Source organism: Pseudomonas sp. TE3899 (assembly GCF_056279105.1).
This window is the reverse complement of record NZ_JBWBQR010000001.1, coordinates 1361714-1477056: the sequence shown is the minus strand read 5'-3', so window position 1 is coordinate 1477056 and position 115343 is coordinate 1361714. Positions and strand designations below refer to the sequence as shown.

The following is a 115343-nucleotide window of genomic DNA, read 5'->3' as shown; positions in this document are numbered from 1 at the left end:
CTCGGTGAAGTCCGGCCGCCCTTCGTTAATCTGGGTGACCTTGGAGGTGTTGCGCCCTTTGTTGTAGTTGTAACCCACTTTGGGCAACAGCCCGGCGCGGCCGATGATGCGGTTTTCAAGGCCGGCATCCCGTTCCTTGATGGCGCCGAGGAACACCGGGTCATTGCGCAACGCCTGTTCGTAGATTTCAAACGGCCCCAGGGCCATTGCACTGTTGCAGGTCAGCATCGCCAGGGCGGCCCCGAGCATGGAAAGCTTATTCATACAACCGAACATCCTTATTCCTCGGTCAACGCGGAGTTGGCCCGGTCGAGCAGCGGCTTGAACAAATAGTTGAGGAGTGAACGCTCACCGGTGCGCACGAACATTTCCGCGGGCATGCCGGGCTTGATCACCAGGCCGTGGAGTTTTTCCATGGCCTGGTCACTGACGCTGCTGCGCAAGACGTAGTAAGGGGCGCCGGTTTTCTCGTCGATCATCTGGTCGGCGGAAATCAGGCTGACTTCCCCCGGCACCCGTGGCGTGCGGCTCTGGTTGAACGCGGTGAACAGGATGTCCACCGGCAAGTGGGTGCCGACCTTGTCGATCAGGTTGACCGGCAGGTGCCCTTCCACTTCCAGGGTGGTGCCTTGGGGCACGATCTCCAGCAAGGTTTCGCCCTGGCGCACAACGGCGCCTTCGGTGTGCACCCCGAGGTTGACGGCGATGCCGTCGGCAGTGGCGATGATCTCGCGGTGTTGCAGGTCGAACCCGGCGGAGGTCAATTGCTCCTTGAGGGTCACGCTCTTGAGTTGCGCGTCGGCCAGTTGGGTGCGGACTTCTTTCTGGTACTCCTCGATGTGCTGTTGCAGCTTGAGTTTCGCTTCGAGGATGCCCTGCTCCACCCGCCCGCTTTCGCCGGTGTTCTCCGCCAGTTGTTGCTGCACTTGCGACAGCTGACGCTGGTATTCCATCAGCCGGTTGCGCGGGATGTAGCCGTTGTCGGCCAGAGGCTGAAGGTTGCTCAGTTGCTGTTGCAGCGAGCTGGCCTGGGCCGTCAGGTCGGTGCGGGCGCGGCGCATGCCGGCCAGTTGCGCGTTCGCGCCTTCGATATTGGCGCGCAACCCGCCCTGTTCACGGGCGTAGGCTTCGCGGCGGCTGCTGAACAATTGGCGCTGGCCTTCGAGGACCAGGGCCAGACGCGGATCAGCGTCCTTGCTCAGCTCGGTGGGGAAAGTCACTTGCTTGAGGTTGTCCCGCTCGCTTTCCCAACGCGCGACGCTGGCCCAGGCCATGCGGTATTGCGCCTGCAGCGAATCGACGTCGGCCGCGACCTGGGTCTGGTCGAGCTGGAACAGCGGCTGGCCGAGTTTCACCACCTGGCCTTCGCGCACCAGAATCCGGCTGACAACACCGGGACTCATCGATTGCACCGCTTTGCGCTTGCCGGACACAACCACCGTGCCTTGCACCGGAATCCCTTGATCGAGCGGCGCGAGGCTGGCCCAAGTGAAGAAGCTGCCAGCGCCGACAATCGCGAGGATCCAGCCCATGCGTGCGAAAAATTTGGCGTCGCGTTCAGGGCGTTCGGCGATGTAGTCGTGTTCCATCGTGGCTTCGTTTTCAGTGTTCATGCGTGCGCTGCTCATACACCCGAATTCCTTGTCGTGGGCTGATACTGCCGGCTCATGCTGAGCCCGCCCGGCGCCTGGGGTGCCTTGTGCTCCTGATTGGCGGTCGGCTGGTTGCCGGACAATGCCTTGAGTACTTCCTGACTCGGGCCGAACGCCTGCAAGCGACCGTCGTTGAGCACCAGCAACTTGTCGGCCTGGGCCAGCGCGGAGGAACGATGGGTCACCAGAATCACGCTGGTGCCGTTGACTTTCATGTGCGCAATGGCGCCGGCCAGTGCTGCTTCACCGACGGTGTCGAGGTTGGAGTTGGGTTCGTCCAGCACCACCAGGCTCGGGTTGCCATACAAGGCACGGGCCAGGGCCACGCGCTGCTTCTGGCCGCCGGACAACCCGCTGCCGTCTTCACCGAGCACGGTGTCGTAGCCTTGGGGCATGCGCAGGATCAGTTCGTGGACACCGGCGTGTTTGGCGGCCTCGACGACTTTCTGCGGATCGGCTTCCCGGAACCGCGCGATGTTTTCCGCAATGCTGCCGCTGAACAGTTCGATGTCCTGGGGCAGATAACCGATGTACGGGCCGAGGTCATCGCGGTTCCAGCGATGGATGTCCGCGCCGTCGAGGCGTACCGTGCCGCCGAGGGTCGGCCAGACGCCGACCAGCACTCGGGCCAGGGTCGATTTGCCAGACCCGGAAGCGCCAAGCACGCCCAACACTTCGCCAGCACCCAGGCTGAAGTTGACCAAGTGCAAGGTCGCCGCACGCTGGCCCGGTGGGCCGGCGCTGACTTGTTCGAAGCTGATCTGGCCTTTCGGTGCAGGCAGCGCCATGGCTTCATCGCTGGGCGGAAAGGCTTGCAGCAAGGCATCGAGCCGACGATAGGCGAGCTTGGCGCCGCTCCACTGTTTCCACACGGCAATCAGTTGATCGATCGGGCTCAGGACCCGGCCCATCAGGATCGAACCGGCAATCATCATCCCGGCGGTCATATCGCCCTTGATCACCAGCAACGCACCGAGGCCCAACACCAGCGATTGCAGGCACAGGCGCAGGGTTTTGCTCAGGGAACTGATGACGGCGCCGGTGTCACTGGCCTGGTTCTGCAGGCCCAGAAAACGCGAATGCACCTGGAACCAACGCTTGCGCAAGACCCCGAGCATGCCCATGGCCTGGATGGTTTCGGCGTTGTGCAAATGGCTGGTGGCCAACTGGCTGGACTTCTGGGAAAACCCTGCGGCTTCACCCAAGGGCTTTTTGGTCATCGCCTCGTTGAGGCAAGCCAGCCCGATCAACAGCACGGCGCCGGCCGTGGCCAGCACGCCCAGCCAGACGTTGAACAGGAAAATCACAAACAGGTAGACCGGGAACCACGGCGCGTCGAAGAAGGCAAACAAGGCCGGACCGGTCACGAATTGGCGAATGTGGGTCAGGTCACCGAGGGACTGCCCGGCGTTGCCCTCGCCCTTGAACAGGTTGCGCTCGAACGCGGCTTGGTAGACCCGCAGGTTGAAGCGCCGCTCCAGTTGGCTGCCGATGCGGATGACGATGAAGCTGCGGATGACCTCCAGCATGCCGATGAAGGCAAAAAAACCGACCACCATCAATGACAGCATCGCCAGGGTGGTTTCGTTTTGCGAAGACAGCACCCGGTCATACACCTGGAGCATATAAATCGATGGGACCAGCATCAGCACGTTGATGAGTGCGGTGAAACATCCGACGCTGATCAAGATGCTCTTATAGTCGCCCAGTGCCTTGAATAACGGTGCGGTGGCTGGGGCGTTCGCCATCTTCATTGAATATTCCTGAGATGATAGGCCTCGCCATTCATTGGCGAGATTTCATTAACTGTCCGCACACGGGTCGAGACGTTCTTTGCCCGCTATGTGTTTACACATTAATAACAACTCTTTTCGATTCAGCCAGAGTTCACGTTATCGATGGGCTACTTATAACGGCGTTACAGGGCTTTATATCCAGCACACATCATCAGTGGGCTTTGTTGCTTAACGAGCGACACGTTCAAGCGTGATGCTCAGGCCCGACTTCAAAGTGCTTTGGTAAAACCCTTCACGCTGTCGGCTGAAAAACACAATTCTTGAGCCTTCCTTGCCGGTAATCGAAATACCGTCGGGATCCGGAAACCAGCCAATCGGCTGTTCCTCCAGCCACGCACCGAGGCATTCGGCGCCCTCGCCCAGGGTCTGTTTCGGTTGCAACTCGATGACGCAAACATTCGATGGCTTGTCCTGCAGGGCGCGGGACTCAGCGGTGTCTTGCGGGGCGTTCAGGGTGGCTTGCCAACGACCTGTCAGCTCCGAAGGGTCAGCTAATTTCAGGCTACTTGCCATGGCTACTTCTCCAAAAAACATCATCAGCGTCGCCAATAGCCACGCGCTTGCTCTGTAGGTAAAGACGTTATGGGTCATAGGACTTTTTACTCCGGCCTGTAGCCTTACCCACTACGGGCATCGATGCAAGGACGGAGCACGGCGCACCAGGCGCCGCGCTCCTTTTTGCCTTGAATCAGGCCACGATGTCCGTGGTAGCTGCCTGGCCAACGGTGCTGACGAGGAAATCAGCCACGCCGTGCCCGGAGAAGTCCACCGACAACAGGCTGTTACCGCCCGAAGAGGTCAACACCGCGTCGCCTGCCGCACCGGTGAACGAATTCACGAAGTGCAGGCCTGCGCCTTTGGTGATGCCAGTCAGGTCGATCTTGTCCAGACCGCTGACAAAGTCGAGGATCTGGTCGGCTGCGCCTGGCTTGGAATCAGTGCTGGCGGCAAACACGAAGGTGTCCGAACCCGACCCACCCCACAGTTTGTCCGCACCGCCCGCGCCGTAGATCAGATCGTTGCCGGCACCGCCCTTCAGTTCGTTGGCGATGCTGTTACCAATCAACAGATCGTTGCCCGAACCGCCGATGGCGTTCTCGATGATCGCGCCCTTGGCGATGGACACGTTACCTACCAGGCCGCCAACGTCGGAGAACGAGGCGTCATTGAGGTTGATCTTCTGGTTCTGGGTAAAACCGGAGAAGTCCAGGGTGTCCTTGCCGCCCGCATCCCAGACCGAGAACACGAGTTTGTCGGCGGACGACGAAGCGCTCAGGAAGTCACGGCCGGCATTGGAGTTGAAACCGTAGGTGGTGTCACCGGTACGGGTCTCCAGGTTGGCGCCGTAGAGTTTCTGAATCGCCGCGATATCGTCCATCAGCGGGCCGGACGAATACGCTTCGACACCGCCCTTGCTGAAGTTCTGGCTGGTATTGCTTTCACTCCAGTAGCTCATGAGGCTGTAGCCACGGGTGTCCTGGCCGTAGGACGCGTCGTTATAAGTCGGGTTGCCTTCGCCGGCGTTATAGTCGCCAGGGTGAGACAGGCCCAAGGTGTGACCAATTTCGTGGGTCAGGGTCTGACGCCCGTAATTGCTCAAGCCCGGGGTTTTGTTGACGTTGTAACCACTGCCGGTCAGGTACCAGGACTGACCGTCATAACCTGGCTCGGTGCCCGGCAGGAAAGCAAATGCCGCTGCGCCGTCCTGGCCGCCGCTGTAGTTACCGAAGGTCATGTGGCCATCGCCACCCTTGGACGCTTCGGCAAACGTTACATTGGCGACGTCAGCCCAGGATTGCATGGCGAGCACGGCCTGGGCTTTTTGCAGGGCGCTGAACTGACTGAAACCGGTAACGCCCAGGCCGCTGAAATTCGAGGTCTGGGACGTCAGAAAGGTGTAAGTCAGTTCGATTTTGCCGCTGCCGTTGAGATCGTGCCAGGAAGCACCATCGCGCAGCAGTTGAGTCGCGGCTTGATCTACCGAGAAGGAGGGTTTGCCATTGACCGTGAGGTTGCCGCCACGGTCGTACTGATGGCTGAAGCTATTGATCTGGTTGAACGCAGAACTCGGCGCGGCCAGTGCTTGCAATGGCTGGAAGACCAGTTCGGCGGAATCAATGGCTTTGGCTTTTTACTTTCGACATAAACACACTTCCTTGTTAAGCAATGGAACAGTTTTTGTCCGACGGGACAATCTCTGGCGAGATCGTCCAATCACTCGCCCAATGAAGGCGTAAGAAACCTGACACAATTGGAAATCAAACGTCTAGCACTTTTTTGGGGTCGAACTTGGCTGTTCGGGAATATGCCCGGAAACATGGGGTGCGGGGAGGGAATATTGTTTGGAGTGATGGGGTTTGAATGGATTGTCTGACAACTTCAAATTTAAATATTAAATATGGCTAAGTTGTTTTTTGTCGAAGACGTCTCACTTTGCTGGACTTATTAATATGAGTGCCAGTGCATTGCCATCAACTAAATCAATCTCCTAGTGAGTCGCCTTCATGAATGAGTATGGGCGGATTCTTGTTCCAATAGATCCGCCCTTCTCATCCTCACACGCTAAGGCACTCGATCGATGCCTTCGATAGCAAACACGACCTCAACATCCACTCGCTCAGCTGCCCGAGTATGGTAACTAAAATTCAATTGCCCATTGATTCGCTCCTCTGGCTGGTGATTTTGAAGATGGAGGGTGCCACCGGTGACAGCTTCGAACACCTCCCCAGACGGGTTCACAAAATAGAAAAGACTCACCACAGAACTGCTACCTACGTGGTATGTACCGCTCGGAGCATTTTCATCGGCTAATCTAAACGCGATGCCTTCGCCGGCGAGCCCGCCCGCGTATCCAGTGACGTTCAAGCGGTGGTCAGTGTTATTTCTAAACACATGGGTTGAAGTAAAGGCCCTCTTCAACCCCGTTTTTTTTCGGAAATGGTGCCTTTCATCGTGCCGGTGACATTGCTGCTCATGACGAACCCTCCTTGTGTCGCCTCGATGCGAGGCGCCTGCCGTCATGATTTGATCGACAAATAAAAATGTTGAAACCTGTCAGGTTTGACAGGTCTCAAGATCATTTTGCTATTTCAGACGATGTCGACTGACTCAACTCCCCGTCCGAATCTTGTTCCACACCCGCGTGCGAATCCGGTCGATGTTCAGCGGCATCGCCTCAAGCGCAAACAATTTCCCCATCATTTCCGGGCTCGGATATACCTTGGTGTCGTTCTTGATCGCCGGGTCGATCAGGCTGTCGGCCTGTTCGTTGCCATTGGCGTAGTGCACGTAGTTGCTGATGCCGGCCATGACGTCCGGGCGCAGCAGGTAGTTCATGAAGGCGTAGCCGGCTTTGTCGTCCGGGGCGTCGGCGGGCATGGCGACCATGTCGAACCAGATGGCGGCGCCTTCCTTGGGAATCGCATAGCCGATGTCGACGCCGTTCTTGGCTTCTTTCGCGCGGGTTTCCGCTTGCAGGATGTCGCCGGAGAAACCGACGGCCACGCAGATGTCGCCGTTGGCCAGGTCGCTGGTGTATTTGGACGAGTGGAAATAGCTCACGTACGGCCGGACTTTGAGCAGCAGCGCTTCGGCCTTTTTATAGTCTTCCGGGTTTTTGCTGTGGTGCGGCAGGCCCAGGTAGTTCAGGGCGGCCGGCAGCAGTTCCGGGCCGTTGTCGAGAATCGCCACGCCGCATTTTTGCAGTTTCGCCATATTCTCGGGCTTGAAGATCAAGTCCCAGGAATCCACGGGCGCGTTGTCACCCAACACAGCTTTGACCTTGGCGATGTTGTAGCCGATGCCAGTACTGCCCCACAGGTATGGGAAGCCGTGTTCGTTGCCCGGATCGTTGGTTTGCAAGGCTTTGAGCAACACGGGGTTGAGGTTTTTCCAGTTCGGCAACTGGCTCTTGTCGAGCTTCTTCAAGGCCCCGCCCTGAATCTGCCGAGCCATGAAGTGGTTGGAGGGGAACACCACGTCGTAACCGGATTTGCCGGTCATCAACTTGCCGTCGAGGGTTTCGTTGCTGTCGTAGACGTCGTAGCTGAAACCGATGCCGGTTTCTTTCTGGAAGTTCTTGGTGGTGTCCGGGGCGATGTAGTCCGACCAGTTGTAAATCTTGACGGTCTCGGCCGCGTGGCTGAGGGTCGCGACCAGTGCGAGAGGTGCCAGGGTCAATGTCTTTCGGATCATGAGTCGATTCCTGTGTGGGTTTGTTGTTATTGGCAGGCAATCAAAAGATCAAAATCAAAAAATCAGAACGTAGGTCTTGCGCACGGTTTCCTGGATATCCCAGATCCCGAGGCTGTTGGCCGGCAACATCAGTGCATCGCCAGCTTCTATGTGCAGGGTTTCACCGCCGTCGGGGGTGAAGGTGCAACGGCCCTGGATGAAGTGGCAAAACTCCTGGGCCACGATCTGCCGCCGCCAGCGCCCGGGCGTGCATTCCCAGACGCCGGTTTCGACGCCGTCGTCGCGTTCGACGCTGGTGGTTGAGGCCACGGCCACTGGGGTTCCCAAGGGCACAGCGACGGGATTGGAGTCGTCCAGTTTCAGGGTGGCGGTGTTTTTGAACTGCGTAATGCTCATTGGAATACCCATCAATATTTAGTGCATGAAACCTTCCATGAACCCCGCCACACCGCTGGCCAGCTTGCGGCGCCAGGGTGCAGTGGCCGGGTTGGCCAGGGTCTGGTCTTCGTGGACGAAGCTGCGGATGATCGCGTTGTAACCGAGCCAGCGGCAGGGCTCCGGCTCCCAGGTTCTCAACGCATTGAGGCCACCTTGTGGAATCACCCAAGGCTGCCGGACTAACTCGGTATCGCGCTCCAGAATCAGATCGGCCAGGGTGCGCCCGCCCAGATTGCTGGCACCGACACCCTCCCCGCCATAACCACCGGATAAGGCAATGCCATTGGCCCGATCGCAGAGCATGTGCGGCTTGAAGTGCCGGGACATGCCCAGGTTGCCGCCCCAGGCGTGGGTGATGCGCACGTTCTTCAACTGCGGGAACAGCTCGCCAAACAGATAGCGCCGCAGCTCGACTTCGCCAGTCGTGAGATTGAAGTCATGGCGCAATTTGCCGGCGAACTGATAACCACCGCGAGCGCCGAACACCAGGCGATTGTCGACCGTGCGCTGGCCGTAAGTGACCTGGCGACTGGCTTCGCTGAACGCCTGGCCCTGGCTCAGGCCGATTTCGTCCCAAGTGGCGGCGGACAGCGGCTCGGTGGCGACCAGCAGGCTTTGTACGGGTAACTGATAACGCCCCAGGGGCGGCAGCGTGACCGAATAACCTTCCACCGCCGGCACCACCCAGCGACTGCGAACCTGGGCTTGCGCCGTGCGCACGCTGCCGGACTGCCAATGGGTAACCGGGCTGTTCTCGTAGATCTTGACGCCCATGCGCTCTACCGTGCGCGCCAGGCCCCGGACCAATTTGGCCGGGTTGATGGTCGCGACGTGCGGTGCATAGATACCGCCATACGGCTTGGCAACCCTGATCTGTTGCGCCAATTGCTCGGGGCTGAGCCAGCGGTAATCGTTTTCGGTCAGGCCCTGGCTATAGAGTTTGTCCAGGTAGCTGCGCAGGCTGGCTTCCTGCTCGGGATAACGCGCGGCGCAGTAAAGCACTCCACCCTTGCGGTAATCGCAGTCGATGCCTTCGCGTTCGAGGACGATCTCTACTTCATCGGGGATGCTGTGCAACAGATCGAACGAGGCGCGACGCTGTTCAGCCGGCAGATCGGCGAGAAGACGGTCTTCACCCAGCAGATTGCCCATCAACCAGCCACCATTGCGGCCGGAGGCGCCAAACCCGGCGGTTTGCGCCTCGATGATGGCGATGTCCAACCCCGGAGCCAGACGCTTGAGGTAGTAAGCGGTCCACAGCCCGGTGTAGCCCGCGCCGATGATGGTCACGTCGACGTCCAGCTCCTGTTCCAGGGCCGGGCGCGCCTGCAACGGCTCGTCGAGTTGATCCATCCATAAACTGATACCGCGCCACGCCGACATACACCACTCCGCCACTCAACACATCAATGGCGTCGATCCTAGTGCGCGACCTCAGAGACTGTCTTGCGCGCGTGCACGCAAAGAAATTTGTTTGACGTAGGCCTTCGGCGACTGGCCGGTGTGCTGGCGAAAACAGCTATAAAAAGCAGACAGCGAGTTGAAACCGGCAGCAAAGGCCAGTTCATCGACGCGCAGCGGTGGCGTCGCTTTATCCAGCGCGGCGAGCAAATGCTGCAAGCGCGCCTGGTTGACGTAGCGATAAAAGCTTTGCCCCAGCACCTGGTTCAGCAGATAGGAAATCTGATTGCGGCTGTAACCGCACTCCTTCGCCACCCGCTGCAAGTCGAGTTCGGGGTCCAGGTACGGTTGCTGGCGCTGGAAGTACTGCTGCAGGTCTTCGGCCATGAAGCTCAGTTGTCGCGGTGACAAACCGAGCCGACTGGCCGCCGGGCGCAAGTTAGTGGAGGCTTTGTTGGCCGGCTGCTCGCGCACCAGGGAGGCGTATTCGTTGACGCGCCAGATCAAACCGTCACGCACGGTGATTGCTTCGCTGGAGCGGAACGACACCAACCCCTCGGTGCCGCGCAACGTCATCTGGTATTGAATGAATGCCGTATTGCCGTCCAGTCGGATTCGGTCCGAGTGCTCCAGCGCTTCGCCAGGATTGCGCGGCATGCTGTCACGCACGTACTCGCGCAACTCATCCAGCCCCATCACCCGGTTCTGGAAAAAGTCGCTGTACTGGATGTCCGGGTGATAAAGGGCCATGACGCCGTCCAGGTCCCGGTGTTTCCAGCACAGGTGGTAGCGCATGACCGTTTCGCCCGTGGCCTGGGTTTGCAGCGGGCCATCATCATCGGCGTGCATAAAGGGCTCGGCGAAAAAAAACCGAGCTTGCCCAAGTTCCGCGCCGGCTTCAATGGCCAATCGGTACTGGCGTTTTGGCGATAACGGGGCGTGACGTGACCCATATCAAAAAAAATTGAACCAATCGCCAAACGGACTGAAAAAATCCACATGGTTTTCACATCTGGATGCTACTTTTAAAGGCATCCACCGGTTGAACCAATGAAGGTTCTACCCCTCCTCACATGAGCAAAAGGAAGCGCTCGATGACTAAGGCGGGCAACACATGAACAAAGGGATATTCAGCAAGGTCACTTTTCCCAACGCCTGCCAGCTGATGCGCTGGCATTTTCATCCCATGGGTTTCGAGGCGAGCATGGACGCGCCGGGCAGCATGATTGCCCGTCTGTTTGACCGTGCCAGTGGCGAAACCATGATCGCCATCGCCGGCATTCCCTGCGCGACCGTGATGAATGCGGCAGATGTAGAACGAATAATCGAAGCGGTGGAGGATGAGTTGGAAGCGTTCATTCCGCCGGTTTCACTCAGGAGTTATGCCTGAGGTCTTGCCGCACAGTAAAAAGCCCACAGGATGTGGGCTTTTTTGTGGGTGATGTTCCGTCCTGAATAAGGTTTACACCTTCTGACTTCTCATCAGGAAGGTGCAATGGATACGGGCATAAAACGCAGTCAACGCGATTACACGCTGACTTTTAAATTGTCGGTTGTCGATCAGGTCGAAAAAGGCGAGTTGAGTTATAAAGAGGCTCAACGGCGCTACGGGATTCAGGGTCGGTCGACGGTGTTGGTCTGGCTACGCAAGCATGGTCGACAGGACTGGAGCCAAGGCGCTTCCATTCGCTCCCAGAGGGTCCGACCGATGGACGAGCCTACTTTGCCATTAACTCCCGAGCAGAGAATTAAGGAGCTTGAGGAGCAGTTGGCGCTGGCGAATCAGAAAGCCAAATTCTTTGAAGACGTGGTCGATGTCCTGAAGAACGACTACGGCGTATCCGTTGTAAAAAAGCGGCCCGGCAAGTCGTTGCGCAAACCCAAACCCTGAGTGTCAGCAGGGCTTGCCAGTTTATGGGGATCAGTCGCCAAGCCTTTTACAAACGCGAACGGGTCTATCGAGCTCGGCTCGAGCAGGATCAGAAACTCATGCAGTTTGTGCAGGAGATCCGCGTACGCCAACCCTGCTTAGGCACACGCAAACTGCACTCATTGATGCATGAAAAGCGTGATAAGCCAGAGCTGCACGTTGGCCGGGATCGTTTGTTTGAGGTTTTACGCGAACATCGGCAGTTGGTTCGCAGGAAACGGGCCTACCACAAGACGACCGACAGCCATCATCACTTTCACTGCCATCCCAATCTACTGAAGCCTGGCCCGCAGCAAGTCGCCGCATCCGGTCCGGAACAGGTCTGGGTGGCGGATATTACTTACCTCTCCACCCAACGCGATGATCCGGTCTACCTAAGCCTGGTGACGGATGATTTCTCGAGAAAAATTGTCGGTTATCACGTGCACGGCAGCCTGCATGCCGACTCGGTAGCCCAGGCCTTGCGCATGGCGCTGAAGACGCGTCGAACACGGCAGAAACTGGTCCATCACTCGGATCGAGGTGTGCAGTATTGCTCAGGGCTTTACCAAAAGATCCATGCCAAACACGGCATTACATGCTCGATGACCGATGGTTACGATTGCTATCAAAACGCCAAGGCAGAGCGGGTTAACGGCATCTTGAAAACCGAACTCTTGCTCCACCGTCCGAAAGACTTGGCACAAGCGGAGCAGATGGTGCGGGAGGCAATACTGATCTACAACCAGGAACGCCCACACCTGTCCTTGAAATACAAAACGCCCGATGCGGTGCATCGGGCGTTAGGGTGAAATAGGTGTAAACCTATTTCAGGACTAGACATGAAAAGATTGTGCGGTAGCGCCTACGGGACTGTCGCCGCTTTCTGACCTTGTCGATGATCTGCAAAGAACGCCTTGCCCTGACCCACCTTGTCAGACGCTTTGGGCAGATTGACGGCCTGGTTATCCTGACCATCGACGTACCAATAACAATGACTCACCGCCCGGGTAATACCGACATAAGCCAGCCGCAGAATCTCGTCTTTCTGCGCGCTGTCATACGGCTCGCTATCGCCAGCTTTCCCAAGCCCGGCCATGCGATACACCTGGTTCTTGTACGGCGAACTGGTGAGATGCTGGCAATCACCCAACAGGAATACCGCGTCGGCTTGCAAGCCTTTGGCGCTGTGATAAGTCAGTTGTTTAAGCCGTCGCGCTTCGTACGGCAAGCTAGAATCAACATTAACTACAGACTGAATATGCTGCTCAATCAATAACTTATCGCTGCTTTTTCGATAAAGCATCAAGATTGAATCGCCCTTTCTATAGTGCTCCATCAGCCGCTGCGCCATGCCCTGATCATCGCGATCCAGTACGTTGACTGGCTGCAGTGGCTTGGGCTCCCCGCTGGCCTTGGCCTTCTTGCCCGGGATGGCCGGCGCGGCGCGCACGATGTGTTCGGCCGCATCGATGATGTGCTGGTGGCTGCGGTAGTTGTCGCTGAGCATCACCCGGGTCGTGCTCGGCGACGGGAATTCCTTGTTGAACTCCATGAAATACGTCGGCGAGCTACCGCGCCAGCCATAAATCGACTGCCAATCATCGCCCACGCAGAGCAGCGAGGACCGCTGCGCGCCGCGCCCGACATGCATCGCCGGGCCGCGACTGCGGATCTCTGCCAGGCTGGCGCGAATCCACGATACGATCTGCGGCGATACGTCCTGAAACTCATCGATCATCAGGTGTGAAAGCGGCCTGAGCAGCTCATCGCTCAACAGCTTGAGATTCTCCGGCGAGTGTTCGCTGAACAGGGCGAACATACGGTTGTAAGTCATCACGGGCGGCTTTTGATCGAGCAAGTGATCTTCCAGTGCATGCCAGAACAGGCTCAGTGCCTCGAAGAAAAACCGGTCAGGGTCGTCCTTGGCAAAATTCATCCGGCCCACGGCGTCCGGAACGTCGAGGCCCAGATTCTCGATAAACCCGGCGGCGGCGACAAAACTGTCCAGTAACGGGGCGGACGCCAGTTCACCCTTGACCTTGTAATCGAAACCTGGCCCGGCGCTGGCATCCCCTGCCAGCGAGGCCAAAACACGTTTTGACGAATCGTAACTATCCAGCCATATCAATGGCTTACGACAGAAAGCTTGAAACAGGGTGCGTTTGACCGCCCATTCGGCGCGAACCGTCAGCTTGGCATTCGGGCGGCTGACCTGGGGGGTTTCCCGAGGATCGAAACCCAGCACCACCCAAGCATCCAGAGACGGAATATAGCCATGACAATGGAATGTCGAACCGTTGATATCGAACGTCTGGCGGTTGGGCTCGATGCCCTTGATCGGCCAGGCACCGGCGCGAAACCACAGGTCCTCTATCGTGTCGCAGAGCTCTTCGTCGCGCTTGGCCGCCAGTTCCGTCACGGCCATGCGTTTCTGCACATCCGGGTGATCGCGCTCCAGCTCCTTGAGCTGCAACGCGTGGCGGGACAACGGCTGGATCAGTTCGCGGAATCGCTCATTGCGGGTAAACAGGCTGTGGTAACAGGCGTTGAGTTGCTGGCGTTGGGCGTCGTTGATGCGCAGATCGAACGGATTGCTGTCGGCCTCGTCGTCGCCGTTTTGCGCACGATGGCTGAGGTTTTCGAAGGCTTGCAGGCGTTCGAACCCCGGCAAGCTGCGGACCATCGGCAAAATCCGCGAATGGAAGGTGCGCACCAAGTCCCGCGCCTCTTTGAGGCTGAGCGCCCGGCCCCACAGCGCAAACAGTTCGATCAGTTTATTAATGAAGTCTTTACGCGACTCCCGGGTGAAGGTCACCACGGTCATTGAGCCGAGTTCGAAGCCCAGGTAGTGGGTCAGCAACAGAATGCGCAGCACCAGCGTCGTCGACTTGCCCGCGCCTGCACCGGCGATCACCGAGGTGGATGGGGTATCGCTGAAGATCATCTTCCATTGCGCGAGGCTGGGCTGTGCCTGCGCTGGCAGCCAGCGCGCAACGTCGGCCTTCATGCGTTTCTTGATCTCGGCCGTTAATGGCAGGCGCCAATCGTCGAACAGGTTGTCATCGACATTCGGTGGCCGATGCTCGGTGGAGCGCGAATCGCGGATCAGCAGCACCTGACGGCCTTCTTCCAACCCCTCAGCCTTGCCCTCCTTGAACCCGTAATCCACCCCGGCGCTGTGCCCGCTGCGGAAGCCATCGGCTTGCCCGTGCAGCCATGAAGCACGGTGTTGCGCGCGCATTTGGGTCAAGCCATAGCCAAAAAACCGCGCGGCCAGGCGCTTGAGCAACGGCATCTCGGCCAGAGGACGAAGTTCGGGGGGAAGATCGGGGGTGTGTTGCGGCACGCGGACGGACTCCAGGGTGTGAGGCTGTTGGGGGCTATGGTGTCTGCATTTGCCGTTGAGTTCTAGTGAAATGCTTACAGGTCATTGGCTTAAGCGATGAAGTGAAGGCTGGATGAGAATGTTTCGAGGTTATTTAGCATCAACTAAATCGATTGTTTTGAGGCACTTTTTACGCTTTTTATCGATTATCGCCTGATAGATGATGCACGCCATCAACCACCGGTTCTTGTTTCGTGGTCCAGGCGCACTGCCCCATGACGAACCTTTCAGGAGACGATCATGCTTGAACTCAGACCTTTCAACACCTTGGGCGGCGCCCACCATGGCTGGTTGGATGCCCATCACCATTTTTCGTTCGCCGAGTACCACGACCCCAAACGCATGAACTGGGGCAACCTGCGGGTCTGGAACGACGATGTGATCGCTCCCGGCACCGGCTTCCCCCAACATCCGCACCGCGACATGGAAATCATCACTTATGTGCGTGAAGGTGCGATTACCCACCAGGACAACCTCGGCAACAAGGGCCGCACCGAAGCGGGCGACGTGCAAGTCATGAGCGCCGGCACCGGGATTGCCCACAGCGAATACAACCTGGAAGCCACCGAAACCCGGATCTTCCAGATCTGGATCATCCCCAACGAGGCCGGTTCGGCGCCGTCGTGGGGCGCCAAGCCTTTCCCCAAAGGCCAGCGCGAAGGTTTCGTGACCCTGGCCAGTGGCAAGTCCGGTGACGATCAGAGCCTGCGGATTCGCGCTGATGCGCGGTTGGTGGCGGCTAATCTGAAAGCCGGGGAATCGGCGGAGTATCGTCTGGACAATGGGCGCCGTGCTTATCTGGTTCCGGCTACGGGTGTGATTGAAGTCAACGGCTTGCGGGCCCAAGCTCGAGACGGTGTCGCGGTTGCCGATGAGCAGGTGTTGCGAGTGACGGCGATTGAGGACAGTGAAATCGTGTTGGTGGATCTGGCTTGATCGAGTAAATCGCAGACAAAAAAGGGGCGACCGTAATGGTCGCCCCTTTTCTATGTGTGTATTGCATGTGGCGAGGGGGCTTGCCCCCGTTCGGCTGCGCAGCAGTCGCAAACCGGTGAATGCGGACGATCTGAAATAACGCATTCGCCTGTTTTGGGGTTGCTTCGCAACCCAACGGGGGCAAGCCCCCTCGCCACAGGGTTCCTCAATCACTTCGCCGAGATTGCGCCATCCACCAGCGTCTGGGCCTCAGCCACCAACTGCTTGAGGTGTTCGTCGCTGACAAAGCTTTCCGCGTAGATCTTGTAGATGTCTTCGGTACCCGACGGACGCGCCGCGAACCAGCCGTTCTCGGTCATGACTTTCAAGCCGCCGATGGCCTGGTCGTTGCCCGGCGCATGGCTGAGGATGCTCTGGATCGCTTCGCCGGCCAGTTGGGTCGAGGTGACTTGATCCGGGGACAGTTTGCTCAGCAGCGCTTTCTGCTCAGGATTGGCCTTGGCATCGACCCGCACCGAGAACGGTTCGCCCAGTTCATCGGTCAGGGCGCGGTAGGCCTGGCTTGGGTCGCGACCGGTGCGCGCGGTCATTTCTGCCGCCAGCAGGGCCGGGATCAGGCCATCCTTGTCGGTGCTCCAGACGCCGCCATCCTTGCGCAGGAACGAGGCACCGGCGCTCTCTTCGCCACCGAAGCCCAGGGAGCCGTCGAACAAGCCATCGGCAAACCATTTGAAGCCGACCGGCACTTCGTACAGGCGACGACCCAGGCGCTTGGCCACACGATCGATCAGGCCGCTACTGACCACGGTTTTACCCACGGCGGCATCGGCACGCCACTGTGGACGGTTCTGGAACAGGTAGTCGATGGACACGGCGAGGTAGTTGTTCGGTGCCAACAGGCCACCGGACGGGGTGACGATGCCATGACGGTCATGATCCGGGTCACAGCCGAAGGCCACGTCGAAGCGATCTTTCAGACCGATCAAACCTTGCATGGCGTGGGTGGACGATGGGTCCATACGGATCTGCCCGTCCCAATCGACGGTCATGAAACGGAACGTCGGATCGACCTGGGTGTTGACCACTTCCAGATCGAGGCGGTAATGCTCGGCAATCGCCGACCAGTAACGCACCCCTGCTCCGCCCAGCGGATCGACACCCAGATGCAGCTTGGCATCGCGAATGGCGTCGAAGTCGATCACGTTGATCAGATCGGCGACATAGGTATTGAGGTAGTCGTGACGATGGGTGGTGCTGGCCTTCAACGCCTGTTCGTAGCTGATGCGCTTGACGCCGGCCAGTTTGTTGCCGAGCAACTCGTTGGCCTTGGCTTCGATCCACTTGGTGATATGGGTATCGGCCGGGCCGCCGTTGGTAGGGTTGTATTTGTAGCCGCCGCTTTGTGGCGGGTTATGGGATGGCGTAATGACGATACCGTCCGCCAGGCCCGAGGTACGGCCGCGGTTGTAGCAGAGAATCGCATGGGAAATGGCCGGGGTCGGCGTGTACTCGTCGCCTTCGGCGATCATCACGGTGACGCCGTTGGCCGCCAGCACTTCGAGGGCGCTCGCACCGGCCGGCGTCGACAGCGCATGGGTGTCGATACCGACAAACAGTGGGCCATCGATGCCCTGGGCCTCACGGTACAGGCAGATAGCCTGGCTGATCGCCAGAACGTGCCATTCGTTGAAACTCAAGTCGAACGAGCTGCCTCGGTGACCGGACGTGCCGAAGGCTACGCGCTGGGTAGAGATGGCGGCATCAGGCTGGCCGGTGTAGTAGGCCGTAACCAGTCGCGGGATGTCGACCAACAATTCTGCCGGTGCCGGTTTGCCCGCAAAAGGACTGATTGTCATGCAAAACCTCTAGATAGAGTGGCTCAGGAATTGGAACGCAGTTTACTGGCAGTTTGACCGCAACGCGATGGTAACGATCCGAGCCATGGACGACGTTTTTTAACCTGGCTCAATCGACCGACTCCAGACGCAACGCATCCCCCAGCAAACCCAGGGCGGTTCCCAGATCATGATCACCACTAAACGTATGGCTCAGGCGCAAGTGCTGACCATACAGGCCTTGCAGGCTGAACAACTCTCCCGGCGCAATCACCACCTGCTGCTTGAGCAAGCGCTGGAACACCCGGCGCACATCGACCTGGCGCAACGAGCGCGCCCAGATCGTCGCCCCACCCTGCGGCTCCACCAGTTGCAAGGCATCGCCCAGGCGCTCGTGCAAGAGTTGGGTCATCTGCACCTGGCGCTCCTTGAGCAAGCGCCTCAGCACTTGCAGATGCTGATCGATACGTCCACTGCTGTACAGGCGTGCGATGGCCTTCTGGCGGATCGGCGACAAGCGAAAAGCGCGCAGCAAAAAATGCCGCTGCAATTCATTCCCCAGGAGCCGCGAGAGCAGATAGCCATAAGGCGCTTCGGGGCCGATGAGTTTCTCGAAGGAAGAAAACACGATCAGTCGGTCAGGATCCAGAAGGTCGCGAAATCTCGGGCCGTCGGACTCGAAACCGAGTTCACCGTAACAGTCGTTTTCCAGCACCCAGCTGCCATGCTGCGCCAACAGGTCGGCGATGGACTGGCGATTGTCGTCGGGAATCTGGCTGCCTCGGGGCATGCTCATCCCGGACGACAGCACGACCAGCCGCACCGGGCGGGCCTCCAGCACTTCCTTGAGTTGCTCCAGGTCCAGTGAGCCGCAGGCTCGCAACGGCAACTCGACCACCCGTACACCCGCCGCCTCGAACAACCGCAGGATGACCCAATCGCACGGCGACTCGATTACCACGGTCGCATCCTTGAGTCGCAGGACCGCGATCAGTATTTCCAGAACCCCACGCAGGTCGGCGCCGATGTACACCTCATCGGCATGCCAGCAACGCGCCGGCGACGTGGTGTAGCGCGCCGCGAGGGCCGTGCGCAGTTCCAGCTCGCCGCAGGGTTGCGCAGCCGATGCCGGTTGACGCGGATATTGACGCAGCAGCTCGCGCTCCAACATCAGCAAAGGGCTGTCCAGTGGCTGCAACAAGGCCGGCTCGTCGGTGCTCAACACCAGCATTTCCGGACGCCGGGCATTGGCATAAACGCACTCAAGCAGATCATTACCGCTGGTCTGCGGGCCAATGGCGGTGACCGGCAGGGAGTAATAGCCGGACTTGGCCACCGAGTAGACCCGGCCCTCCTTCTCTAGCAGCGAATACGCGTACTGGATGGTCGAGATCGACACATTAAGGCGCACCGCCAACTGCCTCAACGAGGGCAGACGGATGGGCGTACCGCCATCCGACTTATGGGTCAAGTGCGTCAAGTACCGGTAAACCGCCTGGTAAGCAAAATCGGTTTCTCTGGGTCCTTTCATCGGTAATGGCCAGGCACGGTGCGAGCAGGTGCATGAGCGGTTGTGGATCGCGGCAGCCCTTGCACCGTCAATGCCCCGCGGACAGTTCGCCAACCACGGCAGCGTCATCGTTGCGCGGTTCTTCGACGCCGTTGTCGGCCTCAACCACCACCGGCTTCATGCGATACAACGTGCCGATCAGGCTGACCGGCAAGCCGCTGACATCGACCATCCACTGCACCACTTGTTCCGGCACCTGATAACCCTGCATCGCCTTGTGCAATTCCGGCATTGCCACCAGCATGCCGGGGTGGCAACTGCGCAGGAAGTGCTCCAGCCCCGCGCCACGGTCGATGAACGGCGAAAACAGCAGGCATACCAGCTGGGCCTCGGTCAGTCCGAGGGTTTTGTGCGCCTCGGCCGTCGCCAGCAGGCGCTGTTCGGCCTCGGTGGCCGGGTTACCGAATGCCTCCAGGGCCAGCTCGCAAATACGTTCCGGCACCTGCTTGCGACGCATCATCACCAAAGCGCGCTGCAAATATTCGGCGACCCCGGTTTCGTAGCTTCGGCCCGACACAAAGCACGCTTGCAGCCCCCGCAAGTGCGCCGCAATCCCAGGGCTGACATAGTCGTTGTCGCTCAGGTGCGCCGCCATTTCGTCGGGGCGGACACCCAGGAATTCGGTGAGCAGAGGCCAGCGTTCTTCCAGTTTGCCGACGACCATGTCGTGAATATCGAGACTAGTGGTCCGGCGGCAGGCTTCAAATCGGCCCGCCGGGCGCCAGGTTGCGTACCCATGGCCGAAATAGAACTCGCGGTAATAGTCGCTGCCCAGCTCATCAAGCATGGCAAACAACACCTCGAAGCCAGCGGATGTGCAGTTCAGGGTCCCGAGGCCGGCCTTTTGCGCCGCACGCTTCAATCCTTCGAGAAACTGTCTCTGCTGGCGAGGCGTTTCGCTGCTGATCAAGGCATCGACGCCGCTGTCCCAGCGCGCAATTTGCCCGTAGAACTCGCCAGTGGTCAGGTAGCCGTCATCCCATAGGTCGAGCGGACCGTCACAGGTCCGGCAATGGCCGACCATCAATTGATTGAGCCGATTCGACTCGCGCCCGGCCTCGGAGATGGGGGCCAAGTGGTCGAATGGCAGGACTTCACGGTTATCCACCATCAACAATTCGACCCGAGGATCGTCATAGAGGAACAATGCCGCGTTGCTGCGGTGGATATTGTCCAGCGCCGTCGAGCCGGTCCCGTTCAGGCGCAAGGTCGCCACCCGCAACTGGAAGGTCGCCGGTGCACGGCTGGCGATACTCAGTTGTGCGGCACGCAGCAATGCCAGGGTGTAGCAACTGTCCAGTGTCCCGGACTGAATCGACATCACCTTGAAATCGCCAATTCGCTCCATCCCCCCGGCGGCCACCACCAGGCGCTGAATCATAAGCTGCAATGCAGTGCGCTCGGCGCGAGAGAAAAAACTCAGCAGCCTTTGCAGTACTTGCTGATAAACATAGTTCATTGCCTGATCGTGGATTGTAGTCATCAGTGTTTTACCTGGTATTCGGAAGTTCAATGTCACGCAAACAGTGATAAACACTGCGCGACCGATTCTCGGTGATGAAGTGCAGCAATCCTTTCATAAAATGCTAGCACTCGAATGTGAGTAATTATTTGAAATGGTTTGTACTCTGCCTATACCCAGGCGACAGCCACCTCCTCGCAAAGCCCCAGCGGGCAAGGTCCTTGAGATTTAAACTGACCTCCTAGGAAACTTCCGACAACGTCCCACAGACATTGAGTACAAAAAATAGAGAAAGAAGTTACTGATATATTTTTGATAGTTGCCCACTGCAACACCGGCCCATCGCCTGCAACCAATATGCACGAATTAATATCAATCGAACGCCCACCCATGACTCGTTCCTTGAGATGAAAGTAATCATTCAATTATCAGGGCTTATATGATGATTAGAAGATACAGATCGAAAGCAAAAACCGGTTCAGTTGCTCAAATGCACCGTTCAGAAACGACGATGCCCTCGGCGCGGGGAGCACCGAGGGCATCGGGGGACTGCTTGAAGGGTGTTACGCGGGCTCGACCTGAAGGGCGACCCGTTCGCGGCATGGGCATTCGTCCATGTAGCGGTGGGCTTCGACAAACTCGGCAAACGGGAAGACCCGAGTCTTGAGCGGCAACAGCACGCGGTCGGCGGTCAACTGGTTGATATCGCGCAACGCTCGTTGCAACGCCACCTGATCCTGAACAATGCCCAACTCCGGCTTACCGGTGAAGTTGCCGATGCAGTGTACGAAGAACTGAATGTTCTTCTGGAACGCCGCACAGGCCGGGAATGGCGTCTGGTTGCCCCCTTGCAGGCCATAAAGCACCAGGCTGCCACGGGGTGCGAGCACGTCACCGAGTAGCGACATCTGTGGCCCGCCGAGGCCGTCGAATACCACATCGACCCCGCGGTTGTCCGTGATTTTGTTGATTTGCATAAGCAGATCCTGTTCTTCGGTGACGATGACTTTCTCGGCACCGAGGGACAGCAGGTTTTCACGTTCTTCCGCGGTCTTGGTCGCGGCAATCACCCGTATACCCAGGGCTTTGCCCAGTTGCACGAAGGAAGGCCCTGCGCAATGGCTTGCGTCGGTCACCAGGGCGAATTGCCCCGGCTTGACTCGCGCCAGGTCGACGTAGGCAAAGTAGGCGATCAACAGCGGCGTGTAATGCACGCTGGCTTCGATCGGGCTGAGCACGTCCGGGTAGCGGGTCAGTGCCGAGCGCGGCAGGACAATCTGTTCGCCGTAGACCGGATAATCGTTAGGGCTTTCGGCCGGGAAGCTGGCGACCTTGTCACCTACTGCCAGATCGTCGACACCATCGCCAATCGCCGTCACGACGCCGGCCATTTCATGGCCAAGGCCTGAAGGTAGACGAGCGTGGGACGACGCCAGGTTCTGGCGCCAGAGAATGTCGTACCAGCTAATGCCGATTGCTTCGACGCGCACCTGCACTTCACCTGGTGCAGGCAGAGCGGCCGCATGCTCTTCGCATTTGAGCACCTCGGCTGGACCAAACTTGTGAAAACGGATCGTGCGGGACATCGCAAACCTCGTCAAAGTAACCTCTAATGCCCTGAACTCTATCTGGGCTTTCTACCCAAGACCATCAGTGGCTATTAATAGTCGACATGCCTGTCATTGATTCCGCAGCGCCGGCGACATCATCAGATGCCGTAAAAACCGAAGCAGCCATTTAAGTAAAAAGTGAATTACACGGTGCAGAGTAGCAGCCTTTGCCCGTAAGATTCATGCCGGCCATTGTTCTCATATGGCCGCTCACGTCAAGTTTGCTGACTCTGCCAGGACTCCAGATGAATCGTAATGACCTGCGTCGTGTCGACCTGAACCTGTTGATCGTATTCGAAACACTGATGCACGAACGCAGCGTGACCCGCGCGGCGGAAAAACTGTTCCTTGGCCAGCCGGCCATCAGCGCGGCGTTGTCGCGCCTGCGCGGGCTGTTCGACGATCCGTTGTTCGTGCGCACCGGCCGCAGCATGGAGCCTTCCGCCCGGGCGGTGGAAATCTTCGCCCTGCTCTCCCCGGCCCTGGACTCGATTTCCACAGCGGTCAGCCGTGCGGCGGAATTCGACCCGGCCACCAGCACTGCGGTATTTCGTATCGGTCTGTCGGACGACGTCGAATTCGCCTTGCTGCCGATGCTGCTCAAACGCCTGCGCGCCGAATCACCGGGCATCGTCCTGGTGGTACGTCGGGCCAACTACATCCTGATGCCGAGCCTGCTGGCCTCCGGCGAGATCTCGATCGGCGTCAGCTACACCGCCGATTTGCCGGCCAACGCCAAGCGCAAAGTGCTTCGCCGCAGCATGCCGAAGCTGTTGCGGGCCGATACCGTGCCGGGGCCGCTGAGCCTGGATGACTTCTGTGCGCGTCCCCATGCGCTGGTGTCGTTCGCTGGCGATTTGAGCGGCTTTATAGATGAAGAACTCGAAAAACTCGGGCGCAAACGCCATGTTGTCCTGGCAGTGCCGCAGTTCAACGGGCTGAGCACCCTCATCAGCGGGACCGATATTGTCGCCACCGTGCCGGACTACACCGCTGAAGCCTTGACCGCAGCAGGCGGCGTGCGAGCGGAAGATCCGCCGTTGCCAGTGCGCACTTTTGAATTGCACATGGCCTGGCGCGGGTCGCAGGACAATGATCCGGGGGAGCGTTGGTTGCGGTCCAGGATTCAGATGTTTTTTGGCGATCCTGAGAGTCTATAGAAGCCGTCTGGCGGGCTGTTTATCTGATCATTTCTGCGTTCTCATAGAACATGGAGATCCATACACTTCCAGTGGATTGCTACGTTGGGGGCACATCGAGGGGCATTCTTTGGGTAGCTTGAAAAGGATGCCCCCAGGCTGAGGCTCGACAGCACACTCCTAGAAAGACTCGCATGCAGCTGGTACCAAATCGCCGCCGAGCGCTACGCAAGGAGTACATTTCCCCCTGCAATAGTTGCCATACGTTCCGCTTGTGACGTGCCGCCCCGGGGCGAAGCAGCCTGCGCTCTACGTATTTGCAGATATCCACCCCAGCCTGCCACGTGCGCTCGGCGGCAATCGCCAAACCAGGTTATCAGGATCTGAGGTCGGTGGTGTTAATCACTGCAGTAGTCACCGGTTTTGTTGCTGTCGCGATGCCCAATCCATCGCCAAAGAGTTGTTGTAGCGTGTCCTCGTCCATAGTCCCTGCATCTAGGTGCCGAATTGCTTCAGCCATCACTGCTGACTTAGCGAGAATTAGGTAGCCCATCGATCTCTCGGCCATCCCATGCCTCGTAGAGCTGTCCTCAACGATAGCCAGCTTCAAGGCATCAATTACAGGAGGTGGCAACTCGAGCGGCCCCTCAACCGCCATTTTGATCCCTCGGTTGAGCAGGTTCAAAATCCGCTGCCCCTGCTCATCAATGATCATTCGAACGTGGTGAAGGCGCTCAGCGGTATTCATCTCTTGCGCTGCCAACAGTCGCGGAAGTAAGTCTCCGACAAGGCGAGCCATGTGTATATCCCGGTGCTCACGCAAGATCTCTGTTACAGGATTGGGCTTTTCCTGGTTTACCATTTGCTGCAGGTACTTTCGACCGTCCTCACATGGTGGGACGTTCAACGGCGAGCCGCCATGTATTTCAAGCACATCCTTATTGAGCCCAGGCCGCTGCGCTAATGGATCTATCAAGATTGTAATGCGTTTTTCGGCACCTGGAGGTGATACGCCTAGATCTACGGCAAGGCAAAGGTGTTTGAAGAGCGTGATGAGGCCAGTAGCCTGTCCCGTTGCTCCCGATATCTCAATCACGATTGAATGAACGTGTGGGAACGAGCTATCGGAAGGCACCGTAACGCGGGATGGATCTACCCACCAAACCCGATCACCTATCAACTCTTCGCCGAGGATGCATTTTTTGATTGAGGACAGTGCACCATGACGCGACACATCTGGAAAGTAATGCGATAGGAGAGTGAGCGCCACGTAGGCCAAAGCACATCGAAACTCATCGGAACCAAACTCTAAGCGCTGGTTCATTGCCGTCGGGAAATACTCAGTCCGAGACTCACCCGTGACGGCAGATAGGAATTCAAAGCCTTTCTTCTTCTGCTCCGTGATCCACCTATCTCGCTGTGGGATAGAGGCAAATGCCAAGACAGCTTCCTTACCCAAAATCGCTGGCGTCTGACTCAAAGGAGGTGGTGGAGCGACCTCGATGTTGTCATGTAGTGCCTGGAACCGCTGCCCATTTGGCTGAGCTATCTGATGTGGCTGAGGGGCATCGTAGTGATCGGATCGAACCCCTAGCGAGGCATTGAAATAGCTCAGCGCCTTCATCAACTCCTTTACGTGGTGGCCGAGACCTTCGTTGTGGTCTTCGCAGTAAATCCCTTTGTTCTTCCTCCGTCCTCCGAATGCGGCGGGGAACACGTGCTCTCGCGATCCCGCCGGGTTACCGCACATGATGCAGTCCAGTGCCATAGCTACGTATCTCATGTGGTTACGTACTGCGAAACTATACGAATTTCACCTAGGAATCCATTTGCAACAAGTAGATTTTCGACCTACTGACCACGCTTTGTTTGAAGTCATCGGCAGGCGCTAAAGCGGCAGACAGCAGACCGCAATGTGCAGTATTTGCACATTGCTGAGCTAATTACTCAAGATCGCATTCGGTTGCCAATGCAGAAGGCTAGTGAGATCGAGCCGTTAGCTGTTGCCGCATACATGGTGCGCAAGACGTATTTACCATGCGCTTACCAATGAAATAGACCGGCATCGCATTTTTCTCGATAGAGGTGAGTCGGGACGAAGGCGCTGAAGAAATCCGCTGGCTCACCCTACTGAACCTAAGGGTTTATCTTTCGGGTGACATCAAGCTTACGATGCATCAGCGATACCATCGTGAGAATGTCGAGGGCGTCCTGCTCGGACATAGGCCAATCTATCTTCGTCGCATGCGCCAAAGGATTGCGGACGGCGCCGAACAGTCCGATTAGCAGATTCGCAAATCCCTTCTGCTCACTTTTCTCAGACTCGGTGGCCAGGGGGCCCAAGGCAAGCATTGGGCTTTGCCCAAGGAAAGCCTTTGTCACCAAATCGGCGCCATCACCATTCAAGCCCGAAAGATTTCGGATTCGTGCCGCAATCCCCTTTTTAGCCTCAAATACGGCGTGGAAGTAATTCTCGCTCAACAGTTCTGCCCTACAATATTTCAAAACCTCCTCATGTACTGCTCGGGCTTCTAGCGAAGCTTTGAGCCGGCCTACACGGGCACGGGCCACATCCAGTGTGGTTGCCTTGTCCGCACGCCCGACCTTTCCATCATCGCGCACATAGAATCCCGAGAATGCTAGGACAACGTTGAGCTCATCCCTGCGCCAAATAAAGGCCTCACGATCCCGGGCGTAGCTCACAGGATTCATAGCGCTGTTGATGAAAAGAATGAGATGATTCCCGACCTGATGCTGGTTTTGCATTTGTGCCAAAGCGTTGAACAAGCGCTTCCACTTGGTGTTGTTGGCGTCGGCGTCCGGAACGCGAATGTCTTGGAGGAGATATCCAATTTGAGTGCCGCTCAAGCCACGTTCCGTATCAGCCAGAACATGACATGCAGCTTCTAGGTGTTGCGAACTAAAAGGTGGGATGCGGGTACTCAAAGCCAATCTCCATCGGTAAACACTAGAGTGCCGCTCGAGCAGCTGGGAAAAATAGCCCATAGGCCAATGTGTCGAATGAGAGAGCGCGCGAGGTGCTAGCCCTCAATATCCGATCTGAGGTTTTCCTCCAGATGCTCAACTCTGGATGTGCCCGGAATTGGGAACATGACCGGCGAATAGTTCAGAAGCCATTTCAAGGCATGGGTTGCCGAGGCGGACTGGCCTCGAACCTCACCGGTTGAAAAATACCTTCCGGCGCTCAGAGGCGCGTAGGGAATGAACGCTATTTCGTTCTGCTCACACCAGCGGATTACATCCTCGGACTGGTTATCCAGGATGCTAAATTGATTCTGAACCGCGGCGATGGGTGCAATCGCAATCGCCTGGGTGATTTGAGGAATATCAACTTTCGACAAGCCCAGGCATTTGATCTTCCCTTCTTGTCGCATCTGCTCAAGCTCCCCGACCTGGTCAGCCAAGGGGACATTTGGATCGACACGGTGCAAGTAATACAGATCTATCGCTTCGACGTTGAGCTGCCTGAGGCTCATCTCAACGCACTGGCGCAAATACGCTGGAACGCCGCATGGCGTCCACTTGCCGGGACCTTGACGGGTGAAGCCACCTTTAGTTGCAATGATCAGGTCGTCGGCATAGGGAAACAACGCTTTACGAATTAGCCCCTCGGCCACATTTGGCCCATAGGCGTCAGCGGTATCGATGTGTTGCACGCCCAACTCCACCGCTTTACGCAGGAGCTGGACGGCTTCAGCTTCGGAAGCAGGCGGGCCCCAGATGCCCAGCCCCGTGAGCCTCATGGTGCCAAATCCGAGGCGCCTCACCTGCTTTCCTGCCAAGAGTCCCGTACGGGGGCCGGTCATAAGTGCTCCAACTTTTGAAGGATTTCGATGTGTAAGCTATCGAGAAGAACATCTCGTATGTCAGGAAAAAGCATCTGATGCTGGATCCCGAAGTCGTTCAAAATCTGATGCAAATGGCTGTCGACGGACGCCCTGAAAGGCAAGTTGGTATCGCGTCCTGGGCCGAGAGCAATGGAGCTATCAAGCCTGGTCGCAACGATCATCGAGTAGCCAGGAAGTTGGCTGGTGATTAATGATTTGACCGCATCTACCTGGTGCATCGGTGCAGATGTACCTCGATGCTCGACTGCGGCATTCCAATACGCCACGGCATCCATGATCGGTCGATCGACCAATATCACCTCGACTGTGTCAGCCGCTGCTCGTTGCGCCTCAAGCGTACGGTCGATAAACCACATCGTGGAGTCGTAGGTATGCTGAGTGAGCAGCGGGATACCTTGCTGTACCGCAAGCTTCCCGAACGATGGGATGGTAGCAACGCAGATGCCTTTGCACTCAAGTGAAACTTTGAGCGCTTCACAGAAGGTGGACTTCCCCGTGGAGTGGGTTCCAGTGACACCTAAAACAACAGGCTTCACCATAGGCTTCCTTGTTCCGGGGGAGGCGACTGCTCGTAAGGTTGCGTTTTGAGCTGCGCGATTTTGCAGATGTCCTGCCAAGTGCTGGCAGCTGACTTTTCGATGAGATGATCAAGCAATAAGGCCGTCGCATAAGCATCATCTGCTGCCCGGTGGAGCTGGTCGGCGACCTTGTCGCGCAGCCCTGTGTCAATGAGCAATGACTCAAGCCGATGGCTCTTGGCGTTAGGGTAGACGTGACGAGCAAGTTTCAAAGTGTCGATGACCCCCACTGGCGACCATTCGGGTAGGTGACGCTTCATCACGCCATAGTCGACCGACGCATTGTGCGCGACGAACCATCGGCTCTGCAGGTGCTGCTCGACGTCATCCATGATCTCAGCCCAGGATGGGCAATTTTCCAGCTCCGCGTTTTTAATACCGTGGATTCGCTGGGCCTGCCAAGTGATCCGATGGACGGGCTTGATTAACCAAGACAAAATCTCGCGGTTTTCCGTCGGTGGAAATGAGGCGATTCCCACCTCGACCAAGTCGGGTGGCGTATGCCCATTGCCCTCAACGTCTACGATGATGATTGGTTCAGAGGGCCAGGCGAAGTCTGTTTTTAGCATCAGAGATTCCTTGTAGCCTCGGCGCGGCCATGGCGCGCGTAGTGATGGGGTTTATCAGCGTCGTGCACCTGATAGCGTAGTGAGTGCTGTAAATAGTAACGACGCTGTTCATCCAGGCCACGAACGACAATCGCACGGTCGTTCACCTGCGGGTCTTCCACAGCACCCAGCTCGTGGCACATTCGATTGAGAATCTGCTGATCTGGCTTCTTCCATGCCGCCTTGCAGATGGAGAATTGGAAGCTAGGGCAGGTATCGCATAGTTCGGTGATACCGAAGTGTCCGTTGTAATCGGGTTGCGCATGCGCAAAGGCAACTCCGCAAGAGGTTTTGTGGAAGATCGGCGTCACCTTATTCTGTTCCCCATACAATCTGAGCAACCTATGCTCATCTTCCAGCGGGAGTAGTTTTCGTCTTGCCGTCATTTTGTAAGGTTCAGGGATTCCTTGGCTCTGGTAAAACTCGGCTATTTCCTTTCGATAGAACAGCCCGCTAAATACGGTCGCATGGGCATGGTTGGCCAGCGCCGCGGCCTTTGCAATGTGTTCAAACGAGTCGTTTAGCCCTGGAACGATTGGGCGCCAATACAACACCACTTTGTAGTGACTGGCATGGCGGAACAGCATCTTCAGACTGTTGGCAGCGATCGAAGACTTGATGGGCTCTACCTTCGGATCATCAATTCCTGAGTACGTAACCAGCACTGTCAGCTTGATATTTCTGAGCGTATTGAAGCGCTCGCAATCGTCCTGAGATACACGCCATCGAGTGATCACAAGCACATTGTTGGTCAGCCCGGCCTCATCAAGCATACGCAGCAGATTATGGGTATGACTCTTGACCTCGGGGAGCATCGGGTCGGTGGCCCGGTTGAACAACTGAATGGGTGTGATATGAGGCTGGAAATACCGGTGAGTGATAAATCGCTGGAAGGCTTCTTCATCGCTCATCAATGCTTGCGGCGTTCGCTGATCAAAATTTCCATAGAGATGACGAACGCAGTAGCTGCAATCGAGTGGACAGCCAATGATGTGATTCAAGCTCAGCCCGCTTTTGCGGTAACCGACAGGATCTACAAGGTTCGGGTTGGCGTTTTTTAACTGCGTCGAGTCGATGATTCTGACCTGGGATCTCACTGCGATTCTCCTTGCTTGCCATCGGTTCATCAGATGGAGTGAGCGCCCATTAAGGGTGCCTACCCGCCCATCCTTGGTTGGTAACAATAATGGCCAGATGATAGCTTGATTTCTGAGCTTGCGGGCAAGCCCAGCCGTATGGCTGAGCCAATAGTTTCGCTGCCCGCAGCATCCCCCGTTCAGGTGCCACAAGGATGTGATCCAAAACAACTGCGAAACCGTCAAAAACGCACTATGTTGTGTTAAGGCAAATCAAGAAGCACCACATAGTGTGGTTATTGCTTGATGCGCCCGCTGTCTACCGATGTATTTTCGTAAGATCCTTAACGCATGAAGGAGATTTCGTATGACAGATCGTCGCCCTATCAACAAAGACGTCAACGTTCCTAAACCAGGCGGTGGTGAGCAGCCGCGTTCTCGCAATCAAGATGGACAGATTCGAGATAAACGGAGTGATGCGGGCAAACCCCGCAAGTGACGTGTAACAAATTCAGCATAGGGCGCACACCCCTCTGCTGGTTTTTGACGTCCTACAGAATCACGCGATTTTCGCGTCTTTTGCACTACTGATACCTTCGAGCACCGGTCGCATCACCTCGGCTGTGTAACGCGGGAGAGGTATCTTGAAGCTACCATCGGGGTCGTCCAGGATTAGGCTGTAAATGACCTCAGAAATCTGGCAGATTTTAGATCCCTTCAATCGGTCATATTCATACTGCTTTTCCTCCTCAGCTATCACGATGGCAGACGGAATCCAGTTACCGGCGTGGGTGGCCCCCCTTAAAAACTCCTTTCTCAAACGATTTATCCTGAGAAGCTCTGATGACCAAAAACCTCTGTCCCTGCAAGCCCGAGTTTTCGGCCAATGGCTACTGTTTGGCCTGCGACGGTACCAAAATCAAGAATGCTAACAGAGAGAAAACGCTGAATAGCAATCTGCTCCGGCGCATTCCTAGCTGGGAGGAATACCTGAGCTTTGATGGCGCCCATTGCCACCAGCTATGGGCGAAGCTTGATGATCATTGGCGATGCCCGTGCTGCGAACGGACACGATACCAATTGCTACGTTGGACGATGCTTTACCCGAACAAACCGCATACGCGAGAAGGCTGGGCTGTAGGTCTCCATACTCACCATAACCATGGAATCGACCCTAACGTACGAAAACCGCTTCCTGGAGAACCTCATCGGATCACCACGTTTGCTCCCGTCATCATCTGCGAGCAATGCAACAGTGCTGACGGCACGGTTAAGAGACGCCTAGGCCTTCCACCTTCCTTTACATTTGCGCCACTTGAGATCCGTCAGTTCGTGTGGCCAACGCCTCACGGCAGGCACATCATTCATTACGAACGAGCCCAAATGATCTATCACCATGCCACGACTCGAGCACCGTTGTTTTTTGGCTGACAGGTTCAACTGAAGGGCATCCAATCAGCAGTCAAGCCAAACCAACGTCTGTACTTCGCAGCCAAGCTGCCCGTAAGATCGAAATCGCACTTTTCCGAGTAGGAGTGACCCTTTTGCCGAACGTGTTCTTTTCTTATTGCCATGCTGACGAGGCGCTGCGCGACCAGTTGGAAAAGCAGCTTTCGATGCTCAAGCGCCAAGGCGTCATTGAGACTTGGCACGACCGCAGAATCGAAGCAGGCCAAGAGATCGATGCCGCCATTGATGATCACATCAACAGCGACGAAATTATCCTGTTGCTGGTAAGCCCCGATTTCATCGCTTCCGACTATTGCTACAACATCGAGATGGCTCGCGCGATGGAGCGCCATGCCGCTAAAGAAGCGACTGTCATTCCTGTGATTCTTCGCCCATGCGATTGGCATCATGCCCCCTTCGGCAAGCTGCTTGGCACGCCCCAAGATGGTAAGCCAGTGACCCTTTGGCCTGATCGGGACGAAGCATTCTTGCAGGTTGCGAAGGAGGTTCGGAAGGCTGCCGAGCGACGCAGCCGTAGCCAACCGAACACTGCTCCGCGAGCTGAACGCAACGATTTCAATGGAGGTTCAGCGCCCTCCCTTATCGCCCCGGCTGGCCCTAGGTCGAGTAACCTTCGAATGACTAAGAGCTTCACCCAGCTGGACAAAGACCGCTTCTTGCTCGACAGCTTCGAGTACATCGCCCGCTATTTCGAGAACTCGTTGCTGGAGCTCCAAGCGCGCAACTCAGGGTATGAAGGGGTGTTCCGTCGGATAGATGCAAATCGCTTTTCTGCGAATATCTACAAGGACGGCCACGACGTTGCAAAAGCGGCAGTGTTCACCGGCGGCCAGATGGGCGCCGGTATCTACTACAGCCATGGAGACTCGTTTGGCGGCGGCTCGTACAACGAGGCACTCACCGTAAATACGGACGACCAATCCATGTACCTGAAGACCTTCGGCATGGCGTTCCACACTCGCCAAGACCAGAAGCTTTCTCAAGAAGGCGGTGCCGAGACGCTTTGGGGCCTTCTCATCGCACCGCTACAACGCAATCGGTAAATCATTGCTGGGTGCGAATTAGCCAGAACCTAGGGGGCCCCTGGCCTCGACGCTGCCCTTACTACAAAGAAGTAAGACTCACATAGAAGGTTCAGACCATGGAAGTAGTCCTGCTTGCCCACATCACATTTAACCGAATAAGCTCGGCCAGTGGTGGCGGAGGCTTTCAAAGCCAACGCCAGGTCAAGTTTTCCGCTGAGCTACCAGACACCGACCAATCGGCCTTAAGGGAGTTGGTGATCGAGATCGCCGAGGCACATGGTGAAGCGGTGGGAGCCTTGAGAGAATTGACGTACGAGCGAAGCTACGGAGGGGAATTGGTACTCAACATCCAAGGCCCGAGCACCTCATACAGCACCGCTTATGCCCAATGTCGCATCATCCATGCGCTGAAAGCCAAAGGGCAGTACTTCGAGCTTAAGGCGGTAGAAGACAGAGACGTCACACCATATGTCTCATCTCGGCGGGCTAAGTAGTTCGCATATCGACTCATCGAACCACCAAGGATTTGCCGGATTCGGGTTGTTCATCCAGTATACGGAGGCGCACTGAATACCAGCCACGGCCACCTAGGTCCGCGTCAGAAATCGCCATTCGAGATCGCTCGGACACTCGGCGCAATTGGGGGCATAACTGGGGGCATAATTCGAGTTTTTCAAGCTGAAACTACTGTTCTAGAGCCTAGTCAAAATGTTCTTTGGGGATCCGGATAGCCTGACTTAAGTCGCGCGAGCAGCTCGATGCTGTCCACACCCGAACAAGATCAAACGCTATTGATGAGTGCGCCTTTCTAGCCCAGCCAGAGTAACAGTCGCTAAGCGCGATTTGCGCAACACACCCGGCCTTAAAAACAGAACTCGAAAGTTATCGGAAATAACATTAAAGTCGCCCGGCATCCGGGCGATAACGGTGCTGGTATTCAGGATTAAAAGTTAAGGAAAACGATGACAATGGTATTTTGTCGCGCGTGCGCCAAGGAAATTCACGAGACGGCTCCAGCGTGTCCCCAATGCGGAGCGAGCCAACACGTTGCCTTGGCGGCAACTCCTGGCATCGGCTCACCGTGGCTGGCCATCCTCTCGCTGATATTGGGCATCATCTGCTTACTCACCCTGCTTGATGACTCCGAATGGGACAGAGATACCGTCGTCGGTATGAGCACATTTTCCGTCGCCGGTCTTATTTGCGGGATCATCAGTATCAACCAGAAAAAACCAGGAAATAACTTGGCGATTGCCGGCGTTATCTTGTCGGCTATTGCGACGCTTGTTTTCATCGGACTGTCATTAGACTAATTTTAGGGAAAAAATATGAGCATGGTTTTTTGTCGTGGTTGTGCCAAGGAAATCAGTACCCTGGCCAAAGCCTGCCCGCAGTGCGGCGCGCCGCAAGCGAGCGAACAAGCCTTTACAGCGCCAAATGCAGGCGCAGCGCAAGGTAATCCTTACATTGAAGTACTGAAGAAATATGCTGTGTTCAGCGGCCGCGCAAGCCGCCGGGAATACTGGATGTTTATTCTGATCAACGTTGCGATCGGTATCGGCCTCATGATTATCGACGCCTTGTTGGGCACCAAAGGGATCCTCAACAATATATATAGCCTGGCAGTTTTCCTCCCGGGTCTCGGTGCGGCCATTCGCCGGATGCACGACACTGATCGCAGTGGCTGGTGGATCTTGCTGCCGATCGTGAACATCGTATTCCTGGCCCAGGACAGCACGCCTGGCGTTAACCGCTTCGGTCCGAACCCTAAAGGGATCAACTGAATTCAGTGAACTAACGCTAATCGAGACGGCCGCCATGGCCGTCTCTTTGTTTGAGCCGTTGACAACACTTCGAATCCGTCCGACCTTTGCATTACCCGCAACACTGATTTGTTATCAACCCAATTGATAGCACCCTAACGAAAGGCGCATGCTAGAGGGCTTGCTTCGCGCTTATATCATTCCGAATGATAGTTACCTTTGCCTCATTCGATTCGTGCGATACAACATCGCCGAGCATCATCCGTCCATTCTCAATACATTGGCGGATGCATCCATGGAACAGTCACTCAAACATTTGCGCTTCCCGTTGGCCTTGTTGGCCGTAGTGGTGATGAGCGCTTGCGGCAAGGCTCCTGAGACCGCCGCCACCATGCCCGCGGCCAAGGTCAGCGTGGCCAAGGTGCTGGAGCAACCTGTCAACGAGTGGGACGAATTCACCGGGCGCCTCGAAGCGCCAGAAACCGTAGAAATTCGTCCACGGGTCTCCGGCCAGATCGATGAAGTCGCTTTCACTGAAGGCGCATTGGTCAAGAAAGGCGATGTACTGTTCCAGATCGACCCCCGCCCATTCCAGGCTGAGGTCCGCCGCCTCGAATCGCTGGTCGCCCAATCCCGCGCAAACGCCACCCGCAGCGAAAACGAAGCCCAGCGCGGCGAACGCCTGCGCACCAGCAACGCGATCTCCGCCGAGCTGGCCGATTCGCGCACCAGCGCTTCGCAAGAAGCCCGCGCTGCCGTCGGTGCCCTCCAGGCCCAACTGGACCTGGCCAAACTGAACCTGAGCTTCACCCGCGTGACATCGCCGATCAGCGGCCGCGTCAGCCGTGCGGAAATCACCGCCGGTAACCTGGTGACCGCCGATACCACCGCGCTCACCAGCGTCGTCTCGACTGACAAGGTCTACGCCTACTTCGACGCCGACGAGCGTGTGTTCCTCAAATACACTCAGCTCGCTCGTCAGGGCAAACGCGGCGCCACCACTCCGGTGTACCTCGGCCTGTCCAACGAGGACGGCAACCCGCACCAGGGCGTGATGAACTTCGTCGACAACCAGGTCAACCCGAAGACCGGCACCATCCGTGGTCGCGCCGTGTTCGATAACGCTGACGGCCAGTACACCCCAGGCCTGTACGCACGCCTGAAACTGGTCGGCAGCGGCACCTACTCGGCCGTGTTGATCAACGACGAAGCGGTCGGTACCGACCTGGGTAAAAAGTTCGTGCTGGTGATGGATGCCGACAACAAGACCGTGTACCGCTCAGTCGAGCTGGGTCCGAAGATCGAAGGCTTGCGCATCGTGCGCAGCGGCCTGAACAAGGACGACACCGTCATCGTCAAGGGTCTGCAACGGGTTCGCCCTGGTTCTCCAGTGACGCCTGAAGTGATCCCGATGGCCACCAAGGAAACCCTCGCCGCTCTGGCTCAACAACGACAAGCGCTGGAAGCCAGCAACCTGCCCCAAGTCGCACCTGCCAAGGTCGCGCCGGGTGCGGTTGTGAAACTGGCTGCTGCGACTCCACGCGGTTAAGGGACGACAACTCCGATGAATTTTTCCCAATTCTTCATTTCCCGGCCGATCTTTGCAGCGGTACTGTCGCTGCTGATCCTGATCGCCGGCGCCATCTCGCTGTTCCAGTTGCCGATCAGCGAATACCCGGAAGTGGTTCCGCCGACCGTTGTGGTCCGCGCCAACTTCCCGGGTGCCAACCCTAAAGTCATCGGCGAAACCGTGGCCGCTCCGTTGGAGCAAGCCATCACCGGCGTCGAGAACATGCTGTACATGTCCTCGCAGTCCACCGCCGACGGCAAGATCACCCTGACCATCACCTTCGCCCTGGGTACTGACCTGGACAACGCGCAGGTGCAAGTTCAGAACCGCGTAACCCGGACCGAGCCGAAGCTTCCAGAAGAAGTGACGCGCATTGGTATCACCGTGGACAAGGCCTCTCCGGACCTGACCATGGTGGTCCACTTGACCTCGCCGGACAAACGCTACGACATGCTCTACCTTTCCAACTACGCCTTGCTCAACATCAAGGATGAGCTGGCGCGTCTGGGCGGTGTCGGTGATGTGCAGCTGTTCGGGATGGGCGATTACTCCCTGCGGGTATGGCTCGATCCAAACAAGACCGCTTCGCGCAACCTGACCGCGACCGATGTGGTCAACGCCATTCGTGAGCAGAACCGTCAGGTCGCTGCCGGTGCCCTGGGCGCGCCTCCTGCGCCGAATGCCACCAGCTTCCAGTTGTCGGTTAACACCCAAGGTCGTCTGGTTTCCGAGGAAGAGTTCGAGAACATCATCATTCGCGCCGGTGACAACGGTGAAATCACGCGCCTCAAAGACATCGCTCGGGTTGAACTGGGTTCCAGCCAATACGCCTTGCGTTCGTTGCTGAACAACCAACCGGCGGTGGCGATCCCGATCTTCCAGCGCCCTGGCTCCAACGCAATCCAGATCTCCAACGAAGTTCGCGACAAGATGGCCGAACTGAAGAAGAGCTTCCCGGAAGGCATGGACTTCAGCATCGTCTATGACCCGACCATCTTCGTGCGCGGCTCCATCGAGGCAGTGGTTCACACCCTATTCGAAGCGCTGATCCTCGTAGTGCTGGTAGTGATTCTGTTCCTGCAAACCTGGCGCGCCTCGATCATTCCATTGGTGGCGGTGCCGGTATCGTTGATCGGTACGTTTGCGGTGATGCACCTGTTTGGCTTCTCCCTGAACGCCCTGTCACTGTTCGGTTTGGTATTGGCCATCGGTATCGTGGTGGATGACGCCATCGTGGTGGTGGAGAACGTCGAGCGGAACATCGAACTCGGATTGACCCCGGTCGAAGCCACCAAGCGCGCCATGCGTGAAGTGACCGGCCCGATCATCGCCACGGCACTGGTGTTGTGTGCTGTGTTTATCCCGGCGGCGTTCATCTCCGGGTTGACCGGGCAGTTCTATAAACAGTTCGCCCTGACCATCGCGATTTCGACGGTGATCTCGGCCTTCAACTCGCTGACCCTGTCGCCAGCGCTGGCTGCGGTGTTGCTCAAGAGCCACGACGCGCCGAAGGACCGCTTCTCCAAGGTCCTCGATAAGATCTTCGGTGGCTGGTTGTTCCGTCCGTTCAACCGCTTCTTTGAGAAAGCCAGCCACGGTTATGTCGGCACGGTCGGCCGGGTCATCCGCAGCAGCGGTATCGCCCTTCTCCTGTACGCTGGCCTGATGGTGCTGACCTTCTTCGGTTTCGCCAACACCCCGACCGGTTTCGTACCTGGCCAGGACAAGCAATACCTGGTGGCCTTCGCGCAGTTGCCGGACGCTTCGAGCCTGGACCGTACCGAAGACGTGATCAAGCGCATGTCCGACCTGGCCCTGAAACAGCCTGGCGTGGAAAGTGCGGTGGCCTTCCCGGGCCTGTCGATCAACGGCTTCACCAACAGTCCGAACGCCGGCATCGTGTTCGTGACCCTGAAACCGTTCGACGAGCGTAAAGACCCGAGCATGTCCGCCGGTGCGATTGCCGGTGCCTTGAACGGCAAGTTCGCCGGCATCGAAGAAGCCTACATGGCGATCTTCCCGCCGCCGCCGGTACAAGGCCTGGGCACCATCGGTGGTTTCCGCCTGCAGATCGAAGACCGGGGCAACCTGGGCTACGACGAGCTGTACAAAGAAACCATGAACATCATCACCAAGAGCCACAACGTGCCGGAACTGGCCGCGCTGTTCACCAGTTACACCGTGAACGTGCCACAGGTCGATGCCGCCATCGACCGTGAGAAAGCCAAGACCCACGGCGTCGCCGTCAGCGACATCTTCGACACCCTGCAGATTTACCTGGGTTCGCTGTATGCCAACGACTTCAACCGCTTCGGTCGCACCTATCAAGTCAACGTTCAGGCCGAGCAACAGTTCCGCCTCGAACCGGACCAGATCGGTCAGCTGAAAGTGCGCAACAACAAAGGCGAGATGATCCCGCTGGCGACCTTCATCAAGGTCAGCGACACCTCAGGTCCCGACCGCGTGATGCACTACAACGGCTTCATCACCGCTGAAATCAACGGTGCGGCAGCCCCGGGCTACAGCTCCGGCCAGGCCCAGATCGCCATCGAGAAACTGCTCAAGGATGAACTTCCAAACGGCATGACTTACGAATGGACCGACCTGACCTACCAGCAGATTTTGTCTGGCAACACTGCGCTGTTCGTGTTCCCGCTCTGCGTACTGCTGGCGTTCCTGGTGCTCGCGGCGCAATACGAAAGCTGGAGCCTGCCACTGGCGGTGATCCTGATCGTACCGATGACGCTGCTGTCGGCCATTACCGGTGTGATTGCTTCGGGAGGCGACAACAACATCTTCACCCAGATCGGCTTGATCGTACTGGTGGGGCTTGCCTGTAAGAACGCGATTCTGATCGTCGAGTTTGCCAAGGATAAACAGCAGGAAGGCCTCGGCCCTCTGGCTGCGGTACTGGAAGCGTGCCGTCTGCGTCTGCGGCCGATCCTGATGACCTCTTTCGCGTTCATCATGGGTGTTGTGCCACTGGTGTTCTCCAGCGGTGCCGGTGCCGAGATGCGTCATGCCATGGGCGTGGCGGTGTTCTCCGGGATGCTCGGGGTGACCTTCTTCGGTCTGTTGCTGACGCCAGTGTTCTACGTATTGATTCGTAACTTTGTGGAGCGCGGTGAAGCGCGCAAAGCGGCCAAGACCCTGAAACTGGAGTCGCAACAATGAGCCTGAAAGCCTTCCTGCCGAGCTTGCTGGTACTGGCGCTGAGCGCCTGTGCCGTCGGCCCGGACTACAAAACCCCTGCCACGGAGCCGGCCAACATCACGGCCGCTACCGATGGCGCCAGCGGTCAGAAGAACTATGACCGCTCGCGTTTCGAAGGCATCTGGTGGCAACAGTTTGAAGACCCGACCCTCAACCAGTTGGTGATGCAATCGCTGCAAGGCAACCGTGATCTGCGCGTGGCATTCGCCCGCTGGAAAGCCGCACGAGCGATTCGCGACGACGCCAGCAACGACGCCATGCCGACCATCACCAGCCGCGCCAGCAGTGACCTGGCCAAGGGGCAAATCCCTGGCCAGACCACCAAACGGGTTAACAGCGAACGCTATGACCTGGGCCTGGACATGGCGTGGGAACTGGACTTGTTCGGTCGCATCCAGCGCAATCTGGAATCGGCCGACGCCGAGCAACAAGCCGCCGAGGCCGATCTGTACCAACTGCAAGTCAGCATGATTGCCGAACTGGTGGACGCCTACGGCCAGCTGCGCGGCGCACAACTGCGGGAAAAGATCGCCCTGGCCAACCTGAACAACCAGCAGGAATCGAGCAAGATCACCGTCAGCCTGCGTGATGCCGGCGTCGGCGATCAGCTTGATGTGGTCCGCGCCGATGCACGCCTGGCGTCCGTCGAAGCCAGTGTGCCGCAATTGCAGGCCGAACAGGTTCGGCAGAAAAACCGCATCGCCACCCTGTTGGGCGAACGTCCGGACAAGCTGACCGTCGACTTGAGCCCGAAAGATTTGCCTGCGATCGCCAAGGCCCTGCCGATCGGTAATCCGGGTGAACTGCTGCAACGTCGCCCGGACATTCTCAGCGCCGAACGCAAGCTCGCTTCCGCCACCGCCCGTATCGGCGTAGCCAAGGCTGATTTGTTCCCGCGGGTCAGCCTCAGCGGCTTCCTCGGCTTCACCGCCGGGCGTGGTTCGCAGATCGGTTCTGCGGCAGCCAATGCCTGGGCACTGGGCCCAAGCATTACCTGGGCGGCGTTTGACCTGGGTAGCGTGCGCGCCCGTTTGCGCGGTGCCGACGCCGATGCCGAAGGCGCCCTGGCGACCTACGAGCAACAAGTGCTGCTGGCCCTGGAAGAATCGGAAAACGCCTTCAGCGATTACGGCAAACGCCAGCAACGCCTGATTTCGCTGATTCGTCAGAGTGAATCCAGCCGCGCCGCTGCCGACCTGGCGCAGATTCGCTACCGCGAAGGCACGGCGGACTTCCTGGTCCTGCTCGACGCCCAGCGTGAACGTCTGGCCGCCGAAGATTCCCAGGCCCAGGCCGAAGTCGATCTGTATCGCGGCATCGTCGCAATCTACAAAGCCTTGGGTGGCGGTTGGCAGCCGGAGACAACGGTCGCCAGCAAGTAAGTTTTTAAAGAGCTCCTTTGGTTGGCCGCAACCAACCAAATTTTTTGGCCCCGCGTCTCATTCGGTCGCGGGGCTTTTTTTTGCTTGCGCCAAAGACAGCACATATTCCCTGTGGGAGCGGGTTTTTGTGGCGAGGGGGCTTGCCCCCGTTGGGTCGCGAAGCGGCCCCAGTATGCTTTCAGCTCCATCAAATTGCCTGGATTCACGACTGCTTCGCAGCCGAACGGGGTGATGCGGCATTCCGACAAGCCCCCTCGCCACAAAAGCCCGCTCCCACAAGGGGTTCAGTGGTGACCCTCCATCACGGTAACGGTTGCCGTAGTGCCGGCTCGCAGCCGGTTTTTTGCGGCGTAATCGGCGTCGATTTCAATGCGAACCGGCACCCGTTGCGCCAGTTTCACCCACGTATAACTGGGGTTGATGTTGGCCAGCAACCGCCCACCCGGGGCGTTCTCGCGGTCGGCAATGGCGAAGGCGATGCTTTGCACCGTGCCGCCGAAGGTTTCGCCGCTCATTAACTCGATCCGCACCCGGTCCCCCTCCTGGATTCGCGGCAGTTTGGTTTCTTCAAAGTAACCACTGACGTAAAACGAGTCGCTGTCCACCAGCGCCAGCAACGCACCACCGGCCGTGGCGTAATCGCCCTGGCGGGTCAGCAGGTTGGTGACGTAGCCACTGACCGGCGCTTCAACCCGGGTTCGCTGCAAGTCGAGTTCGGCCTGGGTCAACGCGGCGATCGACAGTTGCACATTGGCCTGGGCCAGCCCGAGGTTGGCCTGGTTACGCAACAATTCGGCCTGGGCCACCGCCACTTCGGTGCTGGATTTTTCCCACTCTTCACCGGAAATCGCGAACCCCAGTTTTAACTTGCGCCGCCGCTGCTCCTCGCTCTGACGCTGCTTGAGCAAGGCTTCACTGGAGACAATCGAGGCCTGGGATTGACCGAGGGTCGCCTTCGACACCTCCACCGAACGCTTGGCCCGCTCCACCGCCAGGCTGTAGCGCGCCGGGTCGATTTCCAGCAGCAACTGGCCTTTCTCCACATGCTGGTTGTCCTGCACGTTCAGGCTGACGATGCGTCCGGCGACGTCGGCGGACAAGGTCACCACATCGGCACGCACCCGGGCGTCACGGGTCCAGGGTGCGCGGGTGTAATGCTCCCAGGCAAACCAGCCGAGGATGAAGGCCAGCAACACCACGGCAACGGTGGCGAGTCGGGCAAGAATGTTCTTCAAGGCATCAAGCTCCCATGACCAGGATCAGCGTGGCGCACACGCAGGCATACAACGCTCCTTCGAACAGCGCTTCGTGCCAGACGAAACGCAAAACACCCAGGCGCCTCAGGAGCCAGTCCAGCAGCAGAAAAATCGGCAAGGCCAGCAACAGGGCCTGGGCGATTGGCGGCAGATAGACACCTCCCAATTCCAGATCAATGGGCAAGGGCCGGTACTCCTTCCGTGTCGGCAGGTTGAAAGTAGCCGCGGTAGCGCTGTAGAAACGACACCACGATCAGCAACGACACGCGCATCCGGAATACGGACCACAACTGCTCATGAACATCCAGATGCAGGTCATCCATTTCATCCCCCAGGTTGCGCAAGTTGGCGAGCAGGCGCTCAAGATCGATCCCGGGCCGTCCGGCAATCAACCGCCCGGTCTCACGGACCGCCGCCAGCAAACGGTTTTGTTGATCGGTACTCAGCAGCGCATGGTTGCGCCCTTGCTGCCTGAGCTGGTTCAACGCCACGCCCAGCGCCATGCAACCCAGGCTGACTTCGAACAACTCCCGGGAGCGCTGCTCGGTAATCGCCGGCAGCAAGCCAAGCATCATGGTCAGGCGGTCGACCATACGGCTTTCAAAGGCAAATTGCTGCTCATCGGTGGCTGGCGTCTTAAGTAACGCGTAGACCTGTTCACAGCTCTCATTGAACAACCGGCGCATCCGTAAAACCGGTCTGAACGGGAAGATCAGCGCGTAGACACTCAGTGCCAGCACGGTGGCGCAGGTGTACGCGGCGGCGAACTCGAACCACTGGATCGCCGTGTTCTGGCCGATCCCGATGTTTTGCGGCCCCAACAACAGGAATGTCGTGAGCCCCAGGCCAATGGCCGTCCCGGTGGTGGGCGGCGTGGTCAGCCCGATCGCCACGGCGTACAGCAGCGGCACCAACAGCAACGCCAACAACTCGAAATGGCTGATCATCGGGAACAGCATGAACAGGTAGAGCGCCGAAGCGATCAGCGCCATGACCAGCCCCCGCGCATAACTCTGGGCGGCCAGCAGCGGTCGCGGGAACGTCGCCATCAGCGAACAGAGAATGCCCACCAGCACCATTCCGCCACGGGCGCCGTCCCAGCCGGTTTCGATCCAGATCAATCCAGCCACCACCAACGCGATAAAGGCGCGAATGGCGTTCATCGCCGCCAGGGTGAAATCCAGATGCAATGGATTCTCCTGCCCGCGAAACACGCAACTGGCTTCGCGCCCCTCCTGAATCGCATCGCTGAGTTCCAGAATCTGCTCCAGTTGCTGAAGCAACCGCGCCTGCTCCCAACGCAACGCCCAGGCCAACGAGCGCAAGGTGGCGGTCATGGTTTCGGTGAGCTGCTCGGCCTTGTAAGCCTGGCTGTCGAAGCGGTGTTGCAGTGAGACGAAATGCTGGCGCGCCTCGGTCGACAATGCGCGCCCCTGAATCGCCACTTCATCGAGAAAAACCAGTTCTTCGGCGCGCAACAGCTCGATTTCTTCGGGCAATGCGCCTTGCCAGCGCTCGGCCAGCAGCTCTCGCTGGTGGCGCAACGCCGTCAGTCGTGAGGTCAGCAGCACCAGCTGATTACCCAGCATCTGCACCAGGCCGTTGGCACTGCGCAGGCGAGGCGCATCGAAGTACAAATGCCGACGCAACCCTTCCAGCGCACTGATCTCGCCCAACAGTTGCATCTGCCGACGGTGGAAATCGGCTTCGCTTTCTTCGGTGCGGATGACCGCCGCCGCGTGGGTCGCAAGCAGCTTGATCACCTCGTCGACCTTGGCGAAATAGTTGCGCGCCACCGTCTCCGGGCGTGCGGTCAGGAGGCTGACCACGCACACGCAAGCCACCGCCAACAGTGTCTCGGTGACCCGTGTGACGGCCAGCAGGAACGTGCCGTCCTGGTCCGGCACCGACAGCAGTGCCACAACAACGGCCGTGTAGCCGCTGAGCACAAAGGCCTGGGAGCTGGTGTAGCGCAACAACGTACCGCCAGCGGTGCACAACGCCAGCCACAGGGCCAGGGTAATAATGAAGGGCAGCGGGGCCTGGGGGAAAATCGCCATGATCAGCACCGCGACGACCGCGCCCATCGTGGTGCCGATAACCTGGCCGAAGCTGCGGGCCAACGCCATGCCACCCGACGGCTGGCTGACGATGACCACCGCCATGATCGACCACTTGGGCTGGTCGAGGTCGAACAGGAACGCCAGGTACAAGGTCAGCAAACCGGCGGCAATGGTTCGCAAGGCAAACAGCAAGCCCCCTTGGCCGGGATTGAGCAGCATCTTGAAGTAGTGAACAAACGGTTGCATGGGCGAACTCATCGGGTCATCTCAAGCAAGCGTAGTCACTGCTTCAAGACCCCGACAGGTTAAAAAGTCGACGGGAGTTGTAGGCAAATTCGATGATCAGCCAGCCGCCAGCGATAGATGCGCTCGATAACCCTGTCAGCCATAGCGATTGGACAGAAACCGGCCCGGCCCCTAGGCTTTAACCGCTGCGAAAGCGTCACTCGAAAAAGCCCCGCCCCCATGATCGTACGTCCCAAGCCGAACCTGATCGGCATCCTGTTTTCCCTCAAAGGCTCGATTGCCAAGCGCATTGCCTTGCGCAGCCTGTTGGTGACCCTGCTCGCGTCGGTGATTGTGCTGGTGGAAACCTGGCACCCGGCCTACTTCTCCAAGGTCAATGCCACGCCCTTCACCCTGCTGGGGTTGTCGCTGTCGATCTTCATGAGTTTTCGCAACAACGCGTGTTACGACCGCTGGTGGGAAGGTCGCAAGCAATTGGGGCAATTGATCATCGAGGTGCGCTCGCTGATCCGCCAGACCCAGGGCCTGATGGACGCGCACGAACGCGAGTTGCTGCTGCGTGAGCTGTGCGGCTTCGCCCATGGCCTGATTGCGCGCCTGCGCTTTGAAAGTGAACGCCAAGCTGTCGCACCCTGGACCTCAATCCCCATCGACCATCAGCACCCGAACATCCCCGACGCACTCTTGCAACGCATCGGCGCCCGCTGTTCGGAGCTGGCCGAACTCGGCCGGATCAGCGAATGGCGCTACACCCAACTGGAATCCCGACTGGTCAGCCTGAGCCAGGTCCAGGCCAGTTGCGAACGGATAAAAAGCACGCCGCTGCCCTTCCCTTACACCCTGTTGCTGCACCGCACCATCTACCTGTTTTGCATCCTGCTGCCGTTTGCCATGGCCGAACCATTGGGTTGGCTGACCCCGGTGTTCACCGCCATCGTCAGTTACACCTTTTTTGGCCTCGACGAGATCGGCGACGACCTGGAAGACCCGTTCGGCTTCGACGAGAACGATTTGCCGTGTAATGCGATTTTGCGCACCCTGGAGCGCGAAGTGCTGGCGGCGTTGGGGCAAACCGATTTGCCGCCGGCCCTCGAACCCATCGAGTACGTCTTGAACTGAGCCAGGGTTTGACTCACGGCCGCACCTGACCGAAGCTGACGTCTTTTGCAAAAGCTCGCCAGCTCCCGGATCCGTGCATGCCCCAGTCCCGCCGCTACCTGCTTATCAGCCTCTGCGTCCTGTTCGCCATTGCCCTCGCCTGGTTTTTCCTGCGCAGTACCACGCCCGTGGTGCCGGAGGCGATCAAACATGGCTACAGCGAAGCGCTGGCCCAGGCGCGCGCCGGTCAACCGGGGGCGGCGCGGGTGCTTTATCAGCAACTGGCGCGGCCTGACTTGTCGACCAAACGCCGGCTCTGGCTCCTCGCCGAGTTGCCCAACTACCCCAGCCCGCAAGCCTTGAAGCTGGCCGATGCCGACTTGCAAAACAGCTCGGCGGATGTCCGGGTGGCGGCGATCAAGAGTGTGGTCGGCCTGGTCCCCAGCGGTCAACGCAGCCTGTTGCTGGGGCCGTTGCTCGATGACAGCGAGCAAACCGTGCGTTTGGCAGCCGTCAACGCGCTATTGGGGCTGTCACCGGATGATCTGGGCCTGTATTTCGGTCCATTGCAGCAGGCGATTGATGCCTGGGAACTGGTGCTCAAGGCCGAACCGGAAAGTGCCAACACGCACTATCAGCTGGCACGGCTGCACCTGCACAACGCCGAACTGAAGGAGGCGCAACAAGCGCTGGAGCGCACCTTGCAGTTGGAGCCTGGCAACCTGCCGGCACTGGTCATGCAAATCGAAGTACTGGACAAGCAAGGCCAGACCGACGCCGCCCGCCAGTTGCTGGCCAAACAGTTGAAGGCCCAGCCCGATTCCGCCTTCCTGCAACATGCCCTCGGCCTCTGGTTGCTGCACCACGGGCAGAGTGAATTCGCGGTACTCGGCCTTTCCAAAGCGGTTGAACTGGAGCCGGACAACAAGGATTACCGTTACGACCTGGCCACTACGCTGCACGGTGAGGAAGAGCTGGAAGCCGCGCAGAAACAGCTGCAGGAAATCGTCCAGCGCCACCCAGCCGACCGCAAGGCGCGGGTGTTGTTGATCAATTACTGGAAGGAAAGCGGCCAGTTGCAGAACGTGCAGATTCTGCTGGCGCAACTGGAGCAGATGAACCCGGATGATCCGGCGTTGCAGCAAGGTCTGTAACGCTCGCCACCGTCCCTGTAGGAGTAAGGCTGAACGGCGATGGCGTCCGTGAGATCGCTATCGCGAGCAAGCTTTGCTCCTACAAAAAAAAAGCAGCGTCAAGCAAGCCTTGCTCCTACAGTCAGCAGGCGTCACACAGGCGTCATCGCGCCCGGCAAAAAAGGTTGAACCGTCGTCACGGCCAAGGGTCAAGAGAAACAGGCAGTCAATTCAGGCATTTCAGGCCTGCTGCCTCGCTTCCCCTAGTCATGAGAGGGCTTTTTTTGTCTACATCTAACGAGTTGTTCAGTGCAAAAGCCGCCACCGGCATCGAAGGTCTGGATGACATCCTGGCCGGTGGATTGTCTCGCGGCCATGTGTTTTTGCTGGAGGGTGAACCCGGAACCGGTAAAACCACCGTCGCCTTGCATTTTCTCCTCGCCGGAGCCCGAGCCGGCGAGCGCTCGTTGTACATCACCCTGTCGGAAACCGAACGTGAACTGCGCCAAGGGGCGTTGTCCCACGGCTGGGAGCTGGATGAGAACATCCACATCTTTGAACTGACCCCGCCGGAAAGCTTGCTCAACGCCGAGCACCAGCAAAGCTTGCTGTATTCCTCGGACCTGGAGCTGGGCGAAGCCACCAAACAGATCTTTGAAGTCGTAGAGCGAGTCAAGCCGACCCGCGTGGTCCTCGACAGCCTCTCGGAAATCCGCCTGCTGGCCCAAAGCTCTTTGCGCTATCGCCGGCAGATCCTGGCCATCAAGCATTACTTCGTGCGCTATGACGCCACGGTGTTGCTGCTGGATGACCTGACCACCGAATCCCTGGATAAAACCGTGCACAGCGTGGCCCACGGGGTGATTCGCCTGGAAGAACTGACGCCCAACTACGGCGCAGAACGCCGGCGGATTCGGGTGGTGAAATACCGTGGCCAGAAATATCGCGGTGGTTTTCACGACTTCACCATCATGGGCGACGGCGTGCATGTGTTCCCGCGCCTGGTGGCGGCGGAACATCGCGGCAAGTACATCCGCACGCAATTGACCAGCGGCATCAAGGAAATGGACGCCCTGCTCGGCGGCGGCATCGAAACCGGCTCCAGCACGCTGATCCTCGGTCCCGCCGGTACCGGCAAATCCCTGATCTCGATGATATTCGCCGCTGCAGCCGTGGCCCGTGGCGAAAAGGCCGCGCTGTTTATCTTCGATGAAGAGCTAGGGCTGCTGTTTGAACGCATGAAAAACATGGGCATCGATCTCAAGGCCCTGCAAGACACCGGCAACTTGCTGATCGAACAAGTGGACGCGGCCGAACTGTCCCCTGGCGAGTTCTCCCACCGGGTGCGGCGCTGCGTCGATGAACGCAATATCAAGACTGTGGTGATCGACAGCATCAACGGCTATCAGGCGGCAATGCCCGAAGAAAACGCCCTGGTGTTGCACATGCATGAGTTGCTGCTGTACCTCAACCGCCAAGGCGCCGCGACCTTCATGACCGTCGCCCAGCATGGTCTGGTCGGTGACATGCAAGCGCCGGTCGATATCACGTACCTGGCCGACACCGTAATTCTGCTGCGCTACTTCGAAGCCCTGGGCAAAGTGCGCCGGGCCATCTCCATCATCAAGAAACGGACCGGCAGCCATGAATCAACCATTCGCGAATACCGCATCAGCAGCCACGGCATGACCATCGGCGAACCGTTGGATGCGTTCCAGGGTGTATTACGCGGCGTGCCGACCTACCTGGGCGCCAGCAATCCGCTACTCAAGGAAGACGACAAATGACGGCGCTGGCAGCGACCTCCGAGCGCGCGATCATCCTCGCGCCACTGGGGCGCGACAGCCAGATTGCGCTGATGATGCTCAACGAGGCCGGTTACGCCGGCGTCATCAGCCGTGACATGCCAGCGTTGTGTCGCGAACTGGAGTTTGGCGCCGGGTTGCTGCTGATCTCGTCCGAAGCGCTGCTCGGCAGTGACCTGGAACCCCTCTTCACCCTGATTGAACAGCAACCGGCCTGGTCGGACTTGCCGATTGTGCTGCTGACGTATCACGGCGGCCCGGAACACAACCCGGCGTCGCGCTTCGGCCCGCAACTGGGCAACGTCACCTTCCTTGAGCGCCCGTTCCATCCGGTAACCCTGATCAGTCTGGTGACCACCGCGTTGCGCGGGCGACGACGACAGTACGAAGCCAGGGATCGGCTGATCGACCTGAGCCAAAGCGAGTTGCGCCTGCAAACCACCCTGGAAACCCTTGAACAACAAGTCGAGGAACGCACTGCGCAACTGCGGCACAACGAAGAAGCATTGCGCCAGTCGCAGAAGATGGAAGCAGTCGGCCAATTGACCGGCGGCATCGCCCATGACTTCAACAACATGCTGACCGGCATTATCGGCAGCCTGGAGCTGCTGCGTCGACGCCTGGCTCGGGGGCGCACCGACGACCTCGACAGCCTGATCGATCTGGGGGTCACTTCGGCCAACCGTGCGGCGGGCCTGACCCACCGTTTGCTGGCGTTTTCCCGCCGCCAGTCGCTGGATTCCAAACCCGTGCAGATGAATGCCCTGGTGACCTCGATGGGCGAATTGCTGCAGCGCAGCATCAACGAAAGCATTCAACTGGACATGCAGTTGAGCGATCAACTGTGGGTGGCCGAGGCCGACCCCAATCAACTGGAAAGCGCCCTGCTGAACCTGGTGCTCAATGCCCGCGATGCGATGCCCGACGGCGGCCAATTGGTGGTGAACACCTTCAATCAGCATCTGGACACCGGTTTCGCCGAATCCCATGGCAACCTCGAACCCGGGGATTATGTGGTGCTGAGCGTCACCGACACCGGCTGTGGCATGCCGCAAAGCACCATCAGCCGGGCATTTGATCCCTTCTTCACGACCAAACCCATCGGCCAGGGCACCGGGCTTGGGTTATCGATGATCTACGGTTTCAGCAAGCAGTCCCGAGGCCATGTCACGATCCAGAGCGAAGTCGACAACGGCACCACGGTTAACCTCTACCTGCCGCGTTACATGGGCAACCTGGCGCAGGATCCGCTCGCGGATATCCAGCAAGCGCCCTTCGCCCAGGACGGTGAGACCGTGCTGATCGTCGAAGACGACCCGGCGGTCCGGGTGTTGGTCAGTGCGGTGTTGAGCGAGTTGGGCTATGCCTTCGTCGAGGCTGGCGATGCCGACAGCGCAGTGCCGATCCTGGATTCCGGCCAGCGCATTGATCTGTTGATCAGCGATGTCGGGTTGCCCGGGATGAACGGCCGGCAACTGGCGGAAATCGGTCGTCAGTATCGGCCCGATCTCAAGGTCTTGTTCATTACCGGGTATGCCGAGCACGCAGCGGTGCGCGGTGGTTTCCTTGACCCGGGGATGCAGATGATCACCAAGCCGTTTACCTTCGACCTGTTGACGGCAAAGGTGCGGGAGATGATTCGAATCTAAAGCGCCCGAGAGGTTTTACCGACGATGGCGGTCTCACGGACGCCTTCGCGGGCAAGCCTCGCTCCTACACGGGACGCGCGTGAACCTGTAGGAGCGAGGCTTGCCCGCGAAGGCGATTTCGGGATCACCCTCACCGTCAAGCCATGCACCGATAGGCGTTTTTTGATCTCAGGACAGCATTTCCTGCATCAATTCCTGCAACACATACAGGTCAAACGGCTTGCCCAGAATCGGCGCCTTGCGGGTAATCGGGCTGTCGGTCTCGCGGATTTCCTGCGGATAACCGCTGATGAAAATAACCTTGAGCTCCGGTCGCAGCTTGACCGCGGGCTCGGCGATCTGCACGCCGGAAATCCCGCCAGGCAGGCGGAAGTCGGTAATCATCATGTCCAGGTGCGGTTTACTGGCCAGGATTTCGAAGGCTTGCTCGCCGTTTTCGGCCTGCAACACCCGATACCCCTCGCCCGACAGATAGGCAGACAACACCATCAAAATCGAGGGATCGTCCTCGACAATGAGTACTACATCTTGCGCATCTTCACTCATGGGAAGCCTTTGTTCGGTCAATAGCTGCTGATACGACCGTGAGGTCGTTCAGAGGTTGCGTTTATCTGGCTGCTTTCCTACAGCGGCAGACAAACGCGAAATAAGGCGCCTTCGTTGATTCTGCTCTCGACGACGATGGATCCGCCATGGGCGGCGACGATTTGCTCGGAAATAAAGAGCCCGAGCCCAAGTCCCGCAATCACGGTCTTGGCTGAAACCCGTTCGAACTGTTGAAAAATACGCTTCTGGTTTTCTTCACTGATGCCGATGCCGCGGTCCTGGACCTCGACCCGGGCCTGGCCTTCGTGGCAATACACCCGCACATCGATCTGACCCTTGCCGCCATAGCGCAGGGCGTTGGTCAGCAAGTTGGAAATCACCTGCTCGATCCGGAACTCGTCCCACTGCCCTTCCACCGGCCCTTCGGCGCTGAACGTCACCGAGGACTCGGCGGCATCAACCTGCGGCGCGAAGTTTTGCAGCAGGTTGTCGACCAGTTGCACCAGATCTACCCGGCTCGGGCGGATCGACAGTTTGCCGGTGCGGATGCGCGAGACATCGAGCATGTCTTCGATCAGGCGGATCAGGCTTTTGATCTGCCGCTCGTCGCGGTCGACCATGGCGTGCATCTTGTCCAGGGTAAACGCCGCTGCGTTGTCCCGGGCCAGGTGCATCTTGCGCAATTGGGTTTCGAGGATCAGGCCATTGAGCGGCGTGCGCACTTCGTGGGCGACGATTGACATAAAGTCATCGCGCATGCGCACGGCTTGCTCCAGCTCATTCTGAGTGGTCTGCAGTTTTTTCAGCAGTGCTTCCTGCTCGCGACGGCTCTGCTCCAGGGCTTCGACCTGTTGCTTCATGGCCTTGCTCTGGCGATACAGGTCGACGAACACATTGACCTTGCTCTTGACCGCGTGGATATCCAGCGGCTTGTGCAAGAAGTCCACGGCACCGCTTTCGTACCCTTTGAACGCGTAGTTCAGCTCACGGCCAGCAGCGCTGACGAAGACAATCGGGATGTTCTTGGTCTTTTCCGTGCCGCGCATCAGTTCGGCCAGTTCGAAGCCGTTCATGCCCGGCATCTGCACGTCAAGAATGGCCATGGCGAATTCGTGTTGCAGCAACAACGACAGCGCTTCGTCCGCCGACAGCGCCTTGTAGACCATGCGGTCTTCGCGCTTGATCAACGCTTCGAGGGCCAGCAGGTTTTCCGGCAGATCGTCGACGATCAGCAGTTTGGCTTGGATGTCACTCAGCATGCTATTCGTTCCAACTCGACAAGCAAACGGCCGATGCCGCGTATAGGGAGAATGTGGTCAGGTTGATGCAAGTCCAGCGCCGCCTGGGGCATCGTCGCGACCTGGGCTTCGTCCGGGTCTTGCACCACGGTCAGGCCGCCACGGTACTTGACCTGGGCCAGACCGTTGGCGCCATCGCGGTTGGCACCGGTCAACAACACGGCCGCCAGCGCCGGTCCGTAAGCATCAGCGGCGGACTCGAACAGAAAATCAATGGCGGGCCGCGAATAGTGCACGCGGTCCTCCAGGCTCAACGAGAAACTGCGGTCCTGTTCCACCGAGAGGTGATAACCCGGCGCGGCAAAATACAGGGTCCCGGCTTCGACCAACGTCTTGTCGACAGCCTCCAGCACCGGCAGTGAAACCCGTCGGGCAAACACCTCGGTCAACTGGCTGCGACGATCGTCAGGCAGGTGCAGCACCACGATGATCGGCAGGGCAAACCCTTCACGCAGCGGGCTGAGGATATTCAGCAGCGCCTCGACTCCACCAGCCGAAGCGCCGATCACGATAGCCTCTACGGTCGGCAAACCGGCTTCGTTGTTCATGATTTACGGTAGATCCGTTCTTGTTTGACCAATGGCTCGAACTGCTTGCCGAACGCCGAGAAATCCGGGGTTTCCTTACTGCCCAGCACCAGGAATCCACGATGGCACAGCGACTCATGAAACAAGCCAAACGCTCGATCCTGCAATTTTTTATTGAAGTAAATCAATACGTTGCGACACGAAATTAATTGAGTTTCTGAAAACACACTGTCGGTCGCCAGGCTATGGTCAGCAAAGGTCACGTTCTCGCACAGGCTCTTGTCGAAAATCGCGTAACCATAGGCGGCCGTGTAGTAGTCGGCAAACGAGCGCTGGCCACCGGCCTGCTGGTAATTGGAAGTGTAGGCGCGCACGTTCTCCATGGAGAAAATCCCTTGCTTGGCTTTTTCCAGTGAGCGCGGATTGATGTCGGTGGCGTAGATGATCGTGCGTTCGAGCAAGCCTTCCTCGCGCAACAGGATCGCCATCGAATAGACCTCTTCACCGGTGCTGCACCCGGCAATCCAGATCTTGATCGACGGATAGGTCTTGAGCAGCGGTACCACTTCCTTACGGATCGCCAGAAAGTGCGACGGGTCACGGAACATCTCGCTGACCGGGATCGTCAGCAACTGCAGCAACTGCATGAACGCGGTCGGGTCGTGCAGGACTTTCTCCTGCAACGCCGAGATGGTCGCGCACTCGAACTGACTCAAGGCATGAGCGACCCGGCGCTTGATCGAGGCGCCGGAGTAGTCACGAAAGTCATAGCTGTACTTGAGGTAGATCGCCTCGATCAGCAGCCTCAGTTCGATTTCGGTGTTCTTTTCCACTAAATGCTATCCACTAGATGCGTTCCATCTTCGGTAACCACACACGAATCAGCGAGAACAGGCGATCGAGGTCGATCGGCTTGGCCAGGTAATCGTTGGAACCCGCCGCCAGGCAGCGCTCCTGATCGTCCTTCATGGCCTTGGCCGTGACGGCGATGATCGGCAGCTTGCGCCAGCGCGGGTCCTGGCGGATCAAGGTCGTGGCCTCGAAACCGTCCATCTCCGGCATCATCACGTCCATCAGCACCAGGTCGATGTCTTCGACTTCATTCAATTTTTCAATCGCCTCACGACCGTTCCGGCCAATGACCACGACTGCGCCCTTTTGCTCCAGCGCACTGGTCAGGGCGAAGATATTGCGCACATCGTCGTCGACCAGCAGCACCTTGCGGCCCTCGAAGACCTTGTCGCGACTGCGCGCGGTCTTGAGCATCTTCTGCCGCTCATGGGACAACTGGGATTCGACTTTGTGCAGAAAGAGTGTCACTTCATCCAGCAACCGCTCTGGCGAGCGGGCACCCTTGATGATGATCGAGCGCGAATATTTGCGCAGCTCGGCCTCTTCGTCCCGGGTCAGGTTGCGTCCGGTGTAGACAATCACCGGCGGGAACGAGCAGATGTCTTCGGTGGACATGCGCTTGAGCAGATCGTTGCCGAGCATGTCCGGCAGCTTCAGGTCGATGATCATGCAATCGAAGACCGTTTCGCGCAGCCGGTCCAGCGCTTCCTGGGCGAAACCGACGGCAGTGATCTCGATGTCTTCGTCGCCGATCAGGCGGGCAATGCTGTCGCGCTGCAAATCATCGTCTTCCACCAGCAGCACCCGTTTGACCTTCTGGGTCAGCTTGGCTTCGAGGCGGGCAAACACGTCCTTGAGCTCCTCGCGGGTGGTCGGCTTGACCGCATAACCGATGGCGCCCATGTGCATCGCCGCTTCAACCCGGTCTTCGACCGAGATGATGTGCACCGGGATGTGCCGGGTTTCGGCGTGTTCTTTCAGGCGCTGCAACACCGTCAGCCCCGAATGATCCGGCAGGCGCATGTCCAGCAGGATGGCGTCGGGGATGAACTCCCTGGCCAGGTCATACCCTTCATCGGCGCCGTGGGCGACCAGGCACTGGTAACCCAGTTCGTGGGCCAGGTCGTAGAGGATGTGGGCGAAATTCACCTCATCTTCCACCACCAGGATGCAGCGCGTGGCGAACGGTGCCTTGGCGCGGTCATCATCGAAGCGCGGGATATCGACTTCGGCAATCAGCGGTACCGGCGCCGCGACCGGTGCTTTTGGCGTGTAGGCGACCGGCGTCGCGCGCATTGGCTCGACCGGCTCGTCACCCGGCTCGACGTATTGCTGCGGCAACACCAGGGTGAACGCACTGCCCTGCCCCGGTTCGCTGGTGACACTGATCGAACCGCCGAGCAAATTCGCCAGGTCGCGGGAAATCGACAGGCCCAACCCGGTGCCGCCATAACGGCGGTTGGTGGTGCCGTCGGCCTGGCGGAAGGCTTCGAAGATGCTTTCCTGCTGTTCCGCGGCAATACCGATCCCGGAGTCGCGAACGATGAAGGCGATACCGTCGCCCGGCTGACTGGCGACGGTCAGGCTGACGGTGCCTTTTTCGGTGAACTTCACCGCGTTCGACAGCAGGTTCTTGATCACTTGTTCCAGGCGCTGGCGGTCGGTGTAGATCATCATCGGCGCACCGGCCTGCAACTCGATCTGGAAATCGAGCTTCTTGTCCGTGGCCATCGGCTCGAACATGCCGCGCAGGCCCTCCACCAGACGAGAGACGCTGGTGTTTTCCGGGCGCATGTCCAGCTTGCCGGCCTCGACTTTGGAAATATCCAGAATGTCGTTGATCAGGTTGAGCAAGTCATTGCCGGCGGAATAGATCGACTCGGCGAACTTGACCTGTTCGGCGCTGAGGTTGTCCTGCGGGTTCTCCGCCAGCAACTTGGCGAGGATCAACGAACTGTTCAGCGGCGTGCGCAGTTCGTGGGACATGTTGGCGAGGAATTCGGATTTGTACTTGCTGGAGCGCTGCAATTCTTCGGCGCGGTCTTCCAGCTGAATCTGCGCCTGATTGAGTTCGGTGTTCTTCTGATCCATGGCGTCGCGCTGGTCGGCGAGGATCTGTGCTTGCTCGGCGAGCTGTTCGTTGGTCTGCTCCAGCTCCACTTGCTGGGTTTCCAGGTGCGCCTGGGATTCCTTGAGAATCCGCGATTGCTCTTCCAGCTCTTCGTTCGCGGTCTTGAGCTCTTCCTGCTGGACTTGCAGTTCTTCGTTGAGCTGCTGGGTTTCGGCCAGCACTTCCTGCAAGCGTTGACGGTAGCGCGCCGCTTCGATCGAAGTGCCGATGTTGCCGGCGATCAGCTCCAGCAGTTCGATGTCGCGCTCGTCCAGGGTCCGCAGGAAGCCAAGTTCGATCACGCCATTGACCCGGTCGTCGTCGCTGGTCGGCACCACCAACACACTGTGGGGCAAGCCTTCGCCCAGGCCGGAGCTGACTTTGAAGTAGTCTTCTGGCACGTTGTCCAGGCGAATCAACCGGCCTTGTTTCACCGCCTGGCCGATAATCCCTTCGCCGTCGTAGACCGACTGTTCCTGCGCTTCCTGCTCGCGGGACAAACCATAAGAAGCCACGCGCTTGAGGCCGCCATGTTCTTCACGCACATAGATCGCCGCCACGGCGGTCCCGAGGTATTGCGCGCAGAACTGCAGGATATTGCGCCCCAGCAAGTTCAGGGTCAGTTGCCCCAGCACTTGCTCAGCCAGTTCGGTCTGGCCACTGCGCAGCCACGCCTGCTTCTCCAGGCGGTCGGCGGCACTCTGCTGCGCGGCGAGGTTGGCGCTGTAGTTCTGGGAGAGATTGAGCAGGTCACGGCGGCCAATGTAGGCCAGCAATGCACTGATCCCGGCGACGAACACCAGGTACAGGGTGATGCTCCAGATCGTGGTGCGGCGCACTTCTTCGTTGCGCGTGGTGCGCAACTGCTGCTCCATGTCGATCACGTCCTGGAACTGCGTACGGATTTCATCGGTCAGGCGCTTGCCGCGCCCGGCCTTGATCGCGCCGCGAAAATCGCCGCTGGAGCGCTGCAAATCGATCATCGATTGCGCGTAGGCGGCCCACTCGGTTTGCAAGGCCTGGAGACGGCGCAAACGGTCGGTCTGCACCGGGTTGTCGGCCGTCAGTTCGAGCAAGGTATTGAGGGCGACGGCGATTCGCGGCCTGGCCGTTTCATACGGGTCCAGGAAGTGCTCGTCGCCACTGAGCAGAAAGCCGCGCATACCGGTTTCCAGGTCAACGGTCAGCTTTACCGCTTCATTGGCGTTATTGATCACCCGGTCGGTGTGCTCCACCCACTGGATGACGGACAACAGGTAAGTGATCAACGCCACAAAGAAAACCGCACTGATCACGCCCACGCCCAGCGGCAAGCTGACGTTGCGGCTCAGGAGTTTGCGGAATCGTTGCTCGTCAACCGAAGACGCAGAGGTCATGGGGAAGGCCTTGTCGAACTGTTGAAAACCAAGGAGTTTGCCCCAAAACGGACGCATTGATCTAATTTTCTGACAGCTCTGGGGACAAATTCCTGCAATTAACTGCGCTTGATCATTGCCGCGCGTTATCCTTGCAGGTTCTTGTACAACCATAGTTTTTTGTATCGGGTCGGGAACTTGTCGGGGTCCGGCAATTACTCAACCAAGAGACCGGCGATTTCGATCGACCGCCGACCCGTAAACCCACCCTTGAGAGCTCCTACTATGTCCGCCGATTCGTCCATCATTCTCGTCGTCGAAGACGATGCCATCGTCCGCATGCTGATCGTCGATGTGCTGGAGGAACTTGAATTCAAGGTGCTGGAAGCCGATGGCAGCGAAAAGGCACTGGAGTTTCTCAATGACGAAGACCAGTACATCGACCTGATGATGACCGATGTCGGTTTGCCGGTGATGGATGGCCGTGAACTGGCCACCCAGGCGCGCATGCTGCGCCCGGAATTGCCGATCCTGTTTGCCAGCGGCTACGCCGAAAGCATCGAGGTGCCGGCCGGCATGCAGGTGATTGGCAAGCCGTTCTCGATTGATCAGTTGCGCGACAAGGTCAAGGGTATGCTGGCCTGACTCGACCTCAGACCCTGTCGCACCTGTCAAGTCTGACAGTAGATGGAACCCGCCCGCATGGAGTTTGATTGGACCGGTCATTCCCGCTCATAAGGAACTGAGTCCATGCCGAGTCAAACCGAACTCTATGCACGTTACTTGAAGGCCTGCGCGCTGGTGCTTGCACTCATCGCTGGCTATGGCTGCCAATCCTCTTCGCCCGACGACCCCCAACACTGCTTTGAACAAAATGGACAGGCGTTCAGCGAAGTCTTGAGGTGTTATCACCAGGCCCAGGCGTCGCAACCGTTGCGCTACACCGATAAGGGCCAGGAGCAACAGCCCGGCGTCAGCATCCGGCGATTTGAGCTGTCGTCGCAGGCCTGGGTCCAGGACGGTCAGGTCGGCCCGGCGCAGTGGCTGCATGACGTCGATCTGTACATTCCCGACAATGTTCAAGGCTCGCGGGCGGTGCTGGTCGCCAACGACGGCGTCAACAACCCGCTGCCCGGCCAGTCACCCACCCCGCCCAACAACTTTACCCGACAGACATTGCTCAACATCGCCCGACAAACCGGTTCAATCGTGGTGGCGGTCAGCAATGTACCGAACCAGTACCTGACCTACAGCGATGACGCCGTGCCGCGCACCGAAGATGGCAGTGTCGCCCATAGCTGGAAACTGTTCATGCAGGCACCGGAGCGCCAGCCTTTCATCTCGTTGCATGTGCCGATGATGGAAGCGCTGGTCAAGGCCATGGACCTGGCGCAAAAGGAAGCGCCTGCGGGCCAGGCCAAAAGCTTTTTGGCCACCGGTGTATCGAAGCGCGGCTGGGCGGTATGGCTGGCGGCCCTGGCGGACCATCGCATCGATAGCATTGCGCCGTTTGTCATTGATGTCCTGAACACCGAGCGGGTGTTTGACCAGACGTTTCTGGCGTACGGCGGCAACTGGCCCTTGGCGTACTTCGACTACTACTCCCAAGGCGTGATCGCCCAACGCAAGACCCCGGCGTTCAGCAAGCTGATGCGCGTTGAAGACCCGACGACCTACCCGCCCGCTTATCTCGCCCGCTTGAGCATCCCCAAATACATCGTCAACGCCAGCGGCGATGACTTCTTCATCCCGGATGCTTCACGCCTGTACTTCCCGGGGCTGCCGGGTGAGAAGGCGCTGCGTGTCCTGCCCAACTCCCCCCACGATGTCCGGCCACTGGTTGAGGCGAACCTGATTCCGTACATCAAGCGTCGGCAGGCGGGCAAACCCCTGCCGACGTTGAAGGTGCAGGAACAGCGCCTGGGCGTGACGTCGACCCGACTGCATGTGACGTTGTCCGAGCTGCCGGTCAAGGTCACCAAATGGGCAGCCCACAACCCGCAGGCCCGGGACTTCCGCTACAACTGCAAAGTGCCCTACACCGCCGCGCAGTTCCCGGCGTCGACAGAACTGCAGACCACTTACCAGGCGCCCAAGACCGGCTGGGGTGCCGAGTTTTTCGAGTTTGAATTCGCTGACGGCTTGGTCGCCACGACCACCGTCACGGTTCTTCCGGACACCTACCCGACCCAGGCACCGCCCGCTGATGAGGCGCTTTGCAGAACACTGCCCGGCACCGTGGCTAAATAACCTCCTAAGTTGAACACTCGCAACGACAAAGTACTTTAACTTTGTCGTTGCCTGCTCAACTTTCCACCCGATACGTTTGAATACCAAACTACCCAACGCAACATCCATTTATATAAAGCAACTTGAACCCTTCTCGAAAAATACACAACATTCAAACAAGGAACACCCCCATAAATAATATTAGGTAACACCGTGACAACTCCAACCTTTAAAACGATCAGCCGCTATTCTTTCGACGCAACCCTGCAAGCAAGAACACTGCGCAATGAAGCTGACAAGTTCGAAAGAGACTTGGTCATTCTCAAACTAAAAGAGGCGGTGCGCAGCACTGAAGAGACTGACTGGGACTCGCATGAAATTGACTTGAAACCGGGCTCTTCGCTTTATCAACTGCACATGCCCGCGAGCATCCTGTTGAATAAACTGAGCGCCGAACCGCTTATCCAGCAACATGCCGTGCGGCTATTCCGCGAACCGCTTATCGATGCTTTCGTCAACGCTGAGGGCAGCCTGTTCATTCGCGGCGACGCCTGGGAGCCCATCACCCAGATGGCTAGCCGTTCTGCCTCGACCCAAGCCCAGCTGAAATGCCTGACGGACATTGCCAAACAAATAGGCGGCATTGTCTCCTCCAGCAATACCGTGGAAATATCGCAATGGATGAAGTTTCACGATCTGAATGTACCCACCACGCCGGCACAAACAAAAAACCTGCTCGACTTCCTGGAGTTCGATATTCCTTCTGCCGATTACCTGGGCAACTATTGGAATCAACTATTCGCGACTGAGGACGGTGAAACGGTATTAACCACCGATCAACAGGCTGCCATGCGCAAGTTAACTGCCGAGTTCCTGCCTAAAGGAAAAAACTTACTCGATAAACTGTATGAAGAAGCATTGAACAGTCGCCCGGTCATTTGGGACGACGCCGGGGATATGCTCAAGTCGCTCGTCAGTCATCCCACTTCCCGGGCATTGGCCAAACGCTACATCACCCGACTGGCCTGGTTTGGCGCCAACGCTGATGAATCGGTCCACGATGAAGACCTCGATCAACTCCTGATCACGGCAATCCTGTTGGACCTGAACCCGCCCGTTGTCACGCAGGACGCACGCAGCCCGTTCGGCAGCCTGGACATTTATTCGCCGGACAATGTTGATTTGCCGCACTTCCTGGTGCGCCAACAACTGGAAACCTACCTGGTGAACAACCAGCGGGTCGGCGCACAAGCCGCGCCACTGGCGGCGCATCTGCTGCTCGCCAACGTCGCGCCGGAGTTCCTGATCAAGCAATTACCTTCCTCACCGCTTTTGGGCTCCATTGCCTGGGTGACGTTCAGCCGCACCGTCGCATTGATTGAGCTCCAAGTCCGGGGGGCGTCGCGTTTGATGACGTTTGCGCAGGTCATGCAATACGCGGCCATTGAACCCGTCGGTCCTGACCAGGAAAAAATCAGCGGCTTGGCGGCCATCAACCCGATTGTCGATTGGGCATTGCTGAACAGCGTGATCACACGGGCGGCATTGCAACGCCACAGCGCCGGAGCACTGCAAGAAGCGTCTACGGCGTACCACGCATTCCTGGAGCAGTTGAACCAGGCCGCCACCACGTTTGCCACGCCGCCCCCGAGTCGCCGGGCGCTCGCCCTGGCGCAACTGCAAGCGATCCTGCCGGATAGCGATGACCTGGAAAAAGAATTCCTGACCCACGCCGGGACCGCTTGGCAGTATCAGCCGGTCGTGCCTTATGCCGCTGACGAGATGTTTGAAAACCAGAAAATGTCGATGGTCGAGCTGCACATGTCCGGCGACCTGGTTCGCCAGCAATGGAACGACCCCGCTTACGACCTCTTTGAAAAATACCCCACGCTGTTGCCCGAGCTGAACAAGCTGTCCGGTGATTTTGAGGCGCCTGTGCGCGCCTGTGCGCGCCTATCAGCAGCAACTGCAACACGCGTTGGCGACCAATCTGCAACTGGCATTGGCGCAGTTGGATGAGGCCGATCAGAAAGACCTGCTACGCAGCGAAATCACCTTATACACCGTGCGCGCCTCGGCGCAGTTCGACGCCAAGGCCCCGGTAGCCTTGAATGGCCGCTTCGGCATGGAGTACCTGACCAGCATTGAAACCCAGGAAGCGATCGATGCCGCTACCGGTCATTACGGTGTGGTCATGTGTGCGTCTTTTCGCGGGAAAACCACCTGTTTTGAGCTCTTCAGCCTGCATGGCCAATGCCTGAAAAACCCAGCGCTTGGCGCGGCGATCAGTCAAGCGGCGCTGCACAAAAACCGCGCCCGGATCGACTTCACTGGCGATCTGAATCGCGCCATGAAACCCGCGCAACTGAGCGCCATGCCCCTGGACATCACCAACTACACGCACGGCAGCGTACCGAACCGCAAAGTGTCCAGTGAAGTCGTCCTCGACAAACTGGCGGTACTGGCGGCCCCCATTGAGACGACCATTGACAAGAAAGGCGTCTATCAACGCTTCCACTACCCGAACCTGGAACGCATCGCCCACTTCATCGCCCGCCATCGTCCTCTCGCCACTTACGCCGAGCTGAAAGAAATCGCCTTGGGGCAAACCCGGCTCGAAAGGTTGATCAGCAAGAATGAAGAACGGACCGAGTTCATGCTCAACCTGATCATCCCCTTCCGCTCCTGCATCGCGGAAATTCGTTCCGGGGAACGGGTACGGGTCGCGCAAGGCATCTTTGGTTGCATCATGGATGCCATCGCGGTCATCGGCGGTGTTGCCGGAGCGGCGTCGAATATCGCCGGCATCATGTCCAAGACCGTTTCCTCCTGCTCCAGGATCGCCAGCATTGCCAAAGAGCTGGTCATCCTGGCGATCGGGACTTTCAATCCGCTGGATGGTTTGCGTTCTTACGCCAGCATCGGTGCGAAGGCGCTCCTCAAAGGTGGCCTGCGCTTGAACCTGGTGGGCATGGACGCCGTGACAAAAGCCAGGATGCAGGTGCACCGGCTGACCAAAATGGCCGACTCCTATGACCTGGTCAAAGCGTCGAAACGCTCCGATCTCGTGCAAGGGACCTGGATTCCCAAGGACAGCAGCGAATCCGTTAACGCCTGGGCCTGCCGTAGCCGCAACAATCAATGGCACGCACTCAATCGCTTTGGCCGGCCATGGGGCGAGTCGTTGAAAAATTTCCGCCGGGTCGGCGAGATCCGCTTACCGCGTTTCGACAAACAATTGCCGGCCCTCTACACCAGCACGGTGATTGAAAATGCCCTGTCGAGCGCCCGCCGAAAAATGGACGCCGCCGTCAGGGTACTGGCCCAGGCGAACAGGAAAGTCAATGTCGATGCCCTCGCCAGGCTATTGCTGGGTGGCAGCTCAATCGAAGCGGTCAATAACGTTCTGATGGCGCAAAAGTCGTACTGCGGTGCGGTGGACCTGGGTAATTTCCTGCTGGATGAAGCAGACAGTGCCAACGAAATGCTCACCTTGGACCTCAGTGAGTTCCAGGTATGGAAAAACGCCGGCCCGTTGCAACGGGAGAAACAATTCCTGCGCGTCGACTGCGCCGACCTCAACGAACGCTTCCGCGAGCACCACCTGAACGAAGGCGTGATTGCCGATGATTTGATTCGAACCCTGCTCCACGCCAGCAGCATCGATGACCTGAGCTACGCCCTGCCGTTGCCGAACACCGATTCGCGCTATCAACAGCTGGACGTGGCACCGCTGCTGAACCTGGCCAACGGGCATCATCCGATCGCCGACGAAGGGGTTGCGACCCGCTATCACGACCGCGCCCAGGCCCGGAACAACGCGGACTCCTTGACAGTATTCACCTCGCTATTGAGTCAGCTGGAAACCCACCCGGCGAACTTTGCCGAGAACCTGTCGGCCATGAGTGCCGCGCTGCAAGCCGCTCGCCAGGGCGCTATCAACCGGCCAGTGCCGATTTACCTGAACAGGCTCTAAACCCCTGTTTCATCGGGAGGCCTGGCATGAGGGCCCTCCTTCACTTTTTTCAAACTTAATGAATGGACTCAAAATGAATAACACAAGCAACAGCACGCTCACCGAGCGACACCTTTCGCGCCCCATCAGCCCTTCCAACAACGATGTCGATCCCACAAGCAGCAATGACAGCGAGCGACAGGAAGTCATCAGCCGATTGAAAACCATATTGGCTGATGACAACACTGGATTCGCCCCTGCCTGGACCCTGCCAGTTATTTCCCTGGAGCGCGATTCAAGCCTTGAAAGCTCGATGGTGCCCGGCATCGAGCTGTTAAAGCGAATGGTCAGCAAAGACGCCTTTAAACGGATCCTGAGCAGGCACCAATTAGCCGAAGACGCGGTGTTTCAAGTCGCAGAGAACGGGCACATCACCGCACAGACTCCGAACTTCACCTACGACCTGACCAGCCGCACCCAACTGGACCCCGAACTGGACGATGACCTGAAAACCCTCGCCGAAATGGCGGCGGCACTGGGTGGCGCGGTGACGCTCGACGACCGGGTCAGCCTGACGCAATGGTTCAGTTTCCACGAGCATCCCATCCCCAAAACAGCCGAGCAGACCCAACGCCTCATCACGTTGCTGGAGCTGAATCTGCCGAAAAGTCCGCTACTGGGTAACTATTGGGACATGCTCTCGGTCGCCACCGACAGCCCGATCAGCCTGAATGACACCCAGCGCCGCCAAATCAAGGCCCTGACCCAGCGTCACATTCAGGGGCGCGGGACGCTGCTGGATCACCTGTCGCAAGTTGCCTTGGGGCGGGACATCTCGACCATCAGCCGATCCGACGCCGATGAACATCTGCAGACACTCGCGTCCCACTCCATCGCGGCCTCTTGGGCCGAAGGCTATATCAACGAACTAGGGTGGTATGGCGCATCGAGCGATGAGCCGATATCCGATGGGTATCGGCAGCAGGTGATGCTGACAGCGGTACTCCTGGACCTGCACCCTTCCATTGGCGAAGCGGAACCGCGCAATCATGTTGCCGGGTTTAATCTCTACGCCACTGAGCATGTTGAACACTCTTTTGCTGCCGTTCGCACCGCGTTGGAGAGCCATCTAGTTGCCAAGGCCGGCGTTAGCGAACAGACCGCGCCTCTCGCCGCCCATTTGTTGCTAGCCGGCACCGCGCCTGAGTTCCTGGTCAAAGACGTGCCTCCGACCCTGCTGCTGGGCACACCGCAATGGGTTGAATTTTGTCGTGGCGTGGCGATGGTGGAATTCAACGCGCCGGGCTCTTCCCGCCTGATGACGTATGCACACATCAAAAAAATGGCAACGATTGATTGGGCGGATGAAGCGCTGACAACCCTCAACAGCGTGCTCGCCATCGATCCCCTGCTCGACTGGGCCCTGCTCAACGGCATTGTCACACTGACCGACGTGCAGAACGCCCACGCCACGGCCGTGGCCACTGCAACTTCGGCTTATGAAAAGCACCTTGGACACCTCGTCGACATCCAGACCCAGTTGTCGAAAAAATTCCCGACACGGCGGGACATCGCGTTAAGACTGCTGAAAGTTACAGCCCCTGATTGCGATTTTGTTGAAGATGAGATTCTGCGCAAAAAGAGCCCACACGCCGCTCGCCCGGGCTTTGCCACATCAGAGCCGATGTCGTTGGTTGAGTTGTTGATGGCCAATGAACTCGGCTCCCGGGAATGGGATTTGGCGGATGACAGCCTCTATGACATTTATCCGTTTATCAATAATGAAACCCATCGGTTGAAACCCGAATTCGATCGTTTGTTCAATCGGGCTCACACCCAATTCTCCGAAGCCATGAGCAGCAGTTTCAAACTGGCTTTTGCGACACTGCCACCGCTTGATCGCCAGCGATTGTTAAAAGGACAGGTGTCGCTGTTCACCGTCCGGCCTTCAGTCGCGGTCATCCCCAAGCCGGACAATACATTCTCGTTGAACCCGTTTAAGTTAATCACTCACACGGTCACCGAGTTCACCCAACTAGGCTACAAGGAAAACCAGGCCGACAAAGATGCCGCGACCGGACGTTATGGTGTGGTGGTCGGTGCTTACTACGAGAACAAGTTGTATTGCTACGAACTGTTCACACTGCACGGCGTCTGCCGCGAAAACCCCGCGCTCGCCGAAGTGATCAGCCGTAACGGCTTGTTGAACCAGGCCCCACGCACGGATTTCTCTGGCAGTGCGAATCGCTACGGCCCTCCTTCTGCCACTTATCATTTACCGACTGATATCGAGTGCTATACCCACGGCGTAAACCCCGGCATCCAACCCGCCAGCATTGGTGTGATTGAAAAACTCGCCATTCTTCCCGTGGCCGCCACACACTCAACCCGCCAGCCGCGCAGTTATTACCAAAGTTTTGACAGTGGCGAGTTCAACGAGCTTGCAGCCTTCATTCAGAAACACCGTCCCCTTGCGACCTATGACGAGCTGTCAAAAGAGTGCTGGGGACAGACCAAACTGGAGCGTTTGCGGGCCGAGTACGATGGCATTATCGACACAGCGCTCAACTTCATTGTCCCGTTCAAGTCGTGCATCCAGGACATCCTTTCGGACGATCCGGATCGCCGGGCAGAAGGTTGGGCGTCGTGCACCATTGAGGCGGCCATGACACTGCTGCTGGTGGTCGGCGCGGTCGCCAAGGTGGTCAGCATTGCCGCTAAAACCGCTTCCATCGCGGCAAAGGCCGCCAGCATGGCAAAAGTGGGCGTCGGCTTGTTGAACAGCGTGTTCAATCCGTTGGACGGCATTCCCGCCTTGTTGCGCAAGGGCGTGAAGGTGCTGAAGCTCAAGAAATTGGGCACCAATGTTCTGGAAAACGCCACGTTTCAACTGCGCAAGTTGACCGGCAGCGCGCAATCCTATGACTTGGTCAAAGCCGCCAACCGTGCAGACACCGGCATGGGAACCTGGCGTCCATTGGCGTCATCGACGGACTCGATTGCCGTCCTGGCTACGCGCCACAACGACCAATGGTACGCATTGAACCGTAGTGGCCAGCCTATCGGGCCAAAGCTGCAAAACTTCCATTTCCTGAACGCGCTCCGCTTGCCCGGATTGCATAAAATCATGCCCGCAACCTATACCCGCAAGTTGCTTCAGGAGGCATTGCCGGCTGCCCGGAAAAAAGTGGATGACGCCATTAAAGTATTGACTGACGTGACATCGGAGAAAGATTCAGGCGTCGCCCTGAAACTGCTCATGGGGGATCACTCCGCCGAGAGTCGCAGAAAATTTCTGTCCGCCCTGCAGGATGTCAAAAAAGACTTGGCAAAGATCACGCCCGATAACTTCGAACTCGACACCTATACCAAGACAAACAGCCTGGCCGCGCTGAATCCGATTGCCTACAAGGAATGGATAAATGCCGGTGAGACTAAAGCGGCTCAAAAGAAATTCATGCGTATTTATTCGGAAAACTTCAACGACCAATATCGCAAGGAGGGATTCACGTCCACCGTTCCTGCTGATGATCTGATTCATGAAGTCTTTCACGGAGCCCCCGACACTCTGGACCACACTTACGCCAGTGCGCCGGTGTCCGGTCGAATCGGCAACCAGCAACGCCTGGACGTCAAGCGATTGATGAACCTGGCGTCTGGTCACTTCCGTGACGACAACCTCAAGTTGCTGGATAAGACCCTGGCCTTTGACAATGCCGACTCGTTTGCCGTGACCACCTCTTTGTTGAGCCAATCTTCCAGCAACAACCTTATGTTTCTTGAAAACATCGCCACCTTGCAGAAGCAGGCGGATAGAGCTCGCGGTGGCTACATTGGCTGGGAGGTGGTGTTGAACTTCAACCCGGTTTGATCAACGGCCCCATTGGCAGGGGCATCTGTGCGCAGGGCTGTGGTTTAATCGCGCTCTTTTTTTCATCGCCCTGCGCCCTCATCAGGAATGCCCCATGAGCCTGCCCCCCATCAAAGTCCTGGTCATTGGTTACGTCTGGCCCGAACCCCGCTCTTCGGCAGCCAGTGGCCATGTGATGCAAATTCTCGACACGTTTTTGCCAGCAAGGCTGGGACATCACCTTCAGCAGCCCGGCGGGCGTCGGCGAACACAAAGCCGACCTCGCCGCCCTGGGCATTCGTGAATGTGCGATTGAGCTGAATAACAGCAGTTTCGATACGTTTATCCGCGAACTGGCCCCGGATATCGTGTTGTTCGACCAATTCATGATGGAAGAGCAATTCGGCTGGCGCGTGGAGAAACAGTGCCCCGACGCATTGCGCGTGCTCGAAACTTCCGATCTGCAAAGCTTGCGACATGCCCGGCACCAGCGGCTCAAGGATCGGTTGAAGGCCAGTGCCGATGAGAACGACTTCGGCGATCTGTTTGCCCCGGCGCTCCGTGAGGAGTTCGAGTTGATGGCCGGCACCGACCTGGCCAAACGCGAGATTGCTGCGCTGTATCGTTGCGACTTGAGCCTGATGATTTCCCCAGTGGAAATCGAGTTGCTGGTCGAACAGTTCAAGCTGCCGCGGGACTTGCTGCACTGGTGTCCCTTGATGCCCTCCCTGCCAACGGCGGCCCATACCCCGTTTGAAGCTCGGGCGAACTTTCTCAGCATCGGCAACTTCCGTCACGCGCCGAACTGGGACGCCGTGCTGTGGATGAAAACCGCAGTCTGGCCATTGATCCGTCAGCAACTACCCGGTGCGCAGTTGCATCTTTATGGCGCTTACACGCCGCCCAAAGCCACCGCGTTGCATAACCCCGCCCAAGGGTTTCACGTGATGAACTGGGCGGAGGATGCATTGCAGGTGATGTCGGCGGCGCGAATCTGCCTGGCACCGCTGCGCTTTGGCGCGGGGATCAAGGGCAAGATTGTCGATGCCATGCTGTGTGGCACGCCGAGCGTCACCACGCCCATCGGCGCCGAGGGCATGAGCGATGGCCTGCCGTGGCCGGGGGTCATTGGTGAATCCGCTGAAGCGCTGGCCGCCGCGGCTGTTGCGCTGTATCAGGACCAGGCGTTGTGGACCCAGGCGCAACAACATGGCGACCAATTGCTCAGCGCCCAATATCGCCAGTCAGACCACGGCCCGGCCTTGATCGAGCGCCTGCAAGCCTGTCGGCGTGACCTGGCCGAGCGCCGTCGCGACAACTTCACCGGCGCCATGCTTCGCCACCACGCGCACAAAAGCACGCAGTACATGGCCCAATGGATCGAGGCGAAAAATCGTCACGTCGAGTCGGATGTTTCTGATTCTCGCGGGTGATAACTGACCTGAGAAAAGTGGCGCAAGGCTATATTTATGTGGATATTTCTGTGCATTGAAAATCACCTGCCGGGCTTCTAGGCTCTTGGGCACCCGGTGATTTTTTCACGATTCCTCGCGCCCCACGGATGGGGGGCCGAGCCACAGGCAGGAGCCTTGCACCATGACCAACAGCCCCACTTCCAATGTCGACAAACAATGCTGGATGAGCAAAGTCCCCGACATCGACCGCATGAAAATCACCGATCTCATCTGGCCCGGCACGCATAACTCGGGCATGGACAAAAAAGCCCCCAATTACGAAGTCATCATCGGCAACTGGACCACCTGCCAGAACGACTCCTTTGCCTGGCAACTGGCCAACGGTGCCCGGGCATTCGATTTGCGCCTGGGCTACCTGCCCGGCTCGCCCAGGGGTTCTTATTACTTTCACCACAACGGCTATCAGTCGCACAGGGGGCTGGATGAGCTGATCGATGCGGTCAACAGCTTTCTCGACCGCAACCCGGATGAATTCATCGTCCTCGACTTTCACCAATTGGGTAATGGCGACCAGCACTTTGACTACCGGCAACTCAGCGACTTATTGATACAACGCCTCGGCGCCCGGGCCATTGCACCCGACGATGAAGAAAAGACCCTTGGGGAGCTCAAGGCGGCGAGCAGCAAGAAACGCGTGGTTCTCGCCTCCCGCAAGTCGGTGGAACTGGACCTGGATTATTTCTGGGGCACCATCCCCCATCGGTGGAGCGGCTCCCGGCTCACCAACGTGGACGAGTTGCGCCGACATATCGCCCGCACCCTGGACACACCCCGGTACGGCCATTACCTGTGGTCCCTGACCGCCACCAGCTACACCTTCCTCGGCGGGCCGGTGGACATCAAGCAACACATCAACGACTGGTTCCACTCCTCCCGGGATTGGGTGACGCAATGCAGCATCATCAGCACCGACTTCTTCGACGAGTCGCAGATTGTCGGTTATTGCTGGGTCGCCAACAGCATGAAGGCGGCACAACTCAGGCAGTCGCTGGCATAACTGGCCCGGAAAGAGGCATCATCAGCAGGCAATAACAATAAAAGTGCCCTGCCATGAGCCGATCCGCCCGAATAACCGATCCTTCCTACGAGTTGATGGACGACCACAACGGGTTGTCCATCATCTATCGCCAGCATGGTTTCCCATGCCCGTTGGTGCGCTGGCATTTCCACAAGGAATACGAACTGCACCTGATCGTCGCCAGTTCCGGCAAGGTGTTCATCGGTGATTACATTGGCAACTTCTACCCGGAAACGCTGTTCCTGACCGGCCCCAACCTGCCGCACAACTGGATCAGCCAGGTCGCCGAAGACGAAGTGGTGCCCAAACGCGACATGCTGGTCAACTTCACCGATGAGTTGTTCGACAGCGGTCACCTGGTGTTTGCCGAACTCAAGACCCTGGTGCCCTTGCTGGAGCGCGCGCAGTACGGCATCGAGTTTCGCTGCAAGCGCACCATCCGCCAGGCCATGACCCTGATGCAGCGCATCGCCGACACCCAAGGCGTGACCCGGCTCGGGCATTTCCTGATTTTGCTGGAATTGCTCGCGGCGTCCGATGATTACCAACTGCTGTCGGGCGCCACGACCACGCCATTGGCGGATGAACACAACGTTGACCGCACCAACCGGGCGGTGGATTACATCTTTGCCCATTACGCCCGGGAACTGCCGCTGGAAGAAGTCGCCGAGCACCTGGGTATGAAGCCGACGTATTTCAGTCGAGTGTTCAAGCAGGCCACCGGGCGCTGCTTCATCGAATTCGTCAATCGCCTGCGCATCAGCAAGTCCTGTGAACTCCTGGCCGATGGCGATAAACCGGTGACCGATGTGTGTTTCGAGTCGGGTTTCAACAATATTTCCAACTTCAACCGACGGTTTCAGCAACTCAAGGGCATGACCCCTTCCCATTACCGGCGGTTGGCGGTCCAACGTTTGACCGAGCAAAACCTCGGTTAAATGCTTTTTTGCAGGGGCGAGGCTTGCCCGCGAAGGCGGTGTGTCAGAAAAGACGCCTTCGCGGGCAAGCCTCGCTCCTACAGGTTTCCCTACAAAACCTGTACGCATTTCATCATCGACAATCATCTAAAAGCCCTACCCCGTACTTCCCACCGAAAACCCCAGTGCAAAAAAGTATCGATTCAAGTGCGATGGATGATTTGTCACATCCGCAATTGAAGGCTGTAATCAGTGCACATTCTTCCCTCATCAGGAAGACACAAAAACAATAACTGTCCTTCTGGCCCCGCCGGGTACAGAAAAGGAGTGCTCGATGCAACCTTCTGTAAAAGCTCTGCTTGCCCTCACCTGCATGACCCTCAGCAGCGTCAGTCTCGGCGCCCAGACCCTGACCATTGCCACCGTCAACAACAGCGACATGATTCGCATGCAAAAGCTCTCGAAAACCTTCGAGACCGAGCATCCGGACATCAAGCTCAATTGGGTGGTGCTCGAAGAAAACGTCCTGCGCCAACGCCTGACCACCGACATTGCGACTCAGGGCGGGCAGTTCGATGTGCTGACCATCGGCATGTACGAAGCCGCACTCTGGGGAGCCAAAGGTTGGCTGGAGCCGATGAAGGACTTGCCGGCCAGCTACGCCCTCGACGACGTGTTCCCGTCGGTGCGTGAAGGCCTGTCGGTCAAGGGTTCGCTGTACGCCCTGCCGTTCTACGCCGAAAGCTCGATCACCTATTACCGCACCGATCTGTTCAAGAGCGCCGGGCTGGAAATGCCGGAGCGCCCGACCTGGACCCAGATCAGCGAGTTCGCGAAGAAACTCACCGATAAAGATAAAGAACAGTACGGCATCTGCCTGCGCGGCAAGGCCGGCTGGGGCGAGAACATGGCGCTGATCACCACCATCGCCAACGCCTATGGCGCGCGCTGGTTCGATGAGAAGTGGCAACCGGAATTCACCGGCCCCGAGTGGAAGAACGCGCTGAACTTCTACGTGCAGACCATGAAGGATTCGGGCCCACCGGGCGCCTCCAGCAACGGTTTCAACGAAAACCTGGCGCTGTTCAACAGCGGCAAGTGCGCGATCTGGGTCGATGCCAGCGTCGCCGGCTCCTTCGTCACCGACAAGACGCAAAGCAAGGTCAGCGAGCACGTCGGTTTCACCTATGCGCCCCATGAAGTCACCGATAAAGGCTCGGCCTGGTTGTACTCCTGGGCGCTGGCGATTCCGACCAGTTCCAAGGCCAAGGACGCGGCGAAAACCTTCAGTGCCTGGGCGACTTCCAAGGAGTACGGCGCACTGGTTGCCGAGAAAGACGGCATCGCCAACGTACCGCCAGGCACCCGGGCCTCAACTTACAGCGAGGCCTACATGAAAGCCGCGCCGTTCGCCAAAGTGACCCTCGAGTCGCTGAAAGCCGCCGACCCGAGCAAACCGAGCGTCAAGCCTGTGCCGTACATCGGCATCCAACTGGTGACCATTCCTGAATTCCAGGGCATCGGCACCCAGGTCGGCAAGTCGTTCTCGGCAGCGCTGATCGGTCAGACCACGGTCGACCAGGCCCTGGCCGCCGCCCAGCAAACCACCGAACGTGAGATGAAGCGCGCCGGTTATCCCAAGTAACCCGCGCCCTCTGTAGGAGCGCTTTTTGTGGCGAGGGAGCTTGCTCCCGCTCGGCTGCGAAGCAGTCGCAAAGCTTTTGGGGTCGCTTCGCGACCCAGCGGGAGCAAGCTCCCTCGCCACACAAGCCTCGCTCCTACAGTTGATCTTCACCTGCCTGTTCTTAATTGGTTCTATCGCCATGAATATTTCAACTGCCAAAGCTCAAATGGACATTCCCCAACCGGTGCGTAAAAGCCGGTTGGCCAATCCCGGCTGGTTTCTGGTCAGCCCTTCGGTGGTCATGTTGCTGCTGTGGATGATCGTGCCGCTGGGCATGACCCTCTACTTCTCGGTGATCCGCTACAACCTGCTCAACCCCGGCGAGAACGAGTTCGTGGGGCTGGAGAACTTCACCTATTTCCTCACCGACTCGGGCTTCCTGCCCGGCGCCACCAACACCCTGTTGCTGGTAGGCAGCGTGCTGCTGATCAGCGTGGTGTTCGGCGTGTTGATCAGTGCGTTGCTGGAGGCCAGTGAGTTCCTCGGTCGCGGCATCGTGCGGGTCATGCTGATTTCGCCGTTCTTCATCATGCCCACCGTCGGCGCGCTGATCTGGAAGAACCTGATTTTCCATCCGGTGTCGGGGATTCTCGCCTACGTCTGGAAGCTGTTCGGCGCACAACCGGTGGACTGGCTGGCGCACTACCCGCTGCTGTCGATCATCATCATTGTCTCGTGGCAATGGCTGCCCTTCGCGATCCTGATCCTGATGACCGCCATGCAGTCGCTGGACCAGGAACAGAAAGAAGCCGCGCGCCTGGACGGTGCCGGTCCGGTCGCGATCTTCTGGCACCTGACCCTGCCGCACCTGGCGCGGCCAATTGCGGTGGTGGTGATGATTGAAACGATCTTCCTGCTCTCGGTGTTTGCTGAAATCTTTACCACCACCAACGGCGGCCCCGGCTACGCCTCGACCAACCTCGCCTACCTGATCTACAACCAGGCGCTGGTGCAGTTTGATGTGGGCATGGCGTCCGCCGGCGGTTTGATCGCGGTGGTGATTGCCAACGTCGCGGCCATCGTGCTGGTGCGCATGATCGGCAAAAACCTGACAGACAAAGCCTGAGGCCTGCGCCATGACTCTTCAACAATCCCGCCGTCTGCAAAGCCTGCTGCTCGGCACCCTGGCCTGGGCCATCGCGATCCTGATCTTCTTCCCGATCTTCTGGATGGTGCTGACCAGTTTCAAAACCGAAATCGACGCGTTCGCCACGCCGCCGCAATTCATCTTCACCCCGACGCTGGAAAACTACCTGCACATCAACGAGCGCAGCGACTACTTCAGCTTCGCCTGGAACTCGGTGGTGATTTCCTTCAGCGCCACGGCCCTGTGCCTGCTGATCGCAGTGCCGGCGGCCTACTCGATGGCGTTCTACGAAACCAAACGCACCAAAGGCACGCTGCTGTGGATGCTCTCCACCAAGATGCTGCCACCGGTGGGCGTGCTGATGCCGATCTACCTGCTGGCCAAGAGTTTCGGCCTGCTCGATACGCGTATCGCGCTGATCGTGATCTACACCCTGATCAACCTGCCGATCGTGGTCTGGATGATTTACACCTACTTCAAGGACATCCCCAAAGACATCCTCGAAGCCGCACGGCTGGACGGGGCAACGCTGTGGCAGGAAATGGTCCGCGTGCTGCTGCCCATCGCCAAGGGTGGCCTGGCCTCCACGGTGCTGCTGTCGCTGATCCTGTGCTGGAACGAAGCGTTCTGGTCCTTGAACCTGACCTCGTCCAAAGCCGCACCGTTGACCGCGTTGATCGCCTCGTACTCAAGCCCCGAAGGTCTGTTCTGGGCCAAGTTGTCGGCGGTATCGACCCTGGCGTGTGCGCCGATCCTGATCTTCGGCTGGATCAGCCAGAAACAACTGGTTCGCGGCCTGTCGTTCGGCGCCGTGAAATAAACCGATTCCTGTAGGAGCACGGCTTGCCGGCGAAGGCGTCCGTTAAATCGCCTTCGCCGGCAAGCCTGGCTCCTACAAAAAGCGCGCCCGGCTCAAATCAATAAAAACATGTGGAGGCCCATCATCATGGCCAACCTGAAAATCAAGAATCTGCAAAAAGGCTTCGAAGGCTTTTCCATCATCAAGGGCATCGACCTGGAAGTGAACGACAAGGAATTCGTGGTGTTCGTCGGTCCATCGGGCTGCGGCAAGTCCACCCTGCTGCGCCTGATCGCGGGCCTTGAAGAAGTCAGCGGCGGCACCATCGAACTCGATGGCCGCGACATCACCGAAGTCAGCCCGGCCAAGCGCGACCTGGCGATGGTGTTCCAGACCTACGCCCTGTACCCACACATGACCGTAAAAAAGAACATGTCGTTCGCCCTCGACCTGGCCGGCGTGCCAAAAGCCGAAGTCGAGAAGAAAGTCGGCGAAGCGGCACGCATCCTCGAACTCGGGCCGATGCTCGAACGCAAGCCGAAACAACTGTCCGGCGGCCAGCGCCAACGGGTCGCCATCGGCCGCGCCATCGTGCGCAACCCGAAAATCTTCCTGTTTGACGAACCGCTGTCCAACCTCGACGCTGCCCTGCGGGTGCAGATGCGCCTGGAACTGCTGCGTCTGCACAAAGAACTCAAAGCCACCATGATCTACGTGACCCACGACCAGGTCGAAGCCATGACCATGGCCGACAAAGTCGTGGTGCTCAATGGCGGTAAAGTTGAACAAGTCGGCTCGCCGCTGGACCTGTATCACCAGCCGGCCAACCTGTTTGTCGCCGGTTTCCTCGGCACGCCGAAAATGGGCTTCCTCAAGGGCAAAGTCACTCGTGTTGAAAGCCAGAACGTCGAAGTCCTGCTCGACGCCGGCACCCGCATCACCCTGCCGTTGAGCGGCGCCAATCTGAGCGTCGGCGGCCCAGTGACTCTGGGAATTCGCCCGGAACACCTGAACCTGGCGCAAACCGGCGACTGCACCCTGCAAGTCACCGCCGACGTCAGCGAACGCCTGGGCAGCGACACCTTCTGCCACGTGGTGACCACCTCCGGCGAAGCGCTGACCATGCGCGTGCGCGGTGACCTGGCCAGCCGTTACGGTGAGTCGCTGAGCCTGCACCTGGACGCCGAACACTGCCATTTATTCGATGCCGACGGCGTGGCGTTAACTCGCCCACTGCGCGCCGCTGCCTGACGAGACTATGCGATGAAACTGAATAAACAGAACCTCAATCGCCTCGCGCCTGAGGTGGCACTGCCCGCCTACGCCCTGAGCGATACGCGCCAAGGCATCGCCCACATCGGCGTCGGCGGTTTCCACCGGGCGCATCAGGCGTATTACACCGATGCGCTGATGAACACCGGCGAAGGCCTCGACTGGGCGATTTGCGGGGTCGGCCTGCGTGCCGAAGACCGTCGCGCCCGGGACGATCTGAAGGAACAGGATTACCTGTTCACCTTGTTTGAACTGGGCGACGACGCTGACGCCGAAGTCCGGGTGATCGGCGCGATCCGCGACATGTTGCTGGCCGAAGACAGCGCCGAGGCGCTGATCGACAAACTCGCCAGCCCCCAGATCCGCATCGTCTCGCTGACCATCACCGAGGGCGGCTACTGCATCGACGACAGCAACGGCGAGTTCATGGCCCATCTGCCGCTGATCCAGCACGACCTGGCGCACCCGAACGCACCGAAAACCGTGTTCGGCTTTCTCTGCTCCGCGTTGGCCAAACGTCGCGCCGCCGGCACGCCAGCGTTCACCTTGATGTCCTGCGATAACCTGCCGCACAACGGCGCGGTAGCCCGCAAGGCACTGCTGGCCTTCGCTGCGCTGCGCGATGCCGATCTGCGGGACTGGATCGACCAGAACGTCAGCTTCCCCAACGCCATGGTTGACCGCATCACGCCGATGACCAGCACCGAGCACAAACTGCAATTGCACGACAAAACCGCGATCGACGACGCCTGGCCGGTGGTCTGCGAACCGTTTGTGCAATGGGTGTTGGAAGACAAGTTCGTCAACGGCCGCCCGGCCTGGGAAAAGGTCGGCGTGCAGTTCACCAACGACGTCACGCCTTACGAAGAAATGAAGATCAAGTTGCTGAACGGCAGCCACCTGGCCCTGACATATCTGGGGTTCTTGAAGGGTTATCGCTTCGTCCACGAAACCATGAACGACCCGCTGTTCGTGCGTTACATGCGCGCCTACATGGACCTCGACGTCACGCCACAACTGGCTTCGGTGCCGGGGATCGACCTGACCGAATACAAGAACACTCTGGTGGCGCGGTTTTCCAATCAGGCGATTGCCGATCAACTGGAGCGGGTGTGTTCGGACGGTTCCTCGAAGTTTCCGAAATTCACCGTGCCGACGATTAATCGCCTGATCGCTGACGGCCAGGAGACCAAGCGTGCGGCGTTGGTGGTGGCGGCCTGGGCCTTGTATTTGAAGGGCGTGGATGAGAATGGCGATACCTATTCGATTCCCGATCCGCGGGCGACGTTCTGTCAGGCGTTGGTGGCGGATGATGCGTTGATCACCCAGCGGTTGTTGGAGGTCGATGAGATTTTTGGCACGGCGATCCCGCGTTCGGCGGAGTTTGTCGCGGCGTTTGAGTGGTGCTGCAACAGCTTGCGAGAGGTGGGCGTGACCCGAACCCTGGAAAAAGTACTCGCGGCCTGATCGTTCCCACGCGCTGCGTGGGAATGCAGCCCGGGACGCTCCGCGTCCCCCATCCAAAAGCGGACGCAGAGCGTCCATTGAGGCATTCCCACGCAGAGCGCGGGAACGATCTTCGGTAGGGTCATCCATGGCAAACCAACAACTATTCCTCGGCATCGACTGCGGCACCCAAGGCACCAAAGCCATCATCCTCGACGCGGTCAGCGGTCAAGTGCTGGGCCAGGGCGCCGCCGCCCACACCCTGATCAGCGGCGCCAACGGTCGGCGCGAGCAAGACACCGATCAGTGGCTGGAAGCCTTCGCCCTCGCCACCCGCCGCGCCCTGCTCGCCGCCAACGTCGACGGCCAGGACATCCTCGGCATCGGCGTCTCCGGCCAGCAACACGGTCTGGTGTTGCTCGACGATCAAGGCCAGGTCCTGCGCCCGGCCAAGCTCTGGTGCGACACCGAATCCACCCCGGAAAATGATCGCCTGCTGACCCATCTGGGCGGCGAAAAAGCTTCGCTGGAACGCCTCGGCATCGTCATCGCGCCGGGCTACACCGTGTCCAAACTGCTCTGGACCAAAGAACAGCACCCACAGATTTTTGCCCGCATCGCGCGCATCCTGCTGCCCCACGACTTCCTCAACTATTGGCTCACCGGCCGCAGTTGCAGCGAATACGGCGATGCGTCGGGCACCGGTTATTTCAATGTACGCACCCGCCAGTGGGACTTGCAGCTGCTGCGCGACATCGACCCCACCGGGCGCCTGCAAGCGGCGCTGCCGGAGCTGATCGATGCGCACCAAGCGGTAGGAACCGTCCTGCCCAGCATCGCCGAACACCTGGGCATCAACCCGCAAGCGCTGGTGTCCAGCGGCGGCGGCGACAACATGATGGGGGCCATCGGTACCGGCAACATCCAGCCCGGGGCGATCACCATGAGCCTGGGCTCCTCGGGCACGGTCTATGCCTATGCCGAACAGCCCAAAGTCAGCCCGGACGCCTCGGTCGCCACGTTCTGCTCCTCCAGCGGCGGCTGGTTGCCGTTGATCTGCACCATGAACCTGACCAATGCCACCGGGGTGATTCGCGAGTTGTTCGAGCTGGATATCGAGCGCTTCAACGCTCTGGTCGAACAGGCGCCGATCGGTGCGGACGGCGTGTGCATGCTGCCGTTCCTCAACGGCGAACGCGTCCCCGCCCTGCCCCACGCCACCGGCAGCCTGCACGGCTTGACCATGACCAACCTGACCCAGGCCAACCTGTGCCGCGCCGCCGTCGAAGGCACGACCTTCGGTCTGCGTTACGGACTGGACCTGCTGCGGCAAAATGGCTTACAAAGCCGCAGCATTTGCTTGATCGGCGGCGGCTCGAAAAGCCCGGTGTGGCGCCAGATCGTCGCCGACATCATGAACACCCCGGTGATCTGCACCGAACAAAGCGAAGCCGCCGCCCTCGGCGCGGCGATTCAAGCGGCGTGGTGCAAGTCCTGGTCAAACGGCCACGAAATCACCCTGGCGGACTTGTGCGAGCGCTGCGTGAAACTCGACCTGGCCAGCGAAACCCTGCCGATCGCCGAGAATGTGGCAGCCGCGCAGCAGGCTTACGAACGCTATCAACAGCATGTCGCAACCCTTTAAAGAGCGAACAATTCTATGTATCTGGTGTGTGGCGAAGCGCTGTTCGATTTCTTCAGCGAAGACGATGCCAGCGGTCTGGCTTCAAAAGTGAATTTCAAGGCGATTGCCGGCGGTTCGCCGTTCAACGTCGCGGTGGGTTTGCGCCGCTTGGGCGTGGATTCGGCGTTGTTTGCCGGGTTGTCCACCGACTACCTCGGCCGCCGCTTGCAGCACGTGTTGCAGGACGAAGGTGTGTGCCCGGATTACCTGGTGGACTTCGCCGCGCCGACCACCCTGGCGATGGTCGCGGTCGGCGCCAATGGCTCGCCCCATTACAGCTTCCGCGGTGAAGGCTGCGCGGATCGGCAATTGCGCCTGGAGCATCTGCCGGTGCTGGGGCCTGAAGTGCGCGGTTTGCACATTGGTTCGTACTCGCTGGTGGTGCAGCCGATTGCCGACACCTTGCTGGCGTTGGTGGGTCGCGAAAGCGGTAAACGCCTGATCAGCCTTGATCCGAATGTGCGGTTGAATCCAGAGCCGAACATCGACCTGTGGCGTTCGCGGATTGCCGAACTGGTGAAGTTGGCCGACCTGATCAAGGTCAGCGATGAAGACTTGAGCCTGCTCTACCCCGAGCAAGACCCGGCGCGTGTCATTGAAGGCTGGTTGCAGCATCGCTGCCAATTGGTGTTTTTGACCCGTGGTGGCGAAGGCGCAACGGTGTTCAGTCGGGCCCATGGTTCGTGGTCGGTGCCGGCGCAATCGGTGAAGATTGCCGATACGGTCGGGGCTGGCGATACCTTCCAGGCTGCGTTGATTACCTGGCTGACCGAGCATCAGCTGGATTCGGTGGACGGTGTGCAGCGCCTGAGTCGGGAGCAGATTGACGGGATGTTGAAGTTTGCGGTGCAAGCGGCGGCGCTGACCTGCAGCAAGACCGGGCCGGATTTGCCGTATCGGCAGCAGTTGGATTTGCACTGAACCGAGCGTTCCCACGCTCTGCGTGGGTACGCAGCCCGGGACGCTCCGCGTCCCATCCAGAGCCGAACGCGGAGCGTCCGTTGAGGCATTCCCACGCAGAGCGTGGGAACGATCAAAGGTCCTGTGTAAACTGTCGCCCTTTTTAAGCGCATGACGGGAAGACGGGCTTTTGAACTCTAGGCAAACAGCTGGGCTTGTATTACTCACGACAGTGCTGGCCGGTTGCAGCACCTCGCCGCCCCGCTCCCCCAACGATATCTGCGAGATCTTTCGGGAAAAGAGCGACTGGTACGACGCCGCGCAAGTCACGCAAAAACGCTGGGGCGTGCCGATCCAGGTGCCCTTCGCGATCATGTATCAAGAGTCCGGCTATCGTTACGACGCCAAGACGCCGCGCAAATACCTGCTCTGGATCATTCCGTGGGGCCGGGTGTCGACGGCATCGGGCTACGCCCAGGCCAAGGACGAGGTCTGGTCCGACTATCAGAAAAGCACAGGCAGAGGTGGGGCCGACCGCGAGGATTTCGATGACGCCATCGATTTTGTCGGCTGGTACATGGACAAAACCGCCAGCATCAACGGCGTCTACAAATACGACGCCTACGGGCAGTACCTCAACTATCACGAAGGCTGGGGCGGCTATCGCCAGAAAACCTACGCCAGCAAAGCCTGGCTGGTGGCCACGGCCGGCAAGGTCCAGGGTCGATCCGATCTGTATGCGCAGCAATACGCCGGGTGCAAGAACGATCTGAATCGCGGGTTCTGGAGCCGGTTCTGGCATTGGCTCTAAACCCCGTAGCTGCCGAAGGCTGCGATCTTTTGATCTTGCTTCTAAAAGATCGCAGCCTGCGGCAGCGCCTACAAAGTCCTACCGGTCACAACACCGAGAAGTTGTAACTCACGATCAACCGGGTCTCATCCACGTCCCGGGCAAACTTCTCGTAATTGGTCCGGTACGTCGCATTGCGCAGACGCAAACTCACGTCCTTGAACGTCCCGCTCTGCACCACGTACTTCAGTTCGCTGTCGCGCTCCCACTCCTTCCCGTCCTGAGCGCTGCCCAGCACCTTGATATGGTCGCCGTTCACATAACGGGTCAGGAAACTCAGCCCGTTGAGGCCAATCGCCTTGAAGTCATAGTCATAGCGCAACTGCCACGAACGCTCTTGCGCGGCGGCGAAGTCGTTGACCTGCACATAGTTGACCAGGTACGGGTTGGTGCCATCCAGGTACGGCATCGAGTTGTCGCCATTCATGCGCTGCCAGCCGGCGCTGAAGGTGTGGCCACTCAACGCATACGACAGCATGCCGCTCAGGGCACGGTTGTCGATGGAACCGGCACGGGCGGCGCCGCTGTCGGCACTTTTCAGCAGTCGCAGATCCGCCTTCAGTACGCCGTCACCCAACGGTTGGTTGGCCAACACACCGACGAAGTGCTGGCGGTAGATGTCCTCCAGTTCCGCGTAATGGTATTGGGCAGTCAGGCGCTCGTTGATCTTGTAGTCGAAGCCGTACATGTCGAAATGGTCAGCGGTGACATTGCAGGCGTAGCGCTTGTTCTTGCAGTGCACGCGGATGTCTTGCGCATCCGTCGAATCCCGGGCGGTGTATTTGTCCAATCGCGCGGCCATGAAGGTCAGGTCTTTGACCTCTTTGGAGGTCAGCATCGCGCCGTTGAACATCGTCGGCAGCAGACGGCCGTCGTTGTACTTGAGCAGCGGCAGGTCCGGCAGCAACGCGCCGTACTTCAACACGCTTTGCGAGACCCGCACTTTGGCGGTCACGCCGAGCTTGGCGTACTGGTCCTTCGAACCGCGCGGGTTCTCGCCGGACGACGGCAGCAAGCCGCTGTTGCTGCTGTCGGCGCTGGAATCGAGCTTGAGCCCGAGCATGCCCAATGCATCGATTCCGAAACCGACCGTGCCCTCGGTATAACCCGATTGCAGATTGAGAATGAAACCTTGTGCCGACTCCTCACGCTTGGAAGCGCCCTGGTCGTTGCTGGTGTGCCCATCACGGAAGTCGCGGTTGAAATACACCGTACGCGATTCGATTTTCGCCGTGGTGTCGTCGATAAAACCGCTGGCCTGGACCGACCCGGTAAAACCGGCGCACAGGGCTAGAGCGCCGAAGCCGAATGACTGGCGGGCCGTGATGAGGGGAAATGGGGGACGCATGAAAAAAAGCTCCAACAGTGCAGCGTTTGCGCAAGGCGCAATAAGCCAGAAAATAGCTTCCGCCCTGGACCGGTGACGGGCCAGAGTGAAGTGAACACACGGGGGTGAACGGCGATGATGGCACAAGGCTTTTACGGGTTGAAGGCGACTTTAGTCTGAAACTGACTGGCAGTTCTTCAGTTCGAGTTCCCTCCTGTTGGAACCGGTCAGGTCTAAATCTCCGCATTCATTGACCGAAACCCTGCACATAGGGGATTTCCCTACCCTCAAGCACGGCATTTGCGCCTTGAACGCGCCCGGTTAATCCTGCACCATCCGCCCCAGCTTATTCAAAGGACGGAATTCAAGGCATGCTGGACGCGAACGCAACCCATATTTCCCTCACGCTGGAAGGTGTTTCCACCGACCTTCAAGTGCTCAGTTTCGTCGGTCGCGAAGCCCTCAACCAACCGTTCTGTTTCGACATCGAACTGGTCAGCGCCCGCCCCGACCTCAAACTCGAAGAGCTGCTGCACAAGCCTGGCTGCCTGACCTTCGGCGCCACCGGCGAAGGCATCATCCACGGCCTGGTCTACCGCATCGAACAAGGCGATTCCGGCAAAAAGCTCACGCGCTACAGCGTCAGCCTGGTGCCGCAACTCGCCTACCTGCGGCACAACCATGACCAGCAGATCTTCCAGCACCTGACCGTACCGAAGATCATCGGCCAGGTCCTCGAAGCGCGCGGCATCCTCGCCGATGCCTACAGCTTCCAACTCCGTGCGGTCTACCCCGAACGCGACTACTGCGTGCAGTACGACGAATCCGACCTGCATTTCATCCAGCGCCTGTGCGAAGAAGAAGGCATTCACTTCCACTTCCAGCACTCCGCCAGCGGCCACACACTGGTGTTCGGCGATGACCAGACGGTGTTCCGCAAACTCGCCCCCGTGAGCTACCAGCAAGACTCCGGCATGGCCGCCGAAAAACCGGTGATCAAGCGCTTCAACCTGCGCCTGGAAACCCGCACCACCCGCGTCAGCCGCCGGGACTACGACTTCGAAAAACCACGCATCCTCCCCGAAGGCACCGCCAAAAGCCCCTTCGCCCCGGACCTCGAAGACTACGACTACCCCGGCCGCTTCACCGACCGCGAGCGCGGCAAGCAACTGGCTACCCGCGCCCTTGAGCGGCATCGCAGCGACTACAAACTCGCCGAAGGCAAAAGCGACGAGCCGACCCTGGTCAGCGGCCACTTCCTGGCCCTGAGCGAACACCCGCGCGCCGAGTGGAACGACCTCTGGCTGCTGCTGGAAGTCGTCCACGAAGGCAAACAACCGCAAGTGCTCGGCGAAAACACCACCAGCGACGTCACCGACAACAAGGACGACTTCCACCAGGGCTACCGCAACCGCTTCCTCGCCACCCCGTGGGACGCGCACTTCCGCCCTGCCCTCGAACACCCGAAAGCCAAAATCCTCGGCAGCCAGACCGCCATCGTCACCGGCCCCAAAGGCGAAGAAATCCACACCGACCCATACGGCCGGGTCAAAGTCCAATTCTTCTGGGACCGCGACGGCCAGGCCGACGACAACACCACCTGCTGGCTGCGCGTCGCCACCGGCTGGGCCGGCAACGCCTACGGCGGCATCGCCATCCCGCGCATCGGCATGGAAGTGCTGGTGTCCTTCATGGAAGGCGACCCGGATCAACCGCTCGTCACCGGCTGCCTGTACCACAAGGAAAACGTCGTCCCCTACGACCTCCCCGCCAACAAAACCCGCAGCACCTTCAAAACCCTCAGCTCACCGGGTGGCAAGGGCTACAACGAATTCCGCATCGAAGACAAGAAAGGCGCGGAACAGATCTACCTCCACGCCCAACGCGACTGGGATGAAAACATCGAGCACGACCAGAAGATCCGCGTCGGCAACGAACGCCACGACACGGTCGAGGCCAATGTTCTCAGCGAATTCAAGGTCGAAGAACACCGCATCACCCACCTGGATCGCAAGACCGAATCCCGGGCGAATGACCACCTCACCGTTGGCGTGACCCAGCATGTGAAGGTGGGGACGGCGTTGTTTGTCGAGGCGGGTCAGGAGATTCACTACAACGCTGGGGAAAAGGTTGTGGTTGAGGGGGGGATGGAGCTTACGGCCAAGGCTGGCGGGAGCTTTGTGAAGGTGGATGCGGGGGGTGTGACGATTAGTGGGGCGAATGTGAAGGTGAACACGGGTGGCTCCCCTGGGGCGGGCACCGGGATTCAGATTCTTGCGCCCATCACTCCAGGCGCCGCCGCTGCCGCCATCGCGGGCAAGCTGCTTAGCGCTCCACCTGTTGGAAAGTTCAATGCGGTCCCTGATTCAGCGGCACCTGCTGAAGCAGATGAGCTCGAAGAAGAGGAAGAGGAAGAAGAGGTCGGTGAAGATGAGATCACCTTACGCATCGGCGTGTTTTTCGACGGGACGGGTAATAACCGAACCAACAGTGAACGTGTATATGGCTGCTTTGCGCCGGACGTGAACCTGGAAGAAGCAGCAGAGGATATTCGCAAGTACTGCGCCGCTCATGGCTATGACGGCAAAGGGAGTTCGCCGGATAACAGCTACGGGAATGATGCGAGTAACGTAGCTAAGCTGTATGACTTGTATGACCAACAATCGAATGAAACTTTGCCGATCGACGCTACGACAGCGAATCTGGCCATCTATGTAGAGGGCATTGGAACCAGTAGCACCGGTGATGATTCCCTGTACTCGCAAGGTACTGGATTAGGCGCTCAGGGCGTAAGGTCCCGGGTGGAGGAGACTCCTGCACTGCTGATCAAAGCGCTGCGAGCTTTCGGAATGAATAATGCCGACAAACGAATTAAATCTATTGAGTTTGATATTTTCGGTTTCAGTCGTGGAGCAGCCGCCGCACGGGACTTTGCCAATGAGGTGCTTAAAGGGGAACAAAGTATTCTGGCTAAAGTCATTCCAGCAGGTTCTGCCGGCTTTGTAGGTGGTTTTACATGGAAGGCACATTCCGATGTATCGATAGACTTTATCGGTATTTATGACACCGTGGCCGCGATTGCCAATCCACTACTGCTGGACTTGAATGGGCATAACGCAAACAACCCTGGTATCAATATCGTTCTGGCTCCCGATGCCGCGAAAAAAGTCGTTCATCTGGTCGCTAGAAATGAGCGGCGTTATAACTTCTCTCTGAATAGCTTGGGTGCAGCAGATATTGTACTGCCCGGCGTGCACTCAGACCTCGGGGGAGGTTACTTGCCGAAGGCCACAGAACGCGTACTCATTAGCAAGCCACGTCGAAGCGATGTAGCGGAAAAAACCTCATTTACCGAAGCCAATAGCTACAAGCTTGCCCAGCAGGATTTGAGAAGACTCCAAGACCAACTGGCGCAATACAACCTCCCTTTAGAGGTGCGTACATGGGAGGTGCCGTATCGACCAGCCGACAAAGATAATCGAACCAACATGAAACATGTGTACGCCGCAGTGAGCAGCCAGCGTGAAGTTCGTAGTGACCTGTCGTTGATCTACTTGCGGGTCATGCGTGAGCTGGCGGTAGAGAATGGCGTACCCCTTCAAAAGATATCGGAAAATGATCCTAGGCTAGCGCTACCTGCCGAGCTAGTTCCAATTTCTGAAAAGCTGATGAACTTTGCATTGGGCAAAAGCGCGACACCTGGACTGAGCCCACAAGAAGAAGAACTGCTTTTCCAACGGTATGTACACTTGTCCGACAACTGGAATGCGGCAAAAAACATGAACAACAGCGATCTGGATGTCGTTTTCATCAATCGTCCAAACGAAAACTTACTGCGCACAGTGCACCCTAATGAGTAAATTCATACGTATCGCCTTTGTCACGTTCCTGCTCAGTGCAAGCGCACTCGCCAATAGTAAATCATTGCCTTATGACGCATGGCGGCTCGGCTTCTCGGCCCCCAGCTACATGGATGTCTGGATCGAAACAGCCGATGCTGTAGATATTCAAGGGAATGTATATGCACGCGCCATGAGTGGAAACGCTGAAACACCGAAACCTTCGAACAATAGTGGCCATCCGAAAGGCTGGCCTGCAAAACCGGGCTGGGGTAAAGGTAAGTACATCAAAGGGGCAGACTTACCTAAGAAAATCTATGTCCGCTGGCAATCACTGGTAGAACCGCAAACCTACCAAGTAACCATCGACATACCGGACTCGGCCAGGGAGATGATGCGCAAGGAAGAAAAGGTTTTTTGCGCCTTTGATGGTAAATGGATAACGGACTACCGTGAGGCACTGGTCATAGGTCTTGCTCCTGGCGGCGTTGCAAAAGTCTGGGTAATGGGCCCCTGCTTGCCTGCCATTGAAGTCACAAGGGTTCAAGCCAAGGTAGATCCGCGCGGTCCTTATGAAGGTAAGTCTGGTGGGAAATACGACACACTTTCAGACGTATCCAAAGCTTATATCGAGAAATTTGGCGTGCCTTATGGCTCTTGGTAATAGCAATTATATTTCTTATTAATTGAAGCCCAACTCCAATACCTGTTGCTGCGCGACCTCAATAGGCAGGAGGTTCAGCTATACACCTACTTGAAACTCGACGCGATCAAAAATATCGACTTGGTACAACCTCTGGTCGATTTGGGGAAAGCTGTTGCGACGATTCCTGTGATTATAGTAATCGGCGGGTTGATTGTCGCAGTTGCAATTCCATACCTGTGCAAGCAGATTCTCGTCGCTATTTCGAACGGGGCGCGGTGATGCCTATTACAAATGATTCGAAGGGGGCAACACGATTTGGTTTTGGGCTAGCGAATTACAAGTTCATCCCTGACTAAAAAACGGGATATTGCCTCAGGAACTGGATATTTATGAACATACGACAACATCTATTCAGTAAAAAACATTATGAAAACTTTCTCCGCGAACACGACGAAGTTATTGAGTTCTGCAAAACCAATACATTTCAATCTGACTCAATCGTGCAGGAAGCCTCTCTTCGTGCCAGCCATTTTCAGACCTTGGCGCTGGATAGACTCCTTGCTGCTTATACCGGTGGAGAGGCCATAGCTTCTCTTATCCCTCTGCTTGAAGACGTGATTGAAAAGTACGAAGTTCGTCAGAAAATGTTGGCCCGGTATGAGGACTCACCAAAAATCTCGCCGCTGGCAATGGACGACTGGCCGGATCAATACGAAGAAGCCGTTCAAGTGATCGGTTTTTGCGTTCTGCTGCATCGCACAGACTTGCTACCGCGCTTCGTCAAGCTCATGGACGAAGCCGGATATGCTGGCGACGACACGCTTTATGAGGACTTGTTGAAGAAGGTTTTGCCTGACCGTCACGATGTTGATCAGTGGTATCACGACGTCTATACGCCCCTTATTCAGGCGATCTACATCGAGAATAAAGAAGAGCAGTCAACATTGCTCCAACAGTATTGTGATGGGTGGTATTCCGCTTTTGAGCAAACGCCGTGGCACGATACTCACCATCAAGGAGAAGATGGTAATTACGTAGGTTATTGGGCTATCGAAGCTGGTGCAATCGCGTTTTTATACGGCATCGACGACAGCAAAATCGATAGCATGGTTTACCCCAAAGACCTGGTTGCCTATGCCAGACGCGCAGCAAAAACGTAAACTCCCGCCCTCTTCAGAAACGGACTTCGGATTCAACGCCATGGAACTGCACTTCACCATTACCCCCGAGCACACCCAGATCAGGATCGGCGAACAGCTGGAGCGCGAGATGCTCAAGCATGATGAGCAGCAGGCCCAACTGATGGGTTTCGTCGCACGCTTGCAGGAACGTCTGCTCGCCCCGCTGGTGTTTGTGCTGTGCCTGGCCGGCGGGATGCTGGCGATCTATTTCCCCGAGCGCCAGTTCACTCCTCAGAAGATCATCACGATGGTGTTGTTCGGGGCGATCTTCGCGGTGTTTTGGTGGTTCTTTTCCAGTCGATGGTTGGGCCACCTGCGCGCACGTATGGCCGCCAGCCACGCCAAGCCGAGTGCGCCTTTGCGCGGCACGAATCAGCGCCTTATCGAAGCCAAGCTGCGTATTAACCTCAAGTCTGTTGAGGGTGCGTATCGCTTGCTGCTTGATGATCAGGGTTTCAGTTTGGTCAATGCCAAGGGTGCAAAAGGCGGGTTGGCTTGGGGGAAGATTGTGCGTCTCAATGAGACACCTGACTTTTACTCGGTGGCCTGCGCTGAGTCGGATCGCAAGGACAAGGCCTATCACATTCCCAAACGCAGCGATGTGATGGACGCCGAGCAGTATCAGCAAGGTTTGGCGCTGTTTTTGAGTCGGGTGCCCGCCTCTGCCGTGTTGACGCCTGCCTCGTAGAAGGCAGGCGTATTTCTGCGGGCGTCAGGCTGGGGCTGTCCAGCCCAGCATTTGTTGCTGCGCGACTTGCAATAGATCGCAGCCGTCCTGCGTCAGCAGATACAGCGCGTGGGTAATGTGGGGAATGTCCTGGACGTCACCGTCTTTGAAGCACTGGCAATGCAACGTTTCCAGCAAGTTGCTGGAGGCACGGATGCGTTGGAGTGCGGCTTCGAGAATGTCTTGGGGATTGGCCTCGGTGTCGATGACCAGGGGGCTTGAATCAGTGACGCTGCTCTTGATTGGGCGGTAGCGATCGGGAAATGGATTTAGCGTTGGCATAGTGGTTACTCGATGATTTGTGAATAACCGCCAGCATCGTGACCAAACGATGGAGGCGGACTGTGTACAGGCTTGGTCAACCGATACCATCGACTCGGCTCGCCCGAAGGCGTCCGGCACACAGCCGCCATTACAACGCACTACGAACACATAGAAGTCCGCGGGGCGAATGATGGCACACACATCTGTGTGATGGCAGCAGGTGACCAAACCTGACCGCTGATTTTGCAGCGATGCCAAACAGTACCCGCCGGAAGCCGGCCGGCGAAAGTCGACAATGCGCCCAAGCTTGTAGGAACGGGACGAAGCTTTCTTAGGATTTTTTACGACTCACGGGCAGTAATGTAGGACCCAACAACCGAAAGGATTCCCGCCCCAATGAAATCACCTTGGCCGTACCTCATCGCAGCACTGCTAACCACCCCAGCCTACGCGCAACCGCTCAAGACCATCCTCACCTGCCCTTTAGCCGGCCACTCCAAGGTATCGCTGCTGGCCGAGCCCGCCGAAGACGGCCATCGTCTTTTCGTAAAACTCGACGGCAACACCCACATCGCCTTCACCGATATGCCCCAAGAGGACTTTATCGGCCGCATCGTCCTGGCAAAGTGCGTGTCCTCAACCCTGATATTCGCCCTGGAATACCGCTCGCCCTATATGAAAGGCGTCGTGTTGCGCAAAAACCCGGTCACTCACAGCGTTGAGCAAATCGATTTCGCCGAGAAGGCCCTGCCCCGTTGGCTCTATCTGGGGCCGCAGCAAATGCGTCTGGTCATGCCAAACGAAGGCTATGAAGTCCCGACGAAGTTGCTGCTCTATGACTACGTGGCCGGCAAAGGCCAGGCTGAAACGGCTATCGGCATTGACGCGCTTCCCGAGGCGCGTGGTTTTAAAGTCGTGCGCCTGGAGAGTCGTTCCAGCAACTAACTGACCGGTCCCACATGAAACCTCTGTCAGAAACCGCCTTGCGACAGGTGGCGTTCATCCGGGTTAACCATCGCTTAACGCCGCGGTCCAAAACTTTACGGGACCGCACGCCTTCAGACTCTCCTGATGCCCAGTGCGGCAGGTTCGACGCCTTATTCGTCGAGCTGACTTTAAGCCTGCACCGGAGAACCTCCATGAACATGCGCACCTTGCTGATCACCACTGCCCTCGCCTGCACCGCGTTTACCGGTCTGGCCCAAGCCAACGACACTTCGACCTCCCAGGCGACTCCGTACCAGTACGGCATGCCGCTGCACGTGGGCAAGGTGATTGCCTTGAACGAACCGACGACGTTGGACTGCAAAGTGGTCAACGCAGACATGAAGTACATCGACAGTGCCACGGGTAAACCGTCGGAGATCACCTATCGGAAATTGTCTGACGCCTGCAGTTATCAGAACTGACAGAAGGCTCTGATTCGGCGCTTTGCGGTTTGCCTGTGAGGGATCTGGCGCTATGCTTTGGGCGCCTCCCTCACTGCCGCAAGGATTCGCCATGCAGTTATCGTTTCGTACGTTGTCGACGTTCACCGCCGCGCTGTGTTTCGTGCTGGCGTTGGTGTGGGGCTTGATGCCGGATCAGTTATTGGCGGTCTGGAGCATCGAGTATTCGTCGGCGGCGGGACTGGTCGCGCGGCGTAGCGCCGTGCTCTTTGCGGCGTTGGGGGTGATGTTTTATCTGGTTCGCAACGAGGCGCCTTCCGCGACTCGCAGTGCTTTGAGCAACGGTTTTATTGTCGGCTGTTGGGGTTTGGCAGCACTGGGCTTCGGCGAATGGCTGAATGGCCATGCCGGGCCAGGTATTTTGCTGGCTGTCGGGGTCGAACTGGCGCTGGGTCTGGGATTTTTCCAGACCCGGCGCGTATCGGTCGAGCTCGAAACTGTGGGTTAAAGTGCTTTGCGATCCGGATGCAATGTCTGGGCGGATGCCCTGTGCTGCATGTCGGATCGAAGTTCGGCAATCAGGTCGTTGATTTCGCGACAACCATTCAAGTGTTTGGCGTTGATACCGGTCACCATCAGATCCAGTTGATCGGTGTGCGTGTCGGCATACACTTTTACGGTCATCGACAAGTCAGGCGTCAGCGTGCATTGACAGCGCTTCGGCAGGAAGCTGCTTTCAATGATGTTGCGAAGTTCCAGGGCAGAAAGAAACATGGCGACCCTCTCCTTAATGTGAGACTGCCAATCAAAATAATCATCGGTCGGTGCTGAAAAAACCCGTTTGTCTTCCTTGCGGGCCTGAACATTTCATTACCTGGCCGTTCTCTCGTAGCAACACTGACTCATATGAACTCGTCGGTCAGCTTAAGACCAGCTACAGCATAAAACATGCCCAAGAATTCGCTCTGCACCTCGTCGGCAAATCAAAGGTTTAGGCTGCGCGCCATCAGATTGCCCTCATGCAAGATGCAAGAAGGGCCGGTAGAAGCCCTGCAATATGCAGGTATCACCGATGGGTTTGCATCCATCGTGTTCGGCAGTAAAAATGCTACCCAATATTTCAGTATCCGCTGACCCCACTCACACGCAAGGAGGCATCATGGGTTCGTTGACCTTAAACACGACCGTTGGGCTAATAGTTGCCGGGCTGTCGTGCGCCGCGCACGCCGCAAAACTTGAGGAAGTTGCGCCATTCCCCAAAGCCGATAGCGGTTTTACCCGCCAGGTGATCCGTCTCGCGCCACAAACCCAGGAAGACAGCTACCAGGTCGAGATTCTGGCCGGCAAGACGTTGACTGTGGACTGCAACCGTCAGCGCCTGGGCGGAATGCTCGAAGAGAAGAATCTGGAGGGTTGGGGTTATCCGTTCTATCGGCTGGAAACGGTGATCGGGCCGATGAGCACGATGATGGCCTGCCCGGATGGCAAGACCACAAAAGACTTCGTGCCGGTGGTCGGTGACGGGTTCATGCTGCGCTATAACAGCAAGCTGCCGATCGTGCTTTACGTGCCCAAGGATGTTGAGGTTCGTTATCGGATCTGGACGGCGTCGAGCAAGATTGAGAAAGCTGTCCAGGAGTAGCGCGATACTGTGGCGAGGGCGCTTGCTCCCGCTTGAGTGCGCAACACTCACAAAACCTCCCATCGCCCTCGAAGTCTTGGGGCCGCTACGCAGCCCAGCGGGAGCAAACTCCCTCGCCACAGGGGCACCACCAGGCTTGGGATCATCCTCAGCCTTCCGATATTTGCCACAGGAGCTTTCTTTTGATTACCTGCCACGTCAAATACGTGATCGACCCCTATCAACTGCCCGAGTTCGAAGCCTACGCCCAGGCCTGGCTCGGTATCGTCGAGCGCCTGGGCGGTACTCATCATGGCTACTTTCTGCCGTCCGAGGGCGCGAGCAATATTGCCTACTGCCTGTTCAGTTTTCCGTCGCTGGCGGACTATGAAAGCTACCGCCATATCGCGATGACCGATCCGGAAACTACCGCGCTGGTGGCCTCGCTGGTGGAGAAGAAGTTTATCGTCAGCTACGAGCGCACGTTCCTGCGCCCGATGCTGGCCTGAGCCCCCTCACGCCGGGACGCCGCTCAACGCAGCGCGCTCGGCGACATGGCGCAGGCTGTCGAAATTGATGTTGGCGCCCGAGTCGATGGCCACCAACGTCTGGCCCCGGACGCCGGTCTGTGCCACGTACTTCTTGATTCCGGCCACGGCCAAGGCGCCGGAAGGCTCGGTGATCGAGCGGGTGTCGTCGTAGATGTTCTTGATCGCCGTGCACAATTCGTCGTTGCTGACGGTGATGACTTCATCGACACAAAACCGGCACACCTCGAAACCATAAGCACCGATCTGCGCCACTGCCACGCCGTCGGCGAAGGTTCCTACGTTGGGCAGAACCACCCGTTCACCGGCCCGCAACGCCGCCTGCAAACACGCGGAGTGTTCCGACTCGACGCCGACGATGCGCACTTCCGGTCGCAGGTATTTGACGTACGCGGCGATACCGGCGATCAAGCCACCGCCGCCCACCGGGACGAAGATCGCATCCAGTGGTCCTTGGTGCTGACGCAGGATCTCCATAGCGACGGTACCCTGCCCGGCAATCACGTCCGGGTCGTCGAAGGGCGATACAAAGGTGCGACCGGTTTGCTGCGCCAGGTTCAGGGCGTATTCCAGGGCGAAGGGAAAACTCTCGCCATGCAGCACCGCGTCGGCACCACGGCTGCGCACGCCGAGCACCTTCAACTCCGGCGTCGTGCAAGGCATGACGATGGTCGCGGCGATCCCCAGTTCCCGCGCCGCCAACGCCACGCCCTGGGCATGATTGCCCGCTGAAGCCGTGATCACGCCGCAGGCCTTTTGCGCATCGCTGAGCTGCACCAGTTTGTTGTAGGCGCCACGGATCTTGAAGGAAAAGGTCGGTTGCAGGTCTTCGCGCTTGAGCAGGACCTGATTGCCCAACGCCTCGGACAGCGCCGGCGCCGGTTGCAGGGGCGTGCGCACCGCCAGCTCATACACCGGCGCGGCGAGGATCTTTTTCACGTAGTGCTCAAGCAAGGCCTGCTGGGCGACGGTACTGTTCATGCTGATCTCCTGTTTCACACGACCTGCGCAGGAGCTGCCGAAGGCTGCGATCTTTTGATCTTCAAACAGCAAAAGATCGCAGCCTTCGGCAGCCCTACGCGGGTGGTGCGTCGATTCAAAACCCAGGAGACAGAAAGTAAAAACCCGCCTCTAGGGCGGGTTGGGTGCTGCAGTCGTGAGCTAGCCCGCCAAATAAGGAATGGCGGTAATAATGCTTGGCTGGCAGCGCAATACGGTGGAAGTCATGGCTGGAAATTAGCCGGGCGACGCGGGCAAGTCAATGGCCAATTTTGCCGGGGCTCTGTAGTCTGGCGACTCCGCTCATTGCCCCCAAGGATGGAAACCATGAAGTCTGTCGCCCTGCCCCTGATTGCCTTGATCGCGTTTGCTGGCTACACCGTGTCGGTGATGCTGCAGGCCGAACAGTCGTTGATCGATTTCGGCATCAGCTTGATGTCGCGTCCGGATACGGCGCAGGTGGTGATTGATCTTTATCTGCTGGCGACGCTGGCGGGCATCTGGATGTACCACGATGCGCGCAAGCGCGGCCAATCGGCGCTGTCCGTAATTCCCTATCTGTTGCTCACCGCGATTTTCGTGTCGATCGGGCCGTTGCTATACCTGGTTGTCCGTGGCTTGCAGGATCGGCGCAAGGCACTCACTTCGCCAGCCGCCTGAGCCCCAGCACCATTACACCGGCCCCGAGCATCATCGCCGTCAAGAACAACGGATAGGACACCCACCACGGCGTCCCGGCCGTCATCATGCTGAACTCGGACATGCCGCCAATGCTCGCAATCAAATTCAACGGCAGAAACACCACGTTGATCAGCGTCAGTTTGCGCAACAGGTTGTTCATGCTGTTGTTCATCAGGTTGCCCCGGGCGTCGATCAGTCCGGAGAACACCGTGGAGTAGATTTCCGCCTGTTTGTAGCACTGGTTGTTTTCGATGATCAGGTCGTCGATCAGGCCAATGGCCTCGGCGCTGAAGTGTTCCTTTTCCGCGTGGTTGCGCAGCCGGGTCAGCACGGCGCCGTTGCTGTGGATGGCGTTGATGTAATAGATCAGGCTTTCGCTGAGGTTGAACATTTGGATCAGGTGCTGGTTTTCCATCGAGGCGTTGAATTTTTGCTGCAACTCCCGGGCAACCAGTTTGATCACCTTGAGGTGGCCCAGGTAGTGATGGATGTTGTTGAACAGCAAATCCAGCAACACATCCAGCGGCGTGTTGAGCCGCTGGCGGGTGCCGAGCCCGTGCAGCGGCGAGTCGTCGGTGGCGATCACCAGCAAGCGGCCCGGCGAGAACAGCAAGCCGCAGGACGACACCTCGAAGGCCAGGCTGCCGGCACCGGAATAGTTTTCCGGGCGTTTCCAGATCAGGAACAGGTTGTCGGGGTGAAACTCGATGCGCGACACCTCGTCGGGGTCCAGAGCCGAAGCCAGGGCGTGTTCATCGAGTTTGAAATGGCTGTGCAGCAAGTCCCGCTCGGCGGCATCGGGGTTGCTGAACAGCATCACTTCGGCGTCCAGCCGTTCAACCTTGTGCAGGGCGCCTTGGGTCAGTTGAAAACTCTTGATCATCGGCCGTTCACCAGGCCTGGCCGCGTCGCTTGAGCTCCAGGCGCCGGACGAACTCTTCCAGCACCAGCGAGTACAAATCATCCTGCAAATAAGCGTCTTCGATGCCAGCGTCCATGTTCGGATTATCGTTGACCTCGATGACCACCACTTTGTCGCCAGACTGCTTGAGGTCGACGCCGTACAAGCCATCGCCGATCAGGTTGGCAGTCTTCACCGCCAGCTCCACCACCGCGCGCGGCGCTTCGTGGACCGCCAGGGTGCGGCATTCGCCGTTGATGTCCTGGCCCTTGGCTTTGTGGTTGTAGATCTGCCAATGGCCCTTGGACATGAAGTACTGGCAGGCAAAGATCGGCTTGCGGTTGAGCACACCGATGCGCCAGTCGTACTCGGTGTAGAAGAATTCCTGAGCCAGCAGCAACACCGAGTGTTCGAACAATTCAGCGGTGGCTTCGAGCAAGGCTTGCTGGCTTTCGACCTTGATCACGCCTCGGGAGAAGCAGCCGTCGGGGATCTTCAACACCAGCGGAAAGCCCAGACGCTCGCCGACCCGTTCGAAGTCTTCCGGTCGCTCCTTGTAGAGAATTTCGGTGGCGGGCATGCCCAACTGGTGGCTTTTCAGCAGGTCGGTCAGGTAGACCTTGTTGGTGCAGCGCAGGATCGACGCCGGGTCATCCATCACCACCAGCCCTTCGCTCTCGGCTTTCTTGGCGAAGCGGTAGGTATGGTTGTCGACGCTTGTCGTCTCGCGGATCAGCAGGCCGTCGTATTCGGCGATGCGGGCGTAGTCCTTGCGCTCGATCAGCTCGACGTCGATGCCCAGGGTCTTACCGACCCGCACGAAGTTATCGAGGGCCTTGGCGTTGGAGGGTGGTAACGCTTCTTGCGGGTCATGCAGGATCGCCAGGTCATAACGCGCCAGGCGCCGTGAGCGCGGTACACGCCAGATCTTGCGACTGAAACTGTCCAGGGAGTTGGCAAATTGATCTTCCTGATCTTCACGCAACTTGTGCAAGGCGCCGGACTTTACACCTTCAATGTGCCAGCCGTTAGTTCTTCTAAACTCAACTAGCAATATCGGACATGGGAACACTTCAAACAGTTGCCGCGCCAGATCCTGCAAGGGTTCGATATTAGTCTTGCCAAAATAAAGGGTTAGCGTAAAGCCTTCGGTATCGCTGTAAAGATGATTACTGAGGGCTTTTTCCAGCGGTTTATCCAGATCGTCCAGGGACAGCCCATACAGCGATTTACGCGTCAGTTCACTGATGGTCCGCACCGATGGAATGACCTTGTGCCCCCGGGCTTCGGCCAGCAGCGAGCAGTAGTAACCGTGCCCCAGGTACTTGTAGCTGCGGCACAGGTTGATCACCTGGACCCGTTTACCCTGCTCGTTGTCGCGGGTTTGTTCCAGGTATTCCTGGGCCGTGACGATGTCTTCACTGGGAAAATATGACGCCCAGTCTTCCTTGCGTTCGACGATGATAATCAACTGACTTGAAGTGCTGACCGCGTCATTTAAATAAGTTGCCGCCGGCAAACTTTGCTCGGATACTTCGCGCCAATGACCTTGTACCGCTGACATAGTGATTGATCCGTTGGAGAACAAGACCTTTCCTATTAAGCACGAACTTTTTCGAAAGTCCCGTTTCGTTACGCAACTTTTACGGCGGTCATATGAATCCTGTCTTTCGCTTGGCGGTAGTTGAAGACTTACCGGCACTGTTGAAACTTGAAGAGCAATGCTTCACCACGGACCGGCTCAACAGTCGCAGTTTTCAGTGGATGATCACCAAGGCTCACGGGCAGTTGCTGGTGGCGGAACACGCTGAAGCACTGCTCGGCTACGCGGTGGTGCTGTTCCACCGTGGCACGTCCCTGGCGCGGTTGTACTCCATTGCCATCGCGGCCGAGGCCCGAGGCAACGGCTTGGGCAAACAGTTGCTGGAGCGGGTCGAGGCCTGCGCGCTTGAGCATGATTGCGCCTACTTGCGCCTGGAAGTGCGCATCGACAACCCGGCAGCGATTGCCTTGTATGAGCGCAATGGTTATCGGCGGTTTGCGCTGATTCATGACTATTACCAGGACCATGCCGACGCGCTGCGTCTGGAGAAGCGCATCCTCCAGCACCGTGATTCGCGCAATATCCAGGTGCCGTGGTATCGGCAGACCACCGATTTCACCTGTGGCCCGGCGTGCTTGCTGATGGCGATGGGGGCGCTGCAGCAGGGGCGATTGCTGGAGCGACGTGAAGAGCTGCAAATCTGGCGCGAAGCGACCACGGTGTTCATGACCTCGGGCCACGGTGGTTGCAGCCCGCAAGGTTTGGCGTTGGCGGCATGGCGGCGCGGGTTTCGTGTGCAGCTGCAACTGAGCATGGCCGGGCCGTTGTTTCTCGATGGGGTGCGCGATGAACATAAAAAAGACGTCATGCGTTTGGTGCACGAAGAGTTCACGGCGCAGTTGCAGGACACCGATGTGGAGCGGGTGATTGGCGGAACGCTGGATTTGCCACGGTTGCTGGACGCGGGTGGACAGCCATTGGTGCTGATCAGCAGCTACCGCCTGACCCGCTCCAAGGCGCCACATTGGGTGATGGTGACCGATTGCGACGAAGAGTTTGTCTACCTGCATGACCCGGATGTGGATCACAGCCAGCATCGGCAACCCATGGATTGCCAGCATCTGCCGGTGAGTCATGGGGAGTTTGAGAAGATGTGCAGTTTTGGACGGGGCAAGCTTCGGGCGGCGGTTGTCCTGTATGCCCGCCACCAGTGATCGTTCCCACGCTCCGGGTGGGAATGCCTCTTGTGACGCTCCGCGTCACGCTTTGGGACGCAGAGCGTCCCTGGCTGCATTCCCACGCGGAGCGTGGGAACGATCAGCGACGCGGAGCGTGGGAAAGATCAGCGCAGAGACTTCACTTCAACCCAACCTTGTACAGCGCCCCATCCTCCTCATCCGTCAGCACATACAAATACCCGTCCGGCCCCTGTCGCACATCGCGGATCCGCTCCTTGAGTTCGCCCAGCAAGCGCTCTTCATGCACGACTTTGTCGCCATCGAACTGCAACCGAATCAGTTCCTGGCTCACCAGCGCGCCGATAAACACGTTGTGCTGCCAAGGCTTGAAGCGATCGGCGTCGTAGAACGCCATGCCGCTGATGCCAGGAGAAACTTCCCAGACGTGGTGCGGTGGCACGGTGCCTTCGGCGGTCTTGCCCTTGGCTTCCGGGATCGGCTGGCCGGAGTAGTTGATGCCGTTGGTTGCCAGCGGCCAACCGTAGTTCTTGCCGCGCTCGATGACGTTGATTTCGTCGCCACCCTTGGGCCCATGCTCGTTTTCCCACAGCGTACCGTTCCACGGATTGAGCGCCGCGCCCTGGGGGTTACGCTGGCCGTAGGACCAGATCTCCGGTCGCACGCCGGCCTGACCGACAAAAGGGTTGTCATCCGGCACCTTGCCGTCCGGGTAGATCCGCACCACTTTGCCCTGCAACTTGTCGAGATCCTGGGCGGTCATGCGGTCGTTGTTTTCGCCCAGGGTGATGAACAGGTAGCCGTCACGATCAAATACCAGCCGTGAGCCGAAATGATTGCCGACCGAAAGCTTCGGCTCCTGACGGAAGATCACCTTGAAATCCTTGAGGGTGGTCAGGTCTTCGGACAAACGCCCGCGACCGACCGAGGTCCCGGCCTTGTCACCCTCACCGCCACCTTCGGCGTAGGACAGATAGACCATGCGGTCCTGCTTGAAGTCAGGTGACAGCGCCACATCGAGCAAACCGCCCTGCCCCTTGGCCCAGACCTTGGGTACCCCGCTGATGGGCGCCGAACGTTTGCCGTCGACCGTGACCACCCGCAGGTTGCCGGGCCGTTCGGTCACCAGCATGCCTTTGCGGTCCGGGAGAAACGCCAGGGCCCACGGGTGTTCCAGGCCTTTGGTGATCGGCGTGACCTCAAGGGTGCCTTGTTCGCTTTTGAGTTGCTGGGTGGGCGCGGCGAAAACAGGCGCCGTGGCGGTGATCAGTACGCTGGCGCAGAAGGTGGCCAGGAGGGTTTTACGCAACATGCACGCTTCCTTTTGCTGTTCGAATGGCTGACAGAACCTCAGTCCCGCCGTTCAACGGTTGCTGCTGTCCGAGTCCCTTGGAGGTGGGTTGGGAATGAATTTCGGTGGCGCGCTGGGCGCCGATTTGTTCTGGGGATATCGGTTGCCGATGCCGCCGTTGTCCAGGGTGGGCGGACGCGGCGTCGGCGCGAACGTTGGCTGCCGGGTGGCGGGCTGCGTGCCCTGCATGCTGTTGGGATTGGCCCGGTGAATCGGGCTGTTGTAGGGATTGTTGTTGCTGCTGCCCGTCGGGCTCTGGGCCTGGGCCGCCTGGCCGAGCAAACCGCTCAAGGCCAACACGGTGCAACCGAGCACAAATCTGTTCATGGGGAGCCTCACTGCGGACACGGGAATAGAGTCTTCGATGCCACGCTACGCCCGAGGTTCGCATTTGTTAACTGAAACCTCCTTCACAGATGTAACACCCGTTTGCCGCACCGCTGATCCCCCCGCAGGGCTTGGGCGCAAGCCGCTGAAACTTTTGCGCGGAGCCGCAGGTCACCTGATCATCACTTGCGAGTACACGACGATGGCCCGGGCAATCTGGAAAGGCGCAATCAGTTTCGGCTTGGTGCACATCCCTGTGGCACTGGTGTCGGCCACTTCATCCCAAGGGGTGGATTTCGACTGGCTCGACAGCCGCAGCATGGACCCGGTGGGCTACAAGCGCGTCAACAAGGTCACCGGCAAGGAAGTCACCAAAGAACACATCGTCAAAGGCGTGGCCTACGAAAAGGGCCGTTACGTGGTGCTCAGCGAAGAGGAAATCCGCTCGGCGCACCCGTTGTCGACCCAGACCATCGACATCTTCGCCTTTGTCGACAGTGAGCAGATTCCGCTGCAAAACATCGACACACCTTATTACTTGGCACCGGACAAACGTGGCGGCAAGGTCTACGCACTTTTGCGTGAAACCTTGAGCAAAACCAACAAGGTCGCCCTCGCCCATGTCGTGCTGCACACCCGCCAGCATTTGGCGGCGCTGATGCCACTGGAATCGGCCATGGTGCTGGTGATGCTGCGCTGGCCGGCGGAAGTGCGCAGCCTGGATGAATTGGCGTTGGGCAGTGAAGTGACCAAACCGGAACTGGCAAAAGGAGAGCTGGAGATGGCCAAGCGCCTGGTGGAAGACATGAGCGCCGACTGGAAACCCGAGGATTACCGCGACAGCTTTGAAGACAAGATCATGGCCCTGGTCGAGAAAAAGGCCCATGAAGGCAAGATCGAAGACGTCGAAAGCACCAGCGGCGAAGAGGAACGCAAAACCGCCGATGTTATCGATTTGACCGAACTGCTCAAACGCAGCCTCGGCGGCAAGGCCGCCGCCAAACCAGCGGCCAAACCGCGCAAAGCCGCCGCCAAACCGGCCCCAGCGAAAAAAGCCACGAAGAGCTCTCGCGGCTGACGGCCCGGGACTCGCAGCACAGGGTAGTCCGCCATGGCTAAACCGGTGAGTGAATACACGCGCAAACGCAACTTCGAGATCACGTCGGAGCCGCCCGAATCGGCGCCGGCCAAACGCGGCAAGAAAACTGCCTCGGCCCTGCGTTTCGTGATCCAGAAGCACGATGCGCGCAACCTGCATTACGACTTTCGCCTGGAACTCGACGGCACCCTGAAAAGCTGGGCGGTGCCGAAGGGCCCGAGCCTCGATCCAGCGCAAAAGCGCCTGGCGGTGCATGTCGAAGACCACCCGATCAGTTACGGCACCTTTGAAGGCAGCATCCCCGAGGGCCAGTACGGCGCCGGGGATGTGATTGTCTGGGACCACGGCGTCTGGCAACCGATGGGTGATCCGCAGCAAACCTACAAGGCCGGCAAACTGAAATTCACCCTGATCGGCGAAAAGCTTTCCGGTGACTGGGCCTTGGTGCGCACGCACCTGCGCGGCAGTGGCGACAAGGAACAATGGTTGCTGATCAAGGAGAAGGATCAACAGGCACGGCCGATCAGCGAGTTTGACGTGGTCGCCGAGCTGCCAAAAAGCGTGTTGAGTGATGCCACGGTGGGCGATAAGACCACCAAAAAATCCGTCAAAAAAACCGTTAAAAAGCCCAAACCGACCACCCTGCCCGAAACGTTCAGCCCGCAACTGGCCACGCTGATGGAAAAGGCCCCGGCCGGTGATTGGCGCTACGAAATCAAATTCGACGGCTACCGCATCCTCGCCCGCATCGACGACGGTGAGGTGAAGCTGTTGACCCGCAACGGCCACGACTGGACCGCCAAACTGCCGTTGCAGGCCAAGGCCCTGGCCGAGATGAAGCTCGACGGCAGTTGGCTCGATGGCGAAGCGGTGGTGCTGAACGACAAGGGTTTCCCGGATTTTCAGGCGCTGCAAAACGCCTTCGAAATCGGGCGCTCGGTGGACATCGTTTATTTCGTGTTTGACGCGCCGTTCCTCCACGGCGTTGATCAGCGTGAGATGCCAGTGGAAGACCGCCGTGCGGCGTTGAAAAAAGCCTTGGGACGGAAGTCGCGGCAAGTGCTGCGCTTTTCGGAAGCCTTCACCGCGAACCATCAGGACATCGTCGAAAGCGCCTGTGCGCTGTCCCTGGAAGGCGTGATCGGCAAGCGCGCCGGCAGCACTTATGTGTCACGCCGCAGCCCGGACTGGATCAAGCTCAAATGCCGCTTGCGCCAGGAATTCGTGATCATTGGTTACACCGCGCCGCAAGGTTCGCGCAGCGGTTTCGGCGCCCTGCTGCTGGGCGTCTATGACGATCAGGCGTTGGTGTATGCCGGGCGGGTCGGCACCGGGTTCAACCAGGCCAATCTCAAGTTGTTTCATGGGCAATTGCAGAAGCTCGAACGCAAAACCTCGCCGCTGGACAAGTCGCTGACAGCGGCGCAGGCCCGAGGTGTGCATTGGGTCGAGCCGAAACTGGTGTGCGAAGCCGAATTTGCCGAATGGACTCGCGAAGCCGTGGTGCGCCAAGCCGCGTTCATCGCCATGCGCACCGACAAACCGGCGACCGAAATCGTGCGTGAACAGCCCCAATCCCCCAAGGCGAGCAAACCCGTGAGCGAAAAGAAAACCAGCAGCAAGGACAGCACCGTCGCCGGGGTCAAGATCACCCACCCCGATCGCGTCATCGACAAGGACAGCGGCACGCAGAAACTGCAACTGGTGCAGTTCTACGAAAGCATCAGCGAGTGGATTCTGCCGTTCCTGCGCAACCGGCCGGTGTCGCTGTTAAGGGCCCCCGAAGGCGTGGACGGCGAGCAGTTTTTCCAGAAACACGCCGAGCGTCTGGCGATCCCCAATATCAAGCACCTGGACCCGAACATCGACCTGGGGCATGCACGCCTGATGGAAATCGACAGCGTCCAGGCGCTGATCGGGGCGGCGCAAATGGGCGCGATCGAGTTGCATACCTGGGGCGCGACCCACGACAAGATCGAAACGCCCGACCTGTTTGTGCTCGACCTCGACCCCGACCCGGCGTTGCCGTGGAAAAGCATGGTCGAGGCGACGCAACTGACCCTGTCGGTACTTGATGAAATCGGTCTCGACGCCTTTCTGAAAACCAGCGGCGGCAAAGGCATGCACATCATTGTGCCGCTGGCGCGCAAGGATGATTGGGACACGGTCAAGGGGTTCGCCAAGGCCATCGCCCAGTTCATGGCGCAGCAGTTGCCGGAACGGATCACCGCGACCATGGGCCCGAAAAACCGGGTCGGCAAGATCTTCGTCGATTACCTGCGCAATACCCGTGGGGCCAGTACGGTGGCGGCGTATTCGGTGCGGGCGCGGCCGGGGTTGCCGGTGTCGGTGCCGATTGCACGGGATGAGTTGACGGCGCTGCATGGCTCACAGGAATGGACCGTGGCCAATTTGCTGGAGCGGCTTGAAGGGTTGAAAGGTGATCCGTGGGAAGGGTATGCCAATCGGCAGAAGATTACGGCGAAGATGTGGAAGCAGTTGGGGGCAAGAAGCCTTAGGTAGTGTGTTGAATATACCAGCCTCTTCGCGGGCAAGCCTCGCTCCTACACAGGGTTATGCGGCGTTCAAATAATAGGTGAACGACACAAATCCCTGTAGGAGCGAGCGGTGCGGCGATCCGACTTGCCCGCGAAGGCGTCGGCCGCCCCACCACAACACTCAGATCAGAACGAAAACCGCCAACAACCCACCAAAAATCGCCCACTTCTCCAGGTAATAACGCGCACGATTGCGCTTCTTCAGCTCCTTGCCACGCAGGCGAACCTTGTAGATTTTGGTGAACAACCGGTTGATGCCACCCGTCTTGTCGCCCGCATCGTTCGGCGCGCCCGCCGCCGACATCACGGTACGGCTGAACCAGGCATTGAACGCCGACGCCCAGCGGTACTTCATCGGCCGTTCGACGTCGCAGAACAAGATGATGCGGTTCTGGTCGGTGGTGTTTTCCGCGTAATGAATAAATGTCTCGTCGAACATCACCGCTTCACCGTCGCGCCAGTGGTAGTTCTCACCGTCGACGTTGATGTAACAACCGGCGTCGTTCGGCGTTTCCAGACCCAGGTGATAACGATACGAACCAGCATACGGGTCGCGGTGGCGCACCAGTTTGGAACCCGGTGGCAGTTCGGCGAACATCGCAGCCTTGATCGAGCCGATGCTTTGCACCAGTTCAGTGGTGCGCGGGCAGAGCTTCTCGGCCGAAGGGTGGCTGTCGCCGTACCACTTCAGGTAAAAACGCTTCCAACCGCTCTTGAAGAACGAGTTGAAACCCACGTCATCGTATTGGTTCGAGCGCTTGATCTCCCCGGCACGCAGCAGATTCTGGCCCTCGGCTCGGATTTCTTCCCAGTGCGCCTGCAACGGGCTCAGGTCCGGAAAGTCGGCCGGGTTGAGGTAAGGCTTGCTCGGGAGTTTGGAGAACAGATAAAGGAAGCAGTTGATCGGCGCCAGAAACGTCGAGTGGTCGCTCAACTGGCGGCCCAACTTGTGTCGCACACGACCGCGCAAGTGAACATACGCGATGGAAACAACATAAATAGCGGCAATGATAAGTTTCACGGCAATCGTCACAGGTCAGAAGTGAACAAACTGCGCCTAGCCGGCCAAGCGGTCTGGCGCAGTGTCTGAATACGAAACAGCGGTCCAGGTGGCACGTCCTTGAGCCGATGCCAAAGTGGCATTGGATTGATAGGTGGCATTTTAGCCATGCTTTGTAACAAATAGTTAGCATCCAGATGTGAATATCTGTCCACTGATGCCACCAAAACGCCCGTGCGGCCTCAACGCCCTATCGTTTAAAGAGCCAGACCAGTACAATCGCCGCCAAACATTACGCGCCCCCCTTGGTTGATGACGGGAATGATCCCCGCCTCAGCGCACTTTCACTCGGGCCAAGCGCTCCATTGCTGCTGTCCACTTATTGCCAGATGGACCTTCCGCTTCTGACCGGGATGCATTTCCCGTGGTTTGAAAACCGGAACCGGGTACTGAATCGGTACTGCCGCACCCCTAGCTACTCTGAATGCTTCGCAGGAAAAACCTTTGATTTCTACAGCTAACATCACGATGCAGTTCGGCGCCAAGCCGTTATTCGAGAACGTTTCGGTCAAGTTCGCCGCGGGCAACCGCTATGGCCTGATCGGCGCCAACGGTTGCGGCAAGTCGACCTTCATGAAGATCCTCGGTAACGATCTCGAGCCGTCCGGTGGCCAGGTCATGCTCGAGCCGAACGTGCGTCTGGGTAAATTGCGCCAGGACCAGTTCGCCTACGAAGAATTCACCGTGATCGACACCGTGATCATGGGTCACGAAGAGCTGTGGAAGGTCAAGGCCGAGCGCGATCGCATCTACTCGTTGCCAGAAATGACCGAAGAAGACGGCATGGCCGTGGCCGAACTGGAAACCGAGTTCGCCGAAATGGACGGCTACACCGCCGAATCCCGTGCCGGTGAACTGTTGCTGGGCCTGGGTATCGGCATCGAGCAGCACTTCGGCCCGATGAGCGAAGTGTCCCCTGGCTGGAAACTGCGCGTATTGCTGGCTCAGGCGCTGTTCTCCGATCCTGAAGTGCTGTTGCTCGACGAACCGACCAACCACCTGGACATCAACACCATCCGCTGGCTGGAAAACATTCTGACCCAGCGCTCCAGCCTGATGATCATCATCTCTCACGACCGTCACTTCCTGAACAGCGTGTGCACCCACATGGCTGACCTGGATTACGGCGAGCTGCGCCTGTTCCCGGGCAACTACGACGAGTACATGACCGTCGCGACCCAGTCCCGCGAGCAACTGCTGTCGGACAACGCCAAGAAGAAAGCCCAGATTTCCGAGCTGCAATCGTTTGTCAGCCGCTTCTCGGCCAACGCCTCGAAAGCCAAGCAAGCGACCTCCCGTGCCAAGGCGATCGACAAGATCCAGCTGGCCGAGGTCAAGCCATCGAGCCGCGTGAGCCCGTTCATTCGTTTCGAACAGAACAAGAAGCTGCACCGTCAGGCGGTCATCGTCGAGCGCATGGCCAAAGGCTTCGACGGCAAGCCACTGTTCAAGGACTTCAGCTTCCAGGTTGAAGCCGGCGAGCGCGTAGCGATCATCGGCCCGAACGGTATCGGTAAAACCACCCTGCTGCGTACCCTGGTCAATGAACTGACCCCGGACGCCGGCACCGTGAAGTGGACCGACGCCGCGGAACTGGGCTACTACGCCCAGGACCACGCGCACGACTTCGAAGACGACTGCAACCTGTTCGACTGGATGGGCCAATGGACCCAGGGCGGCGAGCAGATGGTTCGCGGCACCCTCGGCCGGATGCTGTTCTCCAACGACGAGATTCTCAAGTCGGTCAAGGTCATCTCCGGTGGTGAGCAAGGTCGCATGCTGTTCGGCAAGCTGATCCTGCAAAAGCCGAACGTGCTGATCATGGACGAACCGACCAACCACTTGGACATGGAATCCATCGAGGCGCTGAACCTGGCGCTGGAGAACTACCCGGGCACGCTGATCTTCGTCAGCCACGACCGTGAGTTCGTATCGTCGTTGGCCACCCGCATTATCGAACTCAGCCCTAGCGGTGTGATCGACTTTAGCGGTACTTACGATGATTACCTGCGCAGCCAAGGCGTGGTGTTTTAAGGGCAGCTTTTAGTTTCAAGCTGCAAGCGGCAAGTAGAAGCCCTGTCCATGTGACGGGGCTTTTTGCATTTCGGGGCCGAGGAATGCGTTTGATCGTTCCCACGCTCTGCGTGGGAACGATCAGGTGGCGAGAAGTAGTTAGCCTGCTTCCTTTTATTCCCGGCCCACGCCATGATGCAGGTCTCCCACCGCCGCCCGCGAACGAGCCCTATGTCTGCGCAGCCACTGCCCCCGCAAAGCTCCATGGCGATCACCCTGCAGATCGTCTCCATCGTTTTCTATACCTTTATCGCCTTCCTCTGCATCGGCCTGCCGATTGCGGTGATTCCGGGGTATGTCCATGAACAACTGGGGTTCAGCGCGATCATTGCGGGGCTGACCATCGGCTGCCAATACCTGGCCACCCTCCTCAGCCGGCCGATGGCCGGGCGCATGTCGGACAGCGTCGGCACCAAGCGCGCGATTGTCTACGGCTTGTCGGGGATTGTGTTAAGCGGCTTGCTGACCTTGCTCTCGACCTTGCTGCAAAGCCTGCCGTTGCTGAGTCTGATGATCCTGATTGCCGGCCGGTTGCTGTTGGGGATCGCCCAGGGCTTGATCGGCGTCGGCACCATCAGTTGGTGCATGGGCCAGGTTGGCGCCGAGCACACGGCGCGCTCGATTTCCTGGAACGGCATCGCGTCCTACGGCGCCATTGCGATTGGCGCGCCGCTGGGGGTGGTGATGGTCGCCGAGTATGGCTTTGAAAGCCTGGGGATTGTCCTGTCGGTGCTGGCCTTGGGCGCGCTGTTGCTGATTCGCAACAAGCCATCGGTGCCGGTGATTCGCGGCGAACGCCTGCCCTTTTGGAACGTGTTCGGGCGTATTGCCCCGTTTGGCGCGAGCCTGAGCCTGGCGTCCATCGGCTACGGCACCCTGACCACCTTTATTACCCTGTATTACCTCAATCGCGGCTGGACCGGCGCGGCGTACTGCCTGACGGTGTTTGGGGTGTGTTTCATCCTGTCGCGGCTGTTGTTCATTTCCACTATCAGCCGATACGGCGGCTTCACCTCGGCCATTGCCTGCATGACCATCGAAACCGTGGGCCTGGTGCTGCTGTGGCTGGCGCCGTCCACCGGGTACGCGTTGATCGGCGCCGGGTTGACCGGGTTCGGCCTGTCGCTGGTGTATCCGGCGCTGGGGGTCGAGGCGATCAAGCAGGTGCCCAACGCCAGTCGCGGCGCGGGATTGAGTGCTTATGCGGTGTTTTTTGACCTGGCGCTGGCGATTGCCGGACCGCTGATGGGCGCGGTCGCGTTGAACCTGGGGTATTCCTGGATTTTCTTTTGTGCGGCGTTGTTGTCGGTGACAGGGTTGGGCCTGACATTAATGCTGAAACGCCGCGCAATGGCCTGATGCGCCCGACCTCTGTAGGAGCAAGGCTTGCCCGCGATGGTGTCCGTGAGACCGCCATCGCGAGCAAGCTTTGCTCCTACAAGGTTCGGCGTTATTGATCGGCGGTTTGCATCCCGGCCCGACTCGGTTTGCCCAGGGCATGGGAGAAAAACCGTCCCGCTTCCGAGATCAGGTTGCGGTGAATGTCCTCACGATCAACCCCATCGGCATCGGTACACAACGCCGGCATGGCGATGATCTGCTCTTCGTTGCACGGCGCCATGAACACGAAGTGCCCTGCCCCGGCCAGCAGCTTGAAGTCCGGCGCGATCGGCAGTTTGCGCGCCAGGGCAGCGGCGTTCTTGTCGAAAGCCACCAGTTTGTCGCCGTCGCCGCTGTACAGCAGCACCGGCACATGCACATCCGCCAGGGTGTGGCGGCCGAACTTCAGGCTCAGCGGCGCCATCAGCAGCAAGGCGTGGACACGCGGGTCGGCCACTGGCTGCAAATCATCACGGTCGACAATCAGCTCGCCCTGGGTGTTGCAGGCATCGCGGTCGTCCGGTCGCTCCTGGCAATAGCGGCGCAGACGATCCAAGTCGGGCGTGGCACCGGACAGGATCAACGCCGTTTCGCCGCCCGCCGAGTAACCAATCACCCCCACCTGATCGGCGTTGACGAACGGCGCCAGCATGGCATCGCCCAGCGTCGCAGTAATGGCTTCGGAAATTTGCAGCGGCCGACCGTACAGGTTGCTCAAGGTGCCGAGACGGCTGTGATCCTTGGAGTTGTCGCCGGGGTGAATCACCGCCACCACCACAAAGCCCTTGCGTGCCAGCGAGGTGGCGAGGTCGTGCAAGGCCAGCGGCGTGCCGACGTTGCCATGGGACAGCATCAGCATCGGGAAACGGCCGATCGCCACGCGGGCGTCTTCGCTCGCTTCGACGGTGTAGCCATCGAGTTTGCTGGTGTGTTCTTTATCGCTGGAGGGATAAAAGGCAATGGCGCGCATCGGCTGCAAATCCAGCGGATCGAGGAACGTCATCTCGTGATAGCCGACGCCCCAGTGCGCATGCAGCCCAGGCGCGGCGTGCACTGAAAGCAGGCTGCTGAGCAGGCATATCAGTAACGTTGCACAAAGACGCACCATGGGATGCCCCACCTTTGATACTTGCCTGAAAAGCCCGTAGTGCTCCGATGTACGGAGTACGCGGCCTCGTGCCAGTGTTTGCGGCCACCAAGGTCATTGCGCGACGGGGACGTTAACCCTCGACTGCATAACCTGGGCCAGAACCTATAAAACGGTCAAAAACAAAAAAACTCTGTAACTGATCATTACGATGATCAGAATACAGAGTTTTTCGGGTATTACCTGAGCTGTTTAGTATTTTTTACGCAAGCCTTACACAGGCCTTATGCCGCAGCGAACAGTTGATCGCTGATGTGCGTGTGAGCGTCGCTCAGGGCTTTGGTGCGCACTTCGTCACCGTAAGCCAGGCCATGGGCGCGAACGAACTCAATATCAGTGATGCCCAGGAAACCGAACAGCACTTTCAAGTAGTCTTCGTGCGCTACGCCGGTGGCTTGACCGACGTGGAGGCCACCCGAAGTCGAAACGATCACCAGTTTCTTGCCACCGCACAGGCCTTCCGGGCCGGCTTCGGTGTAGCGGAAGGTCTGGCCGGCCACGGCGATGCGGTCAATCCAGGCCTTGAGTTGAGTCGGGATGGTGAAGTTGTACATCGGCGCGGCAATGACGATGGCGTCGGCAGCAAGGAATTCAGCCAGGGTCGAAGCGCTCAGTTCGGCTTCGTGCTGTTGCGCGGCGTTGCGCAGCTCAGCGGTGGTGCCAGCGGCAACCAGGGTGGTGGATGAGAAATGGCTGATGGCGTCAGCAGCCAGGTCGCGGTAAGTGACGACGGCCGAAGCGTCAGCGGCTTGCCAGGCTTTGACCACTTCGCCGCTCAACTGACGGGACGCCGAGTTGTCACCCAAAATGCTCGAATCGATATGCAACAGTTTCATTTAAGGATCTCCAGGTGAGGATCGCCACCGGGCGATCTGATGGAGGTGATCCTACAGATGAATCTAATAGGTGATTAGCCCGCAACAATGCGATAGTTCGTCTCACTGATAGAACAATCGAGTCCAGATCATGCAAGACCTTAACGACCTCTACTATTTCGCCAAAGTCGTCGAAGCCGGTGGTTTCGCGGCCGCCGGGCGCTTGCTGGGGATTCCCAAGTCGCGGCTGTCGCGGCGCATCGCCGAGCTGGAAGAACGCCTGGGCGCGCGTCTGCTGCAACGCACCACTCGCCAACTGAAATTGACCGCCGTGGGCGAACGTTACTTGCGCCACTGTCAGGCGATGTTGCTGGAAGCGGAGATGGCCGACGAAGCGGTGGCCAGCATGTCCAGCGAACCCCGAGGGCGATTGCGGGTGTCCTGCCCCGTGGGGTTGGCCAATCAAATGTTGCCGACGATCATCAGCGACTTTCTCGGGAAATACCCGCAGGTCCAACTGGAGGTCATGCTGGTCAACCGCCGGGTCGATCTGGTCACCGAAGGCGTCGATGTCGCCCTGCGCGTCCGCGAATTGGGAGATGAAGACCCATTACTGGTGACCCGACGCCTGCGTCAGGCGCAGACGCTCATGGTCGCCAGCCCCGCCTTCTTGCACGGCCGGGAGATCAACCATCCGGACGACCTCAAGAGTTTGCCGGTCCTCGGAGCGCTGGAACCCGACCGCATGGTGCATATCCGTATGCTCGATCAACAGGGTAAAAGCCATGACCTGGCAATGGAGGCACGGCTGGGCATTGACGACTTTATCGTGCGCCGCGCCTGCGCCCTCGCGGGTCAGGGTTTTACGGTGCTGCCCATGATGTATTGCGAGTCGGAGCTGGCGGACGGTTCATTGATCCAGTTGCTGCCCGACTGGTCGATGCCTGGCGGCTGGCTGCAAGCGGTCTACCCTCATCGGCGCGGGGTAATGCCGGCCGTGCGCGCCTGGCTCGACCACTTGATCGAATCATTCAATGCCTGTGGGGACCGATTGATATGAAGGCTGGACGCATGAACGAAGCGGATGTCGCGCAGTTTTGCCTGGGGCTGCCCGGCGCGCGGGAAGACTACAAATGGGGTGGCGTGCGGGTGTTTTCGATTGCCGGGAACAAGATGTTCGCGTTGCAGAACCTGCGGGGCGAATCCCTGGCGTTCAAGGTCGACAAGGATTTGTTTCTCGGCCATTGCGACCGACCGGGCATTCACCCGGCGCCGTACCTGGCCCGGGCGCAATGGATCATCATGCAGACGCCCTACCCGCTGGGCGCCGAAGAACTGAAGGCGCTGCTGCAACGTTCCCACCAACTGGTGGTGGGCAAGTTGCCCAAGCGCACTCAGGTCGGGCTGCTTCTTTAAAACAACGCCAGCAGGTTCGCACCGAGAAACAACTGGTCGATCCAGAACACCTGGTGCATGAGCACGATCAGCCAGAACACCAGTTGAAACGAAAGCTTGCGAGTCTTGTGCCGGAACACTTGCTGGGCCAACAAGGCACCCGGCCAGCCACCGGCCAGTTCCACCGCGTGCAAGACGTTTTCCGGCGTGCGCCAGGTGTCGGCGCGGGCCTTGCGCTTGTCGCTCCAGTACAGGAAAAACGCGACCACGCTGACCACGCCGTAGGCCGCCAGCGGGATCACGGAAACCCCGCGCAGCCAAACCATCAGCGAGCCATACAGCGGCAGCGCGCACAGGATGGCGAGCACCAGCAATTTCAAGCGTGGATGCTGGACTTCGCCCCCGGACTTGCGACCGGGGTTGTTGCGCGCGCTGGAATCACTCATGGCTTGGCGGCGGCCCAATCGACCCAACCGAACTGCCAGGTCGCCAGGATCACCAGGCCAAACGCAATGCGATACCACGCAAACACCGCGTAGCTGTGACTGGCAATGAACTTGAGCAGCGCCTTGACGGCAATCATCGCGAAGATAAACGCAGTGACAAAACCGATGGCGAACACCGGAAAATCCGCCGGGACGAACAGATGGCGGTACTTGAACCCCGAATACACCGCCGCCGCGACCATGGTTGGCATGGCCAGGAAGAACGAGAACTCGGTGGCGGTTTTGCGCGACAGCCCGAACAGCAGGCCGCCGATGATCGTCGAGCCGGAACGCGAGGTCCCCGGGATCATCGCCAGGCATTGGGCGAAGCCGACTTTCAGCGCGTCCTGCCAGGTGATGTCATCGACCGTTTCGGCATGCACTTCGTGCTGACGCTTCTCGGCCCACAACATGATGATCCCGCCCACGACCAACGCCGCGGCCACGGTGATCGGGTTAAACAGGTAGTGGTGAATCAAATCGGAAAAAATCACCCCCAGTACCACGGCCGGCATGAAGGCAATCAACAGGTTGGCGGTAAAGCGCCGTGCGCTCGGCTGGGTCGGCAAGCCGACGACCACGTCGAGGATCTTGCGCCGGAACTCCCAGACCACCGCGAGAATCGCGCCTAGCTGGATGATGATGTTGAATGCAATGGCCCGCTCACCACCGAAGTCGAGCAAATCCGCGACGATAATCTGGTGTCCGGTACTCGAAATGGGCAAAAACTCCGTCAGCCCTTCTACAACGCCTAGAATCAGTGCCTGGAAGGCCGTCCAAAGATCCATCAATCCCCCAAAGGCAGCGCTCAAAGGCATGCCCCGTTAATATTTTTAGTTCGTTCACTGCGCTCAGCGTAGCTGAAGTCTCTCGCGCACAGGATCCCCACGAAACCGTAAAAATTCCGTGAAAAATCAACTTGGATTCAGGTTTTTCCACGCGAGGCCGAAATCCTATCAGACAAGCTCCGATTACGCCGCCGTGTAATTGGACTTGGGTCGAATAGGCCCCACCGGCAAAGTGTGGTTGGATGCTCGCGATCGTTTATTACAAGAAGAAGAATCTGGAGTGACAGCGTTATGAACAGCTTACGCAGTGTGTCGATCAGCCGACGCTTGTGGCTCATCTTGATCGTGGCCATCGTGATGTTATTGACGCTGGGCATCTTGATGCTCAAACAGATTCACGACGACCTGTACCATGCCAAGGCGCAGAAAACCCAGCACGTGGTGCAGACGGCCAGTGGCATCCTGAACTACTACCACGACCTGGAAACCGCCGGCACCCTCACCCGCGAAGCGGCGCAAAAACAGGCGCTGACCGTGGTTCGCGGCCTGCGCTATGACCAGAACGACTACTTCTGGATCAACGACCTGGGGCCGGTGATGATCATGCACCCGGCCAACCCGAAACTCGAAGGCCAGAACCTCTCGGCGATCCGCGACCCGGATGGCTTTGCGCTGTTCAACGAGATGGTCGCCATCGCCAAGTCCAAGGGCGCCGGCATGGTTGACTACCGTTGGCCGAAACCGGGCGCCAGCGCGCCGGTGGAAAAAACCTCCTACGTCAAACTGTTCGAACCCTGGGGCTGGGTCATCGGTTCGGGCGTGTATGTCGATGACCTGCAAGCCGAATTCTACGGGCAGGTCTGGAAAGCTTCGTTTATCGGCATGGCAATTACCCTGATCATGGCGCTGCTGGTGATCATGATTGCCCGCAGCATCGTGCGTCCATTGCAGGAAACCGTAAACGCCATGGCCAATATCGCCAGCGGCGAAAGCGACCTGACCCGCAGCCTCGACACTCACGGCCAGGACGAAGTCACGCAACTGGCGCACCACTTCAACGCCTTTACCGCCAAGCTGCGGCAGGTGATCAGCCAGTTGCAGGTGTCGGCCAGCGCCCTGGGCCAGTCGTCCAGCGATCTGGGTAACGATGCGGCGCAGGCACAGCAACGCAGTCAGCAGCAGTCCCAGCAAATGGAACTGGTGGCGACCGCAATCAATGAAGTGACCTACGGCGTGCAGGACGTAGCGAAGAACGCCGAGCATGCGGCCAGTGAAATGCGCGACGCCGAGTCCCAGGCGCAACAGGGTCAGGTCAACATCGATGGCAGCTTGCAACAGATCGACAAGCTCTCCGGCACCATTGATCAAGCGGTGGAAGTGATTCGCACCCTGGCTGCCGAAAGCACCCAGATTGGCAGTGTGCTGGAAGTGATTCGCTCGATTGCCGAGCAAACCAACCTGCTGGCCCTCAACGCGGCCATCGAAGCTGCCCGGGCTGGCGAGCAAGGTCGCGGGTTTGCGGTAGTGGCCGATGAAGTGCGCCTGCTCGCCCAGCGCACACAGAAGTCCACGGCGGAAATCCAGGCGATGATCGAACGCCTGCAAAACCACTCCGAAGCGGCGGTCAAGGTGATCGGCGACAGCAGCCGCGCCTCGCAACTGACCATCGAACAGGCCGGGCTGGCCGGTGCGAGCCTGAACGCCATCGGCCAGGCCCTGCGCAACCTCAACGGGCTGAACGCCTCCATCGCCAGCGCCACACTGCAACAGGCGCATGTGGTGGAAGACATCAACCAGAACGTCACACAGGCGGCCGGGTTGTCCCACAGCACGGCGCTGGCGGCGGAACAATCGAGCCTGGCCAGTGTTCACCTCAGGGAATTGAGCGAGCAGTTGAACGGGTTGCTCAAGCAATTCCGGGTGTAAAGCGAAAGGATCGCAGCCTTCGGCAGCTACAGGGTTTGTGTACATCTGTAGGTGCTGCCCAAGGCTGCGATCTTTTGATCTAACCGCTACAATCCGCCCCCTCTTTCGACTCCTCCCAAGGAACCTCCATGTCCGGGCTTGAACTGTTTGCTGCCGCCCTCGGCGTGATCGCCGTCTGGCTGACGGTCAAACAGAACCCGTGGTGCTGGCCGATCGGGCTGGTGATGGTGCTGCTTTATAGCTGGATCTTCTTCGAGGTGAAGCTGTATTCGGACATGTTGCTGCAGGTGATCTACGCCGCGTTGCAACTCTACGGCTGGTGGCAGTGGACCCGAGCCGGCGATGCCCATGATGGCCGGCAAGTCAGCGCGCTGGATGCCCGGTCGATCATGCTCGGCCTTGCCGTGGGCGCCATCGGCAGTCTGTTGCTGGGCGCAGCCATGGCCCACTGGACCGACGCCGCGCAACCCTGGCTCGATGCCGCTCTGACGGGCTTCAGCCTGGTGGCGCAGCTATGGATGGCGCAAAAACGCGTGCAATGCTGGCCGCTGTGGATCGTCCTCGATGTGATCTTTGTCAGCCTGTTCATCTACAAGGGCCTGTACCTGACCGCGACCCTCTACGGGTTGTTTACCCTGATCGCGGTGCAAGGCTGGCGTGAATGGCGCGCCGATCCGGCACTGCACGCATGAAAGCGCTGGTCCTGACAGGCCCGGAATCCAGCGGCAAAAGCTGGCTTTCGAGTGAAATCCAGGCGCATTTTGGCGGGCTGTTGGTGGGTGAGTACGTTCGGCATTTCATCGAAACCGAGGCCCGCGAAACCTGCCTCGATGACATTACCGCCATCGCACTCGGCCAACTGGCCTGGGAAGATGAAGCACGAGCCAAACAGCCGTCACTGCTGATTCTCGATACACACCTGTTGAGCAATATCCTGTGGAGTCGCACGTTGTTTGGCGCGTGCCCGACGTGGATCGAGCCAGCATTGTTGGCGCGGCACTACGACCTGCATTTGCTGCTGAGCCCTGAAACAGTGGCCTGGCACGACGACGGGCAACGTTGCCAACCGCAACTGGAGGAACGCCAAGGGTTTTTCCAGGCGAGCCACGATTGGCTTGACCTTCACCACCAGCCTTACCAGATACTGCAAGGTGATTGGCAACAGCGTAAAGACGCGGCATTCGCGGCCGTGAAACGCTTGCTCGAAGCCTGACACGAGCCCCCAGACTTGGCGCAAGTGTCCATTCCTGAAACACCCCCTCCTGAGCGAACCCGCGAACTAAAGCGGTTTCAGCGCTGCAGAACGAAACTGTTAAACCTCTGATACAACCTGCGTTTCGCCGCTCTAGCGTGCAATGCCGCCCGCATGGACGGCGTTTTTACGTGGTGCTGTCTCAGTGGCGTTACAAATATTTTTTGACAACCTCGAGATTTAAAATCAACCCATTGTTTTTAAACGATAAATAAAAAGCGGCACACCTTCTGCTCTCTACCTCGCAACGCTGAAAAGGGCCAGCGTCCCAATTACAGAAGGAATTGCCGCCGTGGGGAAATTTGATAGAAGCATCTACCGCCTCCTGCTGATCGGATGCGCGCTGGGTTCAAGTTTCTGCCTGCCTGCTCAGGCTGACAACGGCATCATTACGATCAAACGTGATGTCCAGACGCGCAACGCCGTGGTTCCACCGCTGATCCCTGACCCTCACCCCACCACCGTCAACGCCAACCCTTCGCAACATATCCTCAATCAAACGAACGAGTTGAGCGACGGTGATTTTGCCGGTGTCGCCAGCGGTGCAGGCATCAGTCAGATGGTGACGCAAAACACCAACAACCTGGGCGGCAATATCAGCAATCAGTCCCAACTGTCCAACCTCCCCGGCGGGCGTTCGGGAAACTCGGGCAGCGGCATCGCCAACATGGTCAATTCGAACGTCCAGCAAGGCCTGGGTGCTCTGAAAATCATAACGGGAGACCGTTAGCATGAATCGTTCGCTGCTGATTATCGCCATGTTTTGCAGTGCATCGTCCTTTGCCCAGTCTCCCGTCATCGACAACGCGGACATCGACAGTTCGGGCGCGCAGTACCAGGGCAACCTCGGGGTCAACCAGGCTGCGGGCGATCAGCAACAACAGGTCAACGCCCGAGCCATCGCCATTGGCAACAACGCCCATGCATCCACACAGATTCGCCAACGGCTGCATTCACCTGCGGACCCACGCATCGACGCCAGCGCCAGCATTCAAGGTAACGCCTTCAGCAACGGTAACGGCGTGCTGGGCGTCAACCAGAGTGCGGGCGGCAACAACCAGCAGGCCAATGCCCTGCGGATCAGCATCAGTACACAGCCGCAAAGTATCGACGACAGCGTCCTCCTGCAACAGAACGTGGCGCTGATCAACAACTCCGATCCAACTGACTCCGCACCAGGCTATCGCCGGGTCGCTACAAGCGATCAGGCCTTCACCGGTAGCCGTGGAGTTATTCAGTTGAATCAGAGCGCCGGGGTGGGAAACCGAACGGCCAACACCGTGAGCGTACGGGTCGCGGATTGACCCAAAACAGGTAAAAAAAACAACACTTAACCTATAAATCAGTACGGAGAATCACCATGAAACCTTCGATGGCAATCAAGCCTCTGGTTTTCGCAATTGCTGCGGTCATGGCTGTTGCTGTACAAGCTGGACAAAGTGACGACCACCATAATGGCCACCACAATGGCCACAATAACAACGGTCAGCACACCCCTCCTCCAACCCGGATCCCTGTCTACGCGACTGCGAATGCGTGGGATACCCAAAGTAGTACCGATAACCGCATTAGCAACGCCGGGACTGTCAACAGTGCAGAGATGAATAACTCTGCTACAGGCACCAGCGGCAACGTCGGCGTCAACGTGGCTGGCGGCGACGGCAACCAACAAGACAACGCAGCCGCTATTGCAAACGCCGCAGCTGCCGCTCCTGATAATGCGTTCGTGTTCGGCACCGCCAGTGCCACGGCATCCGTCACCCAAACCAGCCGCAACAACCGGGTCGACAACTACGGCAGCCAAGCTACGGCTTCTATGAGCGGTTCGGCTAATGGCG

At 58.5% G+C, this 115343-nt stretch carries 94 protein-coding genes and 2 pseudogenes (2 of these 96 running past the window's edge); 54 read left to right on the top strand and 42 right to left on the bottom strand.

All coding sequences use genetic code 11. The features are described from left to right. The 9 genes from ACZ89E_RS06660 to ACZ89E_RS06620 all read right to left on the bottom strand — a co-directional run. On the bottom strand, nt 1-264 hold the 5' portion of the coding sequence (locus ACZ89E_RS06660) for a TolC family outer membrane protein (protein ID WP_463257409.1). Its footprint begins 1089 nt before the window's first position; only the first 264 of its 1353 coding nucleotides appear in the window; its start codon is at nt 262-264; the stop codon falls past the left edge of the window. A gap of 14 nt (nt 265-278) precedes the next feature. After that, on the bottom strand, nt 279-1628 hold the full coding sequence (locus ACZ89E_RS06655; protein WP_149660369.1) for an HlyD family type I secretion periplasmic adaptor subunit: 1350 nt from the start codon (nt 1626-1628) through the stop codon (nt 279-281). After that, nucleotides 1625-3406 (bottom strand): type I secretion system permease/ATPase, encoded by a 1782-nt coding sequence (locus tag ACZ89E_RS06650; RefSeq protein WP_476255163.1) that lies wholly within the window; start codon nt 3404-3406, stop codon nt 1625-1627. The genes ACZ89E_RS06655 and ACZ89E_RS06650 overlap by 4 nt, the downstream gene beginning before the upstream one ends. Before the next feature lie 210 nt (nt 3407-3616). Continuing rightward, nucleotides 3617-4039 (bottom strand): AprI/Inh family metalloprotease inhibitor, encoded by a 423-nt coding sequence (locus ACZ89E_RS06645; RefSeq protein WP_476255162.1) that lies wholly within the window; start codon nt 4037-4039, stop codon nt 3617-3619. A gap of 97 nt (nt 4040-4136) precedes the next feature. Then, entirely contained in the window at nt 4137-5537 is a 1401-nt protein-coding gene (locus tag ACZ89E_RS06640; RefSeq protein ID WP_476255161.1) for a serralysin family metalloprotease, read from the bottom strand. A 1019-nt stretch (nt 5538-6556) separates the two neighbouring features. Beyond that, a complete protein-coding gene (locus ACZ89E_RS06635; protein WP_149660365.1) occupies nt 6557-7642 on the bottom strand; it encodes a polyamine ABC transporter substrate-binding protein in 1086 nt (361 codons plus the stop codon). 54 nt (nt 7643-7696) lie between these two features. Next, nucleotides 7697-8038: a cupin domain-containing protein gene (locus ACZ89E_RS06630; RefSeq protein WP_149660364.1), complete on the bottom strand. Its 342-nt coding sequence runs from the start codon at nt 8036-8038 to the stop codon at nt 7697-7699. Nucleotides 8039-8056: 18 nt separating this feature from the next. Further along, nucleotides 8057-9463 (bottom strand): NAD(P)/FAD-dependent oxidoreductase, encoded by a 1407-nt coding sequence (locus ACZ89E_RS06625; protein WP_476255160.1) that lies wholly within the window; start codon nt 9461-9463, stop codon nt 8057-8059. 51 nt (nt 9464-9514) lie between these two features. Continuing rightward, entirely contained in the window at nt 9515-10330 is an 816-nt protein-coding gene (locus ACZ89E_RS06620) for a helix-turn-helix domain-containing protein (protein WP_476255159.1), read from the bottom strand. Nucleotides 10331-10595: 265 nt separating this feature from the next. Here ACZ89E_RS06620 and ACZ89E_RS06615 point away from each other — a divergent pair, with 265 nt between their 5' ends. Next, entirely contained in the window at nt 10596-10871 is a 276-nt protein-coding gene (locus ACZ89E_RS06615; protein ID WP_463257418.1) for a DUF1652 domain-containing protein, read from the top strand. A gap of 105 nt (nt 10872-10976) precedes the next feature. Beyond that, a protein-coding gene (locus tag ACZ89E_RS06610; protein WP_476255158.1) for an IS3 family transposase occupies nt 10977-12202 on the top strand; the annotation gives its coding sequence in 2 pieces (ribosomal slippage) (nt 10977-11328 and nt 11328-12202; 1227 coding nt in all). A 53-nt stretch (nt 12203-12255) separates the two neighbouring features. Here ACZ89E_RS06610 and ACZ89E_RS06605 read toward each other — a convergent pair. Continuing rightward, nucleotides 12256-14739: a UvrD-helicase domain-containing protein gene (locus tag ACZ89E_RS06605; RefSeq protein ID WP_476255157.1), complete on the bottom strand. Its 2484-nt coding sequence runs from the start codon at nt 14737-14739 to the stop codon at nt 12256-12258. A gap of 279 nt (nt 14740-15018) precedes the next feature. On the opposite strand from ACZ89E_RS06605, the gene ACZ89E_RS06600 reads away from it, so the two are divergent. Next, complete coding sequence (locus tag ACZ89E_RS06600) at nt 15019-15714, top strand: pirin family protein (RefSeq protein WP_476255156.1); 696 nt, start codon at nt 15019-15021, stop codon at nt 15712-15714. A gap of 209 nt (nt 15715-15923) precedes the next feature. On the opposite strand, the gene pgm is transcribed toward ACZ89E_RS06600, so the two are convergent. From pgm to ACZ89E_RS06580, 4 genes are all read right to left on the bottom strand, one after another. Next, nucleotides 15924-17570, bottom strand: a complete 1647-nt coding sequence (gene pgm, locus ACZ89E_RS06595) for a phosphoglucomutase (alpha-D-glucose-1,6-bisphosphate-dependent) (RefSeq protein WP_149660359.1) — start codon at nt 17568-17570, stop codon at nt 15924-15926. 109 nt (nt 17571-17679) lie between these two features. Then, the gene (locus ACZ89E_RS06590) at nt 17680-19080 is read right to left on the bottom strand and encodes an aminotransferase-like domain-containing protein (protein ID WP_463257421.1); all 1401 of its coding nucleotides are present in this window, start codon (nt 19078-19080) and stop codon (nt 17680-17682) included. 67 nt (nt 19081-19147) lie between these two features. Beyond that, on the bottom strand, nt 19148-20602 hold the full coding sequence (locus ACZ89E_RS06585) for a hypothetical protein (protein ID WP_476255155.1): 1455 nt from the start codon (nt 20600-20602) through the stop codon (nt 19148-19150). A gap of 542 nt (nt 20603-21144) precedes the next feature. Continuing rightward, the gene (locus ACZ89E_RS06580) at nt 21145-22167 is read right to left on the bottom strand and encodes a zinc-dependent alcohol dehydrogenase family protein (protein ID WP_149660356.1); all 1023 of its coding nucleotides are present in this window, start codon (nt 22165-22167) and stop codon (nt 21145-21147) included. Nucleotides 22168-22436: 269 nt separating this feature from the next. Between ACZ89E_RS06580 and ACZ89E_RS06575 the strand changes: the two genes are divergently transcribed. Further along, nucleotides 22437-23351: a LysR family transcriptional regulator gene (locus ACZ89E_RS06575; protein WP_476255154.1), complete on the top strand. Its 915-nt coding sequence runs from the start codon at nt 22437-22439 to the stop codon at nt 23349-23351. A 355-nt stretch (nt 23352-23706) separates the two neighbouring features. On the opposite strand, the gene ACZ89E_RS06570 is transcribed toward ACZ89E_RS06575, so the two are convergent. The 7 genes from ACZ89E_RS06570 to ACZ89E_RS06540 all read right to left on the bottom strand — a co-directional run bounded on the left by ACZ89E_RS06570 (nt 23707) and on the right by ACZ89E_RS06540 (nt 30281). Beyond that, nucleotides 23707-25098 (bottom strand): hypothetical protein, encoded by a 1392-nt coding sequence (locus ACZ89E_RS06570; RefSeq protein WP_476255153.1) that lies wholly within the window; start codon nt 25096-25098, stop codon nt 23707-23709. A 368-nt stretch (nt 25099-25466) separates the two neighbouring features. Then, a complete protein-coding gene (locus ACZ89E_RS06565) occupies nt 25467-26276 on the bottom strand; it encodes a TIGR02391 family protein (protein ID WP_476255152.1) in 810 nt (269 codons plus the stop codon). Between the two features lie 95 nt (nt 26277-26371). After that, the gene (locus ACZ89E_RS06560) at nt 26372-27157 is read right to left on the bottom strand and encodes an aldo/keto reductase (RefSeq protein ID WP_476255151.1); all 786 of its coding nucleotides are present in this window, start codon (nt 27155-27157) and stop codon (nt 26372-26374) included. Continuing rightward, on the bottom strand, nt 27154-27738 hold the full coding sequence (locus tag ACZ89E_RS06555; RefSeq protein ID WP_476255150.1) for an AAA family ATPase: 585 nt from the start codon (nt 27736-27738) through the stop codon (nt 27154-27156). Before ACZ89E_RS06555 ends, ACZ89E_RS06560 begins: the two co-directional genes overlap by 4 nt. Continuing rightward, nucleotides 27732-28346 (bottom strand): 3'-5' exonuclease, encoded by a 615-nt coding sequence (locus tag ACZ89E_RS06550; RefSeq protein WP_476255149.1) that lies wholly within the window; start codon nt 28344-28346, stop codon nt 27732-27734. Before ACZ89E_RS06550 ends, ACZ89E_RS06555 begins: the two co-directional genes overlap by 7 nt. After that, nucleotides 28346-29482: a radical SAM protein gene (locus tag ACZ89E_RS06545; protein ID WP_476255148.1), complete on the bottom strand. Its 1137-nt coding sequence runs from the start codon at nt 29480-29482 to the stop codon at nt 28346-28348. Before ACZ89E_RS06545 ends, ACZ89E_RS06550 begins: the two co-directional genes overlap by 1 nt. A gap of 538 nt (nt 29483-30020) precedes the next feature. Next, entirely contained in the window at nt 30021-30281 is a 261-nt protein-coding gene (locus ACZ89E_RS06540) for a hypothetical protein (RefSeq protein WP_476255147.1), read from the bottom strand. Nucleotides 30282-31005: 724 nt separating this feature from the next. Between ACZ89E_RS06540 and ACZ89E_RS06535 the strand changes: the two genes are divergently transcribed. From ACZ89E_RS06535 to ACZ89E_RS06505, 7 genes are all read left to right on the top strand, one after another. Beyond that, a complete protein-coding gene (locus ACZ89E_RS06535) occupies nt 31006-31974 on the top strand; it encodes a toll/interleukin-1 receptor domain-containing protein (RefSeq protein WP_476255146.1) in 969 nt (322 codons plus the stop codon). A 98-nt stretch (nt 31975-32072) separates the two neighbouring features. Then, nucleotides 32073-32450, top strand: a complete 378-nt coding sequence (locus ACZ89E_RS06530; RefSeq protein WP_476255145.1) for a hypothetical protein — start codon at nt 32073-32075, stop codon at nt 32448-32450. 468 nt (nt 32451-32918) lie between these two features. After that, on the top strand, nt 32919-33269 hold the full coding sequence (locus ACZ89E_RS06525) for a DUF4190 domain-containing protein (protein ID WP_149660354.1): 351 nt from the start codon (nt 32919-32921) through the stop codon (nt 33267-33269). Nucleotides 33270-33290: 21 nt separating this feature from the next. Continuing rightward, entirely contained in the window at nt 33291-33740 is a 450-nt protein-coding gene (locus ACZ89E_RS06520) for a DUF805 domain-containing protein (RefSeq protein ID WP_178129195.1), read from the top strand. A gap of 274 nt (nt 33741-34014) precedes the next feature. Beyond that, nucleotides 34015-35268 carry a multidrug efflux RND transporter periplasmic adaptor subunit MexE gene (gene mexE, locus ACZ89E_RS06515; RefSeq protein ID WP_149660352.1) on the top strand — a complete coding sequence of 418 codons (1254 nt, stop codon included), beginning with the start codon at nt 34015-34017 and terminating at the stop codon, nt 35266-35268. A 15-nt stretch (nt 35269-35283) separates the two neighbouring features. After that, nucleotides 35284-38463: an efflux RND transporter permease subunit gene (locus ACZ89E_RS06510; RefSeq protein WP_149660351.1), complete on the top strand. Its 3180-nt coding sequence runs from the start codon at nt 35284-35286 to the stop codon at nt 38461-38463. Continuing rightward, on the top strand, nt 38460-39884 hold the full coding sequence (locus tag ACZ89E_RS06505; RefSeq protein WP_149660350.1) for an efflux transporter outer membrane subunit: 1425 nt from the start codon (nt 38460-38462) through the stop codon (nt 39882-39884). Before ACZ89E_RS06510 ends, ACZ89E_RS06505 begins: the two co-directional genes overlap by 4 nt. Nucleotides 39885-40168: 284 nt before the next feature. On the opposite strand, the gene ACZ89E_RS06500 is transcribed toward ACZ89E_RS06505, so the two are convergent. From ACZ89E_RS06500 to ACZ89E_RS06490, 3 genes are read right to left on the bottom strand one after another with little or no spacing between them, the layout of a single operon-like run. Beyond that, a complete protein-coding gene (locus ACZ89E_RS06500) occupies nt 40169-41119 on the bottom strand; it encodes an HlyD family secretion protein (protein ID WP_123410501.1) in 951 nt (316 codons plus the stop codon). 4 nt (nt 41120-41123) lie between these two features. Beyond that, nucleotides 41124-41324, bottom strand: coding sequence for a DUF1656 domain-containing protein (locus tag ACZ89E_RS06495; RefSeq protein WP_133839750.1), 201 nt, complete (start codon nt 41322-41324; stop codon nt 41124-41126). Next, complete coding sequence (locus ACZ89E_RS06490; protein ID WP_476255144.1) at nt 41314-43461, bottom strand: FUSC family protein; 2148 nt, start codon at nt 43459-43461, stop codon at nt 41314-41316. The genes ACZ89E_RS06495 and ACZ89E_RS06490 overlap by 11 nt, the downstream gene beginning before the upstream one ends. Nucleotides 43462-43668: 207 nt before the next feature. Here ACZ89E_RS06490 and ACZ89E_RS06485 point away from each other — a divergent pair, with 207 nt between their 5' ends. From ACZ89E_RS06485 to ACZ89E_RS06470, 4 genes are all read left to right on the top strand, one after another. Then, nucleotides 43669-44568, top strand: coding sequence for a bestrophin family protein (locus ACZ89E_RS06485; RefSeq protein ID WP_476255143.1), 900 nt, complete (start codon nt 43669-43671; stop codon nt 44566-44568). Nucleotides 44569-44645: 77 nt separating this feature from the next. Beyond that, nucleotides 44646-45701, top strand: a complete 1056-nt coding sequence (locus ACZ89E_RS06480; protein WP_149660345.1) for a tetratricopeptide repeat protein — start codon at nt 44646-44648, stop codon at nt 45699-45701. Between the two features lie 263 nt (nt 45702-45964). Further along, nucleotides 45965-47467, top strand: coding sequence for an ATPase domain-containing protein (locus tag ACZ89E_RS06475; protein WP_149660344.1), 1503 nt, complete (start codon nt 45965-45967; stop codon nt 47465-47467). Further along, a complete protein-coding gene (locus tag ACZ89E_RS06470) occupies nt 47464-49134 on the top strand; it encodes an ATP-binding protein (RefSeq protein ID WP_149660343.1) in 1671 nt (556 codons plus the stop codon). The genes ACZ89E_RS06475 and ACZ89E_RS06470 overlap by 4 nt, the downstream gene beginning before the upstream one ends. A 168-nt stretch (nt 49135-49302) precedes the next feature. On the opposite strand, the gene ACZ89E_RS06465 is transcribed toward ACZ89E_RS06470, so the two are convergent. The 5 genes from ACZ89E_RS06465 to ACZ89E_RS06445 all read right to left on the bottom strand — a co-directional run bounded on the left by ACZ89E_RS06465 (nt 49303) and on the right by ACZ89E_RS06445 (nt 55843). Continuing rightward, nucleotides 49303-49680 carry a response regulator gene (locus ACZ89E_RS06465; protein WP_149660342.1) on the bottom strand — a complete coding sequence of 126 codons (378 nt, stop codon included), beginning with the start codon at nt 49678-49680 and terminating at the stop codon, nt 49303-49305. 77 nt (nt 49681-49757) lie between these two features. Continuing rightward, nucleotides 49758-50939 carry a hybrid sensor histidine kinase/response regulator gene (locus ACZ89E_RS06460; protein WP_476255142.1) on the bottom strand — a complete coding sequence of 394 codons (1182 nt, stop codon included), beginning with the start codon at nt 50937-50939 and terminating at the stop codon, nt 49758-49760. Then, nucleotides 50933-51526, bottom strand: coding sequence for a chemotaxis protein CheB (locus tag ACZ89E_RS06455; protein ID WP_149660340.1), 594 nt, complete (start codon nt 51524-51526; stop codon nt 50933-50935). The genes ACZ89E_RS06460 and ACZ89E_RS06455 overlap by 7 nt, the downstream gene beginning before the upstream one ends. Further along, a complete protein-coding gene (locus ACZ89E_RS06450) occupies nt 51523-52338 on the bottom strand; it encodes a CheR family methyltransferase (RefSeq protein WP_149660339.1) in 816 nt (271 codons plus the stop codon). The genes ACZ89E_RS06455 and ACZ89E_RS06450 overlap by 4 nt, the downstream gene beginning before the upstream one ends. Before the next feature lie 13 nt (nt 52339-52351). After that, nucleotides 52352-55843: a response regulator gene (locus ACZ89E_RS06445; RefSeq protein ID WP_476255141.1), complete on the bottom strand. Its 3492-nt coding sequence runs from the start codon at nt 55841-55843 to the stop codon at nt 52352-52354. Nucleotides 55844-56107: 264 nt separating this feature from the next. Between ACZ89E_RS06445 and ACZ89E_RS06440 the strand changes: the two genes are divergently transcribed. The 16 genes and pseudogenes from ACZ89E_RS06440 to ACZ89E_RS06365 all read left to right on the top strand — a co-directional run bounded on the left by ACZ89E_RS06440 (nt 56108) and on the right by ACZ89E_RS06365 (nt 78949). Continuing rightward, entirely contained in the window at nt 56108-56467 is a 360-nt protein-coding gene (locus ACZ89E_RS06440) for a response regulator (protein WP_476255140.1), read from the top strand. A gap of 105 nt (nt 56468-56572) precedes the next feature. Then, the gene (locus tag ACZ89E_RS06435; protein WP_476255139.1) at nt 56573-58072 is read left to right on the top strand and encodes a PhoPQ-activated protein PqaA family protein; all 1500 of its coding nucleotides are present in this window, start codon (nt 56573-56575) and stop codon (nt 58070-58072) included. A 192-nt stretch (nt 58073-58264) separates the two neighbouring features. Next, entirely contained in the window at nt 58265-60070 is a 1806-nt protein-coding gene (locus ACZ89E_RS06430; RefSeq protein WP_476255138.1) for a hypothetical protein, read from the top strand. Beyond that, nucleotides 59997-62027, top strand: coding sequence for a hypothetical protein (locus ACZ89E_RS06425; protein ID WP_476255137.1), 2031 nt, complete (start codon nt 59997-59999; stop codon nt 62025-62027). Before ACZ89E_RS06430 ends, ACZ89E_RS06425 begins: the two co-directional genes overlap by 74 nt. Nucleotides 62028-62100: 73 nt before the next feature. Further along, nucleotides 62101-65877, top strand: a complete 3777-nt coding sequence (locus tag ACZ89E_RS06420) for a hypothetical protein (protein WP_476255136.1) — start codon at nt 62101-62103, stop codon at nt 65875-65877. 94 nt (nt 65878-65971) lie between these two features. After that, nucleotides 65972-67289: pseudogene (locus ACZ89E_RS06415) on the top strand (glycosyltransferase). A 163-nt stretch (nt 67290-67452) separates the two neighbouring features. Further along, nucleotides 67453-68328, top strand: a complete 876-nt coding sequence (locus ACZ89E_RS06410) for a phosphatidylinositol-specific phospholipase C domain-containing protein (RefSeq protein ID WP_476255135.1) — start codon at nt 67453-67455, stop codon at nt 68326-68328. A gap of 53 nt (nt 68329-68381) precedes the next feature. Beyond that, nucleotides 68382-69287 (top strand): AraC family transcriptional regulator, encoded by a 906-nt coding sequence (locus tag ACZ89E_RS06405; protein WP_149660331.1) that lies wholly within the window; start codon nt 68382-68384, stop codon nt 69285-69287. Between the two features lie 313 nt (nt 69288-69600). Then, nucleotides 69601-70911, top strand: coding sequence for an ABC transporter substrate-binding protein (locus tag ACZ89E_RS06400; RefSeq protein WP_476255134.1), 1311 nt, complete (start codon nt 69601-69603; stop codon nt 70909-70911). A gap of 205 nt (nt 70912-71116) precedes the next feature. Further along, the gene (locus ACZ89E_RS06395) at nt 71117-72016 is read left to right on the top strand and encodes a carbohydrate ABC transporter permease (RefSeq protein WP_256672338.1); all 900 of its coding nucleotides are present in this window, start codon (nt 71117-71119) and stop codon (nt 72014-72016) included. A gap of 10 nt (nt 72017-72026) precedes the next feature. Continuing rightward, nucleotides 72027-72857, top strand: a complete 831-nt coding sequence (locus ACZ89E_RS06390; RefSeq protein WP_054046221.1) for a carbohydrate ABC transporter permease — start codon at nt 72027-72029, stop codon at nt 72855-72857. Nucleotides 72858-72983: 126 nt separating this feature from the next. Beyond that, nucleotides 72984-74087: an ABC transporter ATP-binding protein gene (locus ACZ89E_RS06385; protein WP_149661645.1), complete on the top strand. Its 1104-nt coding sequence runs from the start codon at nt 72984-72986 to the stop codon at nt 74085-74087. A 12-nt stretch (nt 74088-74099) separates the two neighbouring features. Further along, on the top strand, nt 74100-75575 hold the full coding sequence (locus ACZ89E_RS06380) for a mannitol dehydrogenase family protein (protein WP_149661644.1): 1476 nt from the start codon (nt 74100-74102) through the stop codon (nt 75573-75575). Nucleotides 75576-75702: 127 nt separating this feature from the next. Further along, nucleotides 75703-77199: a xylulokinase gene (gene xylB / locus ACZ89E_RS06375; RefSeq protein ID WP_476255133.1), complete on the top strand. Its 1497-nt coding sequence runs from the start codon at nt 75703-75705 to the stop codon at nt 77197-77199. A gap of 15 nt (nt 77200-77214) precedes the next feature. Beyond that, nucleotides 77215-78159, top strand: coding sequence for a carbohydrate kinase family protein (locus ACZ89E_RS06370; RefSeq protein ID WP_149661642.1), 945 nt, complete (start codon nt 77215-77217; stop codon nt 78157-78159). A gap of 169 nt (nt 78160-78328) precedes the next feature. Beyond that, on the top strand, nt 78329-78949 hold the full coding sequence (locus ACZ89E_RS06365) for a transglycosylase SLT domain-containing protein (protein WP_149661641.1): 621 nt from the start codon (nt 78329-78331) through the stop codon (nt 78947-78949). Between the two features lie 85 nt (nt 78950-79034). On the opposite strand, the gene ACZ89E_RS06360 is transcribed toward ACZ89E_RS06365, so the two are convergent. Further along, nucleotides 79035-80336 (bottom strand): OprD family porin, encoded by a 1302-nt coding sequence (locus ACZ89E_RS06360; protein WP_476255132.1) that lies wholly within the window; start codon nt 80334-80336, stop codon nt 79035-79037. A 350-nt stretch (nt 80337-80686) separates the two neighbouring features. Between ACZ89E_RS06360 and tssI the strand changes: the two genes are divergently transcribed. From tssI to ACZ89E_RS06340, 4 genes are all read left to right on the top strand, one after another. Then, nucleotides 80687-84175 (top strand): type VI secretion system tip protein TssI/VgrG, encoded by a 3489-nt coding sequence (tssI, locus tag ACZ89E_RS06355; RefSeq protein WP_476255131.1) that lies wholly within the window; start codon nt 80687-80689, stop codon nt 84173-84175. Beyond that, nucleotides 84168-84818: a DUF2931 family protein gene (locus tag ACZ89E_RS06350; RefSeq protein ID WP_476255130.1), complete on the top strand. Its 651-nt coding sequence runs from the start codon at nt 84168-84170 to the stop codon at nt 84816-84818. Before tssI ends, ACZ89E_RS06350 begins: the two co-directional genes overlap by 8 nt. Nucleotides 84819-85189: 371 nt before the next feature. Next, a complete protein-coding gene (locus tag ACZ89E_RS06345; protein WP_476255129.1) occupies nt 85190-85960 on the top strand; it encodes a PoNe immunity protein domain-containing protein in 771 nt (256 codons plus the stop codon). Next, nucleotides 85935-86669, top strand: coding sequence for a hypothetical protein (locus ACZ89E_RS06340; protein ID WP_476255128.1), 735 nt, complete (start codon nt 85935-85937; stop codon nt 86667-86669). The genes ACZ89E_RS06345 and ACZ89E_RS06340 overlap by 26 nt, the downstream gene beginning before the upstream one ends. A gap of 24 nt (nt 86670-86693) precedes the next feature. Here ACZ89E_RS06340 and ACZ89E_RS06335 read toward each other — a convergent pair whose 3' ends face one another. After that, entirely contained in the window at nt 86694-86990 is a 297-nt protein-coding gene (locus tag ACZ89E_RS06335; RefSeq protein ID WP_149661632.1) for a hypothetical protein, read from the bottom strand. A gap of 378 nt (nt 86991-87368) precedes the next feature. Here ACZ89E_RS06335 and ACZ89E_RS06330 point away from each other — a divergent pair, with 378 nt between their 5' ends. The 3 genes from ACZ89E_RS06330 to ACZ89E_RS06320 all read left to right on the top strand — a co-directional run bounded on the left by ACZ89E_RS06330 (nt 87369) and on the right by ACZ89E_RS06320 (nt 88868). After that, nucleotides 87369-87917, top strand: coding sequence for a hypothetical protein (locus ACZ89E_RS06330; RefSeq protein ID WP_476255127.1), 549 nt, complete (start codon nt 87369-87371; stop codon nt 87915-87917). A 194-nt stretch (nt 87918-88111) separates the two neighbouring features. After that, nucleotides 88112-88381 (top strand): DUF2790 domain-containing protein, encoded by a 270-nt coding sequence (locus tag ACZ89E_RS06325; RefSeq protein ID WP_149661630.1) that lies wholly within the window; start codon nt 88112-88114, stop codon nt 88379-88381. Between the two features lie 91 nt (nt 88382-88472). Beyond that, nucleotides 88473-88868, top strand: coding sequence for a hypothetical protein (locus ACZ89E_RS06320; RefSeq protein WP_149661629.1), 396 nt, complete (start codon nt 88473-88475; stop codon nt 88866-88868). On the opposite strand, the gene ACZ89E_RS06315 is transcribed toward ACZ89E_RS06320, so the two are convergent. Beyond that, nucleotides 88865-89134 carry a DUF1652 domain-containing protein gene (locus ACZ89E_RS06315; protein ID WP_463257458.1) on the bottom strand — a complete coding sequence of 90 codons (270 nt, stop codon included), beginning with the start codon at nt 89132-89134 and terminating at the stop codon, nt 88865-88867. The genes ACZ89E_RS06320 and ACZ89E_RS06315 overlap by 4 nt on opposite strands. A 385-nt stretch (nt 89135-89519) precedes the next feature. On the opposite strand from ACZ89E_RS06315, the gene eco reads away from it, so the two are divergent. Both eco and ACZ89E_RS06305 read left to right on the top strand, forming a co-directional pair. Then, nucleotides 89520-90002: a serine protease inhibitor ecotin gene (gene eco, locus ACZ89E_RS06310; protein ID WP_149661627.1), complete on the top strand. Its 483-nt coding sequence runs from the start codon at nt 89520-89522 to the stop codon at nt 90000-90002. 182 nt (nt 90003-90184) lie between these two features. Further along, entirely contained in the window at nt 90185-90490 is a 306-nt protein-coding gene (locus tag ACZ89E_RS06305) for an NIPSNAP family protein (RefSeq protein ID WP_149661626.1), read from the top strand. Between the two features lie 24 nt (nt 90491-90514). On the opposite strand, the pseudogene ilvA reads toward ACZ89E_RS06305, so the two are convergent. Continuing rightward, nucleotides 90515-91510 (bottom strand): annotated as a pseudogene (gene ilvA / locus ACZ89E_RS06300) (threonine ammonia-lyase, biosynthetic); the annotation flags it as partial. Between the two features lie 345 nt (nt 91511-91855). Between ilvA and ACZ89E_RS06295 the strand changes: the two are divergent. Next, on the top strand, nt 91856-92188 hold the full coding sequence (locus ACZ89E_RS06295; RefSeq protein WP_149661624.1) for a DUF2834 domain-containing protein: 333 nt from the start codon (nt 91856-91858) through the stop codon (nt 92186-92188). Here the strand turns inward: ACZ89E_RS06295 and ACZ89E_RS06290 are convergent. Together ACZ89E_RS06290 and ACZ89E_RS06285 are read right to left on the bottom strand one after the other, a co-directional pair. After that, nucleotides 92169-93092 (bottom strand): magnesium transporter CorA family protein, encoded by a 924-nt coding sequence (locus ACZ89E_RS06290; protein WP_133839708.1) that lies wholly within the window; start codon nt 93090-93092, stop codon nt 92169-92171. The genes ACZ89E_RS06295 and ACZ89E_RS06290 overlap by 20 nt on opposite strands. Nucleotides 93093-93099: 7 nt before the next feature. Next, complete coding sequence (locus tag ACZ89E_RS06285; protein ID WP_149661623.1) at nt 93100-94674, bottom strand: RimK family protein; 1575 nt, start codon at nt 94672-94674, stop codon at nt 93100-93102. Between the two features lie 92 nt (nt 94675-94766). On the opposite strand from ACZ89E_RS06285, the gene rimI reads away from it, so the two are divergent. Beyond that, nucleotides 94767-95867, top strand: a complete 1101-nt coding sequence (gene rimI, locus ACZ89E_RS06280; protein ID WP_476255126.1) for a ribosomal protein S18-alanine N-acetyltransferase — start codon at nt 94767-94769, stop codon at nt 95865-95867. 142 nt (nt 95868-96009) lie between these two features. Here rimI and ACZ89E_RS06275 read toward each other — a convergent pair whose 3' ends face one another. Both ACZ89E_RS06275 and ACZ89E_RS06270 read right to left on the bottom strand, forming a co-directional pair. Further along, nucleotides 96010-97161, bottom strand: a complete 1152-nt coding sequence (locus ACZ89E_RS06275) for a PQQ-dependent sugar dehydrogenase (RefSeq protein ID WP_476255125.1) — start codon at nt 97159-97161, stop codon at nt 96010-96012. Nucleotides 97162-97212: 51 nt separating this feature from the next. Continuing rightward, nucleotides 97213-97527 carry a hypothetical protein gene (locus ACZ89E_RS06270; protein ID WP_463257463.1) on the bottom strand — a complete coding sequence of 105 codons (315 nt, stop codon included), beginning with the start codon at nt 97525-97527 and terminating at the stop codon, nt 97213-97215. Nucleotides 97528-97729: 202 nt separating this feature from the next. Here ACZ89E_RS06270 and ku point away from each other — a divergent pair, with 202 nt between their 5' ends. Together ku and ligD are read left to right on the top strand one after the other, a co-directional pair. Beyond that, on the top strand, nt 97730-98605 hold the full coding sequence (ku, locus tag ACZ89E_RS06265; protein ID WP_133839703.1) for a non-homologous end joining protein Ku: 876 nt from the start codon (nt 97730-97732) through the stop codon (nt 98603-98605). 33 nt (nt 98606-98638) lie between these two features. After that, nucleotides 98639-101149, top strand: a complete 2511-nt coding sequence (gene ligD, locus ACZ89E_RS06260) for a DNA ligase D (RefSeq protein ID WP_476255124.1) — start codon at nt 98639-98641, stop codon at nt 101147-101149. Between the two features lie 156 nt (nt 101150-101305). Here ligD and lpxO read toward each other — a convergent pair whose 3' ends face one another. Beyond that, nucleotides 101306-102205, bottom strand: coding sequence for a lipid A hydroxylase LpxO (lpxO, locus tag ACZ89E_RS06255; RefSeq protein ID WP_149661616.1), 900 nt, complete (start codon nt 102203-102205; stop codon nt 101306-101308). A 483-nt stretch (nt 102206-102688) separates the two neighbouring features. Between lpxO and ACZ89E_RS06250 the strand changes: the two genes are divergently transcribed. Together ACZ89E_RS06250 and ACZ89E_RS06245 are read left to right on the top strand one after the other, a co-directional pair. Next, entirely contained in the window at nt 102689-104278 is a 1590-nt protein-coding gene (locus tag ACZ89E_RS06250; protein ID WP_123410456.1) for an ABC-F family ATPase, read from the top strand. Nucleotides 104279-104488: 210 nt separating this feature from the next. Then, complete coding sequence (locus ACZ89E_RS06245) at nt 104489-105676, top strand: MFS transporter (protein WP_476255123.1); 1188 nt, start codon at nt 104489-104491, stop codon at nt 105674-105676. Between the two features lie 91 nt (nt 105677-105767). Here the strand turns inward: ACZ89E_RS06245 and ACZ89E_RS06240 are convergent, their stop codons facing one another. Beyond that, nucleotides 105768-106805, bottom strand: coding sequence for an alpha/beta hydrolase family protein (locus tag ACZ89E_RS06240; protein WP_463257466.1), 1038 nt, complete (start codon nt 106803-106805; stop codon nt 105768-105770). A 263-nt stretch (nt 106806-107068) separates the two neighbouring features. After that, a complete protein-coding gene (locus ACZ89E_RS06235; RefSeq protein WP_149661613.1) occupies nt 107069-107680 on the bottom strand; it encodes an FMN-dependent NADH-azoreductase in 612 nt (203 codons plus the stop codon). Nucleotides 107681-107810: 130 nt separating this feature from the next. Here ACZ89E_RS06235 and ACZ89E_RS06230 point away from each other — a divergent pair, with 130 nt between their 5' ends. After that, a complete protein-coding gene (locus tag ACZ89E_RS06230; RefSeq protein ID WP_149661612.1) occupies nt 107811-108719 on the top strand; it encodes a LysR substrate-binding domain-containing protein in 909 nt (302 codons plus the stop codon). Next, a complete protein-coding gene (locus ACZ89E_RS06225; protein WP_476255122.1) occupies nt 108716-109075 on the top strand; it encodes an MmcQ/YjbR family DNA-binding protein in 360 nt (119 codons plus the stop codon). Before ACZ89E_RS06230 ends, ACZ89E_RS06225 begins: the two co-directional genes overlap by 4 nt. Here the strand turns inward: ACZ89E_RS06225 and ACZ89E_RS06220 are convergent. Continuing rightward, the gene (locus ACZ89E_RS06220) at nt 109072-109500 is read right to left on the bottom strand and encodes a DUF1294 domain-containing protein (protein ID WP_149661610.1); all 429 of its coding nucleotides are present in this window, start codon (nt 109498-109500) and stop codon (nt 109072-109074) included. The genes ACZ89E_RS06225 and ACZ89E_RS06220 overlap by 4 nt on opposite strands. Further along, nucleotides 109497-110327, bottom strand: a complete 831-nt coding sequence (locus ACZ89E_RS06215) for an undecaprenyl-diphosphate phosphatase (protein ID WP_149661609.1) — start codon at nt 110325-110327, stop codon at nt 109497-109499. Before ACZ89E_RS06215 ends, ACZ89E_RS06220 begins: the two co-directional genes overlap by 4 nt. Nucleotides 110328-110618: 291 nt before the next feature. Here ACZ89E_RS06215 and ACZ89E_RS06210 point away from each other — a divergent pair, with 291 nt between their 5' ends. The 6 genes from ACZ89E_RS06210 to ACZ89E_RS06185 form a co-directional block, all read left to right on the top strand. Further along, complete coding sequence (locus tag ACZ89E_RS06210; RefSeq protein WP_463257469.1) at nt 110619-112253, top strand: methyl-accepting chemotaxis protein; 1635 nt, start codon at nt 110619-110621, stop codon at nt 112251-112253. 128 nt (nt 112254-112381) lie between these two features. Next, complete coding sequence (gene pnuC / locus ACZ89E_RS06205; RefSeq protein ID WP_149661607.1) at nt 112382-112945, top strand: nicotinamide riboside transporter PnuC; 564 nt, start codon at nt 112382-112384, stop codon at nt 112943-112945. Next, entirely contained in the window at nt 112942-113466 is a 525-nt protein-coding gene (locus tag ACZ89E_RS06200) for an AAA family ATPase (protein ID WP_476257022.1), read from the top strand. Before pnuC ends, ACZ89E_RS06200 begins: the two co-directional genes overlap by 4 nt. Nucleotides 113467-113797: 331 nt before the next feature. Continuing rightward, entirely contained in the window at nt 113798-114235 is a 438-nt protein-coding gene (locus tag ACZ89E_RS06195; RefSeq protein ID WP_149661606.1) for a hypothetical protein, read from the top strand. A gap of 1 nt (nt 114236) precedes the next feature. Next, on the top strand, nt 114237-114809 hold the full coding sequence (locus ACZ89E_RS06190) for an adhesin (RefSeq protein WP_149661605.1): 573 nt from the start codon (nt 114237-114239) through the stop codon (nt 114807-114809). A gap of 56 nt (nt 114810-114865) precedes the next feature. Further along, nucleotides 114866-115343, top strand: partial view of a heme utilization protein gene (locus tag ACZ89E_RS06185; protein ID WP_149661604.1) — the 5' portion only. The gene runs 809 nt beyond the window's last position; 478 of the gene's 1287 nt are visible here — the first part of the coding sequence; it begins with the start codon at nt 114866-114868; its stop codon lies off the right edge, out of view.

Bases quoted from the DNA above. Each gene is read 5' to 3' on its own strand.
- ACZ89E_RS06420 (WP_476255136.1), top strand. From the start codon at position 62,101: ATGAATAACACAAGCAACAGCACGCTCACCGAGCGACACCTTTCGCGC.
- ACZ89E_RS06395 (WP_256672338.1), top strand. From the start codon at position 71,117: ATGGACATTCCCCAACCGGTGCGTAAAAGCCGGTTGGCCAATCCCGGC.
- ACZ89E_RS06380 (WP_149661644.1), top strand. From the start codon at position 74,100: ATGAAACTGAATAAACAGAACCTCAATCGCCTCGCGCCTGAGGTGGCA.
- ACZ89E_RS06635 (WP_149660365.1), bottom strand. From the start codon at position 7,642: ATGATCCGAAAGACATTGACCCTGGCACCTCTCGCACTGGTCGCGACC.
- ACZ89E_RS06460 (WP_476255142.1), bottom strand. From the start codon at position 50,939: ATGCTGAGTGACATCCAAGCCAAACTGCTGATCGTCGACGATCTGCCG.
- ACZ89E_RS06270 (WP_463257463.1), bottom strand. From the start codon at position 97,527: ATGAACAGATTTGTGCTCGGTTGCACCGTGTTGGCCTTGAGCGGTTTG.
- ACZ89E_RS06620 (WP_476255159.1), bottom strand. From the start codon at position 10,330: ATGCACGCCGATGATGATGGCCCGCTGCAAACCCAGGCCACGGGCGAA.
- ACZ89E_RS06520 (WP_178129195.1), top strand. From the start codon at position 33,291: ATGGTTTTTTGTCGTGGTTGTGCCAAGGAAATCAGTACCCTGGCCAAA.
- ACZ89E_RS06295 (WP_149661624.1), top strand. From the start codon at position 91,856: ATGAAGTCTGTCGCCCTGCCCCTGATTGCCTTGATCGCGTTTGCTGGC.
- xylB (WP_476255133.1), top strand. From the start codon at position 75,703: ATGGCAAACCAACAACTATTCCTCGGCATCGACTGCGGCACCCAAGGC.
- ACZ89E_RS06590 (WP_463257421.1), bottom strand. From the start codon at position 19,080: ATGAAAGGACCCAGAGAAACCGATTTTGCTTACCAGGCGGTTTACCGG.
- ACZ89E_RS06505 (WP_149660350.1), top strand. From the start codon at position 38,460: ATGAGCCTGAAAGCCTTCCTGCCGAGCTTGCTGGTACTGGCGCTGAGC.
- ACZ89E_RS06550 (WP_476255149.1), bottom strand. From the start codon at position 28,346: ATGCTAAAAACAGACTTCGCCTGGCCCTCTGAACCAATCATCATCGTA.
- ACZ89E_RS06560 (WP_476255151.1), bottom strand. From the start codon at position 27,157: ATGACCGGCCCCCGTACGGGACTCTTGGCAGGAAAGCAGGTGAGGCGC.
- ACZ89E_RS06330 (WP_476255127.1), top strand. From the start codon at position 87,369: ATGAAATCACCTTGGCCGTACCTCATCGCAGCACTGCTAACCACCCCA.
- ACZ89E_RS06435 (WP_476255139.1), top strand. From the start codon at position 56,573: ATGCCGAGTCAAACCGAACTCTATGCACGTTACTTGAAGGCCTGCGCG.
- ACZ89E_RS06245 (WP_476255123.1), top strand. From the start codon at position 104,489: ATGTCTGCGCAGCCACTGCCCCCGCAAAGCTCCATGGCGATCACCCTG.
- ACZ89E_RS06530 (WP_476255145.1), top strand. From the start codon at position 32,073: ATGGAAGTAGTCCTGCTTGCCCACATCACATTTAACCGAATAAGCTCG.
- ACZ89E_RS06315 (WP_463257458.1), bottom strand. From the start codon at position 89,134: ATGTTTCTTTCTGCCCTGGAACTTCGCAACATCATTGAAAGCAGCTTC.
- ACZ89E_RS06405 (WP_149660331.1), top strand. From the start codon at position 68,382: ATGAGCCGATCCGCCCGAATAACCGATCCTTCCTACGAGTTGATGGAC.
- ACZ89E_RS06335 (WP_149661632.1), bottom strand. From the start codon at position 86,990: ATGCCAACGCTAAATCCATTTCCCGATCGCTACCGCCCAATCAAGAGC.
- ACZ89E_RS06650 (WP_476255163.1), bottom strand. From the start codon at position 3,406: ATGAAGATGGCGAACGCCCCAGCCACCGCACCGTTATTCAAGGCACTG.
- ACZ89E_RS06485 (WP_476255143.1), top strand. From the start codon at position 43,669: ATGATCGTACGTCCCAAGCCGAACCTGATCGGCATCCTGTTTTCCCTC.
- ACZ89E_RS06575 (WP_476255154.1), top strand. From the start codon at position 22,437: ATGAATCGTAATGACCTGCGTCGTGTCGACCTGAACCTGTTGATCGTA.
- ACZ89E_RS06220 (WP_149661610.1), bottom strand. From the start codon at position 109,500: ATGAGTGATTCCAGCGCGCGCAACAACCCCGGTCGCAAGTCCGGGGGC.
- ACZ89E_RS06645 (WP_476255162.1), bottom strand. From the start codon at position 4,039: ATGACCCATAACGTCTTTACCTACAGAGCAAGCGCGTGGCTATTGGCG.
- ACZ89E_RS06440 (WP_476255140.1), top strand. From the start codon at position 56,108: ATGTCCGCCGATTCGTCCATCATTCTCGTCGTCGAAGACGATGCCATC.
- ACZ89E_RS06455 (WP_149660340.1), bottom strand. From the start codon at position 51,526: ATGAACAACGAAGCCGGTTTGCCGACCGTAGAGGCTATCGTGATCGGC.
- ACZ89E_RS06225 (WP_476255122.1), top strand. From the start codon at position 108,716: ATGAAGGCTGGACGCATGAACGAAGCGGATGTCGCGCAGTTTTGCCTG.
- ACZ89E_RS06240 (WP_463257466.1), bottom strand. From the start codon at position 106,805: ATGGTGCGTCTTTGTGCAACGTTACTGATATGCCTGCTCAGCAGCCTG.
- ACZ89E_RS06210 (WP_463257469.1), top strand. From the start codon at position 110,619: ATGAACAGCTTACGCAGTGTGTCGATCAGCCGACGCTTGTGGCTCATC.
- ACZ89E_RS06320 (WP_149661629.1), top strand. From the start codon at position 88,473: ATGCAGTTATCGTTTCGTACGTTGTCGACGTTCACCGCCGCGCTGTGT.
- pnuC (WP_149661607.1), top strand. From the start codon at position 112,382: ATGTCCGGGCTTGAACTGTTTGCTGCCGCCCTCGGCGTGATCGCCGTC.
- ACZ89E_RS06230 (WP_149661612.1), top strand. From the start codon at position 107,811: ATGCAAGACCTTAACGACCTCTACTATTTCGCCAAAGTCGTCGAAGCC.
- ACZ89E_RS06390 (WP_054046221.1), top strand. From the start codon at position 72,027: ATGACTCTTCAACAATCCCGCCGTCTGCAAAGCCTGCTGCTCGGCACC.
- ACZ89E_RS06510 (WP_149660351.1), top strand. From the start codon at position 35,284: ATGAATTTTTCCCAATTCTTCATTTCCCGGCCGATCTTTGCAGCGGTA.
- ligD (WP_476255124.1), top strand. From the start codon at position 98,639: ATGGCTAAACCGGTGAGTGAATACACGCGCAAACGCAACTTCGAGATC.
- ACZ89E_RS06615 (WP_463257418.1), top strand. From the start codon at position 10,596: ATGAACAAAGGGATATTCAGCAAGGTCACTTTTCCCAACGCCTGCCAG.
- ACZ89E_RS06525 (WP_149660354.1), top strand. From the start codon at position 32,919: ATGACAATGGTATTTTGTCGCGCGTGCGCCAAGGAAATTCACGAGACG.
- ACZ89E_RS06470 (WP_149660343.1), top strand. From the start codon at position 47,464: ATGACGGCGCTGGCAGCGACCTCCGAGCGCGCGATCATCCTCGCGCCA.
- ACZ89E_RS06200 (WP_476257022.1), top strand. From the start codon at position 112,942: ATGAAAGCGCTGGTCCTGACAGGCCCGGAATCCAGCGGCAAAAGCTGG.
- ACZ89E_RS06490 (WP_476255144.1), bottom strand. From the start codon at position 43,461: ATGAGTTCGCCCATGCAACCGTTTGTTCACTACTTCAAGATGCTGCTC.
- ACZ89E_RS06410 (WP_476255135.1), top strand. From the start codon at position 67,453: ATGACCAACAGCCCCACTTCCAATGTCGACAAACAATGCTGGATGAGC.
- ACZ89E_RS06275 (WP_476255125.1), bottom strand. From the start codon at position 97,161: ATGTTGCGTAAAACCCTCCTGGCCACCTTCTGCGCCAGCGTACTGATC.
- ACZ89E_RS06285 (WP_149661623.1), bottom strand. From the start codon at position 94,674: ATGTCAGCGGTACAAGGTCATTGGCGCGAAGTATCCGAGCAAAGTTTG.
- tssI (WP_476255131.1), top strand. From the start codon at position 80,687: ATGCTGGACGCGAACGCAACCCATATTTCCCTCACGCTGGAAGGTGTT.
- ACZ89E_RS06580 (WP_149660356.1), bottom strand. From the start codon at position 22,167: ATGTCCCGCACGATCCGTTTTCACAAGTTTGGTCCAGCCGAGGTGCTC.
- ACZ89E_RS06585 (WP_476255155.1), bottom strand. From the start codon at position 20,602: ATGACTACAATCCACGATCAGGCAATGAACTATGTTTATCAGCAAGTA.
- ACZ89E_RS06350 (WP_476255130.1), top strand. From the start codon at position 84,168: ATGAGTAAATTCATACGTATCGCCTTTGTCACGTTCCTGCTCAGTGCA.
- ACZ89E_RS06445 (WP_476255141.1), bottom strand. From the start codon at position 55,843: ATGACCTCTGCGTCTTCGGTTGACGAGCAACGATTCCGCAAACTCCTG.
- ACZ89E_RS06290 (WP_133839708.1), bottom strand. From the start codon at position 93,092: ATGATCAAGAGTTTTCAACTGACCCAAGGCGCCCTGCACAAGGTTGAA.
- ACZ89E_RS06360 (WP_476255132.1), bottom strand. From the start codon at position 80,336: ATGCGTCCCCCATTTCCCCTCATCACGGCCCGCCAGTCATTCGGCTTC.
- ACZ89E_RS06570 (WP_476255153.1), bottom strand. From the start codon at position 25,098: ATGGCACTGGACTGCATCATGTGCGGTAACCCGGCGGGATCGCGAGAG.
- ACZ89E_RS06345 (WP_476255129.1), top strand. From the start codon at position 85,190: ATGAACATACGACAACATCTATTCAGTAAAAAACATTATGAAAACTTT.
- ACZ89E_RS06235 (WP_149661613.1), bottom strand. From the start codon at position 107,680: ATGAAACTGTTGCATATCGATTCGAGCATTTTGGGTGACAACTCGGCG.
- ACZ89E_RS06400 (WP_476255134.1), top strand. From the start codon at position 69,601: ATGCAACCTTCTGTAAAAGCTCTGCTTGCCCTCACCTGCATGACCCTC.
- ACZ89E_RS06625 (WP_476255160.1), bottom strand. From the start codon at position 9,463: ATGTCGGCGTGGCGCGGTATCAGTTTATGGATGGATCAACTCGACGAG.
- ACZ89E_RS06600 (WP_476255156.1), top strand. From the start codon at position 15,019: ATGCTTGAACTCAGACCTTTCAACACCTTGGGCGGCGCCCACCATGGC.
- ACZ89E_RS06385 (WP_149661645.1), top strand. From the start codon at position 72,984: ATGGCCAACCTGAAAATCAAGAATCTGCAAAAAGGCTTCGAAGGCTTT.
- pgm (WP_149660359.1), bottom strand. From the start codon at position 17,570: ATGACAATCAGTCCTTTTGCGGGCAAACCGGCACCGGCAGAATTGTTG.
- ACZ89E_RS06655 (WP_149660369.1), bottom strand. From the start codon at position 1,628: ATGAGCAGCGCACGCATGAACACTGAAAACGAAGCCACGATGGAACAC.
- ACZ89E_RS06215 (WP_149661609.1), bottom strand. From the start codon at position 110,327: ATGGATCTTTGGACGGCCTTCCAGGCACTGATTCTAGGCGTTGTAGAA.
- ACZ89E_RS06465 (WP_149660342.1), bottom strand. From the start codon at position 49,680: ATGAGTGAAGATGCGCAAGATGTAGTACTCATTGTCGAGGACGATCCC.
- ACZ89E_RS06370 (WP_149661642.1), top strand. From the start codon at position 77,215: ATGTATCTGGTGTGTGGCGAAGCGCTGTTCGATTTCTTCAGCGAAGAC.
- ACZ89E_RS06190 (WP_149661605.1), top strand. From the start codon at position 114,237: ATGAATCGTTCGCTGCTGATTATCGCCATGTTTTGCAGTGCATCGTCC.
- mexE (WP_149660352.1), top strand. From the start codon at position 34,015: ATGGAACAGTCACTCAAACATTTGCGCTTCCCGTTGGCCTTGTTGGCC.
- ACZ89E_RS06340 (WP_476255128.1), top strand. From the start codon at position 85,935: ATGCCAGACGCGCAGCAAAAACGTAAACTCCCGCCCTCTTCAGAAACG.
- ku (WP_133839703.1), top strand. From the start codon at position 97,730: ATGGCCCGGGCAATCTGGAAAGGCGCAATCAGTTTCGGCTTGGTGCAC.
- ACZ89E_RS06555 (WP_476255150.1), bottom strand. From the start codon at position 27,738: ATGGTGAAGCCTGTTGTTTTAGGTGTCACTGGAACCCACTCCACGGGG.
- ACZ89E_RS06480 (WP_149660345.1), top strand. From the start codon at position 44,646: ATGCCCCAGTCCCGCCGCTACCTGCTTATCAGCCTCTGCGTCCTGTTC.
- ACZ89E_RS06630 (WP_149660364.1), bottom strand. From the start codon at position 8,038: ATGAGCATTACGCAGTTCAAAAACACCGCCACCCTGAAACTGGACGAC.
- rimI (WP_476255126.1), top strand. From the start codon at position 94,767: ATGAATCCTGTCTTTCGCTTGGCGGTAGTTGAAGACTTACCGGCACTG.
- eco (WP_149661627.1), top strand. From the start codon at position 89,520: ATGGGTTCGTTGACCTTAAACACGACCGTTGGGCTAATAGTTGCCGGG.
- ACZ89E_RS06325 (WP_149661630.1), top strand. From the start codon at position 88,112: ATGAACATGCGCACCTTGCTGATCACCACTGCCCTCGCCTGCACCGCG.